General features: G+C 61.7%; 95 protein-coding genes, 1 other RNA gene and 1 riboswitch (1 of these 97 running past the window's edge). Of the genes, 63 read left to right on the top strand and 33 right to left on the bottom strand.

Annotated elements, in window-relative coordinates; all coding sequences use genetic code 11:
* Positions 1 to 519, top strand: the 3' portion of a protein-coding gene (locus ICM05_RS03130; protein ID WP_188023121.1) for a glycosyltransferase family 4 protein. The gene continues 666 nt to the left of window position 1, outside the view; only the last 519 of its 1,185 coding nucleotides appear in the window; its start codon lies off the left edge, out of view; its stop codon occupies positions 517 to 519.
* 71 nt (positions 520 to 590) lie between these two features.
* On the opposite strand, the gene ICM05_RS03125 is transcribed toward ICM05_RS03130, so the two are convergent.
* On the bottom strand, positions 591 to 2,225 hold the full coding sequence (locus tag ICM05_RS03125; RefSeq protein ID WP_188023120.1) for an asparagine synthetase B family protein: 1,635 nt from the start codon (positions 2,223 to 2,225) through the stop codon (positions 591 to 593).
* A gap of 87 nt (positions 2,226 to 2,312) precedes the next feature.
* On the opposite strand from ICM05_RS03125, the gene ICM05_RS03120 reads away from it, so the two are divergent.
* From ICM05_RS03120 to ICM05_RS03110, 3 genes are read left to right on the top strand one after another with little or no spacing between them, the layout of a single operon-like run.
* Positions 2,313 to 3,602 carry an oligosaccharide flippase family protein gene (locus tag ICM05_RS03120; protein WP_188023119.1) on the top strand — a complete coding sequence of 430 codons (1,290 nt, stop codon included), beginning with the start codon at positions 2,313 to 2,315 and terminating at the stop codon, positions 3,600 to 3,602.
* A gap of 19 nt (positions 3,603 to 3,621) precedes the next feature.
* The gene (locus ICM05_RS03115; RefSeq protein ID WP_188023118.1) at positions 3,622 to 4,776 is read left to right on the top strand and encodes a glycosyltransferase; all 1,155 of its coding nucleotides are present in this window, start codon (positions 3,622 to 3,624) and stop codon (positions 4,774 to 4,776) included.
* Positions 4,773 to 5,906, top strand: coding sequence for a glycosyltransferase (locus ICM05_RS03110; protein ID WP_188023117.1), 1,134 nt, complete (start codon positions 4,773 to 4,775; stop codon positions 5,904 to 5,906). The genes ICM05_RS03115 and ICM05_RS03110 overlap by 4 nt, the downstream gene beginning before the upstream one ends.
* Before the next feature lie 73 nt (positions 5,907 to 5,979).
* Here the strand turns inward: ICM05_RS03110 and ICM05_RS03105 are convergent, their stop codons facing one another.
* The 3 genes from ICM05_RS03105 to wecB (ICM05_RS03095) all read right to left on the bottom strand — a co-directional run bounded on the left by ICM05_RS03105 (position 5,980) and on the right by wecB (ICM05_RS03095) (position 8,357).
* Positions 5,980 to 6,519: a hypothetical protein gene (locus ICM05_RS03105; protein ID WP_188023116.1), complete on the bottom strand. Its 540-nt coding sequence runs from the start codon at positions 6,517 to 6,519 to the stop codon at positions 5,980 to 5,982.
* Between the two features lie 10 nt (positions 6,520 to 6,529).
* Positions 6,530 to 7,096 (bottom strand): matrixin family metalloprotease, encoded by a 567-nt coding sequence (locus ICM05_RS03100; protein ID WP_188023115.1) that lies wholly within the window; start codon positions 7,094 to 7,096, stop codon positions 6,530 to 6,532.
* A gap of 181 nt (positions 7,097 to 7,277) precedes the next feature.
* Positions 7,278 to 8,357 (bottom strand): non-hydrolyzing UDP-N-acetylglucosamine 2-epimerase, encoded by a 1,080-nt coding sequence (gene wecB, locus ICM05_RS03095; protein ID WP_188023114.1) that lies wholly within the window; start codon positions 8,355 to 8,357, stop codon positions 7,278 to 7,280.
* A gap of 118 nt (positions 8,358 to 8,475) precedes the next feature.
* Between wecB (ICM05_RS03095) and ICM05_RS03090 the strand changes: the two genes are divergently transcribed.
* Together ICM05_RS03090 and ICM05_RS03085 are read left to right on the top strand one after the other, a co-directional pair.
* Complete coding sequence (locus tag ICM05_RS03090; protein WP_188023113.1) at positions 8,476 to 9,714, top strand: glycosyltransferase; 1,239 nt, start codon at positions 8,476 to 8,478, stop codon at positions 9,712 to 9,714.
* Positions 9,715 to 9,737: 23 nt separating this feature from the next.
* The gene (locus ICM05_RS03085; protein WP_188023112.1) at positions 9,738 to 11,033 is read left to right on the top strand and encodes a nucleotide sugar dehydrogenase; all 1,296 of its coding nucleotides are present in this window, start codon (positions 9,738 to 9,740) and stop codon (positions 11,031 to 11,033) included.
* A 145-nt stretch (positions 11,034 to 11,178) separates the two neighbouring features.
* Here ICM05_RS03085 and ICM05_RS03080 read toward each other — a convergent pair whose 3' ends face one another.
* Both ICM05_RS03080 and ICM05_RS03075 read right to left on the bottom strand, forming a co-directional pair.
* A complete protein-coding gene (locus ICM05_RS03080; protein ID WP_188023111.1) occupies positions 11,179 to 12,966 on the bottom strand; it encodes a class I SAM-dependent methyltransferase in 1,788 nt (595 codons plus the stop codon).
* A 127-nt stretch (positions 12,967 to 13,093) separates the two neighbouring features.
* Positions 13,094 to 14,998, bottom strand: coding sequence for a glycosyltransferase (locus ICM05_RS03075; protein ID WP_188023110.1), 1,905 nt, complete (start codon positions 14,996 to 14,998; stop codon positions 13,094 to 13,096).
* Positions 14,999 to 15,153: 155 nt separating this feature from the next.
* On the opposite strand from ICM05_RS03075, the gene glf reads away from it, so the two are divergent.
* A complete protein-coding gene (gene glf / locus ICM05_RS03070) occupies positions 15,154 to 16,311 on the top strand; it encodes a UDP-galactopyranose mutase (RefSeq protein ID WP_188023109.1) in 1,158 nt (385 codons plus the stop codon).
* A gap of 116 nt (positions 16,312 to 16,427) precedes the next feature.
* Positions 16,428 to 16,847 (top strand): hypothetical protein, encoded by a 420-nt coding sequence (locus tag ICM05_RS03065; protein ID WP_188023108.1) that lies wholly within the window; start codon positions 16,428 to 16,430, stop codon positions 16,845 to 16,847.
* A gap of 38 nt (positions 16,848 to 16,885) precedes the next feature.
* On the opposite strand, the gene ICM05_RS03060 is transcribed toward ICM05_RS03065, so the two are convergent.
* Positions 16,886 to 17,281 (bottom strand): hypothetical protein, encoded by a 396-nt coding sequence (locus ICM05_RS03060; RefSeq protein ID WP_353055802.1) that lies wholly within the window; start codon positions 17,279 to 17,281, stop codon positions 16,886 to 16,888.
* Complete coding sequence (locus tag ICM05_RS03055; protein ID WP_188023107.1) at positions 17,278 to 18,732, bottom strand: O-antigen ligase; 1,455 nt, start codon at positions 18,730 to 18,732, stop codon at positions 17,278 to 17,280. Before ICM05_RS03055 ends, ICM05_RS03060 begins: the two co-directional genes overlap by 4 nt.
* Before the next feature lie 97 nt (positions 18,733 to 18,829).
* On the opposite strand from ICM05_RS03055, the gene manA reads away from it, so the two are divergent.
* Positions 18,830 to 20,170: a mannose-6-phosphate isomerase, class I gene (gene manA, locus ICM05_RS03050; protein WP_188023106.1), complete on the top strand. Its 1,341-nt coding sequence runs from the start codon at positions 18,830 to 18,832 to the stop codon at positions 20,168 to 20,170.
* Positions 20,171 to 20,333: 163 nt separating this feature from the next.
* Here manA and ICM05_RS03045 read toward each other — a convergent pair whose 3' ends face one another.
* The gene (locus ICM05_RS03045; protein ID WP_188023105.1) at positions 20,334 to 21,767 is read right to left on the bottom strand and encodes an APC family permease; all 1,434 of its coding nucleotides are present in this window, start codon (positions 21,765 to 21,767) and stop codon (positions 20,334 to 20,336) included.
* 216 nt (positions 21,768 to 21,983) lie between these two features.
* Positions 21,984 to 22,619 carry a TetR/AcrR family transcriptional regulator gene (locus tag ICM05_RS03040; protein ID WP_188023104.1) on the bottom strand — a complete coding sequence of 212 codons (636 nt, stop codon included), beginning with the start codon at positions 22,617 to 22,619 and terminating at the stop codon, positions 21,984 to 21,986.
* A 177-nt stretch (positions 22,620 to 22,796) separates the two neighbouring features.
* Here ICM05_RS03040 and ICM05_RS03035 point away from each other — a divergent pair, with 177 nt between their 5' ends.
* Positions 22,797 to 24,884, top strand: coding sequence for an ABC transporter permease (locus ICM05_RS03035; protein ID WP_188023103.1), 2,088 nt, complete (start codon positions 22,797 to 22,799; stop codon positions 24,882 to 24,884).
* Between the two features lie 150 nt (positions 24,885 to 25,034).
* Here the strand turns inward: ICM05_RS03035 and ICM05_RS03030 are convergent, their stop codons facing one another.
* Together ICM05_RS03030 and ICM05_RS03025 are read right to left on the bottom strand one after the other, a co-directional pair.
* Positions 25,035 to 26,429, bottom strand: a complete 1,395-nt coding sequence (locus tag ICM05_RS03030; RefSeq protein ID WP_188023186.1) for an APC family permease — start codon at positions 26,427 to 26,429, stop codon at positions 25,035 to 25,037.
* A 164-nt stretch (positions 26,430 to 26,593) separates the two neighbouring features.
* On the bottom strand, positions 26,594 to 28,216 hold the full coding sequence (locus tag ICM05_RS03025; RefSeq protein WP_188023102.1) for an amidohydrolase: 1,623 nt from the start codon (positions 28,214 to 28,216) through the stop codon (positions 26,594 to 26,596).
* A 186-nt stretch (positions 28,217 to 28,402) separates the two neighbouring features.
* Here ICM05_RS03025 and ICM05_RS03020 point away from each other — a divergent pair, with 186 nt between their 5' ends.
* Positions 28,403 to 29,020, top strand: coding sequence for a TetR/AcrR family transcriptional regulator (locus ICM05_RS03020; protein WP_251364474.1), 618 nt, complete (start codon positions 28,403 to 28,405; stop codon positions 29,018 to 29,020).
* Positions 29,021 to 29,139: 119 nt separating this feature from the next.
* Here the strand turns inward: ICM05_RS03020 and purU are convergent, their stop codons facing one another.
* Positions 29,140 to 30,024: a formyltetrahydrofolate deformylase gene (gene purU, locus ICM05_RS03015; RefSeq protein ID WP_188023100.1), complete on the bottom strand. Its 885-nt coding sequence runs from the start codon at positions 30,022 to 30,024 to the stop codon at positions 29,140 to 29,142.
* Between the two features lie 89 nt (positions 30,025 to 30,113).
* Positions 30,114 to 30,198: riboswitch (ZMP/ZTP riboswitch) on the top strand.
* A gap of 73 nt (positions 30,199 to 30,271) precedes the next feature.
* Here purU and glyA point away from each other — a divergent pair.
* The 7 genes from glyA (at position 30,272) to ICM05_RS02980 (ending at position 36,996) form a co-directional block, all read left to right on the top strand.
* Positions 30,272 to 31,555 (top strand): serine hydroxymethyltransferase, encoded by a 1,284-nt coding sequence (gene glyA / locus ICM05_RS03010; RefSeq protein ID WP_188023099.1) that lies wholly within the window; start codon positions 30,272 to 30,274, stop codon positions 31,553 to 31,555.
* 458 nt (positions 31,556 to 32,013) lie between these two features.
* The gene (locus tag ICM05_RS03005; RefSeq protein ID WP_188023098.1) at positions 32,014 to 32,895 is read left to right on the top strand and encodes a bifunctional methylenetetrahydrofolate dehydrogenase/methenyltetrahydrofolate cyclohydrolase; all 882 of its coding nucleotides are present in this window, start codon (positions 32,014 to 32,016) and stop codon (positions 32,893 to 32,895) included.
* Between the two features lie 200 nt (positions 32,896 to 33,095).
* Complete coding sequence (locus tag ICM05_RS03000) at positions 33,096 to 33,806, top strand: DedA family protein (protein WP_188023185.1); 711 nt, start codon at positions 33,096 to 33,098, stop codon at positions 33,804 to 33,806.
* 54 nt (positions 33,807 to 33,860) lie between these two features.
* The gene (locus tag ICM05_RS02995; RefSeq protein WP_188023097.1) at positions 33,861 to 34,274 is read left to right on the top strand and encodes a hypothetical protein; all 414 of its coding nucleotides are present in this window, start codon (positions 33,861 to 33,863) and stop codon (positions 34,272 to 34,274) included.
* 150 nt (positions 34,275 to 34,424) lie between these two features.
* The gene (gene ccsB, locus ICM05_RS02990) at positions 34,425 to 35,267 is read left to right on the top strand and encodes a c-type cytochrome biogenesis protein CcsB (protein ID WP_188023096.1); all 843 of its coding nucleotides are present in this window, start codon (positions 34,425 to 34,427) and stop codon (positions 35,265 to 35,267) included.
* An 18-nt stretch (positions 35,268 to 35,285) separates the two neighbouring features.
* Positions 35,286 to 35,852: an HdeD family acid-resistance protein gene (locus tag ICM05_RS02985; RefSeq protein WP_188023095.1), complete on the top strand. Its 567-nt coding sequence runs from the start codon at positions 35,286 to 35,288 to the stop codon at positions 35,850 to 35,852.
* 1 nt (position 35,853) lies between these two features.
* Positions 35,854 to 36,996, top strand: a complete 1,143-nt coding sequence (locus ICM05_RS02980) for a glycerate kinase (protein WP_188023094.1) — start codon at positions 35,854 to 35,856, stop codon at positions 36,994 to 36,996.
* Here the strand turns inward: ICM05_RS02980 and ppk2 are convergent.
* Genes ppk2 through ICM05_RS02960 form a run of 4 tightly spaced genes read right to left on the bottom strand, consistent with a single transcriptional unit; the run spans position 36,980 to position 39,617 of the window.
* Positions 36,980 to 37,903, bottom strand: coding sequence for a polyphosphate kinase 2 (ppk2, locus tag ICM05_RS02975; protein WP_188023093.1), 924 nt, complete (start codon positions 37,901 to 37,903; stop codon positions 36,980 to 36,982). The genes ICM05_RS02980 and ppk2 overlap by 17 nt on opposite strands.
* 42 nt (positions 37,904 to 37,945) lie before the next feature.
* Entirely contained in the window at positions 37,946 to 38,233 is a 288-nt protein-coding gene (locus ICM05_RS02970; RefSeq protein WP_188023092.1) for a metal-sensitive transcriptional regulator, read from the bottom strand.
* Between the two features lie 15 nt (positions 38,234 to 38,248).
* The gene (gene rarD / locus ICM05_RS02965; RefSeq protein WP_188023091.1) at positions 38,249 to 39,175 is read right to left on the bottom strand and encodes an EamA family transporter RarD; all 927 of its coding nucleotides are present in this window, start codon (positions 39,173 to 39,175) and stop codon (positions 38,249 to 38,251) included.
* Positions 39,165 to 39,617 (bottom strand): GNAT family N-acetyltransferase, encoded by a 453-nt coding sequence (locus tag ICM05_RS02960; protein ID WP_188023090.1) that lies wholly within the window; start codon positions 39,615 to 39,617, stop codon positions 39,165 to 39,167. Before ICM05_RS02960 ends, rarD begins: the two co-directional genes overlap by 11 nt.
* A gap of 200 nt (positions 39,618 to 39,817) precedes the next feature.
* Here ICM05_RS02960 and ICM05_RS02955 point away from each other — a divergent pair, with 200 nt between their 5' ends.
* Positions 39,818 to 41,032, top strand: a complete 1,215-nt coding sequence (locus ICM05_RS02955; RefSeq protein WP_188023089.1) for an NADP-dependent isocitrate dehydrogenase — start codon at positions 39,818 to 39,820, stop codon at positions 41,030 to 41,032.
* Positions 41,033 to 41,547: 515 nt separating this feature from the next.
* On the opposite strand, the gene ICM05_RS02950 is transcribed toward ICM05_RS02955, so the two are convergent.
* The gene (locus ICM05_RS02950; RefSeq protein ID WP_188023088.1) at positions 41,548 to 43,170 is read right to left on the bottom strand and encodes an amidohydrolase; all 1,623 of its coding nucleotides are present in this window, start codon (positions 43,168 to 43,170) and stop codon (positions 41,548 to 41,550) included.
* A gap of 38 nt (positions 43,171 to 43,208) precedes the next feature.
* The gene (locus tag ICM05_RS02945) at positions 43,209 to 44,477 is read right to left on the bottom strand and encodes an MFS transporter (protein ID WP_188023087.1); all 1,269 of its coding nucleotides are present in this window, start codon (positions 44,475 to 44,477) and stop codon (positions 43,209 to 43,211) included.
* Positions 44,478 to 44,617: 140 nt separating this feature from the next.
* Here ICM05_RS02945 and ICM05_RS02940 point away from each other — a divergent pair, with 140 nt between their 5' ends.
* Positions 44,618 to 45,580: a LacI family DNA-binding transcriptional regulator gene (locus tag ICM05_RS02940; RefSeq protein WP_188023086.1), complete on the top strand. Its 963-nt coding sequence runs from the start codon at positions 44,618 to 44,620 to the stop codon at positions 45,578 to 45,580.
* Positions 45,581 to 45,612: 32 nt separating this feature from the next.
* Here the strand turns inward: ICM05_RS02940 and ICM05_RS02935 are convergent, their stop codons facing one another.
* Both ICM05_RS02935 and ICM05_RS02930 read right to left on the bottom strand, forming a co-directional pair.
* Positions 45,613 to 46,689, bottom strand: a complete 1,077-nt coding sequence (locus ICM05_RS02935) for an LLM class flavin-dependent oxidoreductase (RefSeq protein WP_188023085.1) — start codon at positions 46,687 to 46,689, stop codon at positions 45,613 to 45,615.
* A gap of 467 nt (positions 46,690 to 47,156) precedes the next feature.
* Positions 47,157 to 47,552, bottom strand: coding sequence for a DUF2568 domain-containing protein (locus ICM05_RS02930; protein WP_251364481.1), 396 nt, complete (start codon positions 47,550 to 47,552; stop codon positions 47,157 to 47,159).
* An 87-nt stretch (positions 47,553 to 47,639) separates the two neighbouring features.
* Between ICM05_RS02930 and ICM05_RS02925 the strand changes: the two genes are divergently transcribed.
* The 3 genes from ICM05_RS02925 to ICM05_RS02915 all read left to right on the top strand — a co-directional run bounded on the left by ICM05_RS02925 (position 47,640) and on the right by ICM05_RS02915 (position 52,850).
* Positions 47,640 to 49,205, top strand: a complete 1,566-nt coding sequence (locus tag ICM05_RS02925) for an ABC transporter substrate-binding protein (protein ID WP_188023083.1) — start codon at positions 47,640 to 47,642, stop codon at positions 49,203 to 49,205.
* Positions 49,206 to 49,380: 175 nt separating this feature from the next.
* Positions 49,381 to 50,343, top strand: a complete 963-nt coding sequence (locus ICM05_RS02920; RefSeq protein ID WP_223160298.1) for an ABC transporter permease — start codon at positions 49,381 to 49,383, stop codon at positions 50,341 to 50,343.
* On the top strand, positions 50,340 to 52,850 hold the full coding sequence (locus ICM05_RS02915; RefSeq protein ID WP_188023082.1) for an ATP-binding cassette domain-containing protein: 2,511 nt from the start codon (positions 50,340 to 50,342) through the stop codon (positions 52,848 to 52,850). The genes ICM05_RS02920 and ICM05_RS02915 overlap by 4 nt, the downstream gene beginning before the upstream one ends.
* A gap of 27 nt (positions 52,851 to 52,877) precedes the next feature.
* On the opposite strand, the gene ICM05_RS02910 is transcribed toward ICM05_RS02915, so the two are convergent.
* The gene (locus tag ICM05_RS02910) at positions 52,878 to 53,879 is read right to left on the bottom strand and encodes a hypothetical protein (RefSeq protein WP_188023081.1); all 1,002 of its coding nucleotides are present in this window, start codon (positions 53,877 to 53,879) and stop codon (positions 52,878 to 52,880) included.
* A gap of 70 nt (positions 53,880 to 53,949) precedes the next feature.
* On the opposite strand from ICM05_RS02910, the gene ICM05_RS02905 reads away from it, so the two are divergent.
* Complete coding sequence (locus ICM05_RS02905; protein ID WP_188023080.1) at positions 53,950 to 54,735, top strand: PH domain-containing protein; 786 nt, start codon at positions 53,950 to 53,952, stop codon at positions 54,733 to 54,735.
* A 38-nt stretch (positions 54,736 to 54,773) separates the two neighbouring features.
* Here ICM05_RS02905 and ICM05_RS02900 read toward each other — a convergent pair whose 3' ends face one another.
* On the bottom strand, positions 54,774 to 55,364 hold the full coding sequence (locus ICM05_RS02900; RefSeq protein ID WP_188023079.1) for a YqaJ viral recombinase family protein: 591 nt from the start codon (positions 55,362 to 55,364) through the stop codon (positions 54,774 to 54,776).
* A 123-nt stretch (positions 55,365 to 55,487) separates the two neighbouring features.
* Between ICM05_RS02900 and ICM05_RS02895 the strand changes: the two genes are divergently transcribed.
* The 18 genes from ICM05_RS02895 to ICM05_RS02810 all read left to right on the top strand — a co-directional run bounded on the left by ICM05_RS02895 (position 55,488) and on the right by ICM05_RS02810 (position 77,674).
* Positions 55,488 to 56,210 (top strand): response regulator transcription factor, encoded by a 723-nt coding sequence (locus ICM05_RS02895; RefSeq protein WP_215401729.1) that lies wholly within the window; start codon positions 55,488 to 55,490, stop codon positions 56,208 to 56,210.
* A 282-nt stretch (positions 56,211 to 56,492) separates the two neighbouring features.
* On the top strand, positions 56,493 to 57,002 hold the full coding sequence (gene rplJ / locus ICM05_RS02890) for a 50S ribosomal protein L10 (RefSeq protein WP_188023077.1): 510 nt from the start codon (positions 56,493 to 56,495) through the stop codon (positions 57,000 to 57,002).
* Positions 57,003 to 57,081: 79 nt separating this feature from the next.
* Positions 57,082 to 57,459: a 50S ribosomal protein L7/L12 gene (rplL, locus tag ICM05_RS02885; protein WP_188023076.1), complete on the top strand. Its 378-nt coding sequence runs from the start codon at positions 57,082 to 57,084 to the stop codon at positions 57,457 to 57,459.
* A 177-nt stretch (positions 57,460 to 57,636) separates the two neighbouring features.
* Positions 57,637 to 59,373, top strand: a complete 1,737-nt coding sequence (locus tag ICM05_RS02880; protein WP_188023075.1) for an ABC transporter ATP-binding protein — start codon at positions 57,637 to 57,639, stop codon at positions 59,371 to 59,373.
* The gene (locus tag ICM05_RS02875) at positions 59,373 to 61,355 is read left to right on the top strand and encodes an ABC transporter ATP-binding protein (protein ID WP_188023074.1); all 1,983 of its coding nucleotides are present in this window, start codon (positions 59,373 to 59,375) and stop codon (positions 61,353 to 61,355) included. Before ICM05_RS02880 ends, ICM05_RS02875 begins: the two co-directional genes overlap by 1 nt.
* Positions 61,356 to 61,382: 27 nt before the next feature.
* An RNA gene (gene ffs, locus ICM05_RS02870) (signal recognition particle sRNA small type) lies at positions 61,383 to 61,479 on the top strand.
* A gap of 280 nt (positions 61,480 to 61,759) precedes the next feature.
* Positions 61,760 to 63,883 (top strand): phosphate acetyltransferase, encoded by a 2,124-nt coding sequence (gene pta, locus ICM05_RS02865; protein ID WP_188023073.1) that lies wholly within the window; start codon positions 61,760 to 61,762, stop codon positions 63,881 to 63,883.
* Positions 63,884 to 63,891: 8 nt separating this feature from the next.
* Positions 63,892 to 65,091, top strand: a complete 1,200-nt coding sequence (locus tag ICM05_RS02860; RefSeq protein WP_188023183.1) for an acetate/propionate family kinase — start codon at positions 63,892 to 63,894, stop codon at positions 65,089 to 65,091.
* 102 nt (positions 65,092 to 65,193) lie between these two features.
* Entirely contained in the window at positions 65,194 to 66,021 is an 828-nt protein-coding gene (locus tag ICM05_RS02855) for a nitrilase-related carbon-nitrogen hydrolase (protein ID WP_188023072.1), read from the top strand.
* A 44-nt stretch (positions 66,022 to 66,065) separates the two neighbouring features.
* Complete coding sequence (locus ICM05_RS02850) at positions 66,066 to 67,196, top strand: hypothetical protein (protein WP_188023071.1); 1,131 nt, start codon at positions 66,066 to 66,068, stop codon at positions 67,194 to 67,196.
* Between the two features lie 141 nt (positions 67,197 to 67,337).
* Positions 67,338 to 70,598 (top strand): DNA polymerase III subunit gamma and tau, encoded by a 3,261-nt coding sequence (locus ICM05_RS02845; RefSeq protein WP_251364479.1) that lies wholly within the window; start codon positions 67,338 to 67,340, stop codon positions 70,596 to 70,598.
* A gap of 3 nt (positions 70,599 to 70,601) precedes the next feature.
* Positions 70,602 to 71,204: a recombination mediator RecR gene (gene recR / locus ICM05_RS02840; RefSeq protein WP_188023070.1), complete on the top strand. Its 603-nt coding sequence runs from the start codon at positions 70,602 to 70,604 to the stop codon at positions 71,202 to 71,204.
* A gap of 89 nt (positions 71,205 to 71,293) precedes the next feature.
* Positions 71,294 to 72,565 (top strand): aspartate kinase, encoded by a 1,272-nt coding sequence (locus ICM05_RS02835; protein ID WP_188023069.1) that lies wholly within the window; start codon positions 71,294 to 71,296, stop codon positions 72,563 to 72,565.
* An 11-nt stretch (positions 72,566 to 72,576) separates the two neighbouring features.
* Entirely contained in the window at positions 72,577 to 73,635 is a 1,059-nt protein-coding gene (locus tag ICM05_RS02830) for an aspartate-semialdehyde dehydrogenase (RefSeq protein ID WP_188023068.1), read from the top strand.
* A gap of 758 nt (positions 73,636 to 74,393) precedes the next feature.
* Entirely contained in the window at positions 74,394 to 74,861 is a 468-nt protein-coding gene (locus tag ICM05_RS02825) for a hypothetical protein (protein WP_188023067.1), read from the top strand.
* A 138-nt stretch (positions 74,862 to 74,999) separates the two neighbouring features.
* Positions 75,000 to 76,007, top strand: coding sequence for a hypothetical protein (locus tag ICM05_RS02820; protein ID WP_188023066.1), 1,008 nt, complete (start codon positions 75,000 to 75,002; stop codon positions 76,005 to 76,007).
* Positions 75,998 to 76,618 (top strand): ATP-binding cassette domain-containing protein, encoded by a 621-nt coding sequence (locus ICM05_RS02815; protein WP_188023065.1) that lies wholly within the window; start codon positions 75,998 to 76,000, stop codon positions 76,616 to 76,618. Before ICM05_RS02820 ends, ICM05_RS02815 begins: the two co-directional genes overlap by 10 nt.
* 63 nt (positions 76,619 to 76,681) lie before the next feature.
* Positions 76,682 to 77,674: a hypothetical protein gene (locus tag ICM05_RS02810; RefSeq protein WP_188023064.1), complete on the top strand. Its 993-nt coding sequence runs from the start codon at positions 76,682 to 76,684 to the stop codon at positions 77,672 to 77,674.
* Between the two features lie 35 nt (positions 77,675 to 77,709).
* On the opposite strand, the gene ICM05_RS02805 is transcribed toward ICM05_RS02810, so the two are convergent.
* Entirely contained in the window at positions 77,710 to 78,648 is a 939-nt protein-coding gene (locus tag ICM05_RS02805) for a metallophosphoesterase (protein ID WP_188023063.1), read from the bottom strand.
* Between the two features lie 86 nt (positions 78,649 to 78,734).
* On the opposite strand from ICM05_RS02805, the gene ICM05_RS02800 reads away from it, so the two are divergent.
* The 3 genes from ICM05_RS02800 to ICM05_RS12900 all read left to right on the top strand — a co-directional run bounded on the left by ICM05_RS02800 (position 78,735) and on the right by ICM05_RS12900 (position 81,507).
* Positions 78,735 to 78,911: a DUF4177 domain-containing protein gene (locus ICM05_RS02800; RefSeq protein WP_353055485.1), complete on the top strand. Its 177-nt coding sequence runs from the start codon at positions 78,735 to 78,737 to the stop codon at positions 78,909 to 78,911.
* Positions 78,908 to 79,384 (top strand): RidA family protein, encoded by a 477-nt coding sequence (locus ICM05_RS02795; RefSeq protein ID WP_188023062.1) that lies wholly within the window; start codon positions 78,908 to 78,910, stop codon positions 79,382 to 79,384. Before ICM05_RS02800 ends, ICM05_RS02795 begins: the two co-directional genes overlap by 4 nt.
* Before the next feature lie 248 nt (positions 79,385 to 79,632).
* The gene (locus ICM05_RS12900; protein ID WP_188023061.1) at positions 79,633 to 81,507 is read left to right on the top strand and encodes a choice-of-anchor Q domain-containing protein; all 1,875 of its coding nucleotides are present in this window, start codon (positions 79,633 to 79,635) and stop codon (positions 81,505 to 81,507) included.
* A 125-nt stretch (positions 81,508 to 81,632) separates the two neighbouring features.
* Here ICM05_RS12900 and ICM05_RS02785 read toward each other — a convergent pair whose 3' ends face one another.
* Entirely contained in the window at positions 81,633 to 83,453 is a 1,821-nt protein-coding gene (locus ICM05_RS02785) for a glycerophosphodiester phosphodiesterase (protein WP_188023060.1), read from the bottom strand.
* 105 nt (positions 83,454 to 83,558) lie between these two features.
* The gene (acs, locus tag ICM05_RS02780; protein WP_188023059.1) at positions 83,559 to 85,535 is read right to left on the bottom strand and encodes an acetate--CoA ligase; all 1,977 of its coding nucleotides are present in this window, start codon (positions 85,533 to 85,535) and stop codon (positions 83,559 to 83,561) included.
* Positions 85,536 to 85,811: 276 nt separating this feature from the next.
* Between acs and ICM05_RS02775 the strand changes: the two genes are divergently transcribed.
* The 6 genes from ICM05_RS02775 (at position 85,812) to ICM05_RS02750 (ending at position 91,817) form a co-directional block, all read left to right on the top strand.
* Positions 85,812 to 86,837, top strand: a complete 1,026-nt coding sequence (locus ICM05_RS02775) for a CpaF family protein (protein WP_188023058.1) — start codon at positions 85,812 to 85,814, stop codon at positions 86,835 to 86,837.
* Positions 86,834 to 87,781: a type II secretion system F family protein gene (locus tag ICM05_RS02770; protein ID WP_188023057.1), complete on the top strand. Its 948-nt coding sequence runs from the start codon at positions 86,834 to 86,836 to the stop codon at positions 87,779 to 87,781. The genes ICM05_RS02775 and ICM05_RS02770 overlap by 4 nt, the downstream gene beginning before the upstream one ends.
* A gap of 161 nt (positions 87,782 to 87,942) precedes the next feature.
* Positions 87,943 to 88,938: an ABC transporter substrate-binding protein gene (locus ICM05_RS02765; RefSeq protein WP_353055800.1), complete on the top strand. Its 996-nt coding sequence runs from the start codon at positions 87,943 to 87,945 to the stop codon at positions 88,936 to 88,938.
* A 47-nt stretch (positions 88,939 to 88,985) separates the two neighbouring features.
* On the top strand, positions 88,986 to 90,038 hold the full coding sequence (locus tag ICM05_RS02760; protein ID WP_370566762.1) for an iron chelate uptake ABC transporter family permease subunit: 1,053 nt from the start codon (positions 88,986 to 88,988) through the stop codon (positions 90,036 to 90,038).
* On the top strand, positions 90,031 to 91,059 hold the full coding sequence (locus ICM05_RS02755) for an iron chelate uptake ABC transporter family permease subunit (protein WP_188023055.1): 1,029 nt from the start codon (positions 90,031 to 90,033) through the stop codon (positions 91,057 to 91,059). The genes ICM05_RS02760 and ICM05_RS02755 overlap by 8 nt, the downstream gene beginning before the upstream one ends.
* Complete coding sequence (locus ICM05_RS02750) at positions 91,056 to 91,817, top strand: ABC transporter ATP-binding protein (protein WP_188023054.1); 762 nt, start codon at positions 91,056 to 91,058, stop codon at positions 91,815 to 91,817. Before ICM05_RS02755 ends, ICM05_RS02750 begins: the two co-directional genes overlap by 4 nt.
* Here ICM05_RS02750 and ICM05_RS02745 read toward each other — a convergent pair.
* Positions 91,805 to 93,226, bottom strand: coding sequence for an APC family permease (locus tag ICM05_RS02745; RefSeq protein WP_188023053.1), 1,422 nt, complete (start codon positions 93,224 to 93,226; stop codon positions 91,805 to 91,807). The genes ICM05_RS02750 and ICM05_RS02745 overlap by 13 nt on opposite strands.
* A gap of 240 nt (positions 93,227 to 93,466) precedes the next feature.
* On the opposite strand from ICM05_RS02745, the gene ICM05_RS02740 reads away from it, so the two are divergent.
* The 10 genes from ICM05_RS02740 (at position 93,467) to ICM05_RS02695 (ending at position 102,496) form a co-directional block, all read left to right on the top strand.
* A complete protein-coding gene (locus ICM05_RS02740) occupies positions 93,467 to 94,501 on the top strand; it encodes an iron-siderophore ABC transporter substrate-binding protein (protein ID WP_188023052.1) in 1,035 nt (344 codons plus the stop codon).
* Positions 94,498 to 95,544, top strand: coding sequence for a FecCD family ABC transporter permease (locus ICM05_RS02735; protein ID WP_370566761.1), 1,047 nt, complete (start codon positions 94,498 to 94,500; stop codon positions 95,542 to 95,544). Before ICM05_RS02740 ends, ICM05_RS02735 begins: the two co-directional genes overlap by 4 nt.
* Positions 95,541 to 96,563 (top strand): iron chelate uptake ABC transporter family permease subunit, encoded by a 1,023-nt coding sequence (locus ICM05_RS02730; RefSeq protein ID WP_188023051.1) that lies wholly within the window; start codon positions 95,541 to 95,543, stop codon positions 96,561 to 96,563. The genes ICM05_RS02735 and ICM05_RS02730 overlap by 4 nt, the downstream gene beginning before the upstream one ends.
* Positions 96,560 to 97,360, top strand: coding sequence for an ABC transporter ATP-binding protein (locus ICM05_RS02725; protein ID WP_188023050.1), 801 nt, complete (start codon positions 96,560 to 96,562; stop codon positions 97,358 to 97,360). Before ICM05_RS02730 ends, ICM05_RS02725 begins: the two co-directional genes overlap by 4 nt.
* Positions 97,350 to 98,297, top strand: a complete 948-nt coding sequence (locus tag ICM05_RS02720; protein ID WP_188023049.1) for a siderophore-interacting protein — start codon at positions 97,350 to 97,352, stop codon at positions 98,295 to 98,297. The genes ICM05_RS02725 and ICM05_RS02720 overlap by 11 nt, the downstream gene beginning before the upstream one ends.
* A gap of 184 nt (positions 98,298 to 98,481) precedes the next feature.
* Positions 98,482 to 99,390, top strand: a complete 909-nt coding sequence (phnD, locus tag ICM05_RS02715) for a phosphate/phosphite/phosphonate ABC transporter substrate-binding protein (RefSeq protein ID WP_188023048.1) — start codon at positions 98,482 to 98,484, stop codon at positions 99,388 to 99,390.
* On the top strand, positions 99,387 to 100,214 hold the full coding sequence (gene phnC, locus ICM05_RS02710; RefSeq protein ID WP_353055799.1) for a phosphonate ABC transporter ATP-binding protein: 828 nt from the start codon (positions 99,387 to 99,389) through the stop codon (positions 100,212 to 100,214). The genes phnD and phnC overlap by 4 nt, the downstream gene beginning before the upstream one ends.
* Positions 100,201 to 101,043 carry a phosphonate ABC transporter, permease protein PhnE gene (gene phnE, locus ICM05_RS02705; RefSeq protein ID WP_215401728.1) on the top strand — a complete coding sequence of 281 codons (843 nt, stop codon included), beginning with the start codon at positions 100,201 to 100,203 and terminating at the stop codon, positions 101,041 to 101,043. Before phnC ends, phnE begins: the two co-directional genes overlap by 14 nt.
* On the top strand, positions 101,040 to 101,873 hold the full coding sequence (locus ICM05_RS02700) for a tyrosine-protein phosphatase (RefSeq protein WP_188023046.1): 834 nt from the start codon (positions 101,040 to 101,042) through the stop codon (positions 101,871 to 101,873). Before phnE ends, ICM05_RS02700 begins: the two co-directional genes overlap by 4 nt.
* Positions 101,870 to 102,496: a TetR/AcrR family transcriptional regulator gene (locus ICM05_RS02695; protein ID WP_353055798.1), complete on the top strand. Its 627-nt coding sequence runs from the start codon at positions 101,870 to 101,872 to the stop codon at positions 102,494 to 102,496. The genes ICM05_RS02700 and ICM05_RS02695 overlap by 4 nt, the downstream gene beginning before the upstream one ends.
* Here the strand turns inward: ICM05_RS02695 and ICM05_RS02690 are convergent.
* A complete protein-coding gene (locus tag ICM05_RS02690) occupies positions 102,493 to 103,863 on the bottom strand; it encodes a glycosyltransferase family 2 protein (RefSeq protein WP_188023045.1) in 1,371 nt (456 codons plus the stop codon). The genes ICM05_RS02695 and ICM05_RS02690 overlap by 4 nt on opposite strands.
* Positions 103,860 to 105,167 (bottom strand): non-hydrolyzing UDP-N-acetylglucosamine 2-epimerase, encoded by a 1,308-nt coding sequence (wecB, locus tag ICM05_RS02685; RefSeq protein ID WP_188023044.1) that lies wholly within the window; start codon positions 105,165 to 105,167, stop codon positions 103,860 to 103,862. The genes ICM05_RS02690 and wecB (ICM05_RS02685) overlap by 4 nt, the downstream gene beginning before the upstream one ends.
* A gap of 251 nt (positions 105,168 to 105,418) precedes the next feature.
* On the opposite strand from wecB (ICM05_RS02685), the gene ICM05_RS02680 reads away from it, so the two are divergent.
* Entirely contained in the window at positions 105,419 to 106,522 is a 1,104-nt protein-coding gene (locus ICM05_RS02680; protein ID WP_188023043.1) for an N-formylglutamate amidohydrolase, read from the top strand.
* A gap of 68 nt (positions 106,523 to 106,590) precedes the next feature.
* Here the strand turns inward: ICM05_RS02680 and ICM05_RS02675 are convergent, their stop codons facing one another.
* The 4 genes from ICM05_RS02675 to ICM05_RS02660 form a co-directional block, all read right to left on the bottom strand.
* Positions 106,591 to 107,931: an anaerobic C4-dicarboxylate transporter family protein gene (locus tag ICM05_RS02675; RefSeq protein WP_188023042.1), complete on the bottom strand. Its 1,341-nt coding sequence runs from the start codon at positions 107,929 to 107,931 to the stop codon at positions 106,591 to 106,593.
* A 202-nt stretch (positions 107,932 to 108,133) separates the two neighbouring features.
* Positions 108,134 to 109,528: a cytosine permease gene (locus tag ICM05_RS02670; RefSeq protein ID WP_188023041.1), complete on the bottom strand. Its 1,395-nt coding sequence runs from the start codon at positions 109,526 to 109,528 to the stop codon at positions 108,134 to 108,136.
* Between the two features lie 246 nt (positions 109,529 to 109,774).
* A complete protein-coding gene (locus ICM05_RS02665; RefSeq protein WP_223160297.1) occupies positions 109,775 to 111,778 on the bottom strand; it encodes a hydantoinase B/oxoprolinase family protein in 2,004 nt (667 codons plus the stop codon).
* Entirely contained in the window at positions 111,775 to 113,817 is a 2,043-nt protein-coding gene (locus tag ICM05_RS02660) for a hydantoinase/oxoprolinase family protein (RefSeq protein ID WP_188023040.1), read from the bottom strand. The genes ICM05_RS02665 and ICM05_RS02660 overlap by 4 nt, the downstream gene beginning before the upstream one ends.
* Before the next feature lie 216 nt (positions 113,818 to 114,033).
* Between ICM05_RS02660 and ICM05_RS02655 the strand changes: the two genes are divergently transcribed.
* Positions 114,034 to 115,245: a CdaR family transcriptional regulator gene (locus tag ICM05_RS02655; protein ID WP_223160296.1), complete on the top strand. Its 1,212-nt coding sequence runs from the start codon at positions 114,034 to 114,036 to the stop codon at positions 115,243 to 115,245.
* Positions 115,246 to 115,343 lie beyond the last annotated feature (98 nt).

Genomic DNA, 115,343 nt, shown 5'->3' with positions numbered 1-115,343 from the left:
TCAGAGTGGCAGGGCGCAGAGGTATTCGTGCAGGCGGTCGCCGAGTTGCGCAACCGTGGTGAGGACTTGCGGCTGGTGTTCCTGGGCCAGGGAACGGCCCTGCCCGAGCTCAAGAACACCGCAGCTGAACTCGGGGTTCCGGTTGAATTCCATGATCCGGTCCCGCCGGAGCAGGCTGCTGCGTGGCTGCGTGGTGCCGCGCTGAGCGTGGCCAGTATTCGACCTGGGGCTGGTTACGACTTCGCCTACCCGACTAAGATCTTTGCAGCTTGGGCATGCGGTACGCCGGTTGTGTACGCGGGGCCTGGCCCGGCGCGTGCGGTGCTCAGCGCTACGCCTGCGCTCGGCTTGGGGGTCGATCACGATGTCCCCGCGGTCGCAGACGCATTGCTCGCGGTAATGGACACGAAGCAGGCACACTCTGCGGCTATTGCAGCTTGGGCGCAAGACAACGTCTCGCTGACTGGTGTTGCACGCCGTGCGGTTGAATTTACCCATGCGCGGCTGAACGCCGCGTAAGTTTCCCACACACAGACATATACGAAAGGGTCCCGGGCGGCATTGCCTCCGGGACCCTTTCGTTTGCGCCGTTACTTGGTGAAGAGCTCCACGTGTGGGTTCCAGGTGTCTGCAATGAACTGCTCAGCGTACAGCCCGAGGGGGCTGCCGCCGCGCATCACGTAACGCTGGAGATCTTTCGCCGTTGCCGTGCCGATGAACTCGTTGAGTGCCATTGGGTGGTGTGCAACCGCCTGCGCGCGGATCTTGCGCTCCACGAAGGTGAGGAGACCGAGCGCTCGCAAGACGCTCTTGACCTTGTCACGCTTTGACTGGGCGATGTTCGCTGCGGCGAACCCCTCGAACGTGCTGATCTTCTTGCCGGTGGTCGCCTCGTATCGGCGGTTCACAAAGCGGCGGTACCACTCGCGATCAAGCGTGTAGTCATCGCTGAGTCGGAACCAAGCGCTGAAGCATTCCTTGTCGTACATCGGAAGTGCCCACCGGTAACCAAAGTGCTCGTATGCGCGCACAGAGTTATTGATGTACTTCGTCTGGCGTTCGAGCACGTTCCAATACTCAAGTGCCATCAGCCGGTCACCACGGGTGCCGTTGTAGCTCACTGCTTCCAGGAAGCGGTCGATCTTTGCAATAAATCGATCGTTTTTTAGGAGCGCTTCAACACCTGGGCGGATCGATGAGTGGTGCTCGAGAATCAAGTCCGTAATCTCATCACGGGTGACGAGGCCGGAGTAATCCATCACTTCTTCGTTGTGCATGGCACCGACGACGGTATGGCCGGGCAGGAAGACTGCCCCGTCTGCAATGAGGCCGCGGCGCTTCAACTCGCGGAGCGCGTACCAGTCCTGCACATGAGGAAGTGCGGAGCCAGCGTAGCTCTCCCGAATAAAGTCAGCTGCCTCGGGCGTTGCCCAGGCCTCCCGAATCTCTTCCGGGGTGAACTGAATGAATTCCCAGCGGTACCCGACGGCCTCGGCAACTTCGCGGCTGATCTGAACCTCTGCGGTTTCTGCAACGCCGTAGGTAAACGCGACAACGTTCTCGTAGCCGCGGTCCTTCAGCTCTACAGCGAGCAATCGGGAATCAAGACCACCGCTGAGCGGCAGAACGATCTGCTGTTCGCCGAGCGCGGCGAACATGCGGTCAAGAACGGTCGTCAGGCCCTGCGAAAAGACTGCATCTGCCTCGTCGTCATTTGCGATGCCGGGGACATCGTGTCGGGGGACGGGGTGCAGGTAGCTGAAAGGCGCACCAGACAGGGGCAAGAAGCGTGCTTCACATGACTGCACCTGCGTGATGCCGGTAAAGAGTGTGTCTTCGCCGGTGACATACCCAAGGTTGAGGAACTCGTCAACGGCGGACGGGTCAAGCGGAGCCGTCTTGCTGCCGACTGCTGTGGCGCGTGCTGCTGTCGCAGTTTCGATGTCTTCAGTGACCAAGAATCGATCTGCGCCGCACTCCACAATGAAGATCGGCCAGCTCCGGACGACGTCCTGCGCTGCGACGACGCCGGAAGGGGTCTGCAGGATCGCGCTCCAGTGGCCGGTGAGGTCTGCGATTGCGGGTCGGGTGTTGCCCGCCGCAACGCTCGCGAGCGTGCCCGCGAGCTCATCGACTGACGTCGGGTAGCCGCGCCAGGTGAGAAGACCGTGGGGGGTCTCCTGCTGGTGCCATTCGGGTGAATTCACGTGCACGTCGATCTGCATACCCACCATTCTGCCTGATTGACTTGATTAGACTTGCTGGAAGCGCTGATGAGTCCCATCGGTGCGGTTTGGGCCGTAAGGAGCAGAATGCCACGAGCGAAAGGTCGTCTGCAGACCTATTTGCAGGGCAACGCGTTCCTGAGGAACATCCTTGCGCTGATGTCGGGAACCGCACTCGCGCAGGTCGTTGTACTCGCGATGATGCCGTTCCTGTCGCGTCTCTACACACCTGAGGATTTTGGTCTGCTCGCGTCGTTCGCCTCGGTCGTCGCGATCATCGCTGCAGTCGCCACGCTGAAGTACGACATGGCGGTCATGCTGCCGGAGCGTGACGAAGCGGCGATCTCACTGACGCGTATTGCCCGCTGGGTGTCTTTCTCGCTGTGCTTGGTGAGCACGGGCGTGATCATCGTGATCGCGCCGTGGATTGCGGATCTCATCAACTCACCGGATGTCGCGCCGTGGTTGGCGCTCGCCGGTATTTCGGCTTTCACACTGACTGAAATTGCGATTTTGGGCTACTGGCTCAACCGCAAGAGCCGATACAAGGAGATCGCGTCGAACCGCGTCCTGCAGAGCGGCACGACAGCAGCCTCGCAGCTCGCACTGGGCTTTGTGAAGCCGCTCGGTGCTGGTGGTCTCATCATCGGAACGATCGTGGGCCAGTTGGTTTCCATTTTTGCGTTGCGCCGGAAAACCCCTGAGCTCCGAGCAGGAGAACGGCCGCCGCTTGCGGAGCACACTAAGCTCATGCGCCGGTATCGAAATATGCCGATCTTCAATGCGCCAACCGCGCTCATCGATGCGGTCAGGATGAACGGCATCAATCTGTTGATTGCTGCCGTTTCGGTGAGTGCGCTCGGCCAGTTCTCGATGGCCTGGCGCATGGTCGAGGTTCCCGCAGCGTTGATTAGTGCGGCCCTGTCGCAGGTGTTTTTCCAGCATTTCTCGGTGGTTGAGCGCGGCAACATGCTGAAGTCTGTGCTGTCGAGCATCAAAAAGTCTGCGCTGTTTGGCATTGTGCCGTTTGCTCTCGTGTGGGTGCTCTCGCCGTGGCTGTTCCCGTTTGTACTCGGAGGCGCTTGGGTAGACGCAGGGCACTACGCGCAGGCGCTGGTGCCGTGGCTCTTCATGAATCTCATTACTTCGCCCATCTCGACAATTTTCGTCGTCACCGAGAAGCAGCACATCGCGCTGATCTTCTCGATTCTGTACACGGCAGTGCCATTCGCGATCATTTTGCTCCTGCGTGACACGATTACCACGGCAATCTTCGTCATGGGTGCCGCGATGGCTGTCATGCTTGTCTTGTACATCATCGTCGCGATCTTTGTCGTACGTCGTTTCGACCGGCAACCGGACCCTGAAGCGGTCTAGAGCCTAAGGACCTTTATCCATGCACGTTCTGTTTCTTCCGTCCTGGTACCCGGAGACCGCTGATGATTTCGGTGGCAGTTTCTTCCGTGAACAGGCAGAAGCATTCATCGCTGAGGGGCATCAGGTAGGTGTGCTTGCTGTGCGCGGTTTTCCCGTGTACCAGGCAACAGCGATGCAGGCTCGAAACACGGGAGTGGCCCACGCGAACGAGAACGGTGTCAACGTCACGCGCACTGACGTCCTGTTGCCTGTGCCGAAGCTGCACGCCCTGAACCTGAAGGTCCTGGAACGCCGTTGGACCGCGTTGTTTGAGGAATACGTCGCAGTACACGGTGCGCCAGACGTCTTGCATGCACATGCGATGTTGCCCGCTGGCATTGTTGCATCGCGGATCTCGGAGCGAACCGGCATCCCCTTCCTGATTACCGAACACCGACCGTCCTCGATGACGCTCATGAAGTCGCCTGGCTACCATCGCTCTGCGATGAAGGCCGTACGAAACGCGATTGCTCTCATTGGCGTCGCCCGCGGCTTCGCGGTAGAGCTGAACGAGGCCTACCGCACAGATAAGTGGCATTACCTGCCCGGCCTGCTGTCGCCACAGTTTGAGGACATCCCAACCCGCGACGTCCCAACCGGTCCGTTTGTGTTCGGACACGTCTCTCACCTTGACCCGGGAAAGCGGGTTGACTTGCTCATCGAGTCGTTCGGAAAGGCGTTTGCGAACGATGACTCGGTTCGCTTGCGCATTGCGGGTGGATCGGCACACAAGGCAGCACTTGAAGCGCAGGTCGAACAGCTCGGGCTCACCAACGTCGACCTGGTCGGCGCTGTACCGCGCGAGCACATTGTCGAAGAGTTCTCTCGCGCCAACGTGTTTGTGTTGACGAGCGAGAAAGAAGCCTTTGGCACGGTGCTCTGGGAAGCGATGGCGTGCGGGCTGCCGATCCTGTCAACAGACACCTGGGCTGGCAAGAACGCGGTCACTCCAGAGACCGGGATCATGACCCCGGTTGACGACGGCGATCAGCTCGCTGAGAGCCTGAAGCGGATGTATGCCGAGTTCCCCAAGTATGATTCCGCGAGGATTCGGGAAATCTGCGTTGAACACTGCGGCCAAGAAGTCTTCGTCCGCCAGTACATCGATATCTATGAAAGTGGTGCGGCTCAATGAACGCAGCAGCTCTGAGCAACGCGGGTGCTCCCGCGGTCAAGCACATGATCTACCACGTGCCGTACCCGCTCGACCCGAACGCGAAGGGCGCGAGCGGCATTCGACCGGTACAGATGCGTCGCGCATTCGAGAGCATCGGGTACTCCGTAACGGAGATCGCTGGTGTTGCTGCGGAACGCAAGAAGCAGATCCGCGCAGCGAAGCAGCTGATTCGTCAGGGCGTGAAGTTCGAGTTCGTCTACTCTGAGGCCTCGACAAAGCCGACCGCGATGACCGAGAAGCACAGCCTTCCGACGCATCCCTTCCTCGATTTGAACTTCCTTGCATTCTGCCGCAAGAAGGGCATCCCCGTCGGCCTCTTCTATCGCGATATCTACTGGATCAGCGATATGTACCTCGAATCGGTACCGCGCGTCGTCGCGTTCTTCACGCGTGCGCTCTACCGCTATGACCTGCTGCGCTACAAGCAGGCCACCACCAAGATCTTCCTGCCATCAATGCGCATGGCTGCAGAGATGCCGTATACGAGCGCGGATCGGTGCGTTGCGTTGCCGCCTGCGTCTCCCGTACGTGAATCCCCAGTTCCTGAGTTCGCGGGGGCGAAGGAACGCATGTCGTTGTTCTATGTCGGCGCGCTTGGGAGTTATTACCGCATGCACGCGGCGGTCGAAGGCGTTGAGGCTTCCTCGAATGCCAAGCTCACCCTGTGCACGCGCGAGGACAATTGGGCTTCGGTACGCGACGAATACGAATCAATCATTGGTGACCGCATTCAGATTGTGCATCGATCCGGAGCTGAGCTTGAGCCGATGTATGCAGAGTCGAATATCGGCATGCTCTTCATGGAACCGATTGGTTACCGCGAATTTGCTGCCCCGATGAAGCTCTATGAATACCTCAGCTACGGTAAGCCCATTATCGCGACCGAGGGTTCGCTCGCGGGTGACTTTGTGCGCGAAAACGCGATTGGCTGGGTACTGCCCTACACCGCCGAGGCGCTTACCGAGCTGCTACAGGATCTGCAGGAGCACCCTGGGATGTACGACGAGGTACGAGCAAACGTGCTCAAGGTACGCGAATCGCACACCTGGGAAGCGCGTGCAGCGCAGGCCGCTGAGGCGCTGCGCTAGATCCGCCCGCTGATTTATCACGGAGGCTGCTGGACCCCATGCAAGGAGGCTCAGCGGCCTCCGTCTTGATCTCTTATTCTTTGGTTTCTGGAAGTGTCGCTACTGCTTCGTCCTGGGAAACTTCGACCGGGAGTTCTGGAGACTCATCGTCGGTTTTCTCGAATACCTCTGTCTCAGTCTGCAGATAGTCTCCGGCATAGACGCCAACTACCGCGTATTCGTTCGTCGGTTCTCCCGGCTCGAATGAAAACTCGGTCAGATACAGCAAATGTGTCGTGCCAGGCGCAAGAGCACCTTCATCATCTGGGGTTCCGATGACTCGAATGATGAGTGGGTCGGGTGCGTCACCCTTGAGTGTCTCGGTGGGAACGACCGTCCTACGAGTGAAGGGGAGACCGTGTATTTCAGTGATGTCATATTGGTCAGTGACTTCAGCCACGACAATGAGATCACTCGCTTCGGCAAGCTCTTCGAGGGTGTCATACCCACGCACACGACTGACGTCGTAGCTTTCGCGTGGGCTTGTTACTTCTGCACCGGCTGTACTGCATCCGACCAATCCAAGGAGTGTGAACGGGATGAGGGCGGCCGTGAGGAATTGTGTTCTTGGCATTCCATAGTCCTTAATACAAGTTGTTAATTCCGCGGATGTCGTCGTTCCGCACAGTAGAAATCCCGCATTTGGTAAACCGGTCGTAAGTCCTTGGATGCATGACGGCCATGGAAGAGCAGCTCCCTAGCTCATTGTGGGCAAGTCCAAGGGCATGTCCGACCTCGTGGGTAAAGACGGACCGTCGCTTGTTGTACGAATACGAATCCGTGTGGAATGTGTTCAGCCAGGCAAACGCAGTTGAGGTCCAATTGCCACTCGAACACCCGGGCAGGTAATTCGTTGCTGACTTCATGACACCGTCGAAATTGGTCGGGCCGAAATTACCATTGGCGACAGTGAGGTTAGCTCCGTAATCAACACGTTGGAAGCCGACTTTGGTGTTGTTCCCCCAAGAATTCATGGCATCGACCGCCGCAACATAGTAGTCACGGTGAGTGGTTGCGTTCTTCCAGAGGATTGTCCGGTTCTTCATTTTGCAACCGAGATAGTTTGCTGCTTCGGCAGAATCGGCTGTGCCTATGAAAGGAATTGAAATCGCCAAGGCGACGGCGAGTATTCCTGCCCATGCCTTCTTCATGAATTCTCCTTTGAACAGGCTCATTTAGCTGGTCTTGTCCGAGGGAGCCTATGCGCGGGAAAACACTCGCATGAAAATAGATGCGCGCTGGCGCTCATGCTTCGTCAGAGACGCAAAACGCCCCTCACACCAAAGCAATTTGGGGTGAGGGGCGAAGAGCTGTGCAGGTCGGTGGGGCTGCTTACTTAGCGGTGGCGCCGATCCGCTCAACGATCGCTGCAACCGCGGCAGTGGCCGCGTGGCCCTCGCCGTAGGGGGTTGCGTCGGTGGGAGCGGGCGCAGGGCGAGTGATGGCCGCAGCGATCTCAGCGGGAGTGTTCGCGAGAACGTTCCAGCCGAGCTCGACGGTCTCGACCCACTCGGTCTCGTGGCGAACGGTCGTGCAGGGGATGCGCAGGAGGAAGGCTTCCTTCTGGAGTCCACCGGAGTCAGTGATGACACCGGCGCTCGACAGCACGGCAGCGATGAGCTCGGGGTACGACAGCGGATCGCGGGTCGTCAGCGAGCCGGACTCGAGCGAGATGCCGTGTTCCTCAGCCTTCGCACGGACGCGGGGGTGAGCAAGCAGGACGACGGGCTTGTCAGCCTGCGACAGTGCGCTCACGACCTCCCGCAGACGCTCGGGTTCATTCGTGTTCTCAGCACGGTGGATCGTTGCGACGTAGAACTCACCCTTGGCGAACTCGTCGGTGACCGCGTTGGGCTTCTGCTCAGCGAGCACCGCATCACGAACCTGGTACAGCACGTCGGTCATGACGTCGCCAACGAGGATCGCGCGCTCGGTGATGCCCTCGTTCGCGAGGTGCTGCATCGCGACCTCGGTCGGTGCGAGGCAGAGATCAGCAGCGTGGTCGGTGAGGACACGGTTGTGCTCCTCAGGCATTGCGCGGTTGAACGAGCGTAGGCCCGCCTCAAGGTGTGCAACTGGGAAGTGGAGCTTTACTGCGCTGACGGCAGCGGCGAGCGTCGAGTTGGTGTCGCCGTATACGAGTACGCAGTCGGGCTGGAAGCGCTCAAGCACCTCGTCCATCTGCGCGAGCATACTGCCGGTCTGGACGCCGTGCGAGCCGGACCCAACACCGAGGTGCGCGTCGGGCTCGGGAATGCCGAGGTCACGGAAGAACACGTCAGAAAGCATCGGGTCGTAGTGCTGACCGGTGTGCACAATTACGTGCTCGTGGCCGGCCGCGGTGATTGCGTGTGCAATTGGCGCGAGCTTGACGAACTGGGGCCGGGCGCCCACTACACTCATGATTTTCACGCTTCCAATCTTAGTTCCCTAAGCTTGCAGAAAGACGGCGCGTTCTCCAACCGGTGCAGCGGCAGCCGAAGCAGTGGATACACGAACGGGTGTTTCACGCAGTGGGAAGGGACGCATCATGGCTGAGCTCGTCGGAGAAATGGTCCAGCGAAAGGACCGCATGCCAGCGTTCGTGCGCCGCGGGATGGCCTACCTGATCGGCAATCAGGAGGGCTTCCTGTTCCGCACTGCGCTCCGCCTGAGCGGGCAACACCGAAAGCCAGCACCGCGCCCAACACCCGTGCCAGCGGGCGACAAGCGCGTGCTCATCGGGCCAGCGAACTACGCCGGGCAGGGACATCAGTGGGCGCGTTCACTTGAGACCTGTGCAGGAGTAGGCGCGCGGAATCTCATGGTTTCGGTGCCAGGTGGCATGCCGTTCCCCGCCGATACGACGGTTCCCTTTGGGGTCTACCACCTGTCGAAGCAGTGGCAGGATGACGAGTACGCCGCGGTGCGAGGCTTTACTCACGTGCTGATTGAGGCAGAGAAGCCCATCCTCGGCGGAAAATTCAAGTTCGACCTCGTACGTGAATCAGCGGCGCTGGGGGCGGCAGGCGTCAGCGTTGCCTACATCACTCACGGCTCGGATACGCGAAACCCCGCAGCACACCGGGAACTCACGCCGTGGTCTCCGTTTATGGAGGAGACGCCAGAGACCGCCGCGCTGCAACGCCTCTCTGACAAGAACCGCGCGCTCCTCTCGCGCCTGCCCGGCCCAAAGTTCGTGCCGACACCTGATCTGCTCCTCGACTTGCCTGACGCAAAGTGGGCGCCAGTCGTAGTCGAGCAGGAAAACTGGCGGGGCGCCGGCGCACAGCTCTTCGCGAACGAGGTTCCCCGGGTGGCCCACATCCCCAGTAAGGGATGGGTGAAAGGCACCGACCTCATTGAACCGACGATGCGCGATTTGCACGAGTCCGGAGCCGTCGAATACGTGCAGGTCACCGGCCTGCCATATGCAGAAATGCCAGCTGCCCTCGGTAGCGCAGACATCGTGCTCGAACAGTTCAGGATTGGGAGCTACGGGGCCACGGCGATCGAGGCAATGGCTGCTGGTCGAGTGGTCGTGGGGCACGTGGTGCCGTTTGTTCGCGAACACGTGCGATCAACTACCGGGCTCGAACTCCCCATCGTCGAGGCAACTCCCGATTCATTGGCAGAGGTGCTGCAGGACCTGTTGGCGGATCGCGAGCGCTGTGCAGCGCTCGCCGTAGCCGGTGTGAAGTTTGCCGAGCAGGTGCATGACGGACGCATGAGCGCTGCAGTGCTGATGGAACACTGGGTGTCGCTGTCAGATTCACCGGGTCACGCATAGCGAGAACGGGTAGAATAGCGCCTGTGAAGATCGCTGTAATCGCCACCGGAAAGATCGGCCTCCCCCTTGCTACGCAGTTCGCGAGCATGGACCACGAGGTCGTTGGAATCGACGTCAACAAGGCACTTGTTGACTGCATCAACCGTGCTGAGGAGCCATTCCCCGGCGAGTTCGGTCTTGCAGAGAAGCTCGCCGAGCAGGTGCCGGCGGGCAAGCTGCGCGCAACGACTGACTACGCAGACGGCATTCCCGGCGCTGACGCAGTCGTGATCGTGGTGCCACTGCTCGTCGACGAGGAGACCTGGCAGCCCGACTTCAAGTGGATGGACGCAGCAACGCGTTCACTCGCTGAGCACCTCACTCCTGGCACTCTGATCTCGTATGAGACGACGCTGCCCGTTGGTACCACGCGTAACCGCTGGAAGCCGCTCCTCGAAGAGGTCTCTGGCCTCACCGAGGGTGAAGACTTCCACCTGGTGTTCTCACCTGAGCGCGTGCTTACCGGCCGTGTCTACGAGGACCTCAAGAAGTACCCGAAGCTCGTCGGCGGCCTCAACGAAGCAGGCACCAAGAAGGCGATCGAGTTCTACGAGCAGGTGCTCACGTTCAACGAGCGTGACGACCTGCCCCGCCCGAACGGCGTCTGGGACATGGGCACCGCTGAGGCGGCCGAGATGGCAAAGCTCGCGGAGACCACCTACCGCGATGTGAACATCGGCCTCGCAAACCAGTTCGCGCGCTACGCAGACACCATCGGCGTCGACGTGTACAAGGTCATCGAGGCGTGCAACTCGCAGCCCTTCAGCCACATCCACCGTCCCGGCATTGCTGTCGGCGGCCACTGCATCCCGGTGTACCCCCGCCTCTACCTTTCGACGGACCCCGCGGCAGACATCGTCCGCACCGCACGCAACTACAACGCCACCATGCCGACCTACGTGGTCGATCGCGTCGAGCAGACCATCGGTGATCTGTCGGGCCAGCGCGTCGTCGTGCTCGGTGCTTCGTACCGCGGTGGCGTGAAGGAGACCGCGGTCTCCGGTGTCTTCCCGACCGTTGAGGAGCTCACCGCTCGCGGCGCCATCGTCACCGTGCACGACCCCGTCTTCTCAGACGAGGAGCTCGCAGGTTACGGCTTCGTCGCGCACAAGATTGGTGACGCTGTTGACGTCGCAATCTTGCAGGCGGATCACGCGGAGTACCGCGCGATGGGTCCCGCTGAGTTCCCCGGCATCAAGCTCTTTGCTGATGGTCGTAACTACACCGACCCCGCAGCGTGGAAGGGTGTTCCCCGCATCGTCATCGGTGCTGGGAACTAAGCTCCGCGGGGTGCTCCGGCACCCCGCGCGTCTGCTCAGCTGAGCAGTCGAAAGCGGCCTGTGGCAAGCGGATCAGCAGTGATTCAGCTTGTCACAGGCCGCTTTCGTGTGCGCGCCGAAGACTCAGCCTGCTGTTTACCCCCGCCTACGCGGAGGGGCCACCACGCGAATCGTCACCGCCTGCTGAGCGATCCGCCTGGAAGCTCTGCTCAGCGAGGTCCATGAGCTCAGCAACACGGAGGCTGTTGCGACGGTACTCATCGAGTTCGTCCTCGAGCTCCGTGATGCGGTTCGTGAGCGCTTCGAGCTGTGCGCGAGTCCCCGCAGGACGGGTGCGCATGAATAGACGCTTCAGACGCTGTCGCATGGAAACCTCCGGGGTAGGGAACGGATGTTCAGAGAGCACGAATCGCACGCCGTATGGTCGGCGAGCCATCGTTGGGATCTCAGTTGCCGGCGTGACATATTCAAATGACAGGCCAAACTTGTGTGCCGCATTGGCAAGCTCGAACTGGTTGAGATGCCAGGTCGTTGGATCTGCAAACGTCACGTCCTCGGCTGGCGATGCATAGAGCGTTGCGTAGGCTGATCCGCCCGACCGCAGTGCCATGCGAATGAGCCGGAGCAGATTCTCGCGCGCGAGGTGTCCGAGTTGCTCGAACACATGGTTTGCGACGACGTCGAAGCTTCCCGTGATGTCGTTCTGCTGTGGCGCAGCAAGGGAGAGCGTGCGGTACAGATTGACGTGCGCGGTGTCGAACGGCGTTGCTGCTGCGGCGGATCGCTCCTGCGCAAGCTGCAGCGCAGCGTAAGAATAATCGGTGGCTATCACCCGGCGGCCATCCGCGGACCCAGCTGCGGCGAGACGCTCACTCAGCGCGCCGTTGCCCGCACCAAACTCGAGGAGCACGGGGGACGTGAGCTCGGCATTCTGCTCGAGAATCCAGTTCGCCCCGTCAACCCAAAGTAGGTCAGCCTCGGTGCTACGGTTCAAGTACCATGCGTTCCAGAAGTCACGTCCGAAATGGAACGAACCAAACCACGCGTTGAATCGGCGCGAAGTCGACTCAGGGGTCTGTAGCCGATACCCGGGGATCGGCGTCCGCCAGTTCTCGTCATAGTTGATGACGAGCCAGGCTTCAGGATCCGCCGGTGCCGGGAACTCGCGGCCAGCGATCGTGACGGTGCCAAACGGCAGCATTTGATCTTCGCGCAAATCACCGCGGACGTGGAACGGCTGATTCATCTTGCCATCGTCGGTGAAAAACGCGGTGAAGACGTCGACATAGTGGTCAACCAGGCCCGACTGCGTGCGGAAGTACAGCTGCATATGCGTTGCGCTGTGGCGCACCAGCTCATACCCCAGGTCGATGAGGGCGTGGCCGACGCGGAAGCCTTCGCGTGCGACGTCAGCGGGATTCGTGAACTCTGAGAGGTAGGCGACGTCAGCGTCGTCGTCGTGGGGGAGGAGCGCTCCCTCACGGATGCCGCCGAGCAGGGTGCCGCCCACGACGAACGGGCGAAGCCCCATGTCGCGCAGGTGGCCAATGATCTCTGTCGTGCGATCGAGAATTCGGTCCTGCACGCCCGGGTTCCCTGCCTCAAGCGTTTTGCCGAGCATGCCCCACTTGTTCACCGCGAGGGGAATGCCGTCCGCATCACGCACCTGGGCGCGGATCTCGTCAGCAGAAAACTCCACCTTGCCCTCGGCGAGCACCTTGTTTGTCGCGCTGTCCAGGATCGTCAGGTCTGTGTGTCCGCGTAAGTAGGGGCGCAGGGAATCTGGCCACGGGAACGAATTCTCATCGGTTCGTTCGTTCTCGACAAGGTCAATCGACCACACACGATCGCCGTCGAAACAGACGTCGACAGAACGCACTGCGTCGGAAATCGAAGGCAGCGTGAGGGCAGAAAAGTTTACAGTGAGAGCCATAAAGTAGGTAGTTCTGGGCCAGTTTGGCTACCAGAACTACCTACCTACCCTAGTCGCTTTGAGCTGTGCACAAACTCCAACGGGCGCCCGGGTGAGTACCTGGGCGCCCGTTGGAGATGTGAAACTGCTAGCGACCCTCGAAGGTGGCCTGCCACTCTTCAGGAGTGGTCAGGCGTGGCATCGCCGCACGGTATTCGGCCGCGAGGCGGTCCCAGTCCTTCACGATCTTGCGGTTGAGCTGGGTTGCTTCACGAAGCAGACGGCGGAACTTCGCCTGGTCGTGGCGGTACCACATCTTGCCTGCGCCATCAGCAGAACCAACGATGACGCTTTCGTGCTGCGGGATGGTCCACCAGAACGCATCGCGCTTGGCGTACTCGAGTTCTGGTTCGCGCGCCTCGGTCTCTGACGACTTGCGGAGCCAGGCATTCGGGAGCCGCTTTGCCGTGAAGAGCGCGAGCTTTGCGCCGCCAAACGCCTCAGGACGCTCACCTACGTGCGGAAGCGCTCGGCCGCCGCTCGAGGTGGGGGCATCTACATCGCTCGTGCGATAGACGCGGGTCTCGGGGTAGTCCTTCGCTGCAGCACGCGCGGCAGGCATGTCTTGCGCCATGGTGGCGTGGAGCTGTTCGGGGCCCGCAAGCACCGAACGCATGCCGTCAACCGCGAGCTGCACCGCGTAGTACTGCATGTTCAGCAGCTGCTTCACGTTGATGCGGTTGAGGTTCTTCAGCATGCCGCGACCGCACTGCGGGGTCGCGTGCAGCAGACCTGCAACGATGCGGTTGCGGGTGTGGAAGAACGACTGCCAGTCTTGCGTGTCGTCCTTATCAAGCCAGGAGACGTGCCAGAGCGCGACGCCGGGAAGCGAGACCGTACGGTACCCGGCAGCCTTTGCGCGCAGGCCATACTCTGCGTCGTCCCACTTAATGAAGACCGGAATCGAGAGACCGATGTCTGCGATGACCTTCTTCGGAATCATGCACATCCACCAGCCGTTGTAGTCGGCGTCAAGGCGCGAGTGCATCCAGGGAGTCTGGCGCAGATTCTGCTTGCGGAAGTCATGACGGTGCTGTTCAGGGAACGACGGACCCCAGACGAACGCGTCATTCCGAACAACCTCTGCCCATGCGTGCATGACGGGCTTGTCGAGCAGGTCAAACATGTGACCGCCAACGATGACCGGGTTACGGCTGAAACGGCCGAACTGGAGCGCGCGCAGCGCACTCTCGGTCTCGAACTCGATGTCATCGTCGAGCAGTAGGAGGAAGTCAGTGTCTTCGCGCTTCAGCGTCTCCGCCATCGAGCGTGAGAAGCCGCCAGATCCGCCAATATTTGGCTGGACAATGAGCTGCAGCTTGTCGCCGAGCTGCGCCGCGATCTCTTCGAACCCAGGTTCGTCAGCAACCTGCTGTGAACCCTGATCAACCAGGAAAATGCGGTCGAGGTTCTCGAGCAGCGTCGGGTTTGCTGCAATGTTTCGTAGCGTCACGACGCAGTAATCGGCCTTGTTAAAGGTCGTCATGCCGAGGCTGAGCTTGCCCTCGGTGACGGGCGTTGCCTCAGTCGTCCAGCTGCCGTGCACGAGCTTGAGATCTGCATCGCCTGCGACAAGATCGAACCAGAGCCAGCCGCCGTCACCGAACATGGTGAGGGGGAGCGTGAACTCGGTGTCGGTCTTGCCGGTCACCAGCGCGGAGTCGACTCGCTGCTGAGCGCCGCTCGCGTTCGAACGGTACACGAGGATCGTGCCGGTGCCTTCGGTCTGCAAACGCAGGGTGACTTCGGTGACTGTCGTCCAGCGCTGCCAGTACGACGCAGGGAAGGCGTTGAAGTACGACGCATACGAAACGCGCTCGCCAGCGCGGACACGGGTGCTTTCGCGGGACAGCACGCTGTCGATGCTCGCAACCTCGCTGAGGCGAACGGGAGTCTCGTCAACCTCAGTCCAGGTTTCAGGGTCTGCATACAGCGGCAGCACGTCTGGGTCTTTGGTCTGCGGGAACACAACATGCTGGAGCGTAGTGGTCATAACAGATGATTCTACCGAGGGGTGCTGGCGGAGCGCAGTGAATGAGCGGATCTTGCGGTTGATTTACCAAAAGTTCAACCATTTCTTGCGAAAACCTGCTGTGAAGTGCCCCTCAGCGCGATGCAACTCGGGTCGCCCCGCATAGACTGGTGCGCATGGATCTTCTTGTAGTTGGATCAGGTTTCTTTGGTCTCACCATCGCTGAGCGCGCGGCAAACGCGGGCAAGAAAGTGGTCGTGATCGATCGTCGTGCACACATTGGCGGCAACGCCTACTCCGAGGCGGAGCCCGAAACGGGCATCGAGGTGCACCGTTACGGCGCGCACCTCTTCCACACCTCGAATGAGCGTGTGTGGGAGTACGTGAACCGTTTCACGAGCTTCACGAACTACGAGCACAAGGTGTACTCGAACTTCAAGGGCGAGATCTACCCGTTGCCGATCAACCTGGGCACGATCAACCAGTTCTTCCGCTCGGCATACGGCCCGGAAGAGGCGCGTGCGCTCATTGCTGAGCAGGCAGGCGAGTACGACACCAAGACTGCGCAGAACCTTGAGGAAAAGGGCATCTCGCTCATCGGCCGTCCCCTCTACGAGGCGTTCATCCGCGATTACACCTCGAAGCAGTGGCAGACCCCGCTCACCGAGCTCCCCGCAGAGGTCATCTCGCGTCTCCCGGTTCGTTACAACTACGACAATCGCTACTTCAGCGACAAGTACGAGGGCCTGCCGGTAGACGGCTACACCGCGTGGCTTGAGAAGATGGCGGATCACCCCAACATCGAGGTGCGTCTCGACACCGATTTCTTCGACGAGTCGCAGCCCCTCAACAAGCGTGATGTTGTTGGCAAGGTTCCCGTCGTGTACACCGGTCCCGTTGACCGCTACTTCGACTACGCCGAGGGCGAGCTCAGCTGGCGCACGCTCGACTTCGAAGAAGAGGTCGTCGAGGTTGGCGATTACCAGGGCACCAGCGTGATGAACTACGCGGGTGGCGAGGTTCCCTACACCCGCATCCACGAGTTCCGTCACTTCCACCCTGAGCGTGACTACCCGACCGACAAGACCGTCATCATGCGTGAGTTCTCGCGCTTCGCGACCCGCGACGACGAGCCGTACTACCCGGTCAACACTCCTGAAGACCGCGAGCGCCTGCTGAAGTACCGTGAGCTCTCTGATGTCGAGCCTCAGGTACTCTTCGGTGGCCGTCTCGGCACCTACCAGTACCTCGATATGCACATGGCTATCGGCTCGGCACTCTCGATGTTTGATAATAAGCTCGCTGAGGTGCTTGGGGTCGACGCAAGCAACTAATCACTGAGTGCCCGCCTTGGCGGGTGTTCGATTGCTCGCAGCCTTCGGGCTGTGCGCTGTTGGCCGTCCCATGAGGGGCGGCCAATTCACTATCTTCCGCAAACGAAAGGTTCAGCATGAAGAAGACGATGTTTGGCAGCGTGGCTGCCGTAGCGCTTGCCGGAATGCTTGGCCTCTCTGGCTGCTCCCTGCTGACCGGCGCGAAAGACGCTGGTTGTGCGGCGCTCTACGAGCAGATCGACGGTGCGATTGCGCAGCTCGATACCGGCGGCGTACCGATCTCGAGCGCTGACGTGCAGCAGTTCTTCACTGATCTCGAAGCGCAGCAGCCCGACGCATATGCCGCGCTGCGCGACGGCACCTTTAGCGACTACGTCACGAGCCAGAACATTGACCTGCAGGCACTCACTGGTGGTGCGTCTGAGGTGAACATCGGCGACTTCATCTCGCCTGATAACCTCTCGCAGATTGACCAGGTCATGCCTTCGGTTATCGGCACGATGGAGAGTCTCGGCTCGGTGTGCGCACCGCAGTAGCGGTCTAGCGCTCGTGGGCGCGCGGGCGCGCTCCGAGCCTAGGAAACAGCGGTCTCAGATTCGGGGCCGTTGTACCGAATGCCGACGCGATCCGCGACCCGCCACACGGCGAGAATCAACTCGGGGATCTCATCTGCGATCTGCTGCAGCAGCTCGAACTCTACGCGATCCGCGTTGGCCTTGTGTTCGGCAGCCTCTGCGCCGTCACCGCGCCCGGCAACGCGCGCGAGGGCGAACTCGGCGAGCTGACCGCGGTCCTCGAGTATTTCGGTGACCAGCTCACGAACGACCAGGTCGTCCTCTTCAGGCACGTCGATGACGGCCTCGGCCGGGTCCCAGCCCTCGCGCATGCGGTTTTCGAGCATGGTCATGCGCTCAATGCGCGCGAAGGTCCGCAACCGCTGAAGGCGGTCAGTGGTCATGCCGATGGTCACGACTGAACCTGCGAATCTGGGTCAACAACCGGGGGAGTGGCAGCCTTCGCTGCGGCTGCCTGCGCCGCCGAGATCGTCGGAATCGTGCCGGTCGCAGCATCGCGGGTGATCGGGACGTGGCGCCACGGCACCTTCACCGGCTCAGAATCGGGAGACGGCAGCTGGAAGTCGAAGCGCGATTTCACCGCAAGAAGCACGAGCAGTACCCAGCCGCCCTCGATGATGAGGCGGCTCTCGGTGAGCGACTGCACGAGCAGTGCAGCGAGGATGAGCAGCGGCCAGAGCGCACTCGTCGCATACGGCAGCGGGGCGCCATAGCCGCGGCGAGGCTGATCCACGGCACGGAACCAGACACGCCACAGCGTCAGTGCAACGAGCGGGATGAACGCGAGCAGGCCAATGATGCCGACCTGGAACCACACGTCGAGCCAGGCGTTGTGTGCGTGAGGGACGGGAAGGCCAACCTTGGTATCGAGGCTCTTGAACGGCTCCACCCAGGTCGGCCAGTAGCTGACCCAACCCCAGCCGAGCCACGGGCGCTGTTCTGCGAGCTCGATGACGCGCTCCCAGATTTCGGTGCGGCCGGTCAGGGTTGCCGACTTGCCGAGCAGGCCGAAGACCTGTTCGCGCCAGAAGAGTGAGACGGCGATCGAGCCAAACAGCAGCACGCTGCCGATTGCGTAGAGCGGGGTGCGCTTGCCGGGCTGCACGCGGCGTGCCCAGAGCGCGAACGCGAGCGTGATCGCGATGACGACAATGGCGACCATGACGGTCGCGGCACGAGTCATCGCGATGGTGAGGACCGACATGGCGATCCAGAACCAGCCATTGAAGCGGCCAATGAGGCCGGCGCGCAACTGCACGCTGAAGATCACGAGCCCGAGCACGCCGAGGAAGCAGAACAGTGCAGAGTTGCCGAGCAGTCCCTGAATCGGGCCGCCTTCGAACAGCAGGTTACGGCTCCACCACAGCAGCTTGGAGGGGGTTTCGCCCTCGGGAACCTCAACCCACCACGCCACGATGTAGTGGCCGACGAAGAGGGATACCCAGAGCTCGAACAAGAACGAGAGTCCGATGAGGTAGCGCAGCGAGGTCGCAAGTGTGCGCAGAACCTCGTGCCACGTGAGGGTATAAGCCAGCACGATCGCGACCACGGTCGTCGCAAGCTGGGCGACGACGCCAAGCACTGACTCAAAGCGGTACTGGGACCAGATGATCGAGAGCAGTGCAATCGTCATGAACCAGTAGAGCGGAGCGGGCAGACGGTACCAGCGGAAGCGTGCGGGCTTCACCTTGATGAAGAGCACTACGCCGATCACTGTGATGATGCCAGCGAGCGCAAAGTAGATGGGCACACCGGTGATCCACCGCACCGCGTTGCCGCCAAGCGTGAAGATGAACACGCTGATTGCATACGCGCTTACGCCGAGTCTCGTTTTGCCGGAAGCCATAGTAGGTATTGTAGAGCGTGGTCCCTCGCAGAGCCTGATGCGAGGTGCGTTGGGTGCGGCAGGATGCCCGTGTCGACTAGGAGGCCCAAGGAGCCGTGTGCTGATCTTCATCGAGAACACTCCGCGCGCATATGCGTGGGGTTCCTCTGAAGCGCTCGCTGAAATGCTGGGCCGTGCGCCGAGTGGTGCGCCGGAGGCGGAGCTGTGGCTTGGCGATCATCCGGGGAGCCCCGCCAATGTGGCGAAGGCCGCGGGTACCTCGCTCACCCTCATTGACCTCATTGCGAGCGACCCCGAGCGCTACGGCGTGCGCGGTGGCCCGCTACCGTTCCTCACGAAGTTGCTTGCGATTGGGGCGCCGCTGTCGCTCCAGGTGCACCCAAACCGCGAACAGGCCGAGGCAGGATTCGCTGCGGAGGAAGCTGCCGGCATCCCGCGCGATGCGGCGAACCGCAACTACCGTGACCCGAACCACAAGCCAGAGTTGCTCGTCGCGCTTACGGAAGTGCGCGCGTTGAGCGGCTTCCGTCCACTCACAGCAGTGGGCGCGGATCTTTCCACGCTCATCACCGTCGCGACAGATCACGCTGCGCACCTGGCCGCGTCGGCCGCTGCCGTGGAGGAAGCTGAAGTGCGGGCAGGTATTGAGCTGCTCGAGGTGTTCCGCGAACACCTCACGCGCACGACCCGCTCGGACGCAGACTTCAGAGCAAAGCTGCTGGAAGACATGCAGCATGATCCGCGCGTCACGCTCGCGATTGCCGCGGTGCGAGCCGCAACCGAGGCAGGTGATGGAACTGTGCTCGAAACCGCGCTTGAGCCTGGCCGGGCACGTGTGCTCCGGGAGTTGCTTGAGGCGTACCCGGCTGACCCTGGTGTGCTCGTGTCACTGCTCTTGCACCTGCTCGTGCTTGAGCCGGGTCAGGCAATATTCTTGCGGGCCGGGCAGCTCCACGCTTACCTGAGTGGTGTTGGTGTTGAGGTGATGGCCGCATCGGACAACGTGCTGCGTGCCGGACTTACCTCGAAGCACGTCGACATCGCGGAACTGTGCCGGATCGTTGATACGGACGATCTTGCGGATCCGCACCTTCCCGGCATCGCGCTCGCTCCTGGCGTGACCGTGTGGCGGCCGGAGGTGGAAGACTTCCAGCTGTTCCGTGCCCGGTTGTGTCCTGCTCCGGAAGCGTGGGACGACCCGCCGGCGGCACCTGCGCCGCGCGCGATCGAATGCCCAGCGTCGGAGATTGAGATTGCGGCGGAGTATCCGCTTGTGCTTGTCGTGACCGATGGTCGTGTGCGCGTGGATCGGCCCGACGGCGAGATTTCCGAGGTCGCCAACGTGCGACGCGGTCAGTCACTGTACGTATCTGCGGGGGAGCCGATTCGCTTGACCGGTGCCGGTGAGGCGTTCCTCGCGACGGTCGGCGGGGCCTAGCCCGACTTCGGCGTGGTCGCGTCACCGCGCCGCGTCAGTGCGCTGTGCTACCGCGCCGCGTCACAACGCCGAAACGGGGCCGTTCCCCCGAAACAAGCCCTTTCTTGCGTAAGAAAGTGGTCATCTCGGGGGAACAGCCCCGTTTCACGGGTGGCCCAGCTACTTAGTGACGGTTGCCTTCAAGCGGGTATTCCTCGCCGAGTGCGTCGATCTGCTCGGTCGTGGGGTCGCCCTCGGAGAAGTCCATCATCGGGACCGGCTTCTTGAAGCCCTTGGTCACGAGCGCAATAATGACGACGCCGATGACGATCCAGATGCCGCCGACGAGCCAGGTGAGTGCCTCAAGCGAGGTCCACAGCCAGATCGTGAGTGCGAAGCCGATGAGCGGGCAGACGATCTTGGTGATGATCGTGCCGAAGGTGAGGGGATCGCGGCGACCGTTCTTGGGGAAAATGTAGGTGCGGATCACCGACAGGTTCACCATCGCGAACGCTGCGAGTGCGCCGAACGAGATCATGAACGCCACGGTGTCGAGCGACAGGAACAGCGCCGAGAGCGCGAAGAACGAGACGACGCACGCTGCGATGATCGGGGTGCCGAAGCGGTTGTGCAGCTTCGCGAGGGGCTTGGGCAGCATGCCGTCGCGACCCATTGCGTAGAGAATACGCGACACCGAGACCTGGCCGGTCATGCCGGAGCCGAACGCGCCAACGACGTAGATCGCGACGAAGAAGGCAGTGAACGCCTCGCCACCGATGTTGTTCATGACCGTCACGCCAGCCGCGTCGACCTCAGTCGCCGAGAGCGAAGCCCAGTCGGGCTGGTACGCGAGGGAGCCTGCCCACGAAACGAGGATGAAGAAGAGGCCACCGAGGAGCGTCGAGAAGATGATCGCGCGGGGGATGTCGCGGCGCGGGTTCTTTGCTTCCTCCGAGAGGGTCGAGACCGCGTCGAAGCCGAGGAAGGAGAGTGCGAGGATCGCAGCACCCGAAGCGATCGGGCCGATGCCGCCCTCGCCGAAGGTGAAGGGCTCGATGAGGCTGACTGACATGTCGCCGCCGAATGCGCTCTTGAACGCGAGCACCACGAAGAGCACAACGAGCACGACCGAGAGCGCGATGATGACGAAGTTGACCTTGTTCACCAGGTTGATGCCGAGAATGTTGAAGAGCAGCACGAGCAGCAGCGCAGCGAGCGTGAAGACCCAGACGGGCACCGCGGGGAACTGCGTGTTCAAGTAGATGCCGATGAGCATGAAGTTGATCATCGGGATGAACAGGTAATCGAGCAGCATGACCCAGCCGGTCAGGAAGCCGGCGGCACCGCCGAACGACTGCTGCGTGTAGGTGTACGCCGAACCAGCAACGGGGTAGCGCCTCACCATTGCCGCGTAGCTTCCGGCGGTGAAGAGCATCGCGATGACGGCGATGACATACGAGGCAGGCAAGTGGCCATCGGTCACCTGGTTCACGATGCCGTAGGTAGTGAAGACCGTGATGACGGTCATGTAGGTCACGCCGAAGAGGGTGAGTCCAACTACGCCGAGTGAACGGTGCAGCTTCGGGGCAGCCTGTGAGCCGGTGGTTGTAGTAGCCACGAGTTCTCCTTTGAACGGTAGGTCGTCCCATACATTAGTGGAATTTTTCGGTGAAATTTGACACTTGTTTTGAAACTAAGTGAACACCGTACGTTTTCCACAGAATCGTTCCGAAAATTTGTGGGTCTGCGCAGTTTGGGGTCGCCAAAACAGCGGAAATGCTCTTTGCTGCCCACGGAAGTTTTGTGGACACAATGTGTCGTTATCGGTGGGTCGCTACCCGAAATCACCCGGATGGGTGACCTCGGCGGCGAGCATTCCGACCGCAGCGTCGGTGAGGTAGTGGCCGAACGAATGCCACGTTCCCTCGGATGTGCCTGCCGCTAGACGTGCCTCATGTTCGGCTGCGAGACCGAGGATGAGTTGGGCGAGGATCCGCGAACGGGCCTCGATGATCGGCCGCGGAATGGCTGCCAGCTCAGGGATGTCGTTCTGGAGTAATCCGACAAAGTCATGGGCATCAAGGACGTAGTCGCGAATGATCTCGCCGAACACCGGTGACGTTGACGCCTGCGCGAGAAAGCGTGCGCGCCAGCTCGGCACCGGCAGGCTGTCGAGATAGTCCACCCACGGCAGAATGCCGATGGTAATGATGGCCCGCAGATTGGGCTCCGGGCCGAGCTCGGCTTGGAGTGCCGCTCGCCGCTCGCTCACGTTTTCGCGCCCACGCGCGGTGATCGCGCGGAGGAGTTCCTCGCGGCCACCGAAGTGATACTTCACTGCCGAGTGATTTGCGTTGCCAGCGTGTTCCGCGATGCGTCTGTTCGACACGGCGTCGATGCCCTCCGAAGCAAAAAGTTCTTCGGCGGCGTCGAGCAGGTGCTCCCGCGCGCGTTCGCTGTGCTGGCCCATCACTCCTCCTGCGGATACATCCTGTTGCCGGCCGAGTGCCGGCCCTCTGCGAACAACGGTAGCTGGTGCTCCGCGAGAGAATCCTCAATTCGGTCAGTAAATTTTAAGACAAGCGGCGTAATTTAATCCAGTCGACTCAAATTCGAGACTCGGCAGTACCCCAGGAGCAATACACAAGTGACAGAAACCACTGCAGAGAAGGCGGAGCTCACGCCCGCCGAACTCGAGGCGCAGCGCCACAAGAAAGAGATGATCGGGCGATACGTCGCCATGTTCCTGATGCCTATCCTCATGATCGGCATCATGATCACCGGATACCTCTTCGCGATGCACAACCCAACTGCTCGAGACATGCCGATTGCTGTCACCGGTAGCTCCTCCCAGGAATTCATCTCGGGCCTCGAGCAGATCGACGCAGACGAGAACGGTGAAAAGCGAGCGGTCGAACTCATCGCAACTGACAGCGCGGCTGAGGCGCGTGAACTCGTCATGAATCGCGAGGTCTCTGGCGCGCTCGTGATTGACGGCGCTGACGCAACGCTCTACACGGCAAGCGCGGCTGGCGCATCGCAGGTATCGGTGGTGCAGCAGCTCGTTGCGCCACAGATCGCAGCGCAGGGCTTGCACCTTGAAAACACTGATCTTCGCCCGCTTCCGGAGTCTGACCCGGCCGGTCTCGGCGCGATGTTCCTCGCTACCGCGCTCGTGATGGCCGGCTACCTACCACTCAGCATCACCCTGTCGAACGCACCGCAGCTTATGCGCTTCCGCCGCTTCGTTCCCCTCCTCGCAGGCTGGTCAGTCTTCTCGGCCCTGCTGGCTTGGGTCGTGACCGGTCCGATCCTCGGCATCGTCGACGGGAGCGATGCGTGGGCGGTGATGGGCGTCGCAGCGCTCGGCGTCTTTGCGATCGGGTCGGTGCAGCTATTCCTTACCCGCATCCTCGGCCCGATGGCCGTGCTCGCGGCAATGCTCCTCCTCATGGCGCTCGGCGTCCCCGCGTCGAACATGAGCATTTCGATCTATACGGCGCCAAAGTTCTACCTTTTCCTGCATGACATCTTGCCGACGTCTGCGATTGGCGAGGCGCTGCGATCGGTGCTGTACTTTGATGGGCGCGGGGCATGGCCCTACCTGCTCGTGCTGATTATCGGTGCGGCTGCAGGACTCGCATTGACATTCATCCTTGACACGGTGAAGCGCGCAAAGGGCAAGATGCCTGAGCAGGTCATGGTGAACCTGCCCTCACTGCACGGTGGCCCCCGCCCCAAGAGCAAGTTCTGGCAGTACTTCCAGCTCGCAGCGTTCCCCATCGCAATGGTGGGACTCATGCTCACCACAATGCTCGGCGCAATGTACTCGCCGACGCCGAAGGACATGCCAGTGGCGGTCGTTGCCGCCAGCGAAGAACAGGGGCAGCAGACAGCTGACGCGCTCGATGATCAAATGGACGGCATGTTCGATTTCACCGTTGTGACCTCGGATGAGCTCGCTCGCAACCAGGTCGAGCGCCGCGACGTCGTTGGTGCGTTCGTGCTGCCGAGCGTGGAACACCCCGAAGCGACGGTCATTGTGAACCAGTCAGCCGGTAGCGCAGGAGCGCAGCTCGTTGAGCGCGTCTTCACGGGCGTCGCTCAGGCGCAGCAGCTGCCCGTCTCGACCGACGACGTCGCCCCGCTACCCGAGCGAGACAGCATGGGTACTGTCACCATGTATGTCGCAATGGGCTGGATGATGGCCGGCTTCATGATCATCGTCGTTGGCGCCAACGCTGCTCCCACGAGCCGTCCGCTCAACAAGCTGCTGCCGATTGTCGCAATCTACGCTGTCGCGATGTCTGCGTTCGTCTACCTCATCGCGGGCCCCATCACGGGGGCGGTCGAGGGACACTTCTGGCAGCTCTTCGGCGCTGGTGCGGTAGCCATCATGGCGGTCGCGATGTTTGCGACAGTGTTTGAGCGGCTCATGGGCCTGCTCGCGATCATCCCGATCGTTGGCGTGCTGATGTTCCTCGGCGTTCCTGCCTCGGGTGGTGCGATGTCAATCTTCATGGAGCCGGAACTCTTCCGTGGCCTCCACGAATGGCTCCCGATGTCTGCTGCGGTTGAAAGCGTGCGCTCGATTCTCTACTTCGGTTCTGATGTGCTCGGGGTCAACCTGCTCAAGCTCATTGGTTGGGGCGCGGGCTCGCTGATTCTCGTCAACATCATCGACAAGTTCAAGCCCGTGCGCACCAAGGGTGAGCAGATCATGGTGGATATGTAAGGTGCCAGCGGGGGTCAAACCCTGCGAGTGCGAGTGCTCGGTGTCAACCCCGCGATATGACCCCGTTCACACGAGAAGGCCCGTTCCATACGCATGGAACGGGCCTTCTCGGGAGAAACGCCTTGTTTCGAGGTGTTGACTACGAGTTGCCTAGTGGCGTGCGCCCTCGAGGGGGTACTCGTCGCCGAGCGCGTCGATCTGCTCGGTGGTGGGGTCACCCTCTGAGAAGTCCATCATTGGGACGGGCTTCTTGAAGCCCTTGGTGACGAACGCAATGATGATGACGCCGATGACGAACCAGACGCCACCAACAAGCCAGGTGAGCGGCTGAAGCGAGGTCCACAGCCAGATGGTGAGGGCAAAGCCGATGGTCGGCACGACAAGCTTGGTAATGACGAGACCAGCAGTGAGTGGCTCGCGGCGACCGCCCTTAGGGAAGATGTAGGTGCGGATCACCGAGAGGTTCACCATCGAGAACGCTGCAAGCGCACCGAACGAGATCATGAACGCTACGGTGTCGAGTGACAGGAAGAGCGATGCAAGCGCAAAGACCGAGACGACGCACGCTGCAACGATCGGGGTGCCGAAGCGATTGTGCAGTGTTGCGAGCGGCTTGGGAAGCATGCCGTCGCGTCCCATTGCGTAGAGAATTCGCGAGACCGAGACCTGGCTGGTCATACCCGAACCGAAACAACCGATCACATAGATTGCGACGAAGAATGCGGTGAGGGCTGATCCGCCGATTGAATCCATCACGGTCACGCCTGCGGCATCGAGTTCGCCAGTCGACATGGCATTCCAGTCAGGCTGGTACGCAAGGGAGCCAGCCCACGCCACGAGGATGAAGAAGAGTCCGCCGAGCAGCGTCGAGAAAATGATCGCACGGGGGATGTCGCGGCGCGGGTTCTTTGCTTCCTCAGAGAGTGTCGAGACCGCGTCAAAACCGAGGAACGAAAGCGCGAGAATTGCTGCGCCAGCGGCCACGGGGCCGAGGCCACCGTCGCCGAAGGTGAAGGGCTCAAGCAGGCCGACGCTCATGTCGCCGCCAAGGGCATGCTTGAACGAGAGCGCAACAAAGATGATGACGAGCACCGTCGAGAGGGCAACAATGACAAAGTTGACCTTGTTCACCAGGTTGATGCCGATGATGTTGAACGCGAGCACCAGCAGGAGCGCTGCGAGGGTGAACGCCCAGATCGGAATCGCGGGGAACTGGGTGTTCATGTAGATGCCGATGAGCATGAAGTTGATCATCGGGAGGAACAGGTAGTCGAGCAGCATGAGCCAGCCCGTCAAGAAGCCAGCCGCGCCGCCGAAGGACTGCTGCGTGTAGGTGTATGCCGAACCCGCGACCGGGTATCGCTTCACCATCGCGCCGTAGCTCGCGGCGGTGAAGAGCATCGTGATGACGGCGATCACGTACGACGCCGGCAGGTGACCGTCAGTGAGCTTGTTGACGATGCCGTAGGTCGTGAAGACGGTCACGACCGTCATGTAAGTCACTCCGAAGAGTGTGAGTCCAACAACGCCGAGCGAGCGACGCATATGCGGGCCCTCTGCGGTCTGTGCGCGGTTTGACAAGGCAGTTCTCCTATGAACGGGGTGCGGATCGGGCGGTGCCAGACCTGCGGTGGATGGTGTGGGCGTGCGAACATTGCACGCCCACACCGGGTAGAGCGGGCCGGCCGTGAGGCCGGGGAAACACGGGGTTAGAAGGTGCGGTCGCCTGCGAGCCAGGTGCCCTGCACGCTGATCTCGGGGATCGCTTCGGGCTCGACCGCGAGCGGATCCGCGCTCAGCCATGCCGCATCCGCGACCTGGCCGACCGCGAGCGTGCCACGGTCGGCAGCGAGTGCCTGACGTGCGATGCCCGAGGTGTAGGCAGCGAGTGCCTCGGCAGCCGAGACGCGCTCCTCGGGGATCCACGAGTCACCCTGCAGGTCAGCCTTGCGGGTGACCGCGGTGGCGAACGCCGGGCGCCAGTCAACCGTGGTCACGGGCCAGTCGCTGCCGAAGGTGACAGTCGCGCCACTGCGCTGCAGCGAGCCGATGCTGTACTGCCAGCCCGCACGGTCGTGGCCGATGTGCGGGATCGTGAGGTCGCGCATGATCGCGTCGCACTGTGCCCAGTACGGCTCGAAGTTCGCGACGACGCCCGCTGCTGCGAAGCGCGGGGTGTCCTCGGGGTTGAGCAGCGAGATATGCGCGATGACGTGTGCGCGATCGCGCTCAGGGTTGGTCGCGTTCACGTTCTCAAGGGCGGTGAGGGCGAGACGGTTCGACTCGTCGCCGATCGCGTGGATGTGCAGCTGGAAGTTCGCAGCGTCAAAGGCAACGGTCGCTGCTTCGAGCTCTGCGTAGGTCCAGTTGGGGAGTCCGCGATCGTCGGGACGATCTGCGTACGGCTCCGAGAGCGCAGCGGTGTGGCTCTCAATGACGCCATCCATGAAGAACTTGATGGTGTTTGCCGAGAGGCGATCCGCGCCCTCGTTCTGCACGCGCTCGCGGAGTGCGATCACGATATCGAGCTGCTCACGCCAGTTGCTCGGCTCTGCACGGAACGCGATGTTCACGCGGGTGTGGAGGCGGCCGGCGCGTACCGCAGCGAGGTAGATCTCAACGTCAGGGCAACCTGCAGCGCTTGCTTCGACCCAGGCATCCTGGATCCAGGTCATGCCCTGCGCCGCATAGTTACGGGTAGCCGATTCGATCGCGCCAAGCTTCTGCTCGGTGGTGAATGCGGGAACGACGTCAGCGAGGAAGTTGTTTGCAGCGGCTTCCTGCAGAGTGCCGAGCGGGGCGCCGTCCTCGCGGCGCACGATGCGACCGAGATGCGGATCGGCAGACTCGGCAGTGATGCCGCCAGCGCGCAGTGCAGCGCTGTTTACCCACGCGGTGTGGTAATCGAATGAGCGAAGAATGGTGGGGGTGTCGCCGGTGACTTCGTCGAGGCGCTTGGCGTCGAAGAGTCCGCCGGGCTCGAGGGTGGCGTCGTAGCTGCCGCCAACGATCCACTCAGCCTCGGGGTGCGCGGCCTTCCACTCGCCTACCGACGCGAGGATGCCGTCGACGCTGTCGTGGTTGCGGATCTCGGGGCCGAGATCTTCCACGCCACCGAGCAGCGGGTGGCAGTGGCCGTCACCGAGCGCGGGAACGATGGTGCCGCCAGCGAGGTCGATGACCTCGGTGCCTGCCTGATCGATCAGTGCGAGCGCGTCATCGCCGTGGGCAACGACAGTGCCGTTCGAGAATGCGATTGCAGAGGTCGTGGTTTCGTTCTCTGCCGAAATGATCACTGTGCCACCGTGGAACACGGTCGTGGGTGAAGACATTGTGAGCTCCTTTGCTCGAATCGCGGTTGTATAGGTCGGAGGCCTGGGTGCAGGACTCGCGGTGAAATAAATGAACGTTGTTCGTTTAGGGATACTAGCCTAAGAGTTGTTCGATGACGAAACGGGGACAACATGGCGGCTGCAAGGTCAACTTCACGACGTGTGGGGCGCCCGAAAACACCGGTCTTGTCGCGCGAACTCATCTGCGAAACCGCGCTGCATCTCCTTGACACCAAGGGCGAAAATGGCGCCAGCATGCGGGATATCGCCGATGAACTCGGCGTTCGCCCTTCGGCGCTGTACAACCACGTGCGCGGCAGGGACGACATTTTTGACGGCGTGCGCGAGCTCGTGGTCGCTCGCATAGACGTCTCATGCTTTGCTGACAGGCCCTGGGAAGAAGCCCTGGTGATCTGGGCAGATTCGTATCGCGGAGCCTTCGTGGCGCACCCGCCAACCGTCACACTGTTTGCGACCAGGCCGATCGCACCTGATGCTCAGACAAGTCACATGTACGAGGTTGTCGTTGGGGCGCTCGTTGACGCTGGATGGCCGCGTGAGCGCGTCCTGTCAATCATCGTCGCGATTGAAAACTTCCTGATCGGATCGACACTCGACGCGCTGGCCGCGCCGAACATGATGGATCCGGGCGAGCGCGAAGACGTTCCGAAATTTAGTGCAGCGTATTCTGCGCGAGATGTGATGCTCGATGACATGCCGGGCGTGTCGCCAGCGGACGATGCCTACCGCCTTGGGCTCGATGCGCTCCTCGCTGGGCTGCGACTCGAGTTCGACCGGATGTAGGGCGTCGCCCGCGCCTGCGCCGCCCGCGGCCTGGGCCTGCGCCGCCCGCGGCGGGAACGACAGAGGCGCGGAGGCGCGATCCGCACCCCCGCGCCTCTGCGCGTACAGCTTGTTCGAAATTACTCGAAGATGATCGTGCGATCGCCGTCGAGCAGAATGCGGTTCTCTGCGTACCAGTTCACTGCACGGCGCAGCACGCGGGACTCGACGTCCTGGCCCTGCTGCATGAGCTCCTGCGGGTTGAACGAGTGATTTGCGCGGAGGACGTCCTGCTCAATGATCGGGCCCTCATCGAGATCGGTCGTGACGAAGTGCGCCGTCGCGCCGATGAGCTTCACGCCACGCGAGTGCGCCTGCTTGTAGGGGTTCGCACCCTTGAAACCGGGCAAGAACGAGTGGTGGATGTTGATCGCGCGGCCCTCGAGCGCTGCGCAGAGCTCGGGGGAGAGGATCTGCATGTAGCGCGCCAGCACGACGAGCTCGATGTTCTCCTCTTCAACAACCTCGAGTACGCGGGCCTCGAAGGCCGCCTTCTCTTCGGGGCTCTTGACGGGCTTGTACTCGAAGGGCACGCTGTTGAACTCGGCAATGTCGCGCACGGTCTCGTGGTTTGAGAGCACGAGCGGCACGTCGATCGCGAGCTGGCCAGCGCGCTTGCGGTACAGCAGGTCGTTCACGCAGTGCGTCGCGGTCGACGCGAGGATGAGGGTGCGCACCGGGCGGCCGGCACGATCGAGGCGCCAGGTCATGTGGTAGCGCTCGGTGACCGGCGCGAGAGCGTTCTCGAAGCGCGAGTCAAAGGTTTCGGGCTGGGCAACAGCCTCAACCTGCAGGCGCATGAAGAAGCGACCGGTGTCGGTGCTCGCGAACTGCTGGCTTTCGAGGATGTTTCCTCCGGCTGCCACGATCGCTCCAGAAATCGAATGCACGATGCCGGGGCCGTCGATGCAGGAAAGAGTTAGCACCCACTGGGTGTCTTCAGGAGTCGTAGCAATGGTATTCACATGCCTCAGGGTAGTAGATCACGCGCGCGAACGCACTTGCTGAGGAACCGGTGTAACAAGTGGGCGGATCGTCCCCACAGTTGGTAGACTCAACTCGTCGTAACTGGCGTAGGTGGATTAACCATCGGGAAGCGACACATTTACCTCACAAGGCCGCTCGCCTGGGCTGCACGAGATACGGGTTCTCCCGTTCTCGTGAAACGACGCTGAGGCGTCGAATTCCATTTCGATTGATATTGGAGAGCACATGTCAACCCAGTCAGAATTCTTCAACGAGCCGCTCGCGGTAGTTGACCCTGAGATCGCACAGGTACTCGAGCAGGAGCTCGGTCGCCAGCGTTCGACCCTCGAGATGATCGCGAGTGAGAACTTTGTTCCTCGCGCAGTGCTCGAGTCGCAGGGCTCGGTTCTCACCAACAAGTACGCAGAGGGTTACCCCGGTCGCCGTTACTACGGTGGCTGCGAGTACGTCGACGTTGCAGAAGAGCTCGCACGCGAGCGCGCAAAGTCGCTCTTCGGCGCACAGTACGCAAACGTTCAGCCTCACTCGGGTGCTTCGGCAAACGCTGCAGTGCTTTCGGCTATCGCTGAGCCCGGCGACACCATCCTCGGTCTCGAGCTCTCGCACGGTGGTCACCTGACCCACGGCATGAAGCTCAACTTCTCGGGCAAGCTCTACAACGTTGTTCACTACGGTGTTGACCCCGAGACCATGCTCATCGACATGGACGTCGTCCGCGCGAAGGCACTTGAGCACAAGCCCAAGGTCATCATCGCTGGCTGGTCGGCATACCCCCGTACCCTCGACTTCGCAGCGTTCCGTGCGATCGCTGACGAGGTTGGCGCAACCCTCTGGGTTGACATGGCACACTTCGCTGGCCTCGTGGCAGCTGGCCTGTACCCCAGCCCGGTTCCCCACGCACACGTCGTTTCGTCGACCGTGCACAAGACCATCGGTGGCCCCCGCTCGGGCTTCATCCTCACGAACGATCTCGATCTCTTCAAGAAGATCAACTCGAACGTGTTCCCCGGCCAGCAGGGCGGCCCGCTCATGCACGTGATCGCTGCAAAGGCGACCGCGTTCAAGCTCGCTGCAACCGACGAGTTCAAGGACCGCCAGGCGCGCACCCTCTCGGGCGCGAAGCTCCTCGCAGAGGCGCTCACCACCGACGCTTCGAAGGCTGCAGGCGTTGACGTCCTCACCGGCGGCACCGACGTGCACCTCGTGCTCGCAGACCTCCGCAACTCGTCGCTCGACGGCCAGCAGGCAGAGGACGCGCTCCACAACGTGGGCATCACCGTGAACCGCAACTCGGTTCCCTTCGACCCCCGCCCGCCGATGGTTACCTCGGGCCTGCGTATCGGTACCCCCGCACTCGCAACCCGTGGCTTCGGCGACGCAGAGTTCGCAGAGGTTTCGGACATCATCGCCCTCACCCTCCAGCAGGCAGGCGACCTCGAGGCACTCAAGGCACGCGTCACCGCGCTCGCTGAGGCGTTCCCGCTGTACCCCGGCCTCGAGAACTGGTAATCAGTCCTCTTCGTAGGTAGTACGTCAATGTGAGACGAGTCGCAGTGCCGCACCCCGTGTGCGGCCTGCGGCTCGTTCGCGTTTCGCACTCGCGCCCTTACTTCGCCTCGGTCAGAAATCGAGCTTCGGTAAGACTGATTCGGGCTAAATCGCCTTACGGAAGCCACTTTTTCTTACCGAGGGTGAGGAACGCGGCGGCGGCCGCTGCCGCGGCGAGGATGTGAGCTTGGAACGATCCGCGCCCTTGCCATCAATATGCGATCGGCCGTAAATATGTAATTTGCGGGCGAAAATGGCATATTGAAGGCCGATCACATATCTCCGGCAAATTGGCGGATCGCGGCAGCACCGCGGATCGCGGCAGCAGCACCGAGTAGGCGCACCGAGCAGGCGCACCCCGAGCCCAGCAACACCGCGCAGGCACAGCCAGCGCACCACAGACTTTTGGAGAACACACCATGACCGCACAGAAGCTGGACGGCACCGCAGCAGCGGCAGCCATCAAGGCAGAACTCACCGAACGCGTAGCGAAGCTCGCAGAGCGTGGCATTGTGCCCGGTCTCGCGACCGTGCTCGTTGGCGCTGACCCGGGATCGCAGTGGTACGTCGCAGGCAAGCACCGCGACTGCGCAGAGGTCGGAATCTCGTCGATCAAGCGCGAGCTGCCCGAGACCGTCACCCAGGAAGAGCTCGAGGCCGTCCTCGACGAACTCAACGCCAACGATGACTGCACCGGCTACATCGTGCAGCTCCCGCTGCCGAAGCACATCGATACTGATCGCATCCTCGAGAAAATCGACCCCTCGAAGGACGCTGATGGCCTGCACCCGACCAACCTCGGTAAGCTCGTCCTGAACGCAAACACCGAGATTACCTCGCCGCTGCCCTGCACCCCGCGCGGTGTCATCGAGCTCGTCGAGCGCAACGGTCAGTCGTGGGCCGGCAAGAACGTCGTCGTCGTTGGCCGTGGCGTCACCGTCGGCCGCCCGATTGGCCCGCTGCTTACGCGCCGCGAGTACAACGCGACCGTTACTCTCACCCACACCGGTACGGCTGACCTGTCAGCTGAGCTTCGCCGTGCAGACGTCATCGTTGCGGCAGCTGGTGTTGAAGGCATCGTGAAGGCTGAGGACGTCAAGCCGGGCGCGATCGTTCTCGACGTAGGCGTTTCACGTAAAACCGACCCCGAGACCGGGAAGAGCCGGGTCGTGGGTGACGTTGATCCGGCAGTTGCTGAGGTTGCGGCGTGGATGTCGCCGAACCCCGGTGGCGTTGGCCCGATGACGCGTGCCCTGCTCCTGAAGAATGTTGTCGAAATGGCGGAGCGCGCACACGCGTAACCTGCGTTCGCGCGAGCGTTCAATGGGGGCGGATCACCTCCGGCCCCACCCGCCGAAAGCCCCGTTGTGCACTGCGCCGCGGGGCTTTCGTGCTGCCGGGGTGAGCGCGGGGTGTCCTGAACTACTGCGGGAGGCGTGCTGGCTGCGAGTTTTCCGCAACGCAGGTTCTGGACAGCCTCCGCTGATATTCTCAATCCGTGATGATCACTGAAGCATTGACCGCGCTGACTCAGGTCCCCGCGCTGCTTGGTATTAGCTGGCTTGATCCCGAGACCCTGCTCGAAGCGGGTGGCTGGATCGCTCTCGTGCTCGCGTGCGCGTTTGTGTTCCTGGAGACTGGCGTCCTCGTCCTGGCGTTCCTGCCAGGAGATTCTCTGCTCTTCACGGTGGGCCTCTTCAGCGCCACCGGAATCATCGATGTTCCGATTTGGGTGACGTGCACCCTGCTCTTTGTCTTTGCCTTTGCCGGCGACCAGATGGGCTTCATGATCGGACGCAAGCTCGGTCCCGCGGTCTTCAAGAAGGAGAAGAGCAAGCTCTTCAACCCTGAGAATGTTGAGCGCACGCACGAGTTCTTCGAAAAGCACGGCCCGAAGGCGATCATCATCGCGCGCTTCCTGCCGATCATTCGCGCGTTCGTGCCTGCTGCTGCGGGCGTGGGCAACATGCGGTACCGCCAGTTCATCATCTACAACGCGGTTGGCGCGCTGCTGTGGGGCGTTGGCGTTACGCTCATCGGCTACTTCCTCGGCCAGATTCCGTTTGTGCAGGAATACAGCGAGATCTTCATCATTGTGCTCGTGCTGATCCCTGGCATTCCCATTCTCATTGAGGCATTCAAGGCCTTCTCGCAGTGGCGTAAAAACCGTCGCGCACGTCTCGAAGCTGCGCCGCAGCTGGACGCTGAGTAACAGTCTGCGAACAACCGCTGGTCAGACGGTGGCGCATCTGTCTACGATCTGACTATGAACGGTAAGAGCACTACGCGCATCGCAGCTGCGGTGGCACTCGTATTCACGGCAACCCTTGGCGCGACGGGCTGTTCGACGTCCCCGAGTGATCCCGACGCGAACTCAGGAACCGAGATCACTGACCCCGTGATCTCGCCTGAGATCATTGCGGTCCACGATCTCGAGGGACAGAACGTGCAACTGACCGTGGGGCAGACGCTCGTCGCACTCCTCCCAGAGGACGACCTCGGCGGCTACCTCGCAGAGATGACCGACCCGTCTATTGCCGATTTCCAGGCTGATACGAAGTCGGGATCCGCCTCATTTAACCCGGGATTCACGGCGCTGAAGCCCGGTGTGACCGATGTGAAACTCATCGCCGCGAATGACTTCGTGATCGCCTTCAAGATCACCGTGAAGGCGAAGTAAGCGCGGCGCGCGACCATAGTTCCCGTTTCGGCTGTGAGTGCAAGTCATGGCACCGCAAACTTTCAGGAATGCATTGAGCTGGACAGGGTAATGTGAACCACTGTGCTGAGCGATCTTGAGACTTATTCGACCCTCGCCTTGTATTCATCGATGATGGTGTACGCAATTGCGTTCGTCTTCTACGTCGTTGACCTGGCAAACCGGAGCGGTGACGCTTCTGTCGTTGGCACCAAGCGTTCTCGCTCGGTGCGTATTGGTTTCTCGCTCACCGTGCTCGGCTTTGTCCTGCACGCGGCTGCGACGGTCATGCGCGGTATTGGCGCTGGTCGTGTCCCGTGGGCAAACATGTACGAGTTTGCGATGACGGCGACGCTCGCAATTGTCGCGATCTACCTCATCACGCAGTTCTTTGTTGATCTGCGCTTCCTCGGTGTGCTGATCACTGGCATGGCCGTACTCTTCCTCGGTATCACCAAGGTCAACTACTACGTCGCCATCGTTCCGCTGCCGCCGGCACTTGATTCGTACTGGCTCGTGATCCACATCCTGGTCGCAGTGCTCTCGGTCGGCTTCTTCACGATGGCCTTTGGTCTTGCGATTATGCAGCTGCTGCAGACCCGTCGTGAGAACCAGATCAAGAACGATGTTGAGCCCAGCATGAAGTTCCTTGCGAGCTTCCCGACTGCGGTTCGCCTTGAGGACGTCGCATACCGCCTCGCGATCATTGGCTTCGCATTCTGGACCTTCACGCTCATCGCCGGCTCCATCTGGGCCGAGGCTGCGTGGAGCCGTTACTGGGGCTGGGACGTCAAGGAAGTCTGGACCTTCGTCATCTGGGTGCTCTACGCTGGCTTCATTCACGCACGTGCGACGCGCGGTTGGCGCGGTACTCGTTCGGCTTGGCTGAACATCATCGCGTATGCTGCGGTCATCTTTAACTTCACGATTGTGAACGTATTCTTTAAGGGCCTGCACGCATACTCGGGTCTGTAATCCGAAGGGATCCGCGCCATGACATGGGAACTCGTTCCGGGCTCCGGTGAGTCCGCAAGCGAACAGAGCCGCGGGCCGTGGTGGGGACTCCTCATCGTTGGCGGCATCGCGGTGGTTGCGGGTCTTGGCCTGATGACGTGGCCGTGGGTCACGGCGAAATGGCTGCTGTCGATCTTGCTCGGTGCAGCGTTAATCGCCAACGGCCTTGCGATGGTCTTGCGTCGTGGCACCCGATCGTCTGGTGCGACCAATGCGGTCGGCGTCCTGCTGATGATCGCTGGCGTCGTCATGATCGTGTTTGCTGAGACCGCGGTTGCGCTCTTGGTGTCCTTCATGGGCGTTGCGTTCACGATGCTGGGCGTGCTGTGGCTTGCGATCGTGTGGGGGTCGTCGATGCGCGAGCGCGTCGCACTCTGGATTCCGCCGATCCTCATCATTCTTGCCGGCCTTGCTGCCTGGATTTGGCCGCAGACCGCCACGAGCTTCCTTGCGGTGCTCATTGGGTTCTTCACGCTCGTGCTCGGCGGTATCTTGGTTTGGTCAGCGTTCGCGCTGAAGAAGTTCGTAGCGTCCACGGGCGTCTAACATGCCGTTCGCCGAGCGAGCGCGGGTGGTGATCGCCCCCGATTCCTTCAAGGGTTCATTGGGCGCGGATCGCGTCGCCGCCGCCATTGCCCGCGGCTGGGCCGCTGCCCGCCCCGCGGATGCACTCGTCCTGCGCCCCATGGCTGATGGCGGTGAGGGGACCCTCGCGGTGGTCCAGTCTGCGATTCCAGACGCCGAGTCGGTGTCGTTCGCCGCGACCGGCCCGATTGGTGCACCCGTGGCCGCGCACTGGCTGCGGCTCCCAGACGGCTCGGCCGTGGTCGAGCTCGCTGAGACAAGCGGCATGCTCCGGCTGCCGCGGGACGCTGCCGGCCAGCTCGTGCTGCACCCGCTCGAAGCGCATACGCGTGGGGTGGGGGAGGCGATCCGCGCGGCGATTGATGCCGGTGCGACGCAAGTGCACGTCGCGCTCGGCGGCAGCTGCTCGACCGACGCTGGCGCTGGGGTACTCGTGGGACTTGGGGCGCGGCTGCTCGATAGCGCAGGGAACGAGGTGCCGCTCGGGAACCGCGGGCTCGCACACATCGCTGCGATCGACACAAGCCGCATGCGCTCGATCCCGGCTGGCGCGCTCACGGTGTGGAGCGATGTCGCCGCACCGCTCCTCGGCCCGCGCGGAGCGGCCGCTCAGTTCGGCCAGCAGAAGGGCATCACCGAGGCGCTCCGGCCAGCCGCAGAAGCCGGCCTCGCGCACTTTGCGTCCGTGCTCGACCTCGACCCCATGTCGCCAGGATTCGGCGCAGCTGGAGGCACCACGTGCGCGCTGGCATGGCTCGGGGCTGAAATCGTGCAGGGTGCGGGGGCAGTTGCCGAGCTCATCGGGCTCGCGGCGGCCATTTCCGAGGCGGATCTCGTCATCACCGGCGAAGGCTCCTTCGATGCGCAGAGCTCCGAAGGAAAGGCGCCCGCGCTCGTCACCGAACTTGCCGCGCGCGCTCGGGTCCCCGTCGCCATTATTGCGGGGCGGATCGCCGAAGACGCCGCCGTCGCACAGTATGTGCACGCGCAGTCGCTCGGTGAACTGGCGGGAGAAACGAAGCAGCACCTCGACCCTATGAAGGATGCCGAGGTGCTGCTCGAGCGTGCGGGGCACGCACTCGCGCTCGTTATGCGCGGGGAATGATCGGCATCGTGCCGGTTGGCGTCTCGCCGTCGTCGTAGACATCGGCGGGCGAGCCAATGATCTTCGCGTCGGGAGTCCCAACGACCTCGAAGTCTTTCTCGGGGTAGTCGAACTGTGCAAGCACCCAGCGCATCGCCTCAAGGCGCGCGCGCTTCTTGTCATTCGACTTCACGACGGTCCACGGAGCATGCGGGGTGTCGGTGTAGAAGAACATCGCGTCCTTGGCTGCGGTGTAGTCGTCCCACTTGTCGAGGCTGGCGAGGTCAGTGGGCGACAACTTCCACTGCTTCACGCGGTCTTGGGAACGCGACTGGAATCGGGCACGCTGCTCGGCCTTACCCACCGAGAACCAGAACTTGATGAGGTGAATGCCGGACTGCGCGAGCAGGCGCTCAAAATCAGGGGCAGAGCGCGTGAACTCGAGGTACTGCTGCGGGGTGCAGTAGCCCATGACGCGTTCGACGCCCGCACGGTTGTACCAGGAGCGGTCGTACATCACGATCTCGCCTGCAGCGGGCAGGTGCGAGACGTAGCGCTGGAAATACCACGACGTGCGTTCGCGTTCGGTCGGCACCTCAAGCGCGACGACGCGGGCACCACGGGGATTCAAGTGCTCGGTGAAACGCTTGATCGCGCCGCCTTTGCCTGCGGCGTCGCGGCCCTCGAAGATAATGACAATCTTCTCGCCGGACTCTTTCACCCAAGCCTGGAGCTTCAACAACTCAATCTGCAGCTTGCGCTTCTCTTTTTCGTACGCCTTGCGAGTGATCTTCTCGCTGTAAGGGTAACCCTGACGCCAGGGGGCGTCGGGCCCATCATCAACCGAGGACTCACTCGCCAGTAGCTCGGCAAGCTCATCGATTTCGGCCGTGAGATCGATCTGAGTGTTCTTCGAGTCCGTGTTCATTCGTGGTCCTTTTCCACTCTGGACGGGCTCTCATTCTCTCAGTTAGCCGACGAATCGCGCGATAGCTTGTGAGGCTTCGCGCAGTTTTTCGGCCGCAACCTCGCCACCTTCTGTAGCTGCTGTTGCAACGCAGTGGCTGAGGTGGTCTTCGAGCAGGGCCAGGGCCACCTTTTCGAGGGCTTTGGTCGCTGCAGAAACCTGAGTGAGGACGTCGATGCAGTAGACATCTTCCTCGATCATGCGATGGACACCGCGCACCTGGCCCTCGGCGCGACGGAGACGCTTGAGCAGATCACTCTTGTGATCGGAGTAGCCGTGATGTTCTTCCATGCCTGAATAGTAGCGTCAGAGCTTGGTAGTTGGGGCGGATCCGCCATTGCGTTTGTGGCGAACAGCGAGCGCGAGCCCGCCGCCAATGAGCACAAACACGGCAAGCCAGATGGCGATGTAGAGGGGGAACTCGGCTGCTGCGATCCGCTCACCAATGAGGATCGAGGCGACCACGAGCAATGCGGGCTCCAGGTAGCTCAGCAATCCGAAGAGACTGATCGTCAGCAGACGTGACGCGAGGATGTAACACATCAGCGCGACGCCGGTCCACACGGAGAAGAGCGGCGCAGCCCACAACAGCGCGGGGTTCGCGTCGATCGCACTGCCGTCAGCGACCGCGAGTACGACAAAGGTGAGGGCGAACGGGGACATCGCGACGAATTCCCAGAACATGCCACCGAGGTCGTCAAGGCCGAGTGCGCGGCGAAGCACGAAGTAGCAAGGGTAGCCCAGGCACACGAGCAAGGTTTCCCACGAGATCGAGCCAACGCGAACGATCTCAAATATGACGCCAACCGCGGCAATTGCGGCGGCAAGCCACTGCCACCAGAGCAGCTTGTCCTTGTACAAGAACTTGCCAACGAGCACGAGTACGAGCGGCAAGAGGAAATACCCGAGCGCAACCTGCAGACCGCGGCCGTGCAGGGGAGCCCAGGTGAAGATCCAAAGCTGCATCGCGACCAGCATGCCGCACACGATGATGCCGAGAATGAGGAGTGGCTTCTTGAGAATGCGCTGCCAGATTTCGGCAATTCGGTGACGCTGTCCAATGACCAGCAGGCCAAGCGCAATGATCGGAATCGTGACGACGTTGCGAATGCCCCACAGCGATTCCGCTGATGCTGGTGCAAGCATGGGGGTGACGAAGTAGACGCCACCAAAGCAGACTGATGAGGCGACCGAGGCAATAATGCCGCGCTTCGCCTCGAGGTTAGAGCTCAATTGCTCCGATGACCTCGTCGTACGGAGTCTCGCCAACGGGCTTGAAACCCATGTGGAGGAAGAACTCTTCCGGGCCGTCTTCGCCGCGCTCCCAGAGTACGGTCAGGCGGCCGACGCCGCGGCGTCGAGCCTCTTCGATGAGCGCCTGCACCGCGAAGGTGCCGACACCAGCACCCTGAGCATCAGCGTCTACATTGATGCGCCAGAGTGCCGCACGGAACTCTTCATGCGCAGCATTGGGGTCAAAGTTGCCGTGAATGAACGCAACAACGCGACCATCCTGCAAAATGACGCGCTGCCAGGCGCTGTCGGGCGGCGTGACCGCGGCAGCCGCGGCGTAGGACACAGGCGTAATGAACTGCTCCTGGCCAGGCTTCAGACCGAGCCGGTTGACGGCGACAATCGTGGCTGCGGAGAGCTCTTCGATGGTGAGGTTGCTCATGTTTCTAGAGTATCGCTGTCGGGAGCTTCGGGGTAGTAGACGAATGTCCATTTCGGTAACGGTCGACAATAATCCGTGAATTCTGCGGTACCAATGCCCAAAATTTCTCTCGATGTCGAGATACCTCTCCGACTCCGGTAGACTCGGGACTATGGGCCAAAAGCCCCGTTTTATTGCACACTCAACAGGCTGGAGCTCCGTTGGAAAAGATCAAGGTTGCAGGTAAGGTCGTCGAGCTCGACGGCGACGAGATGACGCGAATCATCTGGCAGTTCATCAAGGACCGTCTGATTCACCCGTACATCGACGTTGACCTCGAGTACTACGACCTCGGCATCCAGCACCGCGATGAGACCAACGACCAGGTCACCATCGATGCAGCGCACGCTATTCAGAAGCACGGCGTTGGCGTCAAGTGTGCAACCATCACCCCCGATGAGGCACGCGTTGAAGAGTTCGGCCTGAAGAAGATGTGGAAGTCGCCGAACGGCACGATCCGCAACATTCTCGGTGGCGTGATCTTCCGTGAGCCGATCATCATCTCGAACATCCCCCGTTTGGTTCCGGGCTGGAACAAGCCGATCATCATCGGCCGTCACGCATTCGGTGACCAGTACCGCGCAACCGACTTCCGCTTCGAGGGCGAAGGCACCCTGACCGTCGAGTTCACCCCCAAGGACGGCGGTGAGCCCCAGAAGTTTGAGGTTTACCAGTCGCCGAGCGACGGCGTTGCACAGGTGCAGTACAACCTCGACGCATCGATCCGCGACTTCGCTCGCGCATCGCTGAACTACGGCCTCTCGCGTAACTTCCCCGTCTACCTCTCGACGAAGAACACCATCCTCAAGGCGTACGACGGCCGCTTCAAGGACCTCTTCCAGGAGATCTACGACACCGAGTTCAAGGAGCGCTTCGAGACCGCAGGCCTCACCTACGAGCACCGCCTCATCGACGACATGGTCGCTTCGGCCATGAAGTGGGAGGGCGGCTACGTCTGGGCTTGCAAGAACTACGACGGCGACGTTCAGTCGGACACCGTTGCACAGGGCTTCGGCTCGCTCGGTCTCATGACCTCGGTGCTCTCGACTCCGGACGGAAAGGTTGTCGAGGCAGAGGCTGCACACGGCACCGTGACCCGTCACTACCGCCAGCACCAGCAGGGCAAGCCGACCTCGACCAACCCGATTGCGTCGATCTTCGCGTGGACCCGTGGCCTGCAGCACCGCGGCAAGCTTGACGGCAACCAGCCCCTCATCGACTTCGCAAAGGCACTTGAGGACGTCGTCATCAAGACCGTTGAGTCGGGCAAGATGACCAAGGACCTCGCAATGCTGGTCGGCCCTGAGCAGGGCTACCTCACCACCGAGGAGTTCCTCGCAGCGATCGACGAAAACCTGCAGGCACGCCTGAGCTAATTTGGGTGGTCGCGCGTGAGCGCGTCCTTCTTCCCTGGACTCAACCCCGCGAAACTGGCACTTTCTGCCGAGATCGATAGTTTCTACCCGTAGAAACACCTCATCTCGACAGAAACGGTCAATCTCGCGGGGTTGACTCGTGTCTGGGCAAGCAAAACGGCCTGTCACCCCGTGGGTGGCAGGCCGTTTTTGCTTTTGCAGTGAGGCAGTCGAGGGGAGCTTCGGTGGGCGCTGGTGTCACCCTTGCTGTCTCGTTGTCATTCGCCCTGGTTTGAGGGAATAAGGCCGCCCGGCCGCGAGGCCGGCCCGTTCTTGCCCCGGCAGCGCGGCTGCGTGGTGTGGGATGGCGGCCGTTTCACGTCAGACACTGCCCGGGCATGACTCAACCCCGCGAGAACGGCACTTTCTGTCGAGAAGGGGTGTTTCTACGGCCAGAAACTACCGATCTCGGCAGAAACTGCCTGTTTCGCGGGGTTGGCGCGAAGTTGGCGCAGAGCGCGGGGCGTCGGCGCGAGCTACCGCGCGACCTGCACCGGCTCGCCCTCGACATACGTCGCCACAACGGGAACCGCCGCAAACTCAGCGGCGCTGAGCGTAAACGGATCCACGCCGAACACCGTGAGCGCAGCGCGCGCGCCCGGCTGCAGGTGTCCCTCGTCGAGTGAGCGGATCGCGCGGGCCGCGTGCGAGGTGTAGCCCTCGAGCGCCTCGCGCATGGTGAGGCCCTGCTCGGGCTGCACGGGGGCGCGGTGCGGGTGGGTGAGCGGCACGCGGGTGATCGACTCGGTCATCATGACGCGGGGATCGTACGGGGTCACCGGCCAGTCACTTCCGAGCGCGAGCGTTGCGCCGGCCTCGCGAATGTCCTTGCACCGCCAGCCGTGGCTCGCGCGCTCTTCACCGAGGCGTACTGACCAGTTGTCGCTGCGATCCGCGAGGGTGTGACGCGTGCCGTGGATCGGCTGCATGCTCGCCGCAACGCCGAGCGCTGCGAAGCGCGGGACGGTCTCGTCGGGAATCGACTCGATGTGCTCGATACGGTGCGCAGCGTTCGCGCGCAGGTCGCCGAGCGATTCGAGTGCGTCGAGGACGAAGTCGACTCCGCGCTCGCCGATCGCATGGGTTGCGGTGGCGACTCCGCGCTCAGCGAAGAAGCGAAGTGCGCGGCGGTATGCCTCGGGGTCAGTCCAAATGGACTTCAGACCCTCGCCATAGCAGTCGGGGGTCGCGAGCCAAGCGGAGCCATTGTCAACGGTGCCGTCGATCATAAACTTCACGCCTTCGACGCGCCAGCGGCGGCCGTGCAGGCCCTGCAGATCGGCGATCTCTGCGAGTGCAGCCTCGTCAGATCCGGGCGGGACCATCGGCGAGAACCGCAGGCGAACGGGAAGTTCTCCGCGACTCTCCAAGAGCTCGAGTACCTCGCGGCTCCCGGGATGGAAATCCATGACGTGCGTGCCGGTGATACCGGTCGCGGCCATGCCATCGAGTACCTCGGTGAGCCGATCCGCCCGAACCTCGACGGTCTCCTGTGGGATGCGCTCGAGCGCAAGATCCATCGCAGCAAGCTCGAGGAGGTAGCCGGTCGGGTTGCCATCGGCGTCCACGCCAACCGCTGACTCATCGGCGAAGGTCTCCGTGCCGGTGATACCGACGCGCTCGATGCCCGCGCTGTTGATGACCGCTGAGTGCGCATCGCGCATGCGCAGGAACACCGGGTGGCCAGCGGCAGCCTCATCAAAGATGCGGCCATCGAAACCGGTCTCGGTGTAGATGTTCGGGTCAACGCCCCACCCGAAGAGCCACTCGCCATCGGCTGCCGTGGCTGCGGCGTCAGCGATCCGCCCCTTCGCCTCTGCGAGGGTGAGGTCGGTGAGCTGCACGCCGCGAGTGAGCTCGAGGCCGAACACGATGTGAGTGTGGCCGTCGGTGAGGCCCGGCGCGATGGTAGCGCCGGGGTACTCGTCGATGACGGTCGCATCGGTGATGTGCGCGCTGATGTCCTCGCGCGAGCCGACGGCGATGACGCGGCCGGATGCGATTGCGATGGCGGATCCGAGCACGATCTCAGGTGCGGTGAAGTCAACGACCTGCGCGGCAAATACGACCCGGTCTGCGGGCGTCGCAGTGGTGTTCACGGTGTGGCTCCTGTTCTCTGGGAGTGAGTGGGCTGTGGTTAGGCGCGGTCGGCGGTTGCCGAGTCCGAGAGCTCTGCCTCAGCTGCGACGATGCCAACCGCACTCGTGTTGCCGTCTTCGAGCTTGCGACCCTTGCGGCTGATGACGAAGAGTGCGGATCCGAAGAGGATGCTCGGAGCAGATACGAGCAGCGCGTACTGGATCGGCGAGAGGACGCCAACGAGCTGACCGCCGATGAGCGGGCCGAAGGCAACGCCAGCGAGGTAGAAGCCTGAGACGAGCACGCCAACGCGGCCGGTGACATCCATGACGGCAGCGAGACCGGTGACGAGTACGAGGATTGCGCCGTACATTGCGCCCCAAATAAGGATCGAAACGCTGTATGCCATCGCCGAGGTGGTCGTGATCATGATGAACTTCGTGATCGTGCTCATCGCGATGATGAGGACGAGTGACCAGCTGCGGCCGAGCCAGCGGAGGGCGAGGGGAGCGAGGAGTGCGCCGATGAGGCCGCCGAAGACCTTGCCAGCGAGCAGTGCGCTCGACGCGTCAGCCGAGATGCCAGCCTGTGCGGAGAGCACGCTGGTCATCGAGTAGACCATGTCTTCGGTGAGCGACCAGAGGCACATCGAGATCGCGAGCGCGAATGCCGCGAAGGTGTAGACCTTGCTTGCCGGTGCGTTCGAGGAAGAGGTGCGGTTTGCGCGCGCTGCTTCGCGAGCCTCGGGGGAGAGGTTCGGCAGTCCGCCAGCCATGATGAGGCCGAGCACGCCGAGGGCTGCGATGACGAGCAGCACCGAGCGCAGGTCGTTGTGGAACAGGGGTGCGATCGCGAGGAGCGCGGTGGCACCGATGCGGTTGATGACCATGATCGTGGTGACCGAACGGTCGGGGTTCACGGTGGTCGAAGCCGCCGCGGTACCGGTCGCGATCATGATGCCAGCGCCGATGCCGCCGACCATCAGGCCGATCATAACCGCGGGAATCGTGAGGATGAGACCTGCGGCGGCGTAGCCGAGCACCATCAGGATGAGGCCAATGCGGCCGAGGCGGGGGCGATCCGCCGTCGCGATGAAGCGGTTGGTGACGAACATCGCAAGCGCCGAGCCAGCGGTCATGCCGGTCGCGAGCGCGCCAGCGGTGGCGATGTCAACGCCGAGATCCTGCACCATGCCCGCGATGAGGACGGGAACGAGGTTCGCAGCCATGAGCGCGATGACCCAGGTACCGACGAAACCGAGGACCACCTTGGTGGTGAGTGTCGCGAGGCCGCTCTGTGGCGCGGCCGTTGTGGGTGCGGAAGACATGGTGACTCCTTTGTCGAGTTCAGATGATGTGAACGTTGCGGGAACGTTCCAGCAAAAGTAGAAACTACGTGGCAATTTCGAAAAACGCAAACTCGGAATGCGGATCGCTCCCGGCCTGCCAGGAGCCATAGACTGTGGATATGCCGAAGTCCGGGGTCACAATCGTTGATATTGCTCACGAATTGGGCATTTCAAAAACCGCAGTTTCTTCTGCGCTGCACGGCAGCGGCCGTGTGTCGGAAACGCTGCGGGAACGCGTCCTCTCGAAGGCCGAAGAGATGGGGTACGAGCGTAATCGTGCCGCACAGCGGTTGCGCGGCGGCCGCCACGGTGCGATCGGCATGCAGATTCCCGAAGATGTGCAGGAACTCGCGTTCTACATGGAGTTCGCGTTTGGCGTCGCTGCCCGCGCAGCAACGCTCGGACAAGACCTGGTGCTGCTCGCAAACGGCGACGCGAAGCGGTCGTCGAGCCCGGCGATCGATGGTGTGCTGGCGCTCGATGCGACGGCTGAGACCTTCGCTGCCGCGCTCGCCGCAGCTGGATCCTCACCGGTGGTGTCCGTCGGGGAGTACCGCGGGCCGGGGCATGAACGTCAGGCTGCCTGGATTGCGGCGGATCACCGCAAGCTCATTGAAGACCTCCTCGAGGTGCTTGCGAGCGCTGGCTACACGGCACCGGCGCTGGTCGGATTCCTGCCCGACCGCGAGCCGCTCTGGGGTGCGCAGCTGCGCGCCGGATACGAGCAGTGGTGTGCGCGCACTGGGCGCGATCCGCATTTGTACACCGCCCAGATTGCGCTCGCAGACGCCGACATGCTCGACATCATGCAGCACGCGGCCGAGGACGGCGCAGATGCGGTGATCTGGGCCGCCCAGGGACACGCACGCAGGGCTGAGGCGATGCAAGCGGCGCAGGGATCCGCGCCCATGCTTATGGCCTCAATGGCACTCGGGCCGAGCGACGATGGTATGGCCGGCGTCGATCTTCGCGCGCGTGACTACGGTCAGGTCGCAACCGACCTGCTGTTCGCAGCCATCAATGGCGCCGTCGAGCCCGGAGCATCGGTATTGCACGAGGCGCGGATCGTGGCGCCCCGGTAGTTCGACTGCTTGCGGGGCCGGTCAACCGCGCGCTACTGCGCTGACAGAATCTCCCGCACGCGCGGAATGACCTGCGTGCCGTACAGCTCGATGCTCGCCATGAGCTTGCCGTGGGACATGGTGCCGTTCGCGTACTTCAGATCGAAACGATCGGCGCCAAGAGTGGTGACGGTCTTGGCGATCTTCTCGGCGACCGTGTCGGGCGAGCCAACGTGCAGTGCGCCGTTGTCGGCCTCTGCCTCGAACTCCTCACGGGTGGTCTCGGGCCAGCCGCGCTCACGGCCGATACGGTTGCGGTTCGCGGCGAAGTGCTCCCAGAGCTCGTCGCGCGCCTGCGCATCGGTTGCACCGACGTGGCCTGGCGAATGTACGCCAAGCGGCATGCGAGCCGGTCCGCCTGGTGTGCCGTAGCCTGCCTCCTCCTGGGCCTGGCGATACAGGTTGGCGAAGGGGGCGAAGCGCGCGGGGTCGCCGCCGATGATTGCGAGCATCATGGGGATGCCCATGCGCACGGTGCGAAGCACCGAGTGTGGACTGCCGCCGACGCCGATCCAGGCGGGCAGGCCGTTCTCGTGTTCGGTCTTCGGGAAGACTTCCTGGCCGGTGAGTGAGCTGCGGTGGCGGCCGGCCCAGTGGATCGGCCCTTCGCTCTGGAGCTGCGAGAACAGTTCGAGCTTCTCAGTGAAGAGTGAGTCGTAGTCGTTCATGTCGAACCCGAAGAGCGGGAAGGACTCGGTGAAGGATCCGCGTCCGAGAATGATCTCAGCACGCCCGTTGCTCACAGCATCGAGTGTTGCAAAGCGTTCGTAGACGCGCACCGGGTCGTCGCTCGAAAGCACGGTAACACCAGTGCCAAGCAGAATGTGCTCGGTGCGCGAGGCAATTGCGGCAAGCACCATTTCTGGCGATGAAATCGCAAAGTCATCGCGGTGGTGCTCACCGACCGTGATGGCGTCGACACCGACGCGGTCGGCAAGGGCTGCCTGCTCGACAACGTCACGTATTACCTGTGCGGCATGTAGTGGACGGCCTGCTTCGTCGTTCGTGATGTCGCCGAAGGTATCGAGGCCGAGTACGACATCAGCGAGGTGGTTCTGGTGATCGCTCATAGTGAGTGCAACCACGACGAGTGTGCGGATATTCCTGTGCGGCGTCCTGGCAACTTGGGGCCGGAAAATGAGAGAGGCCCGACCAACGATGGTCGGGCCTCTCAGCGGGCCTGGACTCAAATAGGGGTGGGGTCCGAACAGCCGCGCCCCGGGAGAAACTCACCGGAAAACACCGAGCCGCAGAATTGGGGAACGGCTCGATGTTACTGCCGCGGGATATCCTTCGCGGCAGGCATATGAAGTTGTGGGCAGAGCCGGACATGCCCGTTAAACACCCGGTTCATTCCAGTTGCAATGTCAGAAGCATACACACGGCATAACGGTGGGGCAATAGTGTTTGTAATGTTTTGCACAAGTGTCATATTTGCGCCATGTCGGTAACAGCTATGAAAATGGTCCGATACACCGAGGTGTACCGGACCAAGAATCACGGCGTGTGAGTCAATGGGTCCACACGCGCAGCTACGTTAGCGGGTGCGCACTGAGGCGATGTAGCCAATGACCACGGCGATAAGGCCGAATGCTACGGGGAGTGCCCAGTGCACGCCGAGGGCGAGCATTGCTGCCACTGCACCCGCAGTCAGGACGAGCTCAACAAGCGCCTGTGCGAAGTGGTCAGTGCGGAGTACCGGCTTCGGGGACAGGAAGAGTGCCCAGACGACCACCGAAACGACGAGGGCGATGAGGCCACTCAGGATGCCAACGGGCATCGGCCATGCGAGGAAGCCCCACACGGTGATGGTGAGCACGGAGATCACCTGGAACAGGCCACGAATCAGCTGCAGTACAGCAGTGGCACGCGCGCGCTTCACGATTGCGGTCGCTTCAGCGGGGGTCATCTCATTGCTCGTTGCGTCGTTCATCACCCCGCAATTGTAGCCAATCGGCTGATGGTCTACCCGTGAGCCCAAATATTGGTCCACTGATTCGTTGAGGCTTAGCTTTGAGCTATGAACCGTTCAAGCTTTACTCGCCGCACTGCGCGTCGCCTCGGCCTGGCCCTGCCCGCCGCCGCACTCGCCGCGGCGCTCACCCTGACCGGGTGCGCCGGATCCGCCGAGCCTGTCCCCACCGCCGGTGGCACGCTCACCTACGGTCGCCTCGCGCCAGTGGACAACCTCGATCTTCACACCCAGATCACCGCGAACAACGCCTTCGCAATCGACAAGATCTTCGAACCGCTCGTATCGTTCACCGAGAGCGGCGAGATCGTCGATTGGATCGCTGAGAGCCACGAGATCTCGGAAGACGGCAAGACCTACACCTTCACGCTGCGCGATGGCGTGCAGTTCTCGGATGGCACCGACGTCACTCCGGCCGATGTGGTCTTCTCGCTCAAGCGTCACATCGAGGTGCCTGGCCCGCTCGCGTTCACGGCCCCGGTTGCTGACGTGGTGGCGAAGGGCGACAACCAGGTCGTTATTACCCTCGATACGCCGTACACCCCGTTCCTCTCGGAGCTCGCAAACTTCGCGGCAGGCATTGCGCCGGCTGACTTCGGTGGCAAGACCGAAGAGGAATTCTTCAAGGCTCCCGTCGGAACCGGCCCGTTCGTCGTGAGCGAGTGGGATCCCGCAGGCGATCTCACCTTCGTGAAGAACGAGCACTACTGGCAGGACGGCAAGCCCGCGATCGACTCGCTCGTCTACAAGTTCATTGCAGACGACAACCAGCAGCTTCAGCAGCTCACCGCTGGCCAGCTCGACGCGATCGAGCAGGTTCCCGCAGCGAACGCCGAGTCGGTGAAGTCGAACGCGGCAACCGCGCTCTCGCAGAGTGATTCGTGGGCGATCGAGCAGATCTTCTTCAACACGAAGAAGCCCGAGTTCGCTGACCGCAATGTACGCCGCGCAATCGCGCAGACCCTCGACCTCGAGGGCATCGCGAAGGCCACCACCTTCGGTACCTCGCACGCAGCGACCTCGCTGATCCCGCCGACCATTGAGTATTCGGCCGCGGATCCCGGTGTCGCACTCGCGTATGACGTCGATGCGGCGAAGGCGGATCTCGCAGCCTCGGCATACCCTGACGGCTTCACTGCGAAGCTCCTCATCCCGAGTGGCAACGCGCAGCGCAGCCAGATCGCACAGATCGTTCAGGAGTCGGCTGCCAAGATCGGCATCACGATTGAGATCGATCAGGTTGACATTGCGACCTTCCGCGAGCGCTTCAAAGCGTTTGACTACGACATGATGATCAACTCGGGCCAGTCGGACGCACCCGACCCCAACGGTCTCGTGACCTTCCAGGCTGACCCCGAGGGCTTCAGCCAGTCGTTCTGGACGAGCTACACGAACGATGACGTGACGAAGCTTATGCACGAGGGCCGGACGACCGCTGACGGTCCCGAGCGTCAGAAGATCTACGAGGAGATCCAGCAGATCCTCGCAGACGATGCACCGTACATCCCGCTGTACTTCGCGTCAAACCTCAAGGGAACCACGAGCAAGGTAAATGACTTTGTCGTCCTGCCGAACGGTAGCGTCCGCTTCCAGGATGCGTGGCTCTCAGAGTAATCGCGCGCGAAGCGTGACGTGCGGCGGTGCTGCCGCGTGAAACCGGGCCCGTTCGTGTGCGGGCTCCCAGATCTGGGGTGGATTGCGAGTGATCGCGATCCGCCCCTTTTCGCTGTTCTCCACAGGGCCCGGCCACCCGGCTCACTCGGCTACGAAACAAAATAGGATTGAGGGCATGCAACAGGGACTTCGTTCGGTGGGTCGCACACTCGCGATCCTTGTCCCTGTCATGTTCGGCGTCGTGACGGCCGTCTTCTTGTTATTGCGGATCGTGCCAGGCGATCCCGCCGTGATGATCCTGGGGGAGCGCGCGACCGATGAACAGCTTTCAGCGCTCCGTGCCGAACTCGGCCTGAACCTGCCGCTCTGGCAGCAGTACCTGTCATTCCTCGGTCACTTGTTTACGCAGGGCGACACCGGCGCCTCGCTCGTGACTGGGGTGCCAACTCGTGAACTCGTGCTGAGCCGAGCCCCCGTGAGCTTTGGCATCGTCGGTCTCGCGGTGATCTTCGCACTGGTGATTGCGGTGCCGCTCGCGCTTGCCGCCGCAAAACGGCAGGGCAAGACGGTCGATCACGTGGTGCGTGTGCTCCCGACGATCACGATGGGCATGCCCCTCTTCTGGATCGGCCTCATCCTCATCCTTGTCTTCGCGGTGAACCTAGGCTGGTTCCCGGTCGGCGGCGTCGGTAACGGCCCTGGCGATCCGCTGCGGAGTCTCGTGCTCCCTGCGCTCGCCGTGGCACTGGGCATGGCGCCACCGTTGATCCGATCCCTGCGCGCACAGCTCCTCGAAGCCATGTCAATGGAGTTTGTCACGACGCTTCGCGTTGCGCGGATCCCCGAACGCACCATCACCTGGAAGCACGTCCTGCGGAACGCCGCGGTCCCGACCCTGAACCTGCTGAGCGTGAACACCGCAGCGCTCGTCGGTGGCACCCTCGTAGTGGAAAAGGTGTTCGGCATCAACGGACTCGGCACCCTCCTCTTCCAGTCGATCAGTTCGCGCGACTTCCCGGTCGTGCAGGGCATTGCGCTGTACTGCGCGCTGTTCGTCGTGCTGATTGGTCTCATCGCAGGTGTGCTGTCAGCGCTCATTGATCCGCGCCTGAGAGGGGCTCGAGGAGGTCGGCGATGAACAACGAAACACTGCCAGGCCCCGGTCTGCCGAGCGCACCGAGTCCGCACCGTGCCCGCCAGTCGCGCCCAGCGCGTGCGCTCGCGTCGCCAGCGTTTGTCGCCGGAGCGTTGCTCACACTCTGCATCATCGCAATTGCGATCTGTGCCCCAGCCTTGGCGCCGTATGACCCTGTTACGCAAGACCTCAGCGCCGGGCTGCAGCCGCCGTCGGCAGAACACTGGTTCGGCACCGACCAGCTCGGCCGCGACATGCTCTCGCGCGTGCTGTACGCGGCCAGGGTTGACCTCGGCATTGCGGTGGGCGCCGCGATTGCACCGTTCATCATCGGCGTTACCGCTGGCTTGCTCGCCGGCTACTTCGGTCACGCAACCGACTGGGTGATCTCGCGCATCACCGACACCGTGATCGCATTCCCCTTCTATGTCATGGTCATCGCACTCGTCTTCGCGGTCGGGGCAGGGCCGAAGGGAATTATCGTGGCATTCGCTGTAGTCGGGTGGGTGGGGTACGCGCGCGTGATCCGCGCGATGACTGCCACGCAGCGACAGCTCGGCTGGGTGCGGGCAGCCCGCGGTGCTGGGTTGAGCGATGCGCGTGTGCTGATCCGCCATATTCTGCCGAACGTGCTCCCGCAAGCGATCGTGCTGCTGACGACCGAGATCATCCTCATCATGGTTGCGATCGTCACCCTCGGATATCTCGGCCTCGGCATTCAGCCGCCGACGCCCGACTGGGGCACGATGATCGCTGACGGTCAGGCCTTCGTGACGACGCACTGGTGGCTGTCGACGCTGCCCGGTCTCGCCGTGGTGATCACCGGTATCTCACTGTCACTACTGGGCGACGGCATCGGTGACGCAATGCGGATCAGGCAGGCTCCGCCCCGCTCAGCGCACGCGCCCATCCGCTGCGCAGGTGTGGTGTCGGAGCCGGTCGCGCGCGGCCACGTGCGAGTGCGCGATCTGCGGGTGGCATCGTCAGCGACGGGTGCCCCGATTATTGGTGGTGCGACGGGCATCAACATCGAGCTGCAGGCGGGCGAAGCGCTCGGCATCGTGGGGGAGTCCGGCTCAGGCAAGAGTCTGACGCTGCGGGCGATCCTCGGGCTATTGCCGGTCGGTGTCGAATTTGGTGCGATGCACACGAAGCTGCCGACCGATCGTATTGAGGTGTCGGTGGGTGGGCCGATCGGCATGGTGTTCCAAGACCCGGCGACCGCGCTCGATCCGCTCGCGCGCGTTGGCTCGCAGGTGCTTGCCGCCTGCAAGGCGGCCGGGGCGGCGGATCCGGCAGCCCGCACCCGCGAACTCCTTGCGGCGGTGCAGCTCCCAGACGAAGACCGCATTGCGCGGTCGTTCCCGCACGAGCTTTCCGGCGGTCAGCGACAGCGCATCGTGATCGCAATTGCGCTCGCGGGCGATCCGGCGGTACTGCTGTGTGATGAGCCGACGACCGCGCTTGACGTCACCGTGCAGCGCGAAGTGCTTGCGTTGCTCACAGAACTTCGCCGTGAACGCGGCCTCACGCTCGTCTTCGTCTCGCACGACCTCGCAGTCGTCGCAGACGTCTGTGACCGGATCGCCGTCATGTACGGCGGTGACATTGTCGAAGAGGGCACGCTCGCCGAGGTCATCTCGCGACCACAGGCGGCTTACACACAAGAGCTGCTCGCGGCAGTTCCCGACGGCTCAGCATCGCCAGTGCCGATTGACCCGGCGGCCGAGACCGTGCTCACTGTCGCCGACCTCACCGTGAAGTACGGCGCCGAGATCGGCGCGGGCAACATCAACTTTGCACTCAAATGCGGCGAGGTCATTGGTCTCGTCGGCGAATCAGGCTCCGGAAAGACGACCGTCGCGCGTGCGCTCGTCGGGGAGCTGCCGCTGAGCGCTGGGCGCGTGACCTTCTGCGGCGCTGCCGGGGTGATCGAGCCGGGCATGGCCGGTCGCGCACGCATCCGCGCTGCGAACCCGCACGTGCAGCTCGTCCCACAAGATCCCGCTGCCGCGCTCAACCCTCGGCTCACCGTTGGCTCAGTACTCATTGAGCTAGTGCAGCTCCGTGGCCGAGAGACCGGAGAGCGGCTCAACCGCGCGCAGGCACGGGCCCGTGCCATTTCGCTGCTCGCCGAAGTCGGACTCGACAGTGCCATCGCTGGCGCCTATCCGCATGAGATCTCCGGCGGTCAGCGGCAACGCGTCGCAATTGCTCGCGCGCTCGCCGTCGAACCAGAGGTGCTCGTCGCTGATGAGGCGACGAGTGCCCTTGACGTCTCGGTGCAGGCCGGCATTCTTGCGCTGCTCGAACGGTTGCGACTCGAGCGTGGCCTCGCGATGGTCTTCGTCTCGCACGACCTTGCCGTTGTGCGAGAGATCTGCTCGCGGGCGCTCGTGATGCAGAACGGCGCGATTGTCGAGAGCGGCGGCGAAGAGTTCTTCGCTGGCCCGCGCACCGCGTACGGTCGAGAGCTGCTTGCAGCAGTGCCGGTGTTGCCGCGGGGCTAAACCGTTGCGCAGGTACGGCCGGGAGGCCTACTCGCCAAGCCCAGGATTCGCTGCAACCAAGCTGTCATAGGCTGCCTGGATTTGCTCTTCAAACTCCTGCCCGGTGATGATCAGCACCCACGCGTTATCGAGGAAAATGTGTGCCGTGAATCGGTAGGGCATGTGGCCCTCCGGCACGTACTCCTCCCACGTGAAGAGTTTCGCCTTACCGATGGTGCTCTGCGTAATCTCGGAGTCTGCTTCCATGACTCCGATGAGTGCATCACGCGCGTCGTCTGGCACTTCTGCCGCTATGAGACGTGTTCCCGACTCCAGATGGAATGCGTATTGGCACGCTCTGATCTGGGTGGTTTCTGCGATAGCTGCTCGAGTGGAATCGCCGATAAAGATATCTCTGTTGTCTGTTCCGAACGCCTGCTCGCCATGGTTGACGTCCATGCCTTTGGCGAGCATCTCATCGGTGGGTTTCTGGGCGACTGGATCCAACTGTTCGCACTCCGGCAGCACCATTGCCGCCGGCTTGGTCTTGTCACCGCCACCCGTGGAACCCTTATTGCCGTCGGTGGCGGTTCCTGCGCCGTCCGTCTGCGGATTCTTTGTTCCTGGCGCGGGCTCGGCCACCTCAGCTGAGTCGCCCGCGCGCGCGCTCACCGCGATTGCCCCTGCTCCGATGCCGAGGAGAACGACCACGACAGCGGCGATCCACGCCCACGGCAATCGTCGCTTTGGGGGAGTGGGCGCCGCAGGCAGCGGAGCAACCGGGGGTGGCGAGCCTAGGGGAGGCATGGCGCCGGGTGACGCTACCGTTTCGGTCTCTTGCGCTGCGTGAGCGGTCTCCGCGGCGGCATCGGCGAACAGATCCTCAAGCGAGGGAACCCCGGTCGCATAGAGATCGTCGGTCGAATACGGCCGATCAAACTGCGGCACATTTTCCCGCGCACTTTCGGGGGTTGTGAGGGACTCACCCTCCGGCGGAGCATACTGCGAGGGGTCGAAGCTGCTCGTATCATCGCCTGATTTGGAAGCCATGCTGGTCGCCTTTCGCCGAGGATGTGAACGCAAGGTGCTTGTATCCCAGAGTATCCGGCACAATGGGAACATGCGCCAGTCTTCTTCACCCGATCACGCTGACCCGAACGCAGGTTCTGTTGCGCCGGGTGAGAGCGGGACGTCTGCGCACACGACTGTTCTCCCAGAGACGACCGTGATTCCCGGGGAGAACGTCCCGGGAAAGCGCCGATTTGGGCGTGGTCGCAGGGGCGCCGATCCCGTCATCGATCACACCAACAGCGAGCAGTCGGCATATCAGCCGGGCGCGGATCAGGCATGGGCACAGCTGCAGCAGCCTGAAGCGCCCGCGCGACCAGTGTCCGTCGGCGGTTCAGAACAGGTCATCATGCGACTGCGCCGTCACGGGCATCGCCTGCTGTTCCCGGTTCTCGTGCTGATCGCGGTTGCTGCGCTCACTGGTTTCTTCGTTGGCGGTTTTGAAGAGACCTGGCAGAACGTGCTGGTGGGCGTTGGGGCGATCGTTGTCGCGCTCGTCCTCGGCCTGTTGCCGATCTTGAGTTGGATGAACCGTCGCGTCACTGTCACGACTGAGCGTCTTATTGAAAGCCGCGGCCTGTTTGTCCGAACGCGGAGTGACGTTTCACTCTCCCGAGTTCGTGACGTGCGTACCAAACAGCACCTCGGTCAACGTGTCTGGGGATCTGGTGATCTCCTGTTGTCGGTGGGTGCTGAGACACGAAAATTCCAGGACTTGCCCGGGATTGAAGAAATTCGTCGTGCGGTGCAAATTCTTTCTGAAGAAAGTTTTGCAAATCTAGATCAGGCTTTGGGGTCACAAACCGTGAACGACACGCCGAAATCGTTCTTTCAATAAAAATACTTTTTGACTCGAAATGAGTCTCGATGTTGTTGCTATGTAGTTCTTTGGATAAGCACATCAATGAGCTCGCCCGCGAGTCCGACGAGCTTTTCAATTTCCGATTCGTCGCGATCGACCCAGCGAATCTCGGGGTCGCCGACGGGGACAAAATTCTCGTGCCGCTCCCACACCATGAGTGTGCGTTCAGCGCCGAGCACGTACTGCTGCCACCAGATCTGGCGCATGTAGTTTCGCGGAATGGTTCTCCATAGCTTGTTCGTAGTTTTGATCTCAGCAAGCTCAAGATGGCCATTTTCCCGCTCAACTAGGCCATCCGGCGTCGCGAGGTGGCGCAAATCATACTCAGCATGGAAAAGTGCCTGGCTAGGCGCAATACCGTATTCACGAAGCACCCAGTCTGCGATGACCGGCTCTCGGAGGTTGCCATGTTCCGTGAATGCATTGCCACGGAAGCTGCTGCCGTAGAGCTTTTCCTGCGCCGCGTTCTGGATAGAACGCGGCGTTGAAAGCTTCGCGACATCGGTTGCGGTGATGCCACGGCTACGGGCTTGGAACCAGGCTGCACGATCCGTGCCGTCTGTCACGATTCGATTGGAGTACGGGAGACCAGACACGACGTCCATTGTGGCACGTCGATCACTGTTAGTATTCAGAGTTGCTTTGTAGCGTTATTGAGCCTCAAGATCCTCTTGTAGTACTCATTGTATATTCAGCGACTCTTCAGTGTGATGAGAGAGTATATTGACATGTCCACCGATAATTTGATAAGCGACCCCGATACACGGGTTCGCGCACTCGTAGTAGATGATGAAGCGTCGATCACGCAGCTCATTGCTATGGCGCTCCGTTACGAAGGCTGGGAAGTAGAAACGGCCTCGAACGCAGCGGAAGCACTTGAGCTGGCGGCGACCTTCAAGCCTGATGTTGCAGTATTCGACATCATGCTCCCCGATATGGATGGCCTGCAGCTGCTGACCCGGGTTCGTGAATCCGGCGCGCTGTTCCCCGTGCTCTTCCTCACCGCGCTTGACGCGGTAGAAGATCGCGTGACTGGCCTGACCGCAGGTGGCGACGATTATGTCGTCAAGCCATTCAGCCTCGAAGAGTTGCTTGCTCGTCTCCGTGGTCTCGTGCGCCGTGCGCGCATGGGCGCCACCGGTGGCCCCGCTGCACTCCTGCAGGTTGGTGACCTCACCTTGAATGAAGACAGCTACGAGGTGGAGCGTGGTGGCGAGATCATCACCCTCACGAGCACCGAGTACGAGCTTCTTCGTTACCTGATGCGCAATGTTGGTCGCGTGCTCTCGAAGGCGCAGATCCTCGATCGCGTCTGGGCATACGACTTCAAGGGCAAGCCGACCGTTGTTGAGCTGTACATTTCGTACCTTCGCAAGAAGATCGACACCGGTCGTCCCACGATGATCCACACCGTCCGCGGTGCTGGCTACATGCTGAAGCCCGCTGCCTAACCAGTAAGCGCGCTGCACGGAAAAACACCCCCACCGACCAGTGGGGGTGTTTTTCTGTGTTAAGCTATTCCATGGCCCAAGACCGCCGGTAGAAATCTTCATTGATTTCCGTAATGTCTGCTTCTGCAGAAACCAGCGCAGGTACAGATATTCCTTGAGTAACTTCTCTCAGTGAAGCTCCGTGCATGCGCGCCGGAGCTTTTTCTTGTTTCTAGGGAAGTTTCGTGCGGCGCGGCCACCAACCAACGTCCGTTGGTTGGAGACAACAACTAAGGGAGCGCCATGGCTACAAAGGACGCTACGGTTGCCGATCTTCAGCGCAAGTTTGAAGAGTCGAGTGCCGTTCTGCTGACTGAGTACCGCGGTCTCTCGGTTGCTGAGATGGGTGAACTCCGTAACAGCATCCGCGAGCACGCGACGTACGCTGTGGCGAAGAACACGCTGACCAAGATTGCGGCTAACAACGCCGGAATCACTGCGTTCGATGACGAGCTTGCCGGTCCTTCGGCACTCGCTTTCGTTCACGGTGACACCGTCGCAGTCGCAAAGGCAATGCGTGACTTCGCCAAGGCACACCCTCTTTTGGTAGTAAAGGCCGGCTTCTTTGACGGAAACGCCCTTACTGCCGCTGAGGTAGGCAAGCTTGCCGATCTCGAGAGCCGCGAGGTTCTGCTGGCGAAGGCCGCAGGCGCTATGCAGGCTGCTCTGGTCGGTGCTGCACAGCTGTTCAACGCACTGCCCGCCAAGGTCGCTCGCGGCCTCGGTGCGCTGCAGGAGAAGCAGGACGCGTAAATTCGGCTCTCGCCGGATCCGCATTTAAAGAATCAGCCTCTTTCACTGAGTGGAAGGGGCAAACATCAAGGAGATACAAATGGCTAAGCTTTCGACTGAAGAGTTGCTCGCACAGTTCAAGGAGCTCACCCTCATCGAGCTCTCGGAGTTCGTAAAGGCTTTCGAGGAGACCTTCGACGTTTCGGCTGCTGCTCCCGTCGCAGTTGCTGCAGCACCCGCTGCAGCTGCTGAGGCTGTTGAGGAGAAGGACGAGTTCGACGTCATCCTCGACAACGTTGGCGACAAGAAGATCCAGGTCATCAAGGTTGTGCGCGAGCTCACCAGCCTGGGCCTCGGCGAGGCAAAGGCACTCGTTGAGGAAGCTCCCAAGGCTGTCCTCGAGGGCGCTAACAAGGAAGCTGCTGAAGACGCAAAGAAGAAGCTCGAAGAGGCTGGCGCTGGCGTAAAGCTCGTCTAAGTTTTTTCGCACTTTAGCGATACTTCGGAACGGGGTCACCTTCGGGTGGCCCCGTTCTTTTTTGTCTGGGTTCGTGCTGTTCTATTTCAGTTTCAGAATGTTAGACTTGCCCACTCTGTTTCCTGCGTCTTGGCAAGCGTGTGAAACCTCAATCTGTGAGTTCTCGAAAGGTGCACGTTGGCTCTCCTCTCACTCACGCTGAAGCACGCAAAGCGCTATTGGTGGTTAATAGCGCTCGTTGTCGTGTTGCAGCTGGTGTCCACAATTTGCGGTCTCTGGCTCCCAAGCCTGAACGCAAAGATCATTGATACGGGTATCGCCAAGGGCGATACTGACTTCATCTGGAGTGCCGGCGGGACCATGTTGGTCATCGCGCTCGTCCAGGTTCTGGCCGCGGTTGCCGCGGTCGTATTTGGCTCGTTGACGGCTATGGGCGTGGGCCGTGACCTGCGCCGCGAGGTCTACCGCAAGGTTGACTCACTTTCGACCCTTGAGACCACGTCGTTCGGCGCTGGCACGCTCATCACCCGTGGCACGAATGACGTGCAGCAGGTGCAGATGCTCGTGCTCATGACGTTGAACTTTATGGTGTCAGCCCCGATCATGTGCATCGGCGGCATCATCATGGCGCTCCGTGAAGACGCCGGAATGTCTTGGCTGGTCTGGGTTTCTGTCACGCTGCTTGCGCTCATCGTGAGCTTCCTCGTGTGGCTGCTGCTTCCGCTCTTCCGCACCATGCAGGATCGCGTTGACGACATCAACTCGGTGCTTCGTGAACAGATCATGGGCATCCGTGTCGTGCGCGCATTCGTGCGCGAGGATTTCGAGGCGGATCGCTACCGCGGCGCCAACGAGCGCATCACCGAGGTCTCGGTCAAGGTCGGCAACATCTTCGTGATGATGTTCCCCGTGATCATGATGGTGCTGCACCTCGCGACCGCAGCCGTGCTCTGGTTCGGTGGTCACCGTGTGGATGCTGGTGATGTGCAGGTCGGCTCGCTCACCGCGTTCTTGCAGTACCTGCTGCAGATTCTCGCCGCGGTCATGATGGGTGTCTTCATGACCATGATGATTCCGCGCGCGGTGGTCTGTGCTGAGCGAATTCGTGAGCTGCTTGATACCAAGCCCTCGCTCGAGTTCCCGGAGACTGCGGTGCTTGAGACGCCGGCCAATGGCCGCATTGAGTTTGACGGCGTGACCTTCGGTTTCCCCGGGGCAGAACAGCCTGTCATCAAGAACGTCAGCTTCGTCGCTGAGCCGGGCAAGACCACGGCAATCATCGGTTCGACTGGTTCTGGCAAGACGACCCTGCTCAACCTCGCGCTGCGACTGTTCGATCCACAGCAAGGAACGATCCGCGTCGATGGCCAGCCCATCGACAAACTCACGCGCGCCCAGCTCGCGAGCACCATGAGTCTCGTCCCGCAGCGTCCCTATCTGTTTAAGGGCACGATTGCGTCGAACCTGCGGTTCGGCGATGCCGACGCGACCGATGAAGATCTGTGGTCGGCGCTCCGCGTCGCACAGGGCGAAGACTTCGTGCGCGATAAGGAGCTTGGTCTCGAAGAACCCGTATCGCAGGGCGGTACGAGCGTCTCTGGCGGTCAGCGCCAGCGGCTTTCGATTGCGCGTGCGCTCGTGGCAAAGCCTCGTGCGTACCTCTTCGACGACTCATTCTCCGCGCTCGACGTCGCAACCGACGCGCGTCTGCGTGCGGCCCTGCCCGAGGCGACGAGTGGCGCGACTCGAATTATCGTTGCGCAGCGCGTCTCTTCGATCATGGATGCGGATCAGATTCTCGTCCTCGAGGACGGCGAACTTGTCGGCAGCGGCACCCACGATGAACTGCTGGAATCGCACGAGATTTACCAGCAGATTGTCGCTTCTCAGATGGATACGGCGGGAGCAGAGTAATGGCGAAAAAGTCACGCACTCAGTCGGCCGTAGCCGAGACTGAGGAGACACAGAATTTTGAAGAAGAGTTCACGCCAGGCGAAGCCGACGGTGACATGTTTGGCAATGCCTCGGCGAAGAAGGCCAAGCACTTCTGGCCGTCAGCGAAGCGCCTCTTTGGTCTGATTGGACCCGAGAAGTACACGTTCATGTTCGTGGTGCTGCTCGTTGTGGGTTCGGTCGCGCTCACGGTCATCGCCCCGAAGGTGCTCGGCCAGGCGATGGACGTCATCTTTAACGGAGTCATGGGTGGCGGGATCGATTTCGGTCATCTGTCGCGCCTGATTCTTCTCGTGCTTGCGCTGTACCTCGTGTCTTCGTTCCTGATGTGGCTGCAGGGCTTCCTGCTCAATGGTCTCGTCATGCGGATCGTCTACAAGCTGCGTCAGGACATCGAAGACAAGATCAACCGTCTGCCGCTCAGCTACTTCGACAAGCAGCAGCGTGGTGACGTGTTGTCTCGCGTAACAAACGACGTCGACAACATTCAGCAGGCGCTGCAGCAGGGCTTCTCGCAGCTCGTGAGTTCGTTCCTGACGGTGGTCGGCATCATCGCGATGATGTTCATCGTCTCGTGGCAGCTTGCGCTGATCGCGCTGATCGCGCTCCCGCTCTCTGGCATCATCGCCGGCATCGTTGGCGTGCGCGCGCAGAAACTGTTTGCGACGCAGTGGAAGAGCACTGGCGAACTCAACGGTCACATTGAAGAGTCGTTCACCGGCCACGAGCTGGTGCGTATCTTCAACCGTGACAAGGAGATGGTTGAGCTCTTCGACGAGCGCAACGAGCGCCTCTACAATTCCGCGTTCAAGGCGCAGGCGCTCTCTGGCTCGATTATGCCTTCGATGCAGTTTGTCTCGGCGCTCTGCTACGTGCTCATCGCTGTTGTCGGTGCGCTCCGTGTGACCGCCGGTCAGCTCACCCTCGGTGATGTGACCGCGTTCATTCAGTACTCTCGTGAATTCTCGCAGCCGCTCGGCGAAATGGCCGGCCTCGCAAACATGATGCAGTCGGGCATTGCCTCGGCTGAGCGTACGTTCGAGCTCATGGACGCAGAGGAAGAGGAACCCGATAGCGAAGCATCGGCGAAGACGCATCTGCCAGAGCGCACGAACGGTCGGGTCGTCTTCGAAGGTGTCGCCTTTGGTTACACTCCGGAGAAGCCGCTTATTCAGGATCTCTCGCTCGAAGCTGAACCGGGTACCACCGTCGCGATCGTCGGTCCGACCGGCGCAGGTAAGACCACGCTCGTGAACCTCATCATGCGGTTCTACGAACTTGATGGTGGGCGGATCACCCTCGACGGCGTCGACATCACCGATCTGTCGCGTGCTGAGCTGCGCGGTCATGTCGGCATGGTGCTGCAGGATGCGTTCTTGTTCAAGGGCACCATTCGCGAAAATATTCGCTACGGTCGTCTCGACGCTACCGATGACGAAGTCATCGAAGCGGCGCAGGCAACCATGGTGGATCGCTTCGTACGTCAGCTGCCCGAGGGCTACGACACGGTCATCGATGAGAATGGTTCGTCGCTCTCTGCTGGTGAGCGTCAGCTGCTGACGATCGCGCGTGCGTTCATTGCTCGCCCGTCGCTGCTCATCCTTGATGAGGCGACGTCGTCGGTTGATACTCGTACCGAGGTACTGGTGCAGAAGGCTATGCAGACGCTGCGCCAGGACCGCACCTCGTTCGTCATTGCACACCGTCTCTCGACGATTCGTGACGCAGATACGATCCTCATGATGGAGTCTGGCCGCATTGTCGAGCAGGGCACTCACGAGGAACTGCTCGCACGCGCTGGCGCATACGCGGCACTGCACATGGCGCAGTTCGCCGGCGAGGATGAGGAAGACGAAAGCAAGAGCGAGGGTGAAGCGGTTACGGCCGGCTCGGAGACGAGCGCTGACGCTGACAACTCACCCGAGGTTTCGCCCGGTTCCTGATTTCATGCAGTGATCCGCTAGAATACAAGAAGCCCCTCATGTGGTGGCATCTCGGTAAACTCCCCCAGGTCGGAAACGAAGCAAGGGTAGCCGGGCTCTGTCAGGTGCATGAGGGGTCTTTTGTGTCTTCAGGCGCCAGCATTTCGTTATGCGGTCTGGCGGAAAGCGGACTTCACCGTGCTGGCTTGGTTGGCGGTCTGAGTGTGCTCGGGACGCGCTCGAAACACGCCCGCAACACGCCAAAACCCCTGCTCCACATACTCAGGCCTCAATGAATGAGTGCCCTTGTGACTACCTATGCGTACCCATGCATCTTTCTCAGAATAGTTCGACGTCGAATTAACGTTGTTTCGACGTCGAGAAATCGCGCCATGCCAGGCTTCTGAGCTGACTAGAGTGGGGTCATGGCAGCAAGCATTTACCTGACTTCAGCCGAGGGCCACACCGGGAAGAGCGCAGTAGCGCTCGGTGTGTTGGAGACCCTCGTTTCGAAGGCGGCGCGCGTTGGGGTGTTCCGTCCCGTGATTCGTTCGGCTTCGACCACCGATCGCGTGCTGGAACTGCTCCGAGAACGGGCTACTGCGAACCTGCCATACGAAGCCTGCGTTGGTGTGACTTACGAAGAGCTCAATTCGAAGCCAGAAGCATCGATGGCACGCATCGTCGCCGCATACCGTGCGATGCAGCGCGAGTGCGACGCGGTCATCGTTGTCGGTTCCGATTACAGTGACGTCGCTTCGCCGACCGAGCTCGCAGTGAATGCGCGTATTGCGGCGAACCTCGATACTCCGGTGCTCCTCGTTATCGGCGGCCGTCAGCCGTCGTCGATCGCGGTACTGGGCCAATCTGTCGCCCGTTCCGCGGCAGAGCTCTCGCTCGTTGCTGAGCTGGGAATCCACGAGCTGCACGCCGAGCATGCGACCCTGCTTGCCACGATCGTGAACCGTGCGGATCCCGACAAGCTTGACGAGATCCGCGATGAAGTCGCGCGCATCGTTCCCGAGGGTGCACCCGTCTGGGTACTGCCGGAAGAGATCTTGCTGGTTGCTCCGCAGGTGTCTGAAATCATGACCGCTGTTGCAGGTCGACTTGAGCGCGGCAGCACTGACCTGCTCGCTCGCGAGGCTACGCATGCGGTTGTCGCTGGCATGTCGATGCCAAACACGCTGCCACGCCTGATTGAGGGCTCGGTGGTGGTGCTCGCAGCAGACCGCTCGGAGCTGCTGCTTGCCGTCACGATGGCGCATGAGAGCCCCACGTTCCCGACCATCGGCGCGGTCGTGCTGAACGGTGACTTTGAGCTGCCAGAGTCGGTCTCGCTTTTGCTTGATGGCATCAATTCGACGCTTCCCGTGATCCGCACCGATCTTGGCACCTTCGATACCGTGCAGCGGATCTCGAACACCCGCGGTGTGCTCACCGAAGATTCGCCCCGCAAGTTCGATACGGTGCTCGCGAACTTCCGCGCGCATGTTGACCGTAGCTTGTTGCGTGAGCGCCTGAGTCTGCATCGCGGTGGCGTGCAGACCCCTGCGATGTTTACCTACGATCTCTTCAAGCGCGCTGCCGAAGCGAACGCGCACATCGTGCTCCCAGAGGGCAGCGACGACCGAATTCTGCGCGCAGCGAGCACGCTCCTGTCGCGCGGCACGGTGCGCCTCACCATCTTGGGTGATGAAGACGCTGTGCGGAAGCGCGGTGCCGAGCTCGGCCTGGCGATCGAGGGCGCAGCCGTCGTGAATCCCAAGACGAGTCCGCGTCTTGACGCGTATGCAGCGGAATACGCGAAGCTGCGCGCGCACAAGGGCATCGACCTCGAGCAGGCGTTCGAGCGCATGGCAGACCACAGCTACTTCGGAACCATGATGGTGCATCTGGGCGATGCAGACGGCATGGTGTCCGGCGCTGCGAACACGACGGCAAACACGATCCGCCCGAGCCTCGAGTTTGTGAAGACGAAGCCGGGCGTCTCGGTGGTCTCGAGTGTGTTCTTCATGCTGCTTGCCGACCGCGTGCTGGTGTACGGCGACTGCGCGGTGAACCCCGACCCCACTGCGGAGCAGCTCGCGAGCATCGCACTGTCGTCGGCGGAGACCGCTGCGGAGTTCGGTGTTGAACCGCGCGTCGCAATGCTGTCGTACTCGACCGGTGCTTCAGGTTCTGGCTCGGGCGTCGACAAGGTGCGCCAGGCCACCGAGATCGCGCAGGCAGCGCGTCCCGATCTGCTGCTCGAAGGCCCAATCCAGTACGACGCCGCTGCAGATCCTGCGACCGGTGCGTCGAAGCTCCCCGGCTCTGAGGTTGCTGGCCGTGCGACGGTCTTTGTGTTCCCCGACCTGAACACTGGCAACAACACGTACAAGGCTGTGCAACGCTCGGCTGGCGCTGTAGCTGTCGGCCCCGTGCTGCAGGGCTTGAACAAGCCCGTAAACGACCTGTCGCGTGGTGCGACGGTCGAAGACATTCTGAATACCGTTGCTATTACTGCTGTGCAGGCCGGCATGGCCGCCAGCCCGGAGGCCGTGTGAACACGAACATGACCGATTCCGCCAAGATCCTGGTGCTCAACGCTGGTTCTTCGTCGATCAAGTACCAGCTGGTGGATCCTGAGACGGGCACGCGCCTCGCGAACGGGCTCGTCGAACGCATCGGTGGCGATGCGGGGCAGATCCGCCACACTGCTGGCGAGACCACGATCGAGCGTGAGTTCCCGATCAACGATCACACCGAGGGCTGCCGTGCCGTGGTTGAGGCGTTTGCCGAAGCTGGCACGCCGATCAATGAACTCGGCATCGTTGCTGTGGGGCACCGCGTGGTGCAGGGCGGCAACGAGTTCATCGAACCGACCCTCATTGACGACCACGTTGCCGAGCGCATTCTCGCGCTTGCCGAGCTCGCACCACTGCACAACCCAGGTCACTATGCAGCGATCATGGCCGCACGCCACGTGTTGCCCGACCTGCCGCACGTTGCCGTGTTTGACACCGCGTTCCACCAGACGATGCCTGCGGCCTCGTACACGTACGCGATTGACCGCGAGGCTGCGCGCGAGCACGGTATCCGTCGCTACGGATTCCACGGCATCTCGTACCAGGTCGTCTCGCGTCGCACCGCCGAATTCATCGGTGAGCCGGTTGAGTCGCTCAAGCAGATCATCCTGCACCTTGGCAATGGTGCTTCGGCGTGCGCAATCAGGGCTGGCAAATCGGTCGACACGAGCATGGGGCTCACCCCGCTTGAGGGTCTCGTGATGGGCACTCGCTCGGGCAACATCGACCCGGGCGCGATGCTGCACATGCTGCGTCGCGGCATGAGTGTTGACGAGCTCGATGAGCTGCTGAACAAGCGCTCTGGGTGGCTTGGGCTTGCAGGTTCGAACGACTTCCGCGATATTCGTGCTGGCGCAGCTGCTGGTGAGGCCGCGGCGGAGCTGGCGATCGATGTGTACACGAAGCGGATCCGCGAATACCTCGGTGGCTTCCTCGTTGATCTCGGCGGCGCTGACACCATCGTGTTCACCGCGGGTGTTGGTGAAAACGCCCCCGATCTGCGCGAGCGCATTTGTGCCGGCCTCGAATGGTTCGGCATTGAACTCGACACCGAGCGCAACTGGGCAGACGCCAGCGGACCGCGCGTCATCAGCACCGACGCATCTCGCGTGCGCGTGCTTGTCGTACCCACCGATGAGGAAACTGAGATCGCGCGTCAGACGCAGCAGCTTGTTGCACATCTGTAAGTCGATTGAGACCACAACGGCGGCTGGCGCAATGCATGCGCTCGCCGCCGTTGTATTCCAGAAGGCTCGCACTTCCCACCCAATTACGGCAGAATCGCAGCCATGAGGATCGCCGCCATTCAGGTCACACCGTCCACCGATCCTGCCGCGAACATCGCGCAGATGCGTGAGCGGGCAGCCGAGGCCGCTGCGCAGGGTGCGCAGGTCGTGCTGTTCCCTGAGCAGACGATGTTGCTGCTGCAGTCGGTGACGGCCGAGTCGCTCGTTGCCGCCGCGGATGAGTGGTGGGACGCGTTCGCGCGTGCGACCGCTGAGATCGCCGTCGCGCACGAGATCACGGTCGTGAGCGCTGGCTTCGAGCCTTCGGGCGCGGATCTTCCCTTCAACACCATGCTCGCCATCGGCCCAGATGGGAGCGAGCTCGCCCGCTACCGCAAGCTGCACCTGTACGTCGCGTTCGCGGCGAGCGAGGCCGAGCACACGCGCGCTGGCGAAGAGCTGCCGCCGGTGTTCGAGGTTGCGCACGCGGGGGAGCGGCTGCGCGTCGGCCTCGCAAATTGCTACGACGTACGATTCCCCGAGCTGTTCCGTAGCCTGAGCGAGCGTGGAGCACAGGTCACACTGCTCGCTGCCGCATGGGCATCAGGCCCTGGTAAGGAAGACCACTGGGACATGCTCACTCGCACCCGCGCACTGGAGAACGTGCAGTGGGTTGTCGCCTGCGGTGCCGTTGGCGGCGGATCGCGAAACACTGCTACCACGGGACTCAGCCGAATCGTTGATCCGCTCGGCGGGGTCGTCGCCGGTCTTGGCCCGCGTGAACCGGGCGTCGTTGTTGCAGACGTGACGGCTGGTGCTGTTGAACATGCGCGCTCGGCGCTCCCTGCTCTTGCGAACCGGCGCATCTCGCTTTCCTATGACGTGCGCTAGTCGACGTTTCACTACTGTCATTCGATTCGACGGCCAAGGCCCCCATGCACTCTGAAGCATCACGTGACACGTCCCTCTCCGCCTTGCGTGCGACCTGGCCAGCACGCGTGCGGTGGCAGGAGGTGCGCGAAGCGGATCCTGGCGCTTTCCGCACAGCGCGGCTTGGGGCGCTCCTCCTACTCGCTGCGCTCGCCGCAGCCTGTCTGACCGCGCTCGTCTACCAGGAGCCGGCCGCTATGCGTGATGTTCCTGGCTGGGAAAGCTTTGTGCTTCCGCTGCTGTGTATCGCATTGCCTTGGATCACCATTGCGTTGGTCATGTTCGGCTCAATTTGTGTGTCGAGGCCGAGTGATGTTCGTCGTGAAATCGCGATCCGCCGATTCGCCGAAGCTCACGGTCTCACCATGTCGCGCTTCGGATTCACCCCTCCAAGAGCTGGGGTGATGTTTGCCGAGTCGCCTACCGCTGTGCAGATGTCGCATCGTCGGCGCGCAACACAGATTCGCCAGCAAGATCCGTATGAGGAGCCGTCTCTGTTCCGATCTTCGTTCGTTGTTTGGCAAGGTGGACTAGCGTACGATCCAGACCTCCAGGTTGCGATCGCAAACTACAACGGGAAGAAGGGGGACCGACAGGGACCCCGTCAGACATTTAGGTACTTAGCGCTGCGGCTGCCACGAGACCTACCGCACATCGTGGTGGACTCACTTCGAAACGGGAAGCTTCGTCAGTTTTCACCAGTTGTGAAGCCAATGAGTTTTGAGGGTGATTTCGACAAGCACTTCACGGTGTATGTCCCGGCAGGGTACGAGCGTGACGCGCTGGAGCTCTTTACGCCTGACGTGATGGCCTGCCTCATTGATGCTGGCCGTGGGTGGGACATCGAGATTGTCGAAGATCGAATGATCGTCGCGTCAGGAAAAGTCGGAAGACGTCATGACCAGGCTGAAATCACTGCCCTGCTGCGGTTCGCTGAGTTGTTCGGGGCAGAACTCGAACACCAGGCGCAGACGTATTCCGATCCGCGCGCTGCCTACCCGCGGACGCAGGTTGCTGCAGGCGGGCAACGACTTGCCCGCCGTTCGGGCATCGTGTGGGTGTTCCTGTTCTTGCTGTTTGGAGCGGTACTTGTCGCGTTACCAAACATTATTTTCTGGTTTATTGATCGTTGGTAGCTGCCCGTGTTGAGGCTGTGACATCGCAGTTGTCCTGACAAGAATCGCGCAGTACACGTCTCAATGTCAGTGGCCCCAGGTAGCATGGACTTCGTGGTTGCAGCTCTTTATCGTCGGTACCGGCCCGAGAATTTCGCCGAGATGATCGGTCAGTCCCAGGTGACTGATCCGCTTATGACTGCGCTGCGCACTGGGCGCATCGGGCATGCGTACTTGTTCAGCGGTCCCCGCGGTTGCGGTAAGACGACTTCAGCGCGCATTCTTGCGCGCTGCCTGAACTGCGCGCAGGGTCCGACCGACACTCCGTGTGGCACGTGCCCGAGCTGTGTCGAGCTCAGCCGTGGTGGTGGCGGCTCGCTCGACGTCGTCGAGATCGATGCTGCGAGCCACGGTGGCGTCGATGACGCCCGCGACCTGCGTGAGCGAGCAGTGTTTGCTCCCGCGCGTGATCGCTACAAGATCTTCATCATTGATGAGGCCCACATGGTCACCGCTGGTGGCTTCAACGCCCTGCTCAAGATCGTTGAAGAGCCGCCGCCCCACGTGAAGTTCATCTTCGCGACCACTGAGCCTGAGAAGGTGATCGGGACGATCCGCTCCCGTACGCACCACTACCCGTTCCGCCTGATTGCGCCCGGAACACTCGTTGACTACGTGCAGCAGCTGTGTGACAGCGAAGGCGTGCAGGTTGAGCCAGGTGTACTGCCGCTCGTCGTTCGCTCAGGCGGCGGATCAGTGCGCGATACCCTCTCAATCCTTGACCAGCTCATTGCCGGTTCTGAGGGCAACCTCGTGCTTGCTGAGCGTGCGGCCGGTCTGCTTGGTTTCACAAGCGCAGAGGTGCTCGACGACGTCGTAACTGCGCTCGGTCAGCGCGACGCTCGCGCTGCGTTTTACGCGGTCGATCGTGTGGTGCAGACTGGGCAAGATCCGCGTCGCTTTGTCGAAGATCTCCTTGAGCGTCTGCGCGACCTCATCGTTGTGAACGCGACGAACATTGACGGTGCGACGGCGGTATTCCGCGGTGTTCCACAGGATCAGCTCGCGCGCATGTTCGAGCAGGCTCGCGTCTTTGGCGCAGCTGAGCTGTCTGCGCTTGCAGACACGGTGGCAGCTGCCCTCGACCAGATGAGTGGCGTGACCACTCCGAAGTTGCAGCTTGAGCTCATGATCGCTCGCGCACTCGTCGGCATGGGCGCGCATGATGCGAGTGGTTCGGCAGCGCCTGCTGCGCCCGCAACCACTACACCTGCTGCCCCCGTGCAGCAGCGTCAGGCTCCGGCCGTGCAGGCTCCGGCTGCTCAGGTCCCCGCTGCTCAGCAGCGTCCGGTACCCCAGACACACGCGCCCGCTCAGCCGGTCGCGCAGCAGCAGCAGCAGTCCGTTCCTGCTCCCACTCCTGCTCAGGCTCCGCAGCAGCCCGCAGCTGTTCCGAACGCTGCACAGACTGCGGCCTCGATCCGCGAATTCCTGCGCGAGAGCGACAAGCCGGCACAGGCTCCGGCCGCTCCGATTCAGCAGGCCCCTGCAGCTCCGGTTCAGCAGGCCCCTGTCGCTCAGCAGCAGACGCCAGCGCAGCAGCAGCAGCAGCAGCAGCAGCAGGTAGCGCCTTCGCAGCACGCTCAGGCGCCCGTGCAGCCCCAGGCGCCGGTCCAGCCGCAGGCAGCTCCTGCACCCCAGCAGCGCCAGCCTCAGGCTCCCGCTGCCCAGGCGCCCGCAGGTCAGCGCACGCAGCCGCACCCGAACGAGGGCGCCGCGAAGTTTGGTCGCCCGATCTCAGACGTGCTCAGCGCAGCACAGATCGAGAGCATCGGCACCGAGCCCATTAAGCCTCCGCAACCGAAGCCCGATGTGCAGCCGCAGCCCGAGGTGCAGCCGCAGGCTGCTGCTCCCGCGCAGCAGCAGCAGCAGCTTCAGGCTCCGCAGCAGACGATGCAGCGCCAGGCACCGCCTGCAGCTGCTCCCGCTCCGGCAGCCCCGATGGCAGACGCTGAAGGTGCAGAGTTCGAAGAGACCGGCGAACCTGACATCTCTGACCTGCAGGAAGTCTGGAGCGACCTGCTCGAAGAAATTCTCGAGCAGAACCGTGACGCTTGGAACGCAGTTCGTCCGGTCCAGCCGCTCTCCCTGACGGGTGACGTGCTTGAGCTCGGCGTCGCATCACGCTCCGACCTCGCAGCGTTCAAGTCGGCAGGTGCTGGCCCGCTCCGCGAAGCAATCTTCGAGGCCGTTGGCATCCGCGTGAAGTACAAGCCGACCCAGCTGCAGCCCCAGGCGGCCGTGCGCGAAGCAGCGGCTCCCGCAGCTCCCGCCGAGCCTGCGGGTTCGGCACCAGAGGAGCCTCACCGAGCTGGTTCAGCTCCGAAGCCTGACCCAACCGCAGACCGGATCTCCGCGCGCCTGAACGCGCTCGGTCCGGCGCTCGCTGCGCCCGCATGGGCGGATCCGCAGCCCCCGGCACCCAAGCCAGGATCAATCGCTCCGCTGACTCCGGCAGCTCCCATCGCACCAGCGGCTCCCGCTGCGCCCGTGCAAGCAGAGCCTCCGGTCCCTGCCCAGGATCAGCCCGTTGTAGCGCAGCAGGCTCCCATCGAGCCGCCTGCGCCGGTCGAGGTTCCCGCAGTGGAGCCTCAGCCTGTCGTCACTGAGCCTGTCGTTGCAGAAGCCCCGGCACCGGTTGTAGCGCCAGAACCGGTTGTTGAGCCCGAGCCCGTTATCGAAGCAGTTGCAGTCGAGGTTGTGGCCGAGCCAGTGGTGGAGCCACAGCCCGAGGAAGCAGTTGCACCCGCACCCGTCGAGCCAGTTGTGGAACCTGAGCCCGCGCCCGCGGTAGTCGAGCCCGTCGTTGAGAAGTCTGCTGCTCCCGCAGCTCCCGCTGCACCGCGCGACCCGGCAGACGACTACGAGCCGTACTTCCCTGACGAAGACGAAGATCCGTACTCAGACCCCTACGCAGGCATGTCCTCGCAGGTGCCAGCGAGCGACCCCGAAGCGGATCGCCAGCAGGCAGTCGAGTCGACCGAGTCAACCCAGGCATCACAGGCGGCCGATACCGCAATTGCTGCCCGTCTCGCGGCATTCGCTGCCCACTCGCAGTCGAAGACCCCAGTGACTGACACGTCAGCTGCCACTCCTGCTGCTGCCACACCCGCGTCGGCTGCACCCGCCGAGCCAGCCGCATCGACACCCGAGCAGGCGGATCCGCCAACTACACGCACCGAGGCCGCAGTGCCCGAGCCCGCGCCCACGCCCGGAGCAAACGCAGCAGCAGATCCTTCTGCTGAGGCACCGCGCAGCAAGTCAGCGCCATCATTTACCCGCTACGGCGAAGCCGTCGTGCGCGAGGTGCTTGGCGCCATTTTCCTTGAGGAGCGCGAGCTTCCGAACCGAGCCGAAAGGTAACGCATGTACGACGCAATCGTGCAGGACCTCATTGATGAGTTCGGACGCCTTCCCGGCATCGGACCCAAATCAGCGCAGCGAATCGCCTTCCACATTCTGCAGACGCAGAGCTTTGACGTGACCCGTCTTGCAGAACTCCTCAGCACCGTGCGCGAGCGCGTACGCTTCTGCGAGCTTTGCGGCAACATCACCGAGAGCGAGCGCTGCTCCATTTGCAGCGACCCCAAGCGTGACCAGACGCTCATCTGCGTCGTCGAAGAACCCAAGGACGTCGTCGCGATCGAACGCACCCGCCAGTTCCGTGGGCTCTACCACGTGCTTGGTGGCGCGATCAGCCCGATCGACGGTATCGGACCCGACGACCTCAGTATTCCCGCGCTGATGCGCCGACTCGGCGACAACCAGATCAAGGAAGTCATCCTCGCGACAGATCCGAACCTCGAGGGTGAAGCCACCGCGGCATATTTGTCTCGACTGCTGTCCAGCATGGAAGTTCCTGTGTCTCGCCTTGCGTCCGGCTTGCCGGTTGGTGGAGATCTGGAATTTGCTGATGAAGTGACGCTTGGCCGCGCATTTGAGGGCCGCCGAGTACTCGGAGACGCATAATTACGCCATTCTTACAGGTCGCAGACGAGAGAAGCATGCCGCTCGTTGTAGACTGTGAGGCGGTATAGACCCTAAGGAGAGGACCCCACGTGGCTTTGATCGTGCAGAAGTTCGGGGGTTCATCGGTTGCCGACGCAGAGAGCATTCAGCGAGTTGCGCGGCGCATTGTAGAAACTCACGAAGCAGGCAACGAAGTTGTTGTTGTTGTGAGCGCAATGGGAGATTCGACCGACGAGCTGCTCGACCTCGCATCTGAGTGCACCGCTAACCCAGCTCCCCGCGAGCTGGACATGCTGCTCACCGCAGGCGAGCGAATTTCGATGGCGTTGCTCGCTATGACCATTAAGGGCATGGACGTCGACGCCTTCTCGTTCACCGGTAGCCAGGCAGGCATGATCACGACCGCTGATCACGGCTCGGCAAAGATCGTTGACGTCACCCCGGGTCGCGTGCGTGAAGCACTCGACAAGGGCGCAGTCGCAATCGTCGCTGGTTTCCAGGGCTTCAACCGTGACTCGCGTGACATCACGACGCTCGGTCGCGGCGGATCCGACACCACCGCAGTCGCCCTCGCCGCAGCGCTGAACGCTGACGTGTGCGAAATCTACACCGACGTTGACGGTGTCTTCACGACCGATCCGCGCATGGTTCCTCTCGCGCGCAAGATCGACTCGATCACTGCGGAAGAGATGCTCGAACTCGCCGCATCTGGCGCAAAGGTCCTGCACCTCCGCGCTGTTGAATACGCACGCAGGCACGGCGTAGTCCTGCACGTCCGCTCGTCCTTCAGTGGCGAAGAGGGCACCATTGTTTACGACCCCGCAAAGGGTCACCCGAAGGGAGTCCAGGTGGAAGAGTCAGTCATCACAGGTATCGCAGCTGAGAAGAGCGAAGCGAAGATCACCGTTGGCGGCGTCCCCGATGTCCCTGGGAAAGCCGCTCAGATCTTCGAGGTTGTCGCAAAGACCGACGCGAACATCGACATCATCGTGCAGAACATCTCGGAAGAGGGTCGCACCGATATCTCCTTCACCATTCCCGTCGCTGACGGTGAGCGCGTGCTCGCAGCACTCGAGGCAGAGCGCGAAGAGCTCGGCTTCACCCGCCTCCTCATGGACGACCAGATCGCAAAGATCGCCGTTGTCGGTGCAGGCATGCGTACGAGCACCGGTGTTTCGGCACAGCTCTTCCGTGCACTGTTCGACGCAGGCATCAACATCGAGATGATTTCGACCTCTGAGATCCGCATCTCGGTGGTTACCCGCGCTGACCGCATGGAAGAGGCAGTCCGCGTACTGCACACCGCATTTGGTCTCGACGCAGAAGACGAAGCAACCGTGTACGCCGGTACCGGCCGATAAAGGAGCACAACGTGGCTGAAAACACTGTTTCCGTAGGCGTTGCTGGCGCAACCGGCCAGGTCGGCGCCGTCATTCGTACGCTCCTCGAGCAGCGCGAATTCCCCGTCGGCAAGATCCGCTTCTTTGCAAGCGCACGCTCGGCTGGCAAGACCCTCACGTTCCGTGGTGAAGAGATAGTCGTAGAAGACATCGACACCGCAGACAAGAGCGGCCTCGACATCGTGCTGTTCTCGGCAGGTGGCGCAGCTTCGAAGAAGTACGCCCCCGACTTCGCAGCAGCAGGCGCGACCGTCATCGACAACTCGAGCGCATGGCGCCTCGACCCCGAGGTTCCCCTCGTGGTCAGCGAGGTCAACCCGCACGCGATCGACGAGGCAGTTCGCGGCATCATCGCGAACCCGAACTGCACCACCATGGCGGCAATGCCCGTCATGAAGGCACTCGACACCGCAGCTGGCCTTGAACGTCTCATCGTGACGACCTTCCAGGCAGTATCGGGCTCGGGCCTCGCAGGCGCAGCTGAGCTTGAGGGCCAGATCACCGCAGCAGTCGAGACGGGCAACCTCTCGAAGCTCGTCCACGACGGTTCGGCAATCGATTTCCCGGCACCCAACGTCTACACGAAGACCATCGCGTTCGACGTACTGCCGCTCGCAGGCTCGATCGTTGACGACGGCGAAGGCGAGACCGACGAAGAGAAGAAGCTTCGCAACGAGAGCCGCAAGATCCTTGAGCTCCCCGAGCTCCTGGTAGCTGGCACCTGCGTGCGCGTTCCCGTCTTCACCGGTCACTCGCTGTCGATCCACGCAGAGTTCGCAAACACCATCACCCCCGACGAGGCGCGCGAGGTTCTCGCATCGGCTCCCGGCGTTGAGCTCAGCGACGTCCCGACCCCGCTCGAGGCTGCAGGCAACGACCCCTCGTACGTCGGCCGCATTCGTCAGGACCAGTCGGCACCCGCTGGCAAGGGTCTCGTGCTCTTCATCTCGAACGACAACCTCCGCAAGGGCGCAGCACTCAACGCTGTGCAGATCGCAGAGCTCGTCGCGGCGAAGAAGATCGCAGCGTAACGCTCGCAGCTAGCCAAAAGGCGCGGCTCCCGAAAGGGATGCCGCGCCTTTTGCTGTTTTGATGGACCGGCAGATATTGCTTCCCCATGCAGAGTCCTATTCATTACTTGCCTGGCCAATTCGACCACCCGCGCAAATCTGGTGCTCAAAATCGGTCAGGCTTGCACAGAGCAATTGGAGAGCGAAACTGGTGATCACATGATCTCCCTAGGACCGTCAAAACTCGCCAGATCCCAATAGCTGCAACGATATTGGATGACTCAAATCCCGTTTTGCTGGACGGAAGATGCCAGCGTTCGACAGGTCTGACACTCCCGCCAAAATGGCTACCGTTTCGGTCGTACGGGTTTAGTTTCTAACCCTGTTCATCGTTGTTAATCTGAACGCCAGATTTAGTTCTCCACTAAAGAAGGGAAAGATTCAATGGGAAAGAAATGGATTTCAGTGACTGGCCTGGCTCTTGCCATTTTGATCAGTAGTACTGCAATGGTTTCACCTGCCTATGCGGTGGGCCAAAGCATGAGACCCTGCCAAAACGGTTGGGATCGGGGATCAGTTACAGGTTCGACCTCGCCGAGCAATGGATATACAGAAGGATCAACATACAACGCCTGCGGAAGCGTTGGCATTTCAGTTGTGTATGGCACCAAATCTAGGTTTAAGACCTCCTGGAGCTGGGCGTCAAGTATTGCGGTCGCGGAGAAAAGCCGAATTTCCGTTGGATATCACAAAGCAGAACGATCAACTGGGTTCAGGACATGAACCACAAGACGGCCTCAAAGAGATCTGGGGGAGCCAAACTATGCATCGGTGCGTGCGTTTCTGTCGGGCTGTTTGTGGGTTGCGCGAGTTCTAATTCCAACGCCGAGGCGAAATCGGAAACCACAGTCACTCGTGGGCAGTACGAAGCGAGCTTTAGGGAATATCGCGTCTGCATGGACGGCATTGGTTTTCCGATTCAGGACGTCCATGAAGAAAACGGTGTATTCCGGTTCCTAATTCCCATAGCTTCTCAAGACTCCGGTGGCGAGGAATGCTATGAAGAGAATTTTCAGGATGTGGATATTGCTTGGCAGTTACAGGACAACATCGTTGAACAATCCAAAGAAGCGAAATTGCTCAGGGCTTGTTTGGACGAAAAAGGGTTGCCCGCTGCCGCAACCCAAGACGAGCGAATTGCGACCTTGAAACGTGGCGGATATGAAATCTCGGACTGTCTCGAATAACCGGAATTCTTGAGTGGGTTTACAGCAATGGCAAGAGTCGCTAAGCCTCGGAGCTACACACGAAGATCCTTAGTCGTGCTTGTATGCGTATGGTCAGCTTCAGTACTTCTCTGGGCAGGTTTCGGATATGGTGCGCAGATGTTAGAACGAAAGGCTCATACCGTAAATGAGCCGAGGACGGTCCTAGTTGGGGAACGAGCCAATGACTTCAGACAAAGCGTTGAAATAGTGTTTAAGACGCTAGAACCCTCAAAGCTTCGTATAGATCGTGAAGGAGTTGTAACCGCTGTAGGCCTCCAAGTGGGAAGCTACGTGAGTCCCGGTACTAACGTGCTCGCTGTCGATGGGCAGCCGATTGCTTCATATACAGGGGAAAGCCCCCTCTACCGACCGCTTCAGGCCGGGGATGAAGGCCCTGACGTAGGGGTGCTTCTTAGGCTACTTGAGGAGACCGGCCATGCCGTAGATGAGCTAGCGTTGGAGCAGAACCCAACTTTTGGGCCACGGGTTGTAGAACGTGTGCTGGAAATGCAAAGAAGCATTGGACATGTTGAAAATGCTTTGATTGACCCGTCAAACTTCGTGTTTGTTCCAGTAAACTTCACCCGCGTCGCGCGAGTGATGGCATCCGTCGGTGATCCTGTGCCAGGCGAAAAAATTGTAGCGATCTCTGACCCTGTTGCGACGAGCTTTGAAATTCGACGCAGCGATTCGGATGCCTCTTCACTTCGTCTATCTAGCGAGTCGATCACAATCTTTGCTGGTGAAAACAGTTATGCATTAGACGGGACAGACGAGGATCCTCCGGACATAAAAGGTCTGTTTGAAACGCTCTTAGGATGGTCCCGTGAAGGGGTTATCTCCTTGGAAGAGGAGAACACGACCTTCGTCTTCCGAGGTTTGATGGTTAGAGCAACTAATGTCGCCCGCTTCGGTCTGATACCGAATACCGCGGTTTTCGTTGATCCTGAAGGCAACGCCTGCCTGCTCGTGAGGAAACGATCAGGCGTTGAAACGCTTCGTACCGTCGATATTTCGGAGGCAGTTGGCGAAATCGGGGTTACTGCTGTCGAGCCAGCAGTTATCGGAATAGAGGTTATGGCCAACGTTTCCGACTCCGTCGATCCGGACCAAATATGTCCGTGAAGGTTGAGCGGCTATCGGTCGTCGTGGGGGAACGTCTGGTCTTCTCCGATTTGTCCTATTCCTTCGCGAAAAACGAACTCACCGCAGTAGTTGGACCATCTGGTTCAGGGAAAACTACATTGTTGGAAGTCATCGCTGGCTTACGACGTCCGCAATGCGGAAGCATCCTCATCAACGATGAGACTGTGAATCCCGACGCATGTGTTTGGGTTCCGCAAGGCGCAAATGCGTTAGGCAGCCGTAGCGTCCTAGATAACGTCATGATTGCTCCGTTAAGCGACGGTGTTGAAGTCGAAGAGGCAATCCTCGTATCTCGTCGTGTTCTTGAACTTGTCGGGCTACAGAACCGAGATCAGGAACAAGCTAAGCACCTCTCCGGGGGTGAACTGCAAAGACTCGCCTTCGCTAGAGCGCTCGCTTCGAGTCGGGCAGTGATTCTGGCTGATGAGCCAACTGCGAATCTCGATGCTAAGAACACGGACAGCGTCATCTCTTTGCTTCAAGCTTTGAAGACAAAGCGAACAATGATCGTGGCGACGCACGATATTACCCTCATTGAAGCGGTGGACCGAGTTCTATTTATGCGTTTTGACCAGGAAAATAGAGGGTAGCGCATGCCAAATTTGCCTTGGGACCTAGACCAATGGGCCCATCATTATTTGGTTCGAGAATCGGTGAAGAACACTCTCTCCACTACTTCCGTTGCTCGTTGGGGTCTATATGTCGCGGTGGTGCTTGGCGTAGCGTTCGTGTTGTTCAGGACGGTAGAACTGCAGACTCTGGAAAGTAAAGTTGCAACGCTTGAAAATCAAGGTCGACACCTGTTCGTGGTTCAGAGCAGAGATGAAACGCAGCCTTCACGTATCGAGAGGACATCTTGTGAGCAGATTGCCGAGAACACTGGAGCGGTAGTGGCAGGGGGAATGAGCTCCGTAGGAGAGGTTACAACTGCGCAGTTTGGAACTCTTCAAGTGCTCGCTGGCAGTACAACCTTGTTTCCAATGCTCGATCGGGGAATGGCGATCATTGGTTCGGAATTAGTTCAAGAGCCTGCGGGAACTGAAATGAACCTATTGATTGATGGGGTGGGGGTCCCTGTTCTTGTGGGTGAAAGCCAACCCGCTGGGATTTCCACCAACAACGCGATAGTCGTCGGGCTCCCTCCAAATGACAAATTACTTGAAAAATGCGTAGTGCTGGTTGATCAAAGAGAGCACCTAGAAGGTGCCATGCCAGGATTGCTTTCGCAGCTGAGGGTGTTTGGCAACCCCGTCATTGGGGTTGCCTCCTTTAGAGACATCTTCAACCCATTCGAGGAATACAGGGAACGCCCTTCTGCCATAGCCGGACAAGCGGTAGGAATGCTGATTGGACTGATAACAGCTTTCGGGACGTTGCGCAGGTCGAGTGAAATCGCGGTCTATCGTTTGAGTGGATCCTCTCGTGGGTCAGTCACCATCATGCTTATCTGGGAAGCAGTGATCTGCGCCGCAGCGTTCTGCGGATCTGCAATTTCAGCATTACTCGTCTTTAGGGAACTAGACTTCGCGACCGGTGCGGTGCTTTTGGAAACGGCCTCCGCAGGAGTCCTCATTGTTCTCATCGCGGGTTGTACTGCAACGCTAATCCTTCGTCGGTCGCCAATCTCACTTGCGAAGGACCGATGAGCGAAAGCCGATCCGCCCACCCTTTGCGTCTGCGACTACTTGTCTGAGTCGGTTGCCTCGAGCGTGATCATCGATGCCTCGGGACGGCACGCGAAGCGCACGGGGGCGTAGATCGAGTTGCCCAGTCCGGCGCTGACGTTGAGGAATGCGGCGCGGTGTGCGTCGTACCAGACGCTGAGTCCGCGGGCCTGCGCGACGGGAAGATCGCAGTTCGATGCGAGCGCACCGAGGCCTGGCACGCGCACCTGACCGCCGTGCGTGTGGCCGGCAAAGATCGCATCCACACCATCGTCCAAGAGATCGCCAAGCGCACGCTGGTACGGGGCATGCACAACGCCAATGCGCACGGGGCGCGCAGTCACATCAGCACCAGGACCAGCATCGCCCGCACCAAGATCCGCCAGCGACTCCCGCATCACGTCAACATCGTTGAGCTCAATGTGCGGATCATTCAGACCCAACAGATCCAGCGTCGTCCCGCGCAGCGTAACCCGCGTCGCCGCGTTGTTGAGGTTCGTGAACCCGAGCTCCTCGAACTCGCGCGTGAGCGCATCGGGGTCGAGATCATACGGGCGGTTGCTGTGCTGGCTCGGCGAGAAAATGTACTTGAACGGGTTCTTCATGACCGGCTTGAAATAGTCGTTCGAGCCGTGCACGAACACCGTTGGCACGCCAGCGAACGCACGCAGGGTCGAGATCAGCGATCCGCGCGCATGTTCGTGACCCATCATGTCGCCCGTGAGAACGACAAGATCTGGCCGCAGTTCGGCGAGCGATCGCACCCAGTTCATCTTGCGCGTCTGCCACGGTGCAAGATGCAGGTCAGAGAGGTGCAACACGCGCAGGGGAGCGGCACCCGCGGGCAGCACGGGGAGGATTTCTCGGCGGATCGTAAAGAGCTGACGCTCCACAACAGTTGCGTACAGTCCAACTCCGAGGGCGAGCGCGCCCACCACCTTGCGCGTAGAAGTCATAGAATCAACTCTAGGCGACTTCACTGACCGCCAGTGAAGCATGAGCGCGTACACTCGCGCTCAGCATGATGATGAGAAGGAGCACCGTGACCGAGACGTCAACGCCCGTGCGATGGGAATACTTTGTAACGCCACTGCTGCTGCACAATGAGGCCCAGATTCTCAATAACTGGGGAGCCCAAGGTTGGGAACTCGTCCAGATCATCGATGGCCCCGCCGGCGGCAACGTCGCGTACATGAAGCGAAAGGTACAGAACGCATGAGCTCTGTCATTGAAGACCGCATCCGCGAACTTGGTTTCGAGGTCCCCGAGGTAGCTGCAGCTGTCGCAGCGTACGTTCCCGCACTGCGCGAGGGCGACTACGTGTACACCTCGGGTCAGCTCCCCTTCGTCGAGGGCAAGCTGCCCGCGACTGGCAAGGTCGGCACCGGCGAAGGCCAGGTTTCGGCTGAGCAGGCTGAAGAGCTTGCACAGCTCTGCGCGCTCAATGCGCTTGCAGCAGTTCGCGGCCTTGTCGGCTCGCTCGACAAGGTCACCCAGGTCGTCAAGGTCACCGCGTTCGTGGCTTCGGACCCCGAATTCACCGGCCAGCCCGGTGTTGCAAACGGCGCATCGGTCTTCCTCGGCCGCGTCTTCGGCGACAGCGGCATCCACGCTCGCTCGGCTGTCGGCGTTGCCGTACTGCCGCTCGACGCTCCTGTTGAGGTTGAGTTCATCTTCCGCGTCGAAGACTAAGACGCTACCGACGAACGGCCTTGAGTCGAACGTCTCCACACTCGATGGGGTGTGAACCGAAACTGATCGGTTCACACCCCATCGTCGTTATGCGGCAGCAACTGCTGGGCTTCTTTTCCCTCTTATGGAGAGGGGACATATCTTGTTACTCTCATGCCAGACTGTGAGTTTTCAAGGGAGAAGATGTGAAGAAGGTTTTTGTTTCAGGGGTTGCTGCTGCGCTTCTGTTGAGTGCTTTTGGAGTGGGGGTGTCTCCTGCGCATGCTGTTGAGTTGCGGGTGACGTCAGCAGATGATTCTGGTCCTGGCACGCTGCGTGAAGCGCTGAGTGAGGCAGATGCGTCGCCGGGTGAAGACACGATCGTGATTTCCGAAGGTCTGGAGCTGTACCCGGAATCGGAGTTTCAGGTGAATGACGCAGTGCGAATCGTTGGTGAAGGGAGCGGAGCCAGTATCTCTTTGGAAAGGCAAGAACCGCCTTCGGCATGGATGGAAAACATAAATATGTTCTCCCCGTCTGCGTCACTCTCGATCGAAAACCTGACATTGCACCTCACACCGAAGTCGGGGAAGGCAACTGCAATCAATGGCTGGCTTGGGTCTACTGTGCCAGCTATTTCGGTTCGTAACTGCCGATTCATCGGTGATGCTGACGCTTCTGGGGTAAATGCAGATAGCAAAACGAGTTCGATTCGTGTGGTCGAGAGTGCGTTCGAAGGTGTTGGCACACCCTTTGTTATTTTGGGCAATCCAGAAACTATCGAGGTAGCTCAAAACACGATTACCGACCCCCGCTATCTGCTGTTCGAATATGGTGCAAGCGGTCCCGCGAATCAGCAGTTCAGGTTTGTCGACAACATCGTGGAGTTTGATAAGGATGCTGCCGGTGTTGATTTCATGACGGGTGCTTCCTCCTCCGAACAAGAAGAGGTTCCTGCAGTTATTTCTGGGAATCGGTTTGTTGACCGGACAGATAGGGGAGTTTTTGTTCGCTTGGATGCAAGTAACGCTCCTAGCCCCGGGAATGCGGTGCCGAAGTTGCTGTTTGAGAACAACAGCGTCGAACGCGATGCGTCCTCGACCAGTACAACTCCATTGCTTCAGGTTGGTTACGCCAAGTACGGCACGCATGGTCCAGTAAAGGTGTCTTCGAGCACGATTGACGCAAACCCCGGCGCTCCAGCAGTAGTTATTTCGGGCCGAAAAGCCAATAACAATGACTACGCAGAGTTTGATCATGTGACGGTTGGCGGCCAGATTAAGACGTACTACGACGGAGACGTGACCATCAATAATTCGGCGATGGATGGGAATGGCTCACCGGCAGTGAACGCGGATAGCGGTGCTGCTATCACTGGCGTGGGCAACGTGGTGGTAGGCGATTCGTCTGCGCTTGCCGGCGCGAAGACGGTGGATGACCTGTTGCTAGGCGACCTGGCTGATATCGGTTTGGGCGAGAGTTTTGCTCGGGTGCCTTTGGCTGGTTCCCCGGTGCTTGATGCTGGTTCGGCTCCGCGTTCGGTTGAGGATCAGCGTGGTGTGCTGGGCACGCGTGCCGGGCTGTCTGATGCTGGTTCGGTTGAAGCACAGCGTGCGTTGGTCACGGTTGGTGATGCTGGTGAGGTTGCGGCTGGGTCTGATGCTCGGTTCCCGGTGACGGTGGTGGAGCCTGGTGATACGTCGTTTGATGTTGAGTTGACCACGGTTGATGGCACTGCTGTTGCTGGTGCGGGGTTCACGTCGACGACGCAGACGGTGTCGTTTGCGGCGGGTGAGACGGGTTCGAAGGATTTCTCGGTTCCGACGTTGCAGGCGTCTGCGGTTGATGGTTCTGAGTTTGGTATGAGTGCTCGTGTGGTGTTGGGTGCTGCGGAGTTGGATGCTGATTCGGGTACTGCGTTGTTGCGGGTGTCTAAGGAGCCGACTGGTCCGATTGTTGATCCGACGGTGCCTGATCCTGAGGAGCCGGTTGGTCCGATTGTTGATCCGACGGTGAAGCCGACGGGTCAGAATCTTGCGCGCACTGGTAGTGATGCTCTGGTGTTGCCGTGGGTGTTGGGTGCTGGTTTGGTGTTGATGGGCGGGGCTGTGGTGTTGGCTCGCCGAAAGACCCGAAACGGCTAACCACACAACAAGTAAGCACGTTGGGCTGCTGATTTCTCATGAATCAGCAGCCCAACGTGCTTACGCGTGTGCCTAGGGAACCACACCCTTACTGGAGGCGTACTCTAGGGTCGATACCTTGGCGCTTACCAGACGATGACGAAGCGGGTGATTGCGTCGAGGAGTACGCCGGCTAGTCCCTTTTCATCCTGCATTTCTGCTCGAGCTGCGACTGCTACATCGGGATGGTCTGTGATGATGCCGTCGGCCCCGCGTCGAAGGAGCTCGCGAATACCGTCTTCATCGTTCACAGTCCAACTGTAAAAGCCAAGTCCCTTCGCTTCTGCTTCGCGCTGCATTTTGTCACTCGCAGTGAACTCTTCAACTACAACGAAGTCGGCACTCGTCTCGGGCAAGCTCACACCTGCGAACGCGAGAATGTAGCCGACAGTGAGGTCGGGACGAATGAGCTTCAGCCGCTCAGCGCTCGGGTAGTCGAGCGTGTGGAAGAGGTTTCGCTCGAGCGCATCAAGATCTTCGAGCTCAGCCACCAGGCGGTCGACGTGGTCGTCGGTCTCTGCACCGCTGAGCTTGATCTCAATAAGTAGCGGCTGTTCAAGTTCGTTCGCACGCGTGACGTAGCCGGCGAGCGACGGAATCTTGCCCTGATGGCCATACTGATCGGTCACTGTCATCGCTGTGAGCTCGTCAAACGTGAGGTCTTTCACCAATACGTTCTCGCCAGTGAGACGGGCAAGTGAGGTGTCGTGCATGACGATGAACTCACCGTCCTTCGACTGCATGACATCGATTTCGACCAGGTCGACGCCAGCGGCATGCGCGGCCTCCAACCCCTCGATGGTGTTTTCGGCTGCCTTGTCGCTGAACCCGCGGTGACCGAGAATGAGTGTCTCGGGTGCCTGTGAGAGCTGCTGCATCGTGGTGATGCTCGCGGCGCCGAGGCCGAGCGCCATCACGACGCAGACGGCCTGGAAGATGCGCTTCGAGCGACGGGTGGATTCGACCGTGAATTCGTCTGCGGCGGGGCCCGCGGCGGGGCCCGCACCCGCATCATCGTCTTCGACCCCGCTCAGTTGCACGAGCGTCGTACCGAGCATCGCCGTCACCGCAAAGATGACGAGCATGCCGAGCACCTCAGCGATACCAAGGCAGAACGCAGCAACAACGGGTGAGGCCGCGGGCCACAACGCATCGCTCAGGAGCGTTGGCAAAATGACGATGGCAATCGCTGCGAGCATGACGACCACGGCGCCGATCATGATGAGCGCGATCGCGAGTACGAGGCGAACACCCGCCCACCCCGCGGTGCGTCGCCAGCTCTGACGCAGCGCGCGGCCGCCCGTCGCGTCAGTGAGCACGAAGATGGGGATGCTGAGCGCGAAGCGCAGGTTGAGGAACGCCAGCACAATGACGAACGTGTACCAAATGATCGAGCCGACGGGGCTCTTGAGGAGCTCACCAGAGACAAAGTGAGGAATCGAGATGCCCTGCGACAGCGTCGAGATGAACCCAAAGCCGCTGAGCGGCACCACGAGCAACACGTAGCCGAACAGCGCAGCCGATGAGGGGCGCAGCAACTTGCGAGCCGCCGCCCCAAGCTGGCGGAGCACGGGCTTTGCCCGCAGCGATTCTCCAGCCCGAACCCGCGCGACCATGATGATGAGCAGCATGAGCTGCAGCGACATGAGCCAGAACGCGACGACCATGAGCACAACGAGCAGGGCGATCGTGACGCCGATGCCGTCGGTGATCGCAAAGGTGCCGATATCGAGCGCGAGCATGCCGTTCGCACGCAGCGCCTCACGGAACAACCAGCCAATGAGTGGTGCGGCGAGCAACAACATCACCACGTGAATTCCGAGCAGCGCCCACGCAAGTGAGTTCCAACGAGTGCTCACCGTCTTCAGACCGGCACGAAGCGTCGGAAGCGGGTTGATGTTTTGCATCTTTCGATAGTACGCGAGGGTCGCGACGGCCAAGGAACGAGAGATGCGGTGAACCAGCATGCAAGTGCACGCTAGCTCACCGCATCTCAGCGATTATGCGAGGCGTTAGATGCCAGCACCAACCTGCTGCTGGATCTGCGTGATCGCAACGGTATCAGCGAGGGTTGTGGTGTCACCGACGGTCTTGCCCTCTGCGACCTGCTTGAGCAGGCGACGCATGATCTTGCCTGAGCGAGTCTTCGGCAGCTCGCTGACGATGAAGACGCGGCGGGGGCGTGCGATCGCGCCGATCTGTGCGGCAACGTGCTTGCGGAGCTCGAGCTCCGCCTCTTCGATTGAGAGATCGTGTTGCTGCGACTTGAGAATGACAAACGCCACTACTGCCTGGCCGGTGGTCTCATCGTCTGCGCCGACAACCGCTGCTTCAGCAACCGAGTGGTGGCCAACGAGTGCCGACTCAATCTCGGTCGTCGAGAGACGGTGCCCGGAAACGTTCATGACGTCGTCCACTCGGCCCATGAGCCAGATGTCACCATCCTCGTCGACGCGGGCGCCGTCACCGGCGAAGTACTGGTCGCCGAACTGATCCCAGTAGGTTTCCTTGAAACGCTCGTCGTCGCCCCAGATGGTGCGCACCATCGACGGCCACGGGCGGCGGATCGTGAGCAGGCCACCCTGACCACGGTCAACGCGCTTGCCCTGCTCGTCAACGATGTTCACGTCGATACCGGGCTGCGGAACCTGTGCCGAACCGGGCTTGAGCGAGGTCAGGCCCGGGAGCGGCGAAATCATGATTGCACCGGTCTCGGTCTGCCACCAGGTGTCGACGATGGGCGCCTTGCCGCCGCCGATGATCTCGTGGTACCAGCGCCATGCCTCGGGGTTGATCGGCTCACCGACCGAACCGAGTACGCGCAGCGTCGAGAGGTCGTACTGTTCGGGGACCTGGCGGCCAACCTTCATGCACGAGCGGATCGCGGTGGGTGCGGTGTAGAGAATCGTGACGCCGTACTTCTGCACGACGCTCCACCAGCGGCCCCAGTCGGGGGTGTCGGGTGTGCCCTCGTAGATGACCTGGGTAGCGCCGTTTGCGAGGGGACCGTAGACCACGTAGCTGTGGCCGGTGATCCACCCAACGTCGGCGGTGCACCAGTAGACGTCGGTCTCTGGCTTGAGATCGAAGATGTTCTTGTGGGTCGTCGTGACCTGGGTGAGGTAGCCGCCCGAAGTGTGCAGGATGCCCTTGGGACGGCCCGTCGTACCCGAGGTGTAGAGGATGAAGAGCGGGTTCTCTGCGGGGAAGCCCTGGGGCTCGTGCTCTTCCGAGTAGTTGGTGATCTCGTCGTGCCACCAGAGATCGCGACCCTCGACCATGTCGATGTCGTTCTCGGTGCGCTTGACGACGAGCACGCGCTCAACGGTGTTGACGTCGGTCTCAATCGCGAGGGCTGCATCAACGGTCGGCTTGAGCGCCGAGACCTTACCCTTGCGGTAGCCACCGTCAGCGGTGATGATGAGCTCTGCACGAGCGTCATCGATGCGCGAACGCAGGCTGTCGGCGCTGAAGCCGCCGAAGACGACCGAGTGAGCCGCGCCGAGGCGTGCGCACGCGAGCATCGCGATAACGGTTTCGGGAATCATCGGCATGTAGATCGCGACGCGGTCACCCTGCACGACGCCGAGCGCGGTGAGCATGTTTGCTGCGCGCTTGACCTCTGCGGTGAGCTCCGCGTACGTGATGGTGCGGGTGTCGCCTGGCTCACCCTCGAAATGGATCGCAACGCGATCGCCGAGGCCCGCTGCCACGTGGCGGTCGAGGCAGTTCTCTGCGACGTTGAGCTCGCCGTCCTGGAACCACTTCGCGAAGGGCGGGTTCGACCAGTCGAGAATCTCGGTGAAGGGCTTACGCCAGACGAGGTTGTCTGCCTGCTGCGCCCAGTACGCCTCGGGGTCCTGTGCCGCCGTGACGTAGATGCTGGGATCCTGCTGGTTTGCCTGTGCCGCGAACTCGCTGCTCGGGGGGTAGGTCTCGATGGTTTCTGCCAGGGGCAGGCTTTCGATGGTGCCGTAGTCGCTACTCATGAGTCGCCCTTCGTCGTTGAATTTCAGGTAGAACATCGCGTCGTTGCGTTGACTTACCCGTTGAGGCTGACCTCAGGCTACCGCGATGACGAAGAGTGACTACCTCCGAAAGTTGTTGTTCTGTGGAGACTATATGTATCTGTTCTGAACTCTTAAACGGGACAAAATCCCCGGGAGTGTTCGCAAGTGATCGCACAATACGGGGTGCCAGACACTTATTCACATGCTGCGACCGACCGGATTTCGCGGTGTGCGCCCTACTGTTTAAATGCCGAAATGACTCTCTCATCTGGATCTGCGGCTGATGAAGCGCCTGGCATCGTGCAGGCCGCAGCGCCTCGGCGGTCTGCCTCGCTCACGGTCGATGTGCGGCGTGCGCTCGGTGGTGTGCTCGAGCTTGTCGACGAGCCTGGCGTGCGTGACATTTTGTTGCAGGTGAGCGCAGGGGAGGGGCGCCTGTGGGCGGATCGCGCCGGCACCCTTGCACCCATCTCGCACTGGCGCGTCCCGCCCGAAGCGGTGCGCCAGCTCGCATGTACGCTCATCGCAGCCGGCGGCCGCCACCTCGACGAACTTCACCCCTGCGCTGACGTCCGCCTCGGCGACGGCATTCGCGTGCACGCCGTGCTCGATCCCGTCGCCGTCGAAGGCGCTGCCGTCTCGATCAGGCTCCCTGCCGCACAAGTCTTGTCATTCGCGGAGCTGCTGCGTGCGGGCCTCTGTACATCGACACACGGGGCGCAGATCAGACAGCTCATCATTGACCGAAAGAACTTCCTGGTCACGGGTGGAACCGGCAGCGGAAAAACAACGTTGCTCACAGCCCTACTCGAACTGGTTCCCGGGACCGAACGGATCCTCACCATCGAAGACGTCGCCGAGCTGCGCCCGCGCCACCCGCACCGCATCGCGCTCGAAGCACGCCAAGCCAACAGTGAAGGTGCAGGCGAGGTCGCACTCGACCGGCTCCTGCGAGAAGCGCTCCGCATGCGACCAGACCGCATCGTGCTCGGTGAATGCCGCGGCGCAGAACTCGCAACGCTGCTCACCGCGCTGAATACCGGCCATGACGGCGGCGCAGGCACCCTCCACGCCAACGGCATCGCAGAGGTCGGAGCTCGCCTCGAATCGCTCGGCCTGATGGCGGGGCTCAGCGCAGAGCTCCTCGCCAGTCAAGTTGCGTCGGCCGTGCACTGCGTCATACACGTGGAACGACGAAACGGGGTGCACCGCATCGCTGGTCTCGGACGGCCGCGCGTCGGGGAGAGCGGGCGGTTGTGCGTCGACGAAATCCCCTGGTGAGAGGCACAGCTCAGCCCGCTGCGAGTAGCACGGAGGAGTATGAGGAACTCACCTGGCTGCTGCGCCGATCTGCCTCCCTCTTGCGCGGCGGGATTCCGGTCGGCAGCGTACTTGGGCTCGTGCTCAGCAGTGAGCGGGAGGCCGTGGCGGCAAGCCCGCGATTGACAGCGATTGGCGCGCGGATCGCGACGGCCCCAGACGTGCCCCGCGCGCTCGCCGCAGCAGGTTCACCAGCTTGGCGGATCGCTGCCGCAGCCTGGCATATCGGGGAGCAAAGCGGGGCGCCGATGGCAACCGTACTCGATCGTTTGGCGGTCGCAACGCAGGCCTTGATTGACGTTGCGCACAGGCGTGCCGTGCTGGTTGCCGGCCCCTCGGCAACCGTGCGCCTCGTGGCCTGGCTGCCGCCCGCCGCAATAGGGATGGGGCTGTTGCTTGGCTTGAACCCGTTGCCGGTGTTTGTCACTCCGTTCGGCGTCACGCTCGTGGTGATCGGGGCGCTCCTGGAATGGTGCGGGGTGCGCTGGGCAAAGCGCATGATGGCGAGCGTGGCGCGTGCGGATCGGATCGTGGCGGTCGAATGCGAACTCCTCTGGATAGCGCTTGCCGGCGGCGCTCCGCCCGACCGTGCGCGGCGGTGGGTTGCGACTGCGGTCGACGAGGTGGGTGCTGAGTGGGTGCCGTTTGCTGAATTGATGGACGTGTCAGCTGCTGGCCGTGTGCTCGCAATGGCGCGGCAGACCGGCGTGCCAGCTGGTGCTCTGCTGCTGGAAGCTGCGTCGCTTGCTCGTGCACACGCGACGACGCAGCTTGAGCGAGATGCCGAGCAGCTCGGGGTGCGTGTGCTCATCCCGCTCGCGGCCTGTATTTTGCCCGCGTTTGTGGCGCTTGGGGTGGCGCCGGTAGTGGTCTCTCTGCTGAGCGGAGTGGGGCAGTTTGGCTGAAGAAAACACGGCAGAACGCGTCTCGCACTTGAACATCAGATGAATGTAAGGCTATGGTGAATTGTTGTCGCCAGGGGCCGAGTTTGGGATCGGCCCCAGCGCGCGACGGACCGGTGTGACCCCCGCGCCGGCATCACCAGATTTGAAACTGAGGAGCGTTCGTGAATCGCCGAATGACCCGATCCGCGTCTGTTGTAGCGCTTGCGCTTACGGCCGCACTGACCATGGCAGGCTGCTCGTCGGCTGACACCGACTCGAAGACCGAAGACGCTGCGGCGTCGACCGTCACCATCACCGACAACCACGGTGAGATCGAAGTTCCCGTCAACCCCGAGCGCGTTGTTGTGCTCGACAACCACGCCTTCGAGACGCTGACTGAGTGGGATGTTCCCCTCGTCGCAGCCCCGAAGGACGTCATGGGTACCGTCTGGCCGAACTACACCGACGATGAGTCGGTTGCAAACGTCGGCAATCACCGCGAGCCTGACCTTGAAGCGATCATCGCTGCGTCTCCCGATCTCATTATCGGTGGCTACCGCTTCGGCGATTACTACGACGACCTCGTGAAGCAGAACCCTGACGCAAAGGTCATCGAACTCGCGCCCCGCGACGGCGAAGACGTCTTCTCTGAGCTGAAGCGTGAGAGCACGATTCTCGGCCAGATCTTCGATCACGAAGCAGAGGCAACTGCGCTCAACGACGACCTCGACGCAGCAATCGCTGGCGCGAAGGAAGCGTACGACGGCAAGAGCACCGTCATGGCAGTGAACACCTCGGCAGGCAAGATCGGCTACCTCGCTCCCGGCGTTGGTCGTTCGCTCGGCCCGATCTTCGGTGCGCTTGATCTCAAGCCCGCACTTGAGGTCGAAGGCGCATCGGACGACCACAAGGGCGACGACATCTCGGTCGAGGCAATCGCTGCCTCAAACCCTGACTGGATCGTTGCACTCGATCGTGACGCAGCATTCGCTGCCGATGAGCGCGAGGAAGGCTCGCTGCCCGCAACCGAGCTCATCACCAACTCTGAGGCACTGAAGAATGTCACCGCTGTGACCGAGGGCAACGTTGTTGTGCTTGATTCGAACTTCTACCTCACCGAAGACATTCAGGCGTACACCGACCTCTTCAACCAGTTGAAGGCAGCGTTCGCAGGCTAATGTCGCAGCAAGACCACGTGACCCCGTCAGAGGGGTCACGGCCGGGGGTGTCCACTCATTCGAGCGGACACCCCATCCGGCGTTATACAGCCACTAAGTCCATTGCCGAAGTACACGCTTCGGCCAACTCTGACGAAGCCGACGCGGGGGTCGCGCCGGCTCGACGTCTTTCCTGGCAGTTCGCGCTTGCCCTGCTTGCGACTGCGGGCTTGCTCGTCGCCTCACTGCTCGTCGGCGTCTACGATTTGCAGGCCGATTTCGGCAGTGAAATGTTCTGGATTACCCGCGTCCCGCGCACCCTCGCGCTACTGCTTGCGGGAGCCGCGATGGCGACAAGCGGTCTCGTGATGCAGATGCTCACGCAGAACCGATTCGTTGACGCCACCACATCCGGCACCACGGAGTGGGCGGCGCTCGGCCTGCTCCTCACTGCGCTTCTCACCCCTAACGTCGGCCTCGTTGGTCGCATGGTGGTCGCGAGCATTTTTGCGTTTATCGGCGCAATGGTGTTCATGCTTATTCTCCGGCGGATCGCGATCCGCCAAACGCTCGTCGTGCCCCTCATCGGCATCATGCTCGGTGCGGTCGTCAGCGCGCTCACTACCTTTATTGCGGCGAAATACAACCTGCTGCAGATGGTGAGTACGTGGTTCCTCGGCAGCTTCACGCAGGTCGTGCGCGGCCGCTATGAAGTGCTGTGGATTGTCGCGGCAGTCACCTTCCTGGTCTTCCTCCTCGCCGACCGCATTACGGTTGCTGGCCTTGGCAAGGACGTCGCGACGAGTATCGGTGTTCGCTACGAAGCGATCCTCATCGCCGGCACCGCGCTCGTGGCGATTGCGGCTGGTGTCACGACGGTTGTCGTGGGCTTCCTGCCATTCCTCGGCCTGGTGGTGCCGAACATCGTGTCGATGATCCGCGGTGACAACGTGCGCAGCAACCTGCCGTGGGTGTGCCTCGGCGGTATCGCGCTCGTGACCGCGTGTGACCTCATCGGCCGCACGATCATCATGCCGTTCGAGGTCCCAGCGTCACTCGTGCTCGGCGTCGTCGGTGCCGTGGTGTTCATCACGATGCTGCTGAGGAGAAACAATGGCTAGTATCGTTCAGCTCTCGAGCACGGGTGAGAGTCCGGACGTTGCGGATCCGCCCACCCGATGGATCGCCCGCAACTGGCCGATTCTGCTCGTATTCGGCATCGCCCTTGCGCTGGCGATTGCGATCGTAACCTACGGAAACCCGGCGCCGCCAGGCAGCTCGGGGTTCTGGTCTATCGTGCGGTCACGCGGCGAAACCATTTGGACCATCGCGCTGGTGGCGGTGGCACAGTCCGTGGCGACCGTGCTCTTCCACACAGCGACATCGAACCGAATTCTGACACCGTCAATCCTCGGCTTCGACGCCCTGTACGTGCTCATGCAGACCGCGCTGGTGTATCTGTACGGCACCTCGGCGACGAGTATGGAGGGGATTCCGAAGATCATCGTGCAGAGCACGCTCATGGTGCTGTTTGCCACCGTGCTCTACGGCTGGCTGTTCTCCAGGCGCCGCGCAAACCTGCACCTGTTGCTGCTCGTCGGCATCGTGCTCGGGGTTGGTTTTGGGTCGATCTCATCGTTCCTGCAACGCATGCTCACGCCAAGCGAGTTCGACGTGCTGAGCGCTCGACTGTTCGGCTCTATTAGTAAGGGCAACATCGAGTACCTGCCGATTGCATCGCTCATCGTGGGTGCAGTGCTCGTCTTTGTGTGGGTGCGCCGCCGCACCTATGACGTGCTTGCGCTCGGCCGCGACGTGTCAACGAGCCTTGGTGTTCGGTACAAGCGTGAGATTGTGACCGTGCTCGTGTTGGTCGCGGTGCTGGTCTCGGTCTCGGCGACAATGGTTGGCCCGATGACGTTCTATGGCTTCCTCGTGGCGACGCTCGCGTACCAGTTCGCACGCGGTCAAACCCACGCCGAGATTCTGCCGCTCGCCATTGGCATTGGCTTGGTCACGCTGCTGGGGGCAACCTTCGTGCTCAAGCACATCTTCTCCGCTGCGGGCCTCGTGACCGTGATTATTGAGTTCTTGGGCGGTCTGCTCTTCCTCATCATTCTGCTTAGAAAGGGACTGCGTTGATCGAACTCAACGAGATCAATAAGGACTACGAAGGAAGGCACGTTCTCGGACCGATCAACCTCACCATCGAGCAAGGTGGCGTGACTGCGCTCATCGGCCCGAACGGTGCGGGCAAGTCAACGATGTTGACGATCATCGGCCGCCTCCTCGAAGCGGACAGCGGGCGGGTGACCGTCGGTGGACTCGACGTGCACACCGCGAAGCCGCGTGAACTGGCGAAGGTGGTGTCGATTCTTAAGCAGGAAAACCACTTCATGGCCCGTTTGACGGTGCGTCAGCTGGTGACGTTTGGGCGCTTCCCGCACTCCGGCGGTCGTCAGACCGAGACTGACCGGCGCGCGATTCACGCGGCCATCGCGTTCCTTGACCTTGCTGGCATGGAAGATCGCTTCATTGATGAGCTGTCTGGCGGTCAGCGTCAGCGCGCATTCGTCGCGATGGTGCTCGCGCAAGACACCGACTACGTGCTGCTTGATGAGCCGCTCACAGGCCTCGACATGCGGCACGCGGTCAGCATGATGGGACAGGTGCGCGCCGCAGCTGATGCGTTGGGCAAGACCGTGGTGCTGGTGATTCACGACGTGAACTTTGCGGCGGCCTATGCTGACCGCATTGTTGCGCTCGCAAACGGGCAGGTTGTTGCCTCAGGCACCCCGGACGAGATCATCTCGCCCGAGGTGCTTGAGCGCGTGTTCGAGACTCCGGTGCAGGTCGTGCGGCACAACGACCACCCGGTGGCGGTGTACTACCGCCCCTGAGTGTCTCCGACCGTGGGGGTCGCGGCCTCGGCGGGTGCCGAATCGCTGACCACCACGGTCGTGGTGAGCGTATCGTCGCTCTCGACAGTGTCGATGTCGAGGCCCGGCGCAGGCCGGGAGAATCCGCGCGTGAGGAACGCGAGGTAGATCACGCCTGCGGTGAGCCAAATGCTGCCGATGATGAGGGCGAGCGTGCTCAGGTGGAAGAGCAGGTACAGGTCGACCGCGACACCGAGCGCCGGGATCAGGAGGTACCCGAAGAAGTGGGTGCGCAGCGGCATGCTCGAACGGTTCTTCCACCACAGCACGAAGACACAAATGTTTGCGATGGTGAACGCGAGGAAGGCGCCGAAGTTAATGAGTGATGTGGCGTCCCCCATGCTCAGGAACTGGCCTGCGAGGCCAATGGTTGCGATGAACAGGAGATTGAAGGTCGGGGTTCTGAACTTCTCGCTCAGGTGGCCAAAGGCCTTCTTCGGGAATACGCCGTCGCGTCCCATCACGAACAGCAGTCGGCTGCCGCTTGCCTGTACAGCAACGCACGATGCCAGCCCGCCGATGAGCACGGTCGAGTTCACCAGGCCGGCAAAGACGGGGCCGCCGATGACGTTGAGAATCTCAAACCCAGCGGTATCTGCGTTTGCGAATTCCAGGCTCGGGTGAGCCCACTGCATGACAAATGCAGAAGCGACAAAGATGATTCCGCCACTGATGACCACAGCGACGATGCCGCGCGGGACGGTTGTGCGCGGATTCTTCACCTCTTCGCTCAGGGTGCTGACGGCATCGAATCCCAAGAACGAGTAAGCGGCGACTGCTGCGCCGGCGGCCACGAGCGAAAACGTCGTTGACTCTGGCCAGATGGCGACCGTCGGCGAGACGCCGCTCCCGCCCGCGAACGCGATGCCGAAACCGATGAGACAGAGAATGCCGATCATGACGAAGATGAGGAGGAAGCGGTTGAATCGATCCGCCACTTTCATCCCCAGGATGTTCATGGCCGTACAGAACGCGATCACGATGAGGCCCCAGGCCCAGGGCGGCAGGAAGGGGAACTGGGCTGAGAAGAAGAGTCCAATGATGAGCCACGCCACCATCGGGAGGAAGAGGTAATCGAGGAGGATGATCCAGCCGGCGAGGAAGCCGAGCTTGCTGCCGATGGTGCGGCGGGCATAGGTGTAGACCGATCCTGAGGCGGGAAATCTACGCGCGAGCTTTCCGTAGCTCACCGCGGTGAGGAGCATCGCAAGCGTGGCAAAGACGTAGGCCATGGGTGTCGCGCCCTGCGAAATGGTGGCGATCACACCAAACGTGGCGATCACCACCGCGGGCGCCATGTAGGAGAGCCCGAAGACGATGAGGCCGGCGAGGTTGAGCTGAGGAATGAGTTTCTTGACGGGTTCAGACACGTTCGATCGCTCCTTTGAGATCTGGGGTGCAGGACGTACACGCGTCGCGTCCTTGCGACTTCCGTACAAAGTACGGATTGTGTGTCAGGACTAGTACATGCGGAATACGGCCATCCGTCAAGCCTTATTTGTGGAAGTGCAGGCTGAGAAACTCACAGAAAGTTTGCCAAAGCAAGAGTAACCTTACTAACATCTGATGATGTTCGGAAACGTTGTTTTTGCTTATGAAAGGCACTCCCTATGCGCACCTCTCGTCTTCTCGCGGTCGGCGCCGCGCTCGCGCTGACCCTCGGCATGAGCGCTTGCTCGTCCGGTTCCTCCGGCGATGCGAGCGCTCAGACCGACGCTGGTGCGTCTGCAGCGGGCGATATGTTCCCCGTGACGATTGAGCACGTCTACGGCGAGACCGTGGTGAAAGAAAAGCCCACTCGTGTGGCAACCGTTGCGTGGGCAAACCACGAGGTCCCGCTCGCGCTCGGCATTGTGCCGGTCGGCATGACCAAGGTCACCTGGGGCGATGATGACAATGATGGCGTGCTGCCCTGGGTTGAGGACAAGCTCGAAGAGCTCGGTGCAGAAACCCCGGTGCTCTTCGATGAGACCGACGGCATCGATTTCGAGGCAGTCGCAGATACCCAGCCCGATGTGATTCTCGCTGCATACTCCGGTCTCACGAAGGAGGAGTACACCACGCTCTCAAAGATTGCGCCGGTGGTGGCCTACCCAGAGGTCGCGTGGGGTACCTCAGTAGATGACATGATCCGCCTCGACTCGCAAGCACTCGGTCTCTCTCATGAGGGCGACGCTCTCATCGATGACCTGCACGCGCAGGCAGATACCGCCCTCGCCGCCAACAGCGCTCTCGAAGGCAAGAAGGTGCTGTTCGCGTACATTGACCCGAACGACTTCAGCCAGATCGGCTACTACACCGCGAGCGATACTCGCCCCGGCTACCTCCACGACATTGGGCTGCCATACCCGAAGGTCGTTGCAGACAGTGTCGGAAGCGAAGACTTCTACCTCACCGTGAGCGCAGAGGACGCGGAGAAGTTTGATGATGTCGACCTCTTCGTCACCTACGGCGATGCTGCATTTGTGAAGCAGTTGCAGGCTGATCCGCTGCTGTCGAAGATCCCCGCGATTGCTGCAGGTAACATCGCAATCTTGCCGGACGCAACTCCCATCGCGGCCTCGGCAAACCCCTCGCCGCTGTCAATCTCGTGGGGCCTGCAGGACTACCTCAAGCTGCTTGCTGAACCGCTGACCGCACAGTGATTGCGATCTCCCCAGCCGCGGTGCCGGCCGTTGCACACCTGCAGCGGCCGGCACTGCGGCGCTCTCTGTGGCTCCTTGCCGGCTGCCTCATCCTCGCCGTCGTTGCGGTCTTGTCGGTCTCGTTTGGGGTTCGCTCCGTCACAGCGAATGACATCTTTGCCGCGCTCGCCGGGCACGATGCAACACTTGAGCAGGCCGCGATCATCAAGCGAATTCCGCGCACTGTGCTGGCGGTGTTCGTCGGTGCCGCGCTTGCGATGTCAGGCGCGACCATGCAGGCGGTCACCCGGAACCCGATTGCGGATCCCGGCATTCTGGGAGTGACGACCGGTGCGTCGCTTGCTGTGGTCATTGGAATTGCGTTCTTTGGGCTCGCGCACTCGCTGAGCTTCATTCTCGTGGCGGTCGTTGGCGCTGGCATCACCGCGGTCTTTGTGTACACGGTGGGCTCGCTCGGCGCAGGTGGGGCGACCCCGCTCAAGCTCGCGCTCGCAGGCGCCGCGGTGACCGCGGCGCTCACCTCGCTCATCAGCGCCATCATGTTGCCCCGTGTTGAGCTGCTCCGTGCATTTCAGTCCTGGCAGATCGGCGGTGTCGGGAGCGCAGAGTGGCCCAAGATCGCAATGCTCGTGCCGACGCTCGCGGTGGGCGCTTCCATCTGCCTGTTCTGTGCCCGCGGAATGAACTCGCTCGCACTGGGCGACGACATGGCTGCCGGACTCGGCGAGAACGTGCAGCGCACTCGGGTGCTCTCAGCGCTCGGCGCAGTGATTCTTGCGGGTGCTGCGACCGCAATTGCCGGCCCGATTGGTTTCGTTGGACTGGTCATCCCGCACGTGTGCCGTATGCTCGTCGGCCCAGACCATCGGTGGTTGCTCCCGTTCTCTGCGCTGCTCGGCGCCATTCTTTTGACCAGTTCTGATGTGCTTGGCCGCGTGATTGCTCCGGCCTCCGAAGAGATTCAGGTGGGCATCATCACCGCCGTCATTGGCGCTCCGTTCTTCATTTGGATTGTTCGTCGACAGAAGGTGCGTGAACTGTGACCGCAGTCCTCATCGCCGGCCGCCATCCCAGGCTTCGCCGGCACGCCATTACGAGCCTCGTGCTCGGTGCATTGCTGCTCGTGCTGTTCGCCATTGCGCTGATGATCGGTAACACGTTCTACGGGCCAGGCGAGGTCTTCCGCGTACTCACTGGTGAGATGGTGCCAGGGGCATCGTTCGCGGTAGGGGAATTGCGACTGCCCCGCGCGGTCCTTGCACTGCTCGCGGGGGCATCGTTCGGCATCGCCGGCGTGTGCTTCCAGACGCTCCTGCGAAACCCGCTCGCGTCCCCCGACATCATCGGCATTTCTGGCGGTGCGAGTGCGGCCGCGGTCACCGGTATCGTTGCGCTCGGTGTGAGCGGCCCGTCGGTGTCCTTCCTCGCGCTCGCTGGCGCGCTCCTGACTGCCGCGGCCATTTTCCTGTTGTCCCGCAGGGGCGGGTTCGCCGGGACGCGGCTGATCCTCATCGGTATTGGTCTTGCGGCGATGCTGCAGAGCGTGACGTCGTACCTGCTTTCACGGGCGGCCCAATGGGACATTCAGACCGCAATGCAGTGGCTCACCGGCAGCTTGAACAATGCCTCGTGGGACCGCGTGCTTCCGCTCGCGTGCGCGGCAGTCATCATCATGCCGCTGCTCTTGAGCCAGGGCGCCTCTCTCTCCATACTGCGGATGGGCGACGACTCAGCGATGGGCCTCGGCGTTCGCGTCTCGCGGGTGCGGTTGCTCGTCATCTTCGGTGCGGTTGCGCTTCTCGCGTTTGCGACCGCTGCCACCGGGCCGATCGCGTTTGTTGCGTTCATGGCGGGGCCCATCGCTGCGCGCATCACCGGTCCAGGCGCGAACCTCATGCTGCCATCGGCCCTCGTGGGCGCGGTGTTGGTGCTCGTCGGCGACCTCATTGGCCAGTTCATGCTCGGCGCGCGCTATCCGGTTGGCGTCGTGACGGGTGTGCTCGGCGCTCCCTACCTCATCTACTTACTGATCCGCACGAATCGCACAGGAGCCTCCATATGACGACGGCGCATACTCTCGCCGCAGACGGCCTGACCCTTGCTTACGGCGATCGGACCGTGATCGACGAGCTCGACCTGACGCTTGCACCGGGCAAGATCACCGTCATTGTTGGCGCAAATGGCTGTGGCAAGTCCACGCTGCTGCGCTCGCTCGCTCGGTTGCTCCCACCGCACGCAGGGTCGGTCATGCTTGACGGAACGTCGATCCATGCCCGACCGACGCGTGAGGTTGCCCAGGTGCTTGGTCTGTTGCCGCAGTCACCCATTGCGCCAGAGGGCATTCCTGTGGCGGATCTCGTTGGTCGCGGCCGTCACCCGCATCAGCGCGCGTTTGCACGCTGGACGGCGCGCGATTACGAGGTGGTGGCTGAGGCGCTGGCGGCGACCGGCACGTCAGATCTCGCGGATCGCAGCGTCGACGAGCTGTCTGGCGGCCAACGGCAGCGCGTGTGGATTGCGATGGCTCTCGCACAAGAAACCGACATTCTGCTGCTTGATGAGCCAACCACCTTCCTTGACGTTGCACACCAGGTGGAGGTCCTTGACCTGCTCACCGACCTCCGGATCGCTCGCGGCACCACGATTGTCATGGTGCTGCACGACCTCAACCTTGCTGCCCGCTACGCCGATGAACTTGTCGCGGTAAAGGATGGCCGGGTCTACGCCGCGGGTGCGCCGCGCGACATACTTACCGCGGACCTCGTGGAAGAGGTTTTCGGGCTTCCCAATCACATCACCATCGACCCGGTTTCTGGGGCACCAATGGTCATCCCGAAAGGACGACACCATGTCTGTTAAGTCTGCTGCTCGCACGAAGCCCGCGTTTGTGCTGCGCACCGCTGCTGTACGCGCGATTGAGCGCGTCTCGCCGAGTTTTGCGCGTGTGACCTTCGCTGGTCCTGGCCTTGAAGAGTTCGGCAACCTTGGTGATGTCTTTGACACCCGCATCAAGATCGTGTTCCCGCCCGAATCAGGGGTGCTGCCGAACATTGATGAGGATTCTGACGACTGGTGGGCCGCGTACCTTGCGGTGCCTGAAGATGAGCGCGGATCGATGCGCACCTACTCAATCCGTGAGCTGCGGGTCGATGGGGCCGATACTGAGGTCGTCGTTGACTTTGTGTTGCATCTGGAGCCTGGCCTCACCGGTCCGGCCTCGCTGTGGGCGAGCACAGCGAACGTGGGCGATGAGGTCTTCCTGGTCGGGCCGCGTCGCGGCAGCACCGAGCGCGCCGGCATTGAGTACGCGCCGGGGGAGGCAACGACCGTGTTGCTCGCCGGCGATGAAACCGCGGCTCCCGCGATCGCCCGAGTCCTCGAGGATGCGCCGCGCGACCTGCGTGGCATCGCGTTCATCGAGGTACCCGAGGGGGCAGATGAATTGCCGATTGCTGCGCCGAGCGGGGTCGAGGTGCGTTGGCTGGTGCGAGGATCACAGGCCCACGGCACGCTCCTGCTCCCTGCCGTACTCGGTCACCTTGGCGATGAGCAGCGCGACCAGATCGTGGTGGAAGACCTCGCAGACGAGCAGCTCGTGTGGGAGACCCCCGTGTACTCGGGCCTCGGCGAAGACATCGAACCGGTGACGGCGGTTGTACAGCGTTACCACTGGATCGCGGGGGAGAGCGGTGTCGTGACGACGCTGCGCCGTCACCTGGTGCGTGACCTCGGCATCGATCGCACGCAGGTCGCATTCATGGGCTACTGGCGCCGAGGCGTTGCAATGCGCGGCTAGCCTCACTGCAGGAATCAGCGGCGGTGATGGTGGCACCCGTTACTCGGTGTTCATCGAACCTTTCATTAGAAGTATCCGGTTCTCGTAATTCCCGGTCATCTTCAGCGGTTTGAATACTGGTGTTCTCGAATTTCTCGAGGCCTCAGAGGGGCTCCTGCCCCGCTCACACTGTGAAAGGTTCTTCATGCGTAAGAACGTTCTGCCAAAGCTGATTCCTGCACTCGCACTCACCTGTGCTGCTGCGGTTTCTCTCACCGGATGCACCGCAGAAACGGAGGCGGCCGCAGACCCGAACGCCCCCATCACCGTCGCGATGCTTCCCGCTGGTGACGACCCCACCGCGGTGAACCCGACCGAGGTGTTCGCGGAGATGCTCGCGAAGGAGACCGGCCGTGAGGTCGAGGTCACCGATGTGCCTGATTACCTCAGCGTGGTGGAAGCGATCCGCTCAGATCACATCGATATCGGCATCATGAGTGGCTTCCCCTCGGCGCTAGCGGTCGGCACTGGCAAGGTCGATGCGCTTGTCGCGTTCAACGGCGACGACCAGCCCGTCTCGACGTGCGTCGTACTCAATGATTCGCCGATTCAGAAGATTGAAGACTTCAAGGGGAAGAAGATCGCGTTTGCCGATCAGGCTTCGAGCTCGGGGTACTTCATGCCGGTGTACATGCTGCACGAGGTTGGCCTTGAACAGGGCGTTGACTACGACGCGGTCTTCTCGGGCGGCCACGAGGGCAGCTTCGCTGCGCTCGAGCAGGGGCAGGTTGACGCGGCTTGCACCGCAAATGTGCTCACCCAGATGGGCGAACCGATGTTCCCCTTCAAAGCGGGTGAGTGGCGCGGTATCGGGCAGAGCCCGGCAGCCGGCATTGCTGGCACGATCCTCGGCCGCCAGAGCCTCGACGAAGCAACGCGCACGCAGATTCAGGATGCGGTGAGCAAGATCTTCGTTGCAGAGAACGCTGAACAGCTCGGTGCATACGCGATGTTTGCATCGGCCGGTCTGCAGGTTGATCCGAAGAAGAGCGAGTTTGAGCAGTTCTCTGAGATTGCCGCGGTCGCTGGCGTTGAACTCGGTGATCTCGAGTGACGCTCAAGATCACCACCCCGTCATCCGTGACCTCAGCGGTCCCGAGCACCGCAGCACTGCTGCAGCAGCTCCCACTTGTCTCCGTGAGTGGCCTCCACGTCTCGTATGGTGATCACCGCGTGCTGCACGGCGTCGATCTCTCGCTGCATCCCGGTGAAATGGTCGCGCTGCTGGGTTCCTCGGGATCCGGAAAATCCACGCTCATGAAGACCCTCACCGGGTTCGCACCCATCGAGAGCGGATCGGCCCGCGTGGCTGGCTACGACGTTGCGAATCTGCGACGCGGCCAGCTGCGATCCCTGCGGTCTGAGGTGGGTCAGGTCTTCCAGCAGTTCAACCTCATTCCGCGGTTGAGCGTACTGACGAACGTGCTCACCGGTGCGCTCCACGACGCTGGACCGGTGAACCTGCTCGGGAGCTTCTCTCGGGAGCAGCGCACTCGCGCACTCGAGCTCCTTGATCGCGTGGGTATCGCGCACAAGGCGAATGATCCAGCGAGATCCCTCTCTGGCGGGCAGCAGCAGCGCGTTGCTATCGCACGGGCGCTCATGCAGCAGCCGCGCGTGATTCTTGCTGATGAGCCTGTCGCATCGCTCGATCCGAAGCTCTCCCACTCAGTGCTGGAACTGCTCCGTGAAATCGCGCACGAGGACGGCATCCCGGTGCTGGTGAGCCTGCACGTGCTGCCCCTCGCGCTTGCGCACGCAGACCGTATCGTCGGCCTGCGGCACGGCGAGATTGTGGTGTCTGGCGCTGCTGCGTCACTCACCCCTGACCTGCTGAGCGTGATTTACGACGATGAGGATGCAGATGAAAACCACTGAGTCGCCGCGTCAACAGGCAGCCAGAAAACAAGAGCTTGACCCGCGGGAGCGGGTTCGGCTCGAAGCAGCGTTCACCGTTCCGCGCGCGAGGTTCATGCTCGGTATTCCCGTCGCGCTGATCGTGCTTGTCTGGTCCTTTAACGGTGCGCAGTTCAACTTCTTGAAGCTGGGCGAAGGCGCCGTCAACATGGGGGAGTTTCTCTCCCGACTGTTCCCGCCTGACTTCAGCAAGATCGACACGATCCTCCGGCTGCTCCTTGAGACCTTCCAAATGGCGGTCGTCGGAACTGTACTCGGCGCCGGGCTTGCGCTGCTGGTGGCGTTCTGCGCCGCATCCAACATTGCTCCCAAGTGGTTGTACTTCCCCTCTCGCTGGATCATGAACATCATCAGGTCGGTTCCCGACCTCGTGTTCGCGCTCATGTTTGTGTCGGCGGTGGGACTCGGCCCGTTCGCTGGCATCCTCGCGATGACGCTCGGTTCAATTGGCTCGATCGGCAAGATCTTTGCGGAGGCGATGGAGCAGGTCGACCCTGGCCCCGTCACCGCAATGGAAGCCGTTGGTGCGTCGAAGCGTCAGATCATCCAATACGGCATCCTGCCGCAGGCCGCACCGCTCCTCACCTCGTACACGCTCTTGCTCTTCGAAGGCAACGTGCGCGGGGCAACGATCCTCGGCCTCGTGGGCGCTGGCGGCATCGGCCTCGAACTCACCACCGCGCTCCGGATGTATGACTACGGACATCTCAGCGCCATCATCATCTGCATTGTCCTGTTGGTTACCGCGATCGACCAGGGCTCCGCATACATCAGAAAGAAGATCACATGAGCCTCTCTACGCTTGAAGACACGATCCCCGCAGCAGACACTGACACCGCACGCATCGTGCTCACGGCGCCGGTCAACCTGCGTGATCTCGGCGGCATTACGATTGCGAACCCGGCCGGTACTGGCGTGCTGGCCCAGGGCCTTGCGATCCGCGCCGATGATCTGTCGCTCGTGACCGCAGAGGTCGCAGACTCGCTGGTCGCTCAGGGACTCTCGGCAGTGATTGATCTTCGCTCACATGCCGAAGCAGAGATGACCGGCCGCGGTCCGCTCGCGGCTCGCCCCGTGAGCTACCATCACCTCCCGCTCATGGCCGACATCGGAAGCTCAATGCAGCGAGATACACCGCTCACGCATCACGCCATGGGGGAGATGTATATCGGCATGTACGAGTCAGCGGCAGCACAGCTCGTCACTGCACTCAACATCATTGCGTACACCCAGGGAACGGCAGCGTTCCACTGCACAGCTGGCCGCGATCGCACCGGTGTGCTCGCCGCTTCGCTCCTGATGAGCCTGGGCGCGAACGATGCCGATATCGTGACGGACTACGCCAAGACCGGCGAAAACATGCCTGCGATCATGGCGCGAACCGCTGGAGTCATGGCGCCGCTCATGAAGCGTCTCGGCTTCGACCACTCGCAAATGCGAGCGGGATCGCTCATTGAGGGCGGCATGGAAGTCTCGATGGAACGGCTCCTCAGCTACCTGCGCGGCACTTACGGCGATCCGCTTGCGCCGCTGCGGAGCGCAGGGCTCTCGGACACGACAATCCTGCGGCTCCAGGAACGCGCGGCAACCGGGCGCGGATCATCACAGGACCGTGCGTGACCCTCACCACGACAGGTGACGTGGGCGTCCGGACTGAGCAGCGAGCTCGGCCCGGGCGCCCACGCGTGCATGCGCTCGAAGAACGCGCGCTCGCCGCCGCGGTGTCGCTCATCGACTCCGGGGAAGAGGTGACGGTCACGCGAGTCGTTGATCTCAGCGGCGTGAGTCGTGCGGCACTCTACCGGCGCTGGCCGTCGATCACCTCGCTCATCGCGGCAGCGCTTGATGTGGGACATCCGAGCTACCCCGAGGTCTCGGACGATGCTGACCTTCGAGCGGTGATTACGCAGGGGTTCCTGCCGAGTACCCGAGCGCCAGGCGTCGTGATGACGCGGTTCCAACACCGTATGCGCTTGATCCTTGTCGATCCATCGCTGCAGCGCACCTACTGGGAATCGCACGTTGCGCGACGGCGACGCCCCCTCGAAGAAGCGCTCCGGCGCGGGGTTGCGACTGGTCAGCTCCGGCCGGGACTCGACGTCGAGGCAACACTCGATGCGGTGGCAGGTGTGGTGTACTACCAACTCATCGTGCGCGGCGACGACATCACCAGCCCTGAGACTCGACAGCGGTTGGAGACCGCCTTCGACATCATTTGGGCTGGCATCGCGATGCGCGACTAGGCCGAGAGCGGCTTACTCTCAGTCTCGCCGACGATGCGACCGTCGGTGGTCTCGCGGCCGGTCTTCTTCCATGAGGTGTTGCCTCGCAGGTGTCGGAACAGTGCAACGGTAATCACCGGGAAGATGATCCACGAGTAAAGGGTGTACGGGATCACCAGGATGATGTTCGGGAGGATCCAGTACCACTTCTTCGATTGCGAGATCTGCACGATGAGGCCGGGGCCAAAGCCGAGGCCAAGGAAGAACACCAGAATCCACACGGAATGGGAGGCGAACGACGCGCTCGTGAAGATCGCCAAGATGATGCTGAGTACGAAGCCGAGGCCATTGATGAGCTGCAGAAGCGGCAACAGCAGGTAGTACGACGCATCAAGCTTGCCGAGGAACGACGTGTTCATCTTGCCGACGCCCTTGATCAGCGGGATGCACTGCCAGGCGCCCTGCGCCCAGCGCACGCGCTGTTTGTAGAGCTTGGGCAGGGAGTTGAGGCCCTGCTGCGAGATGACCGCGCGGCTTTCCTGCTCGCCGCGCCAGCCTGCCTGCAGGAGGCGGACACCGAGGTCTTGGTCCTCTGTGAGACGGTGGCGCCAGGGCCCTTCTTCATCGGCGACTGTCGTGAGCGCCGAGAGGCGGTTGAACTGGCCGTTGCCGCCCATGTTCGCGGTTCCCCACCAGGTGCGACCGATCTGGAAGACGCGACCGAACGACGCGAACTCCACGTCTTGCGCCCAGGTGAGCGGTGAGCTCTGATTGTAAATATGTACGAGCGACTGCACGCCACCCGTCTGCAGGTTGTGGAAGTGCGGAGCAACGTGCACGGGTGCGTGGTACGCGAGGCGGCCGTCGGCATCAACGATGCAGAGAATGGTGTTGTCTTCGGACCACTGCTCCATACCTGGCTGATGCAGCGCATCGTTCACGAGGTACTGGTACGCGTTGTTCAGTGCGGCAGCTTTGCCCGTGCGGGCATGCGGCAGCTCGCGCCGCAATACGTGTAGGCGCGGATCATCAAAGGTCGCCAGAATTTCGCCAGTGCGATCGTCAGAGCCGTCGTCAACCACGAGGACCATCGCATTGGTAGCGGCGGTGCCCTGGAGCCGTGTCACGGCATCGCGGATCGTCACCTCTTCGTTCAGCGCAGGTACGACGAACACCCACAAGAAGTCTGCCTCAGACTTGCCCTCTGCCTTCGCGCGCTTGCGCATCCGGCGCTTGTTCGCGCGCGCACCGTAGGAGAGCGCCCACAGGCCAAACGCCGAAATGAACGTCGTAATGACGATGGCGAGCACGATCCAGTAGAAGACCTGCACCCACATCGGAAGGCCATAGAACGCCTCGAAGATGAACTCAAAGAAGAGGTTGTTCATACTGCGGCTGCCTCCACCTTGAGTCGGGGAGCGGGGTCTTCGTCATGACCGGAGACCTTGAGCACGGAGAGTCGATGGACACCTGAACCAAACGGCGCGGGGTCGACGTCATCGTAAATAATGTGGTCGGCCATCTGCACAATGCGCTCTGACGCCTTGCCATCGCCGTAGGGGTTCACGAGGTTCTGTCGACGCTCAAGCTCTGCCGAATCGGTGAGTAGGTAGTTCGCCTCTGCGATGATGCGTTCGGGATCGGTGCCAACGAGGGTGACGGTACCTGCGAGCACGCCTTCTTCACGCTCAGTGGATTCACGCAGCACGAGCACGGGGGTGCCGAGCGCTGGAGCCTCCTCTTGAATGCCACCGGAATCGCTAATCGCGAATGCCGCGTGAGCGAGAATCGACGCGAACTCTGCGTAGTCGAGAGGCGCTGTGAGAATGACATTCTCAATGCCGTCGAGATGACGGGTCAACGGGCCAGCAACAATGGGATTCGGGTGGCGCGCGACGACGAAATCGACATCGGGATGCTGGTGGGCGAGCGTTGCGATCGACTCAGCGATTCGCTCGATCGGTTCGCCCCAGTTCTCGCGACGGTGCGCGGTGACGACGACGTAGGGTCGCGTCGACTCGCCACGGCCGAGCACTGCGAGGCGGTCACTGGAGTATTCGACGTCGAGCTCGGTGGCAATCTTGAGCATGTCGATTGAGGTGTTACCTGTGACGAAGATTCGCTCGCCTGGAACGCCCTCGCGTGCGAGGTTGTTACGGTTCCACATTGTGGGTGCGAGGTGCAGCGCTGCGATGCGAGAAATGAGCTGACGATTGAGCTCTTCCGGGAACGGCGAAAGCACGTTCGAGGTGCGCAAACCGGCCTCAACGTGCACGACGGGGATGCGCAGGTGGAACGAGGAAAGCGCGGCAGCCGCGGCGCTCGAGGTGTCACCGTGCACGAAGCAGGCGATGGGGAGATTCTGGTCTTCGGGCGCAACAAACTCTGCCCGGACGTATGCGTCAAGCTCCGACACGATGTGGCTGAAGAGCGCATTGAGGTTGCCCGGCTCGGGATTCGGCGGGAACGTGACGTCAGGTTCGACGCCGCCAATGGCGAGTACTCGTCGGGTCATTTCAGCGTGCTGGCCGGTCGAGATGACGCGCACGTCGTAGTGACCTGCCTCCTGAAAAGCGAGGATCACAGGCAACATCTTGATTGCCTCGGGGCGGGTGCCCACGACGAAAAGACCGGTGCGCTTGCGCTTGGTGAACGCAGCAACTGAAGGGGCGATGGCTGAGGTGTGTGTCATGGAACACTCCCGGGATTTCGTGCCTTAATAGTTATCTTTAGTTTAGATGTCAAGCCTGAACGAAACGGTATGTAACGATATCGGCGACAGTCGTTGCTCTGTGGGGATTGGCCAATATATGCCATTGCTGAGCCAGTGAACTATTTATGTGTACTATCAGCCTCTTCTGCGTGTCGCGAGGTGAAGTGCCTGAAATAAGGTCTACCTTCCGCGCTCTAGTTTTTTGAGTCTGCTGTGGGTACATTGCTCATATGACGGCAGAGCAGCTCGACTACATTCCAGCAGGCACCGTGTTTACGCCGGAGGACCTGACCTTCTACGCGCGCCGTGAGGAACGCTCTCTCGAGGATGCAATCCGCGACGCAGATGTGCTGGTCTCCTGCCCGCACTCTGGTGCCCGCATCCCGGCAGAGGTTGCCCCGTTCCTTACCGCGAATCTCACGCAGCGATTGCAGTACGACTTCACTGACATGGCGACCAGCGCGATCTGTCGTCGCTGGGCAGAGATTGATGAGCGGATCATCTACGTCGAAAACCCGCATCCGCGATTGATTCGTGATCCCAACCGGGCGAAGCCGGAGGATCCCGGTGCGCAGTTGCGCGCTGCGATTGAGCGAGTGCGCGCGGCCGGAGCGTGGCAGAAGGTGGACCTCACGGGAGTGGACGCGATCCGTCCAGTGACGTTCTCCTTCTATCCCGTGATCGTGGTGCCAGAGACCGATGCTGAACTCGACCGCCTGGTTGCAGCCTTCACTGACGTCGCGGCCAACGGCCTCGAGGTGTACGAGCGTACGCGTGACGAGCTCACTGAGCGGATGCTCACTGAGAAGCTCACCACTGGCGGCAGCCTCACGAGGCTGTCATTCCACGACACGATGAACACGACGACGACCCGTGATGGCGCGGTGAACGTGCCGCGTGCTGAGGCGGATCGCCTGCCCAACGTGGTCTCGCTGTCGAACCGCGGTGATGCGCACGGCGAAGAGCGGACCCCGGAAGACCCGATTGTGATGGCACCAGACCGCATTCGTGCGCTCGCGGATGCGCACCGCGAGGCTTTCGACGTGGCTGACTTCTCGGATGTCGCGCTGAACAAGCCGTACCTCGGCAGCCAGGAGATCATCGCGGCTGGTGCCCGGTTCCGCGCGGCAGCCGCCGACGCAGACGCTGCAGGTCTGGTGCTGTCAGCGGTGCAGGCGGAGTTCCTGCGCGAGTTCCTGCTCGGCGACGAGGCAGTACGCGAGCTGCACCAACCTGGCGAACAGTGGATCATGGAGGACCCCGCACGCATTGAGCGGATCGCCCAAGCTTGCAAGCAGGCCTGGGACCTGTATCGCGGATCCGCGCCCCGCTAATCTCGCGAGAAACACTGGAGGCCGGTCAGCACATGCGAGCTGACCGGCCTCCAGTGTGTGATGGGTCGTTAGCCGCCCCAGATGACACCGAACAGCGCACCCACCGCGATGGTGAAGCCGGCGAGCACGAGGGTCGGGACGAAGAACGAGTGATCGACGAGCTTGGTGCCGAGCTTGGTGCTGCCCGAGGTGTCGAAGTTCGCTGCCGCGATCTGCGAGCCATTGGTTGGCAGTAGGTAGATGCCGGCGAAGGCGCCGGCCCACATGCCGCTGAGGAGGCCGAGTGGGATGCCCGCCGTGATGCCGATTGGCACCACGGTTCGCGTCGCGGTCGACTGGCTGGTGGTGAGCACACAGACGAGGAAGATGCCGAGGGCGAAGATCCAGGGTGCGCCGCTCACGAGATCGCCGACGCTGTCGGTGATGAGGGCGGTGTGCGCGCCGAGGAACGTGTCAGTCAGCCACGCGAGACCGAACAGTGCGATGGCCGAGACCATACCGGCCTTGAACACTGACATCGTGGGAATCTCGGCGACCTTGGGGCGAGAGACCAGCAGGATGATCGTGCCGGCCACGAACATGACAATCTCGATGATCGGGGTCATGCCGACGGCGACGCCCTCACCATCGAGTGGCCGGAGATCCTTGAACAGGCCGAAGACGACAATTGCGACAACGCCGAGCAGGAAGATGATCGCTGCCCACTTGCCCTCGCGGGTGGCGGTGACCTCTGCCTCAACGGCCTTCGAGACCGCAGTGGGCGCGGGGATCTTGCCGGCCGCGATGCGTGCCTGAATCTCGGGATCGTCTGCGATCTCCTTCCCAAGTCGTGCGACCACGAAGCTGGCGAGCACGATGCCGACAATCGCGGCGGGCAGGGTGACCTTGATGACGTCGAGGAGCTCGAAGCCCTTGACCTCGGTGAGTGTGATCATTGCGGCCATCGCTGCAGACACCGGGCTACACGCGAGCGCGACACCGGTCGCGACCACCGAGAGTGAGAGCGGGCGAGAGGGGCGGATCCCGTTGCGATAGGAGAGGTCCTGGATCACGGGGAGGAGCGGGTACAAGATGTTCGACGTACCAGCTCCGACGGAGAAGAGGAACGCCACGAGCGGTGCCACGAGGGTAATTTGCTTGGGGTTGCGCTCGATGAGTTTGGCGGCGATGGTGACCATCCAGTCGATGCCGCCTGCCGATTGCATCATCGATGATGCGAGGACAACGGACAGCACGATGAGGAGTGCGTCGACCGGGGGATTGCCGGGTGCGATTCCGAAGACGAACACGAGGATCGCGACGCCGGTGCCGCCCCAGAGGCCGAGGCCCACACCGCTCGATCTGGTGCCCATGACAATACAGCCGAGCACCACGATGAGCTGTGTGGAAAAGAGCAAGATATCAGTCATGCGAAGTTCTCCTTCGAACGGTCATGATCCCAAGAATAGGCAAGGCATAGTGAGTTGACTATTACTTCGAAGGAATAACCTCAAATCGTGATCAACGACGCGGCGGCAGCAGCCCAAAGACTGCGGCTCGCACCGGAATAGCAGCGCGGGGTGTGCGCGACAACCAGTGTCACCCACACCCCGCGCGGAGCTGGAACAGTCGCTAGCTGCGAATCACCGGAATCAGGCCGGTTCGGCTGCTCGGGTTCGCCTTCCACAGGAACGCGTAAATGCCAGCCGAAGAGACCGCCGTGAGAATCGGGCCCCAGGTCGAACCGAGCGCCGCGTAATCGGGTGCGAAGGTGCCGAGCTGCAGCATGAGCAGGCCGATCGCGGTGCCAATCGCCCAAGCGATGAGGCCGTTGCCGTTGAACGCCCGGTATTTCTTGTCATCAATCGACGCGTGCTCGGGGTTGCGGCCACGATCAAGCAGCACGTGGACGAGTGCGATCGCAACCCACGCGGTGACCAGCACGCCCTGCCACGCCAGCGCGAGCAGCAGGTACTGCACGATCGGCAAGAGCATCAGCAGGTAGATGATGACCGACGAGGTGATCACCCACGCAACGTTCGACATCTTGATGCGCAGCACGCGCTCGCCGAAGGCGCGCAGGTTTGCGGCACCGAGGTAGTAGTTTGCGGTGTTGATGCGGGTCTGAGACGCGATGATCACGATGAGACCGAAGACGCCCATCAGGCTGACGAGGCCGCCAGCGAGACCCGTCTCAGAGACCTCAAGGTCGGGAATGGTGAAGGTGAGGAAGATGCCGATGAACGCCGAGAAGCCGAAAGCGAGCACGTAGAAGAGCGGGCCGAACGTGAAGCGCTGGTGGAACTTGATGTCCTTGCGCTTGCCGAGGGCAGCGAAGTCCATGGTGAACATCATCATGATCCACACGCCCATGTAGCCTGCGAACGTGGCAAGCCAGCCCGGGCCGCCCATCACGAATGGCAGCTCGACCTCGGGAGCGTGGGTGAGCCACGCGTCACCAAACCCGTAGACAATGCCGGCCCAGACGACCGCAGCGATGAGGCCGAAGAAGTAGATCGGCATGAGCCAGCCGTTGAGCTTGTCGATGAAGCGGCGTGCGCCACCGATGATGAGCGGCGTGGAGTACGCGACGACAACGAGGCTCCACACCCACATCTCGCCACCGAACGCTGCCATGAGTGCGTACGCCACAATCGAGCCCTCGAAGACGGCGTAGTAGATGGCGACGAGCGCGAAGATGATCGTGGCGATGGAGGAGCCAGCGGTGCCGAGAATCGTGCGTGAGAACTGGGCAACGGTCGTGCGGTTCGTCATCGCGTACCGCGACAGCACCGCATTGATTGCGCCATAGACGATGATCGTGAGCACGATGCCGATGATCGCGTTCATGGTGCCGTATGCAGACGCCATTGCAGCGCCGATATAGACGAAGAAGAACGCGCTTGCGACGCCGTACCATGCGAGCGAGAGTGACCCGCGCGACATCTGGTCGTCGTCGTTGCCCTCGCGGGCGAGTGCGTCAGTTGCTTCGACGTCTTGGTTACTGCCGGTGAGATTGAGAGTCATGCGTCATACCTCCATTGGTATGGCCAGTGCCGCTCACCGCGCGCATCATTGCGCACGTGAAAAGCGAGCAGCAAAGAAATGGGGCGCAGCTCACGCTGCGGGCCTGAAACTCAGCGCGACGTCGTTGTCGCGTTTCAGGTGTCGGCACATGCTTGCCTGGCAGGCGCGTGCCGGAGCGCCCGGGGCATTGGTCGCGAACCGAAGTTCGTCAGTCAATGCCCCGGGCGGGATGGGGCTGGGCGAACGTTAGTTCGTCCAGTGATCCGCTGATCGGCGGATCATCTGCTCGCGGTGCTGCTGGGTGGTCTCGGCGAAGAGCTCACCGGTTCCCCAATCGAGGATGACGCCGTAGCGGCGAATCACATCGAGCATTTCGAGCTTGCCTGAGCGGTACTGATCGGCGATATCGGCGGCATCGGCCTCGAGCCATGCGCGGCGGTTTTCGCGGATCCACGCCCGCTTTGCGAGGGTCGCATCGCGGTCGATCTCGTACTGATCAATATCGGCGTCAACGGGGATGATGACGACGCCGTAGTCCTCTGCTGCGCGACCGACCGACACGTAGTCGTCGATGACGTCTTCGAGCACCTCTTCTGGCGTGCGAGCGAGCGGATCGCCAAACCCACCACCACCGGCAGACGGGCGGAAGAAGGTGTCACCTGGCTTGACCGGGACCGACGAGAAGATTGAGCCGAGGAAGCTCTCATCCTCGGTGTCCTTGTTCAGCCAGACGCCGTGTGGAATCGAGGGCAGGCCACCCTCGATGCCCCAGGTGATCGAGCGAGCGCGGTCACAGCAGTAGCTCATGACGGTCGTGTCTGCGTCGGTGAGCGTGCCGCCCTTTTCGACGCCACAGCCGCCGCGGAAGCGACCTGGGCCACCCGAGTCGGTGCCGATCTGGTGCATTGTCGTGAGTACTGGGGTCAGGCGCTCCTGGCCCTCACACGCCTGCACGGCGAGGCCGACACCAAAGACGGGAGCGGTTGCGCTCGAGCCATCCTTGGTTGCGCGGCCGCCCCAGCCGCCAGCCATCCAGTCGTACCACATGAAGTACGGCTTCTCTTCGGTGCGCGCATCGCGGCCGCCAACGAGCAGGTACTCGAGGTTGAACGCACACGCCATCGCGCGTTCTGGCATGATCTGCGACCACAGCTCGAAGATGCCGTTCATGATCTTCTCGTACGGGCCCGAGACGGTACCGGTGACCGCGAGCGGCCAGCCAGCGTTGATGACGGTGCCCTCGGGGCCGATGTCTGCGGTAACCGCAGCGTAGAAGCCAGAGTTCAGCGGTACATCGGGGAAGAACGTCTTCGTGCCGGCGTAGATCGCGGAGAAGGTCGTGCCGTAGCCCGAGTTCAGGAAGGCCTTGATTGCTGGGCCGCCCTCAAGCGCGTAGTGGATGCCCTCGCCATCGAGCGTCATAGTGATGTCGATGGGAACCAGACGCTCCGACTCACCCGGATCAAGGTCAAGGTAATCGGTGGTCTTCCAGGTGCCGCGGGGGAGATCCTCGAGGCGGCGGAGCACGGTGCGCTCGACGTAGTCCTGCGTCTCCTGCATCGCTGCTTCGACGGTTTCGGTGCCGTAGCGCTCGACGAGGCGAAGAATCTCGCGCTCACAGACCGCGGTCGCCTCCGACTGCGCGTGCAAATCGCCCATCGCCTGTTCTGGTGCGCGGGTGTTGCCCACGAGCAGGTTGGCGATGTCGTGCAGGTAGACACCCTTCGACCAGATGCGCACGGGAGTAATGCGCAGGCCCTCACCGAAGTGCTCGGTTGCGGCAACGTTGAACGAGCCGGGAACTGGGCCGCCAATGTCTGCCCAGTGGCCCTTGTTCTGCGCGAAGGCGATGATGCGCCCGTCAGAGAACACCGGGCGAATGAACGACACATCGTTGATGTGGGTGCCGCCGCGGTAGGGATCGTTGACAGCGAAGACGTCACCGGGGTGAATGTCGTCGCCGAACTCTTCAATCACGGCCTTGCACTGGAAGTGCAGGGTGCCAACGTGCACCGCGATATCGCCTGAACCCTGCATGACGGTGTTGCCCTGCGCATCGCAGAGCGCCGACGAGAAGTCACGCGAGTAGATGACGAATGAGTAGCAGGTGCGAAGAATCTGCTCGCTCATGAGGTCAACACTCGTGGCGAATGCGTTCTTCAGGACCTCAAAGGTGACGGGATCGAGTGCTCCTGCAGGAGCCACGGCGTGCGGCGCCGGTGCCGCGAGCGTGTCAAATGGGGTAGTCATCGGGTGACCTCCTCAAGGTGAATGCGAATGTTGAGCCACTCGTCGATCTCTGCGCGAGTGAACGGGGGGACGACCGTGGTCGAGTCGAGCTGGTTGATGATCGCGGGGCCAGCGAACTGGGTGCCTGCGGGCAGTTCGTCGCGGTCGTAGACGGGGGTGTCGACCCAGCCGGTGGTGCCGAAGTAGACGGGGCGACGCTCTGCGGGAGCGCCTGGCGCCTGGGCGACGGGTTCTGCGGGACGGAACGACGGCTTCGGGATCTTGCCGACGGCTGCGAGGTGCAGCTGGTAGACCTCGACGGGAGCGTCGTCCTGACGGAACGCGAACTCGCGCTCGTACTGCTCGTGGAACGTGCGAACTGCCTGCTCAAGCGCGCCGGGGCCGGTGCCCATCGGAACCTGCAACGAACGCCACTGGCCGAGGTAGCGCATTGAAATCTTGCGCTGCAGCATCGCGTTCTCATCGGAGACGCCTTCGTGACGCAGGCGGGTGCTTGCTTCGGTCTCGAGCTCGACGAACGCCTGCTCGATGCTCTCTTCGTCAGCCGCCGATGCGAGGCCGGTGAACATCTGCGCGAGGTCGTGCTGAATGTCGACGAGGAGGCAGCCCATTGCCGAGGTCACGCCGGGGTTCGGCGGTACGACGACCGAGGGAATGCCGAGCTCACGTGCCACGTCTGCGCCGTGCAGTGCGCCTGCGCCGCCAAATGCGAGCAGTGCGAAGTCGCGCGGATCGTACCCACGACGAATCGAGACGAGACGAACGGCGTCAGCCATGTTTGCGTTGGCGACCGAGACGATGGCCTGCGCAGCTTCCTCGAGACCCATCTCGAGGGGCTCTGCGATGACGCGACGGATCGCGTCCTCTGAGAGGCTCTTGTCGAGCTGCTTCACGCCGCCAGCGAGCGAGGTGCCGAGACGACCGAGCACAACGTTGGCATCGGTGTTGGTGGGCTGATCGCCGCCGGTGTTGTAACACGCGGGTCCGGGGTCAGCGCCAGCCGACTGAGGGCCGTTGCGGAGCGAGCCAGCAATGTCGGTGTAGGCGAGCGAGCCACCGCCAGCGCCGATGGTGAGTACCTCGATGGAGGGGAAGATGATGGGATGGCCGTACTCGACCTGCCACTCCTGCGAGACGCGCAGCTCGCCGTCAGCGACGAGCGCGATGTCGGTCGAGGTGCCGCCCATGTCAAGGCTGACCGCGTTGTCGTAGCCGCACTGCTGCGCGATGTGCTTTGCCGAGATCGCGCCGGCAGCGATGCCAGATGCCGCGAGCCGGACGGGGAACTTCTCAACGAGGCGGGGAGTCATTGATCCGCCACCCGAGTGGAGTAGGAGCAGATCGCCCTTGTAGCCGCCGTCACGCAGCTGGTCAGCGAGGCGGTTCACATAGCCCGAAACGAGCGGGGCAAGCACGGCGTTAGCGACGGCGGTGTTGAAGCGCGGGTACTCGAAGATCTCGGGGAGCACCTCAGCCGAGGTGGTGATGGTGGCGTCGGGAATGACCTCTTGGAGAATCTCCCGCATGCGGAACTCGTGCGCGGGGTTCGCGTAGGAATTCAAGAAGCAGACAGCGATGGTTTTGACCTCGCGGCGCTTGAGCAGCTCGGCAAGGTTGCGAGCCTCTGCCTCGTTGAGCTCGTGCACGGTGTTGCCGTCGGCATCAATGCGCTCGGTGACTTCGAAGCGATCGCGGCGGCGGATGTAGGGGTCCGACACATCGTTGTACGCGTCCCACAGGTCGTCCTTGGTGCCGTCACGAATCTCGAGCACATCGCGGAAGCCGCGAGTGGTCACGAGTGCCGCCGAGGGGAAGTTGCGGGTGATCAGTGCGTTCGTAGCGACCGTGGTGCCGTGCGTGAAGAGTTCAACCTTGTCGAGGTCGATCTCACCGCGCTTCACACCGTTCATCACGGCGATCATGGGATCGCTCGGGGTGGATGGCACCTTGGTGACGCGCATCTGGTGCGTCTCCTGGTCGAAGATGCAGACGTCGGTGAACGTACCGCCTACGTCTACCGCGACTCGAATATTGCTCATGGGTCCTCCTGAAATTCGTCATTGAGTTCGGGATGCATCCCAGAATCGACGGTTTTTGGCCGCTGGTCACTAGAGAAAACTAAGCTTTCGAACAATCTGATTGTAGTATTTACAGAAATCTCATGAATCTATGAGTTACGTATTTCGGTGCTTTGTATCGATCGCGAACTGGCATTGGATTCTGGTCGACTTTCACCGTTGAAAGGCCAACACGGAATGAACGACACCGACGTCGCCGAAGCCGAGCGACTGCGCACGACGCTCGAAATTACCCACTCGTTGCTCTCAGCGGTTTCCTCGACTGATCCGGTGCGTGCGCTCGTCTCGCGCATTGCGACCCTGTGTCGCGGTGCCGCGGCGGTGTACGACGCCGACGGAACAGTGGTTGCCAACACGGGAGAAGCGCCGGCCAATCTCATTTGGCAACAGGTGGTTGACGTGTCACAACCCAACCTGGCCTTTGAAGTCGGTCGTTGGCACGTGCAAACCCGCAGAGTTGCGATGCAAGACGGCGTGCACGTCATTGCCATTTCGAGCCGCGGCCCTGGCATTCTCGAGCACAACGGTGACCTGTTGCTCGACACTGCAGAGCGTCTTCTCGGTGCCGTGCACGGCATCCAGTACGGTGCGACGCAGCGCGATCGACGCGAGAACGAGCAACTGCTCGCTGCCTTGCACGACGGCATGCTGCCGGCTCGGGAGCATCGGTTCTGGAGCCGCCTCACGAGCTTCAGTTTTTCGGCGTATGCGCCGATCCGCGCCATCGAACTGTCGCCGCGCGAGGTGACTGCCGCGACCGGTACTCACCTCGATGAACTCATCTCTGCAGCCCGCGCGGCGCACCTGCCACTGCTCGTCATGCTGCGGCGACCCGACACGAGTCTGCCTGCCCGAGTGTCAGCGGTTGTGCCCGACTCAGAAAGCGCCCAGCGCTGGTTGCGTGACCTGTCGGTGAACTATCTCATTGGCGCTTCGGCGCCAACCTCGGCGCTCTCCGAGCTCCCTGGTTGCGTGCGGGCGTCGGAGACCGCCCTCGATATCGCGCGCGGTCGTGCCGAAGCCACGGGCTTGAGTGCACCCCTCGCGCCAGTGCTGATCGATCAGATTGACCTCTCCACCTGGGCACTCGCATACGTGCCACCGAGAGAGCTGTTCAAACGCATTGAACGGACGCTCGCCCCACTCGAATCTGCGCAACTGCGTTCGACGCTTGTGACGTTCCTCGCGAGCGATCAGAGCATCGCGCGCACGGCAGAGACACTCTTCCTCCACGCGAACACCGTGCGGTACCGACTGGCGCGGATCGAAGAGACGCTCGGTGAGAGCATCTCCTCACCCTTTGTGCTGTCGAACCTCATTCTCGCGCTGTATCCGGCGATCATTGGCCGCAGATCCGAGCTCCAAGAAGAAGCCAGAGATCGCGGATAGCCAAGCGACCTCACAGAAACGGGGGTGGGGGGGGCGCGCGTGGGCCCCCCCCCCCCCGGGTGGGTCGTTCGATTGACGCTTGCGGCGCCGCCCCCCAA

It is taken from the genome of Leucobacter sp. cx-42 (assembly GCF_014529985.1).
Taxonomy (GTDB): domain Bacteria; phylum Actinomycetota; class Actinomycetes; order Actinomycetales; family Microbacteriaceae; genus Leucobacter.
The sequence above is the reverse complement of the archived record's forward strand: the minus strand, read 5'-3'. Positions and strand labels throughout refer to the sequence as shown.

Excerpts from the sequence above, each read along its gene's own strand:
- ICM05_RS03125 (WP_188023120.1), bottom strand. The coding sequence starts at position 2,225 with ATGCAGATCGACGTGCACGTGAATTCACCCGAATGGCACCAGCAGGAG.
- ICM05_RS03120 (WP_188023119.1), top strand. The coding sequence starts at position 2,313 with ATGCCACGAGCGAAAGGTCGTCTGCAGACCTATTTGCAGGGCAACGCG.
- ICM05_RS03115 (WP_188023118.1), top strand. The coding sequence starts at position 3,622 with ATGCACGTTCTGTTTCTTCCGTCCTGGTACCCGGAGACCGCTGATGAT.
- ICM05_RS03110 (WP_188023117.1), top strand. The coding sequence starts at position 4,773 with ATGAACGCAGCAGCTCTGAGCAACGCGGGTGCTCCCGCGGTCAAGCAC.
- ICM05_RS03105 (WP_188023116.1), bottom strand. The coding sequence starts at position 6,519 with ATGCCAAGAACACAATTCCTCACGGCCGCCCTCATCCCGTTCACACTC.
- ICM05_RS03100 (WP_188023115.1), bottom strand. The coding sequence starts at position 7,096 with ATGAAGAAGGCATGGGCAGGAATACTCGCCGTCGCCTTGGCGATTTCA.
- ICM05_RS03090 (WP_188023113.1), top strand. The coding sequence starts at position 8,476 with ATGGCTGAGCTCGTCGGAGAAATGGTCCAGCGAAAGGACCGCATGCCA.
- ICM05_RS03080 (WP_188023111.1), bottom strand. The coding sequence starts at position 12,966 with ATGGCTCTCACTGTAAACTTTTCTGCCCTCACGCTGCCTTCGATTTCC.
- ICM05_RS03075 (WP_188023110.1), bottom strand. The coding sequence starts at position 14,998 with ATGACCACTACGCTCCAGCATGTTGTGTTCCCGCAGACCAAAGACCCA.
- glf (WP_188023109.1), top strand. The coding sequence starts at position 15,154 with ATGGATCTTCTTGTAGTTGGATCAGGTTTCTTTGGTCTCACCATCGCT.
- ICM05_RS03065 (WP_188023108.1), top strand. The coding sequence starts at position 16,428 with ATGAAGAAGACGATGTTTGGCAGCGTGGCTGCCGTAGCGCTTGCCGGA.
- ICM05_RS03055 (WP_188023107.1), bottom strand. The coding sequence starts at position 18,732 with ATGGCTTCCGGCAAAACGAGACTCGGCGTAAGCGCGTATGCAATCAGC.
- ICM05_RS03040 (WP_188023104.1), bottom strand. The coding sequence starts at position 22,619 with ATGGGCCAGCACAGCGAACGCGCGCGGGAGCACCTGCTCGACGCCGCC.
- ICM05_RS03030 (WP_188023186.1), bottom strand. The coding sequence starts at position 26,429 with ATGCGTCGCTCGCTCGGCGTTGTTGGACTCACACTCTTCGGAGTGACT.
- ICM05_RS03025 (WP_188023102.1), bottom strand. The coding sequence starts at position 28,216 with ATGTCTTCACCCACGACCGTGTTCCACGGTGGCACAGTGATCATTTCG.
- glyA (WP_188023099.1), top strand. The coding sequence starts at position 30,272 with ATGTCAACCCAGTCAGAATTCTTCAACGAGCCGCTCGCGGTAGTTGAC.
- ICM05_RS03005 (WP_188023098.1), top strand. The coding sequence starts at position 32,014 with ATGACCGCACAGAAGCTGGACGGCACCGCAGCAGCGGCAGCCATCAAG.
- ICM05_RS03000 (WP_188023185.1), top strand. The coding sequence starts at position 33,096 with ATGATCACTGAAGCATTGACCGCGCTGACTCAGGTCCCCGCGCTGCTT.
- ICM05_RS02995 (WP_188023097.1), top strand. The coding sequence starts at position 33,861 with ATGAACGGTAAGAGCACTACGCGCATCGCAGCTGCGGTGGCACTCGTA.
- ccsB (WP_188023096.1), top strand. The coding sequence starts at position 34,425 with ATGATGGTGTACGCAATTGCGTTCGTCTTCTACGTCGTTGACCTGGCA.
- ICM05_RS02985 (WP_188023095.1), top strand. The coding sequence starts at position 35,286 with ATGACATGGGAACTCGTTCCGGGCTCCGGTGAGTCCGCAAGCGAACAG.
- ICM05_RS02980 (WP_188023094.1), top strand. The coding sequence starts at position 35,854 with ATGCCGTTCGCCGAGCGAGCGCGGGTGGTGATCGCCCCCGATTCCTTC.
- ppk2 (WP_188023093.1), bottom strand. The coding sequence starts at position 37,903 with ATGAACACGGACTCGAAGAACACTCAGATCGATCTCACGGCCGAAATC.
- ICM05_RS02970 (WP_188023092.1), bottom strand. The coding sequence starts at position 38,233 with ATGGAAGAACATCACGGCTACTCCGATCACAAGAGTGATCTGCTCAAG.
- ICM05_RS02960 (WP_188023090.1), bottom strand. The coding sequence starts at position 39,617 with ATGAGCAACCTCACCATCGAAGAGCTCTCCGCAGCCACGATTGTCGCC.
- ICM05_RS02945 (WP_188023087.1), bottom strand. The coding sequence starts at position 44,477 with ATGTCTTCCGCACCCACAACGGCCGCGCCACAGAGCGGCCTCGCGACA.
- ICM05_RS02940 (WP_188023086.1), top strand. The coding sequence starts at position 44,618 with ATGCCGAAGTCCGGGGTCACAATCGTTGATATTGCTCACGAATTGGGC.
- ICM05_RS02935 (WP_188023085.1), bottom strand. The coding sequence starts at position 46,689 with ATGAGCGATCACCAGAACCACCTCGCTGATGTCGTACTCGGCCTCGAT.
- ICM05_RS02930 (WP_251364481.1), bottom strand. The coding sequence starts at position 47,552 with ATGAACGACGCAACGAGCAATGAGATGACCCCCGCTGAAGCGACCGCA.
- ICM05_RS02925 (WP_188023083.1), top strand. The coding sequence starts at position 47,640 with ATGAACCGTTCAAGCTTTACTCGCCGCACTGCGCGTCGCCTCGGCCTG.
- ICM05_RS02920 (WP_223160298.1), top strand. The coding sequence starts at position 49,381 with ATGCAACAGGGACTTCGTTCGGTGGGTCGCACACTCGCGATCCTTGTC.
- ICM05_RS02915 (WP_188023082.1), top strand. The coding sequence starts at position 50,340 with ATGAACAACGAAACACTGCCAGGCCCCGGTCTGCCGAGCGCACCGAGT.
- ICM05_RS02910 (WP_188023081.1), bottom strand. The coding sequence starts at position 53,879 with ATGGCTTCCAAATCAGGCGATGATACGAGCAGCTTCGACCCCTCGCAG.
- ICM05_RS02905 (WP_188023080.1), top strand. The coding sequence starts at position 53,950 with ATGCGCCAGTCTTCTTCACCCGATCACGCTGACCCGAACGCAGGTTCT.
- ICM05_RS02900 (WP_188023079.1), bottom strand. The coding sequence starts at position 55,364 with ATGGACGTCGTGTCTGGTCTCCCGTACTCCAATCGAATCGTGACAGAC.
- ICM05_RS02895 (WP_215401729.1), top strand. The coding sequence starts at position 55,488 with ATGTCCACCGATAATTTGATAAGCGACCCCGATACACGGGTTCGCGCA.
- rplJ (WP_188023077.1), top strand. The coding sequence starts at position 56,493 with ATGGCTACAAAGGACGCTACGGTTGCCGATCTTCAGCGCAAGTTTGAA.
- rplL (WP_188023076.1), top strand. The coding sequence starts at position 57,082 with ATGGCTAAGCTTTCGACTGAAGAGTTGCTCGCACAGTTCAAGGAGCTC.
- ICM05_RS02875 (WP_188023074.1), top strand. The coding sequence starts at position 59,373 with ATGGCGAAAAAGTCACGCACTCAGTCGGCCGTAGCCGAGACTGAGGAG.
- pta (WP_188023073.1), top strand. The coding sequence starts at position 61,760 with ATGGCAGCAAGCATTTACCTGACTTCAGCCGAGGGCCACACCGGGAAG.
- ICM05_RS02860 (WP_188023183.1), top strand. The coding sequence starts at position 63,892 with ATGACCGATTCCGCCAAGATCCTGGTGCTCAACGCTGGTTCTTCGTCG.
- ICM05_RS02855 (WP_188023072.1), top strand. The coding sequence starts at position 65,194 with ATGAGGATCGCCGCCATTCAGGTCACACCGTCCACCGATCCTGCCGCG.
- ICM05_RS02850 (WP_188023071.1), top strand. The coding sequence starts at position 66,066 with ATGCACTCTGAAGCATCACGTGACACGTCCCTCTCCGCCTTGCGTGCG.
- ICM05_RS02845 (WP_251364479.1), top strand. The coding sequence starts at position 67,338 with ATGATCGGTCAGTCCCAGGTGACTGATCCGCTTATGACTGCGCTGCGC.
- recR (WP_188023070.1), top strand. The coding sequence starts at position 70,602 with ATGTACGACGCAATCGTGCAGGACCTCATTGATGAGTTCGGACGCCTT.
- ICM05_RS02825 (WP_188023067.1), top strand. The coding sequence starts at position 74,394 with ATGAACCACAAGACGGCCTCAAAGAGATCTGGGGGAGCCAAACTATGC.
- ICM05_RS02820 (WP_188023066.1), top strand. The coding sequence starts at position 75,000 with ATGTTAGAACGAAAGGCTCATACCGTAAATGAGCCGAGGACGGTCCTA.
- ICM05_RS02815 (WP_188023065.1), top strand. The coding sequence starts at position 75,998 with ATGTCCGTGAAGGTTGAGCGGCTATCGGTCGTCGTGGGGGAACGTCTG.
- ICM05_RS02805 (WP_188023063.1), bottom strand. The coding sequence starts at position 78,648 with ATGACTTCTACGCGCAAGGTGGTGGGCGCGCTCGCCCTCGGAGTTGGA.
- ICM05_RS02795 (WP_188023062.1), top strand. The coding sequence starts at position 78,908 with ATGAGCTCTGTCATTGAAGACCGCATCCGCGAACTTGGTTTCGAGGTC.
- ICM05_RS02785 (WP_188023060.1), bottom strand. The coding sequence starts at position 83,453 with ATGCAAAACATCAACCCGCTTCCGACGCTTCGTGCCGGTCTGAAGACG.
- acs (WP_188023059.1), bottom strand. The coding sequence starts at position 85,535 with ATGAGTAGCGACTACGGCACCATCGAAAGCCTGCCCCTGGCAGAAACC.
- ICM05_RS02775 (WP_188023058.1), top strand. The coding sequence starts at position 85,812 with ATGACTCTCTCATCTGGATCTGCGGCTGATGAAGCGCCTGGCATCGTG.
- ICM05_RS02755 (WP_188023055.1), top strand. The coding sequence starts at position 90,031 with ATGGCTAGTATCGTTCAGCTCTCGAGCACGGGTGAGAGTCCGGACGTT.
- ICM05_RS02740 (WP_188023052.1), top strand. The coding sequence starts at position 93,467 with ATGCGCACCTCTCGTCTTCTCGCGGTCGGCGCCGCGCTCGCGCTGACC.
- ICM05_RS02725 (WP_188023050.1), top strand. The coding sequence starts at position 96,560 with ATGACGACGGCGCATACTCTCGCCGCAGACGGCCTGACCCTTGCTTAC.
- ICM05_RS02720 (WP_188023049.1), top strand. The coding sequence starts at position 97,350 with ATGTCTGTTAAGTCTGCTGCTCGCACGAAGCCCGCGTTTGTGCTGCGC.
- phnD (WP_188023048.1), top strand. The coding sequence starts at position 98,482 with ATGCGTAAGAACGTTCTGCCAAAGCTGATTCCTGCACTCGCACTCACC.
- phnE (WP_215401728.1), top strand. The coding sequence starts at position 100,201 with ATGAAAACCACTGAGTCGCCGCGTCAACAGGCAGCCAGAAAACAAGAG.
- ICM05_RS02700 (WP_188023046.1), top strand. The coding sequence starts at position 101,040 with ATGAGCCTCTCTACGCTTGAAGACACGATCCCCGCAGCAGACACTGAC.
- ICM05_RS02690 (WP_188023045.1), bottom strand. The coding sequence starts at position 103,863 with ATGAACAACCTCTTCTTTGAGTTCATCTTCGAGGCGTTCTATGGCCTT.
- wecB (WP_188023044.1), bottom strand. The coding sequence starts at position 105,167 with ATGACACACACCTCAGCCATCGCCCCTTCAGTTGCTGCGTTCACCAAG.
- ICM05_RS02680 (WP_188023043.1), top strand. The coding sequence starts at position 105,419 with ATGACGGCAGAGCAGCTCGACTACATTCCAGCAGGCACCGTGTTTACG.
- ICM05_RS02675 (WP_188023042.1), bottom strand. The coding sequence starts at position 107,931 with ATGACTGATATCTTGCTCTTTTCCACACAGCTCATCGTGGTGCTCGGC.
- ICM05_RS02670 (WP_188023041.1), bottom strand. The coding sequence starts at position 109,528 with ATGACTCTCAATCTCACCGGCAGTAACCAAGACGTCGAAGCAACTGAC.
- ICM05_RS02665 (WP_223160297.1), bottom strand. The coding sequence starts at position 111,778 with ATGACTACCCCATTTGACACGCTCGCGGCACCGGCGCCGCACGCCGTG.
- ICM05_RS02660 (WP_188023040.1), bottom strand. The coding sequence starts at position 113,817 with ATGAGCAATATTCGAGTCGCGGTAGACGTAGGCGGTACGTTCACCGAC.
- ICM05_RS02655 (WP_223160296.1), top strand. The coding sequence starts at position 114,034 with ATGAACGACACCGACGTCGCCGAAGCCGAGCGACTGCGCACGACGCTC.